Annotated in this window: 90 protein-coding genes, 3 tRNA genes and 1 pseudogene; 56 read left to right on the top strand and 38 right to left on the bottom strand. The window is 71.3% G+C overall.

The features are described from left to right. The 14 genes from VGN18_RS15535 to VGN18_RS15470 all read left to right on the top strand — a co-directional run. Positions 1-1,913 (top strand): DNA gyrase C-terminal beta-propeller domain-containing protein (locus VGN18_RS15535; protein WP_327540613.1); only part of this gene is annotated, 1,913 nt, incomplete at its 5' end. Between the two features lie 107 nt (positions 1,914-2,020). Further along, on the top strand, positions 2,021-2,614 hold the full coding sequence (locus tag VGN18_RS15530) for a DUF3566 domain-containing protein (RefSeq protein ID WP_327540612.1): 594 nt from the start codon (positions 2,021-2,023) through the stop codon (positions 2,612-2,614). Between the two features lie 89 nt (positions 2,615-2,703). Further along, positions 2,704-2,777 (top strand) — tRNA-Ile (locus VGN18_RS15525). A 55-nt stretch (positions 2,778-2,832) separates the two neighbouring features. After that, positions 2,833-2,964, top strand: coding sequence for a DLW-39 family protein (locus VGN18_RS15520; RefSeq protein WP_327540611.1), 132 nt, complete (start codon positions 2,833-2,835; stop codon positions 2,962-2,964). Between the two features lie 6 nt (positions 2,965-2,970). Beyond that, positions 2,971-3,043 (top strand) — tRNA-Ala (locus tag VGN18_RS15515). A gap of 127 nt (positions 3,044-3,170) precedes the next feature. Further along, a complete protein-coding gene (locus VGN18_RS15510; RefSeq protein WP_327540610.1) occupies positions 3,171-3,401 on the top strand; it encodes a ribbon-helix-helix domain-containing protein in 231 nt (76 codons plus the stop codon). Then, positions 3,388-3,735: a type II toxin-antitoxin system PemK/MazF family toxin gene (locus VGN18_RS15505; protein ID WP_327540609.1), complete on the top strand. Its 348-nt coding sequence runs from the start codon at positions 3,388-3,390 to the stop codon at positions 3,733-3,735. The genes VGN18_RS15510 and VGN18_RS15505 overlap by 14 nt, the downstream gene beginning before the upstream one ends. Positions 3,736-3,947: 212 nt before the next feature. Further along, positions 3,948-4,190, top strand: a complete 243-nt coding sequence (locus VGN18_RS15500) for a hypothetical protein (RefSeq protein ID WP_327540608.1) — start codon at positions 3,948-3,950, stop codon at positions 4,188-4,190. 27 nt (positions 4,191-4,217) lie between these two features. Beyond that, complete coding sequence (locus VGN18_RS15495; protein WP_327540607.1) at positions 4,218-5,342, top strand: SPFH domain-containing protein; 1,125 nt, start codon at positions 4,218-4,220, stop codon at positions 5,340-5,342. Between the two features lie 264 nt (positions 5,343-5,606). Beyond that, the gene (locus VGN18_RS15490; RefSeq protein WP_327540606.1) at positions 5,607-7,508 is read left to right on the top strand and encodes a S53 family peptidase; all 1,902 of its coding nucleotides are present in this window, start codon (positions 5,607-5,609) and stop codon (positions 7,506-7,508) included. A 134-nt stretch (positions 7,509-7,642) separates the two neighbouring features. After that, positions 7,643-8,908 carry a MurT ligase domain-containing protein gene (locus VGN18_RS15485; protein ID WP_327540605.1) on the top strand — a complete coding sequence of 422 codons (1,266 nt, stop codon included), beginning with the start codon at positions 7,643-7,645 and terminating at the stop codon, positions 8,906-8,908. Further along, positions 8,905-9,621, top strand: a complete 717-nt coding sequence (locus VGN18_RS15480; RefSeq protein WP_327540604.1) for a glutamine amidotransferase — start codon at positions 8,905-8,907, stop codon at positions 9,619-9,621. The genes VGN18_RS15485 and VGN18_RS15480 overlap by 4 nt, the downstream gene beginning before the upstream one ends. Positions 9,622-9,697: 76 nt before the next feature. Beyond that, entirely contained in the window at positions 9,698-10,225 is a 528-nt protein-coding gene (locus VGN18_RS15475; RefSeq protein ID WP_327540603.1) for a peptidylprolyl isomerase, read from the top strand. After that, positions 10,226-11,092 (top strand): rhomboid family intramembrane serine protease, encoded by an 867-nt coding sequence (locus tag VGN18_RS15470; RefSeq protein ID WP_327540602.1) that lies wholly within the window; start codon positions 10,226-10,228, stop codon positions 11,090-11,092. Here VGN18_RS15470 and VGN18_RS15465 read toward each other — a convergent pair whose 3' ends face one another. Together VGN18_RS15465 and VGN18_RS15460 are read right to left on the bottom strand one after the other, a co-directional pair. Then, positions 11,093-11,542, bottom strand: coding sequence for a PH domain-containing protein (locus VGN18_RS15465; protein WP_327540601.1), 450 nt, complete (start codon positions 11,540-11,542; stop codon positions 11,093-11,095). It lies immediately after the preceding gene. A gap of 73 nt (positions 11,543-11,615) precedes the next feature. Continuing rightward, a complete protein-coding gene (locus tag VGN18_RS15460; protein WP_327540600.1) occupies positions 11,616-11,888 on the bottom strand; it encodes a cell division protein CrgA in 273 nt (90 codons plus the stop codon). Positions 11,889-12,027: 139 nt separating this feature from the next. Between VGN18_RS15460 and VGN18_RS15455 the strand changes: the two genes are divergently transcribed. The 4 genes from VGN18_RS15455 (at position 12,028) to VGN18_RS15440 (ending at position 14,509) form a co-directional block, all read left to right on the top strand. Further along, entirely contained in the window at positions 12,028-12,762 is a 735-nt protein-coding gene (locus VGN18_RS15455) for a DUF881 domain-containing protein (protein ID WP_327540599.1), read from the top strand. A 13-nt stretch (positions 12,763-12,775) separates the two neighbouring features. Further along, positions 12,776-13,612: a class E sortase gene (locus tag VGN18_RS15450; protein ID WP_327540598.1), complete on the top strand. Its 837-nt coding sequence runs from the start codon at positions 12,776-12,778 to the stop codon at positions 13,610-13,612. After that, complete coding sequence (locus tag VGN18_RS15445) at positions 13,612-13,773, top strand: hypothetical protein (protein ID WP_327540597.1); 162 nt, start codon at positions 13,612-13,614, stop codon at positions 13,771-13,773. The genes VGN18_RS15450 and VGN18_RS15445 overlap by 1 nt, the downstream gene beginning before the upstream one ends. 73 nt (positions 13,774-13,846) lie before the next feature. Beyond that, the gene (locus VGN18_RS15440) at positions 13,847-14,509 is read left to right on the top strand and encodes an aminodeoxychorismate/anthranilate synthase component II (protein WP_327540596.1); all 663 of its coding nucleotides are present in this window, start codon (positions 13,847-13,849) and stop codon (positions 14,507-14,509) included. Positions 14,510-14,647: 138 nt separating this feature from the next. On the opposite strand, the gene VGN18_RS15435 is transcribed toward VGN18_RS15440, so the two are convergent. Next, entirely contained in the window at positions 14,648-15,223 is a 576-nt protein-coding gene (locus tag VGN18_RS15435; protein ID WP_327540595.1) for an HhH-GPD-type base excision DNA repair protein, read from the bottom strand. 74 nt (positions 15,224-15,297) lie between these two features. On the opposite strand from VGN18_RS15435, the gene VGN18_RS15430 reads away from it, so the two are divergent. The 5 genes from VGN18_RS15430 to VGN18_RS15410 all read left to right on the top strand — a co-directional run bounded on the left by VGN18_RS15430 (position 15,298) and on the right by VGN18_RS15410 (position 19,548). Continuing rightward, on the top strand, positions 15,298-15,642 hold the full coding sequence (locus VGN18_RS15430; RefSeq protein WP_327540594.1) for a metalloregulator ArsR/SmtB family transcription factor: 345 nt from the start codon (positions 15,298-15,300) through the stop codon (positions 15,640-15,642). Positions 15,643-15,659: 17 nt separating this feature from the next. After that, complete coding sequence (locus VGN18_RS15425) at positions 15,660-17,288, top strand: SulP family inorganic anion transporter (RefSeq protein WP_414655059.1); 1,629 nt, start codon at positions 15,660-15,662, stop codon at positions 17,286-17,288. 157 nt (positions 17,289-17,445) lie between these two features. Beyond that, positions 17,446-18,690, top strand: coding sequence for a type III sulfide quinone reductase, selenoprotein subtype (sqr, locus tag VGN18_RS15420; protein WP_327540592.1), 1,245 nt, complete (start codon positions 17,446-17,448; stop codon positions 18,688-18,690). Then, positions 18,690-19,004 (top strand): TusE/DsrC/DsvC family sulfur relay protein, encoded by a 315-nt coding sequence (locus tag VGN18_RS15415; RefSeq protein ID WP_327540591.1) that lies wholly within the window; start codon positions 18,690-18,692, stop codon positions 19,002-19,004. Before sqr ends, VGN18_RS15415 begins: the two co-directional genes overlap by 1 nt. Before the next feature lie 28 nt (positions 19,005-19,032). Next, on the top strand, positions 19,033-19,548 hold the full coding sequence (locus tag VGN18_RS15410) for a DsrE/DsrF/DrsH-like family protein (protein ID WP_327540590.1): 516 nt from the start codon (positions 19,033-19,035) through the stop codon (positions 19,546-19,548). Positions 19,549-19,569: 21 nt separating this feature from the next. Here the strand turns inward: VGN18_RS15410 and VGN18_RS15405 are convergent, their stop codons facing one another. Together VGN18_RS15405 and VGN18_RS15400 are read right to left on the bottom strand one after the other, a co-directional pair. Continuing rightward, positions 19,570-19,731, bottom strand: a complete 162-nt coding sequence (locus VGN18_RS15405) for a hypothetical protein (RefSeq protein WP_327540589.1) — start codon at positions 19,729-19,731, stop codon at positions 19,570-19,572. A 70-nt stretch (positions 19,732-19,801) separates the two neighbouring features. Continuing rightward, positions 19,802-20,473, bottom strand: coding sequence for an NADPH-dependent F420 reductase (locus VGN18_RS15400; RefSeq protein WP_327540588.1), 672 nt, complete (start codon positions 20,471-20,473; stop codon positions 19,802-19,804). 89 nt (positions 20,474-20,562) lie between these two features. Here VGN18_RS15400 and VGN18_RS15395 point away from each other — a divergent pair, with 89 nt between their 5' ends. From VGN18_RS15395 to VGN18_RS15380, 4 genes are read left to right on the top strand one after another with little or no spacing between them, the layout of a single operon-like run. Beyond that, positions 20,563-21,162 (top strand): TetR/AcrR family transcriptional regulator, encoded by a 600-nt coding sequence (locus VGN18_RS15395; RefSeq protein WP_327540587.1) that lies wholly within the window; start codon positions 20,563-20,565, stop codon positions 21,160-21,162. Then, positions 21,137-22,612, top strand: a complete 1,476-nt coding sequence (locus VGN18_RS15390; RefSeq protein ID WP_327540586.1) for a cryptochrome/photolyase family protein — start codon at positions 21,137-21,139, stop codon at positions 22,610-22,612. Before VGN18_RS15395 ends, VGN18_RS15390 begins: the two co-directional genes overlap by 26 nt. Further along, a complete protein-coding gene (locus VGN18_RS15385; RefSeq protein WP_327540585.1) occupies positions 22,609-23,004 on the top strand; it encodes a (deoxy)nucleoside triphosphate pyrophosphohydrolase in 396 nt (131 codons plus the stop codon). The genes VGN18_RS15390 and VGN18_RS15385 overlap by 4 nt, the downstream gene beginning before the upstream one ends. 38 nt (positions 23,005-23,042) lie before the next feature. Continuing rightward, the gene (locus VGN18_RS15380) at positions 23,043-23,939 is read left to right on the top strand and encodes an alpha/beta hydrolase (protein WP_327540584.1); all 897 of its coding nucleotides are present in this window, start codon (positions 23,043-23,045) and stop codon (positions 23,937-23,939) included. Here VGN18_RS15380 and hutH read toward each other — a convergent pair. Then, positions 23,932-25,473 (bottom strand): histidine ammonia-lyase, encoded by a 1,542-nt coding sequence (hutH, locus tag VGN18_RS15375; RefSeq protein WP_327540583.1) that lies wholly within the window; start codon positions 25,471-25,473, stop codon positions 23,932-23,934. The two genes, VGN18_RS15380 and hutH, sit on opposite strands and share 8 nt — an antisense overlap. A 95-nt stretch (positions 25,474-25,568) precedes the next feature. Here hutH and VGN18_RS15370 point away from each other — a divergent pair, with 95 nt between their 5' ends. Next, positions 25,569-26,555 (top strand): NAD(P)H-quinone oxidoreductase, encoded by a 987-nt coding sequence (locus VGN18_RS15370; RefSeq protein ID WP_327540582.1) that lies wholly within the window; start codon positions 25,569-25,571, stop codon positions 26,553-26,555. On the opposite strand, the gene VGN18_RS15365 is transcribed toward VGN18_RS15370, so the two are convergent. Beyond that, positions 26,556-27,785 (bottom strand): aminotransferase class V-fold PLP-dependent enzyme, encoded by a 1,230-nt coding sequence (locus VGN18_RS15365; protein WP_327540581.1) that lies wholly within the window; start codon positions 27,783-27,785, stop codon positions 26,556-26,558. It abuts the gene before it with no gap. Positions 27,786-27,860: 75 nt separating this feature from the next. Between VGN18_RS15365 and VGN18_RS15360 the strand changes: the two genes are divergently transcribed. The 3 genes from VGN18_RS15360 (at position 27,861) to VGN18_RS15350 (ending at position 30,425) form a co-directional block, all read left to right on the top strand. Next, positions 27,861-28,478 carry a bacterial proteasome activator family protein gene (locus VGN18_RS15360; protein WP_349259935.1) on the top strand — a complete coding sequence of 206 codons (618 nt, stop codon included), beginning with the start codon at positions 27,861-27,863 and terminating at the stop codon, positions 28,476-28,478. A gap of 82 nt (positions 28,479-28,560) precedes the next feature. After that, on the top strand, positions 28,561-28,992 hold the full coding sequence (locus tag VGN18_RS15355) for a hypothetical protein (RefSeq protein WP_327540580.1): 432 nt from the start codon (positions 28,561-28,563) through the stop codon (positions 28,990-28,992). Continuing rightward, positions 28,989-30,425, top strand: coding sequence for an acyl-CoA synthetase (locus tag VGN18_RS15350; RefSeq protein WP_327540579.1), 1,437 nt, complete (start codon positions 28,989-28,991; stop codon positions 30,423-30,425). The genes VGN18_RS15355 and VGN18_RS15350 overlap by 4 nt, the downstream gene beginning before the upstream one ends. Before the next feature lie 3 nt (positions 30,426-30,428). Here VGN18_RS15350 and VGN18_RS15345 read toward each other — a convergent pair whose 3' ends face one another. Next, complete coding sequence (locus VGN18_RS15345; RefSeq protein ID WP_327540578.1) at positions 30,429-31,247, bottom strand: HAD family hydrolase; 819 nt, start codon at positions 31,245-31,247, stop codon at positions 30,429-30,431. Beyond that, positions 31,244-32,497: a serine--tRNA ligase gene (serS, locus tag VGN18_RS15340; protein ID WP_327540577.1), complete on the bottom strand. Its 1,254-nt coding sequence runs from the start codon at positions 32,495-32,497 to the stop codon at positions 31,244-31,246. The genes VGN18_RS15345 and serS overlap by 4 nt, the downstream gene beginning before the upstream one ends. A gap of 129 nt (positions 32,498-32,626) precedes the next feature. Here serS and VGN18_RS15335 point away from each other — a divergent pair, with 129 nt between their 5' ends. The 3 genes from VGN18_RS15335 (at position 32,627) to VGN18_RS15325 (ending at position 33,738) form a co-directional block, all read left to right on the top strand. Beyond that, positions 32,627-32,905 carry a WXG100 family type VII secretion target gene (locus VGN18_RS15335; protein ID WP_327540576.1) on the top strand — a complete coding sequence of 93 codons (279 nt, stop codon included), beginning with the start codon at positions 32,627-32,629 and terminating at the stop codon, positions 32,903-32,905. Further along, positions 32,902-33,189, top strand: a complete 288-nt coding sequence (locus VGN18_RS15330; RefSeq protein WP_327540575.1) for a WXG100 family type VII secretion target — start codon at positions 32,902-32,904, stop codon at positions 33,187-33,189. Before VGN18_RS15335 ends, VGN18_RS15330 begins: the two co-directional genes overlap by 4 nt. Positions 33,190-33,444: 255 nt before the next feature. Further along, positions 33,445-33,738, top strand: coding sequence for a co-chaperone GroES (locus VGN18_RS15325; RefSeq protein WP_349259936.1), 294 nt, complete (start codon positions 33,445-33,447; stop codon positions 33,736-33,738). 24 nt (positions 33,739-33,762) lie between these two features. Here VGN18_RS15325 and pheA read toward each other — a convergent pair whose 3' ends face one another. Both pheA and VGN18_RS15315 read right to left on the bottom strand, forming a co-directional pair. Continuing rightward, complete coding sequence (gene pheA, locus VGN18_RS15320; RefSeq protein ID WP_327540573.1) at positions 33,763-34,686, bottom strand: prephenate dehydratase; 924 nt, start codon at positions 34,684-34,686, stop codon at positions 33,763-33,765. A gap of 25 nt (positions 34,687-34,711) precedes the next feature. After that, entirely contained in the window at positions 34,712-35,239 is a 528-nt protein-coding gene (locus VGN18_RS15315; RefSeq protein WP_327540572.1) for a DUF4446 family protein, read from the bottom strand. A 61-nt stretch (positions 35,240-35,300) separates the two neighbouring features. On the opposite strand from VGN18_RS15315, the gene VGN18_RS15310 reads away from it, so the two are divergent. From VGN18_RS15310 to hisC, 4 genes are all read left to right on the top strand, one after another. After that, positions 35,301-35,900, top strand: coding sequence for a TMEM165/GDT1 family protein (locus VGN18_RS15310; protein WP_327540571.1), 600 nt, complete (start codon positions 35,301-35,303; stop codon positions 35,898-35,900). A 106-nt stretch (positions 35,901-36,006) separates the two neighbouring features. Then, complete coding sequence (hppD, locus tag VGN18_RS15305) at positions 36,007-37,200, top strand: 4-hydroxyphenylpyruvate dioxygenase (protein WP_327540570.1); 1,194 nt, start codon at positions 36,007-36,009, stop codon at positions 37,198-37,200. 27 nt (positions 37,201-37,227) lie between these two features. After that, on the top strand, positions 37,228-38,904 hold the full coding sequence (locus tag VGN18_RS15300; protein ID WP_327540569.1) for a DEAD/DEAH box helicase: 1,677 nt from the start codon (positions 37,228-37,230) through the stop codon (positions 38,902-38,904). Continuing rightward, the gene (gene hisC, locus VGN18_RS15295) at positions 38,901-39,965 is read left to right on the top strand and encodes a histidinol-phosphate transaminase (protein WP_327540568.1); all 1,065 of its coding nucleotides are present in this window, start codon (positions 38,901-38,903) and stop codon (positions 39,963-39,965) included. Before VGN18_RS15300 ends, hisC begins: the two co-directional genes overlap by 4 nt. A 69-nt stretch (positions 39,966-40,034) precedes the next feature. Here hisC and VGN18_RS15290 read toward each other — a convergent pair whose 3' ends face one another. Together VGN18_RS15290 and VGN18_RS15285 are read right to left on the bottom strand one after the other, a co-directional pair. Beyond that, positions 40,035-40,982, bottom strand: coding sequence for a DUF4349 domain-containing protein (locus VGN18_RS15290; RefSeq protein ID WP_327540567.1), 948 nt, complete (start codon positions 40,980-40,982; stop codon positions 40,035-40,037). 62 nt (positions 40,983-41,044) lie between these two features. After that, on the bottom strand, positions 41,045-42,460 hold the full coding sequence (locus VGN18_RS15285; protein WP_327540566.1) for an NAD-dependent malic enzyme: 1,416 nt from the start codon (positions 42,458-42,460) through the stop codon (positions 41,045-41,047). 143 nt (positions 42,461-42,603) lie between these two features. On the opposite strand from VGN18_RS15285, the gene VGN18_RS15280 reads away from it, so the two are divergent. Further along, entirely contained in the window at positions 42,604-47,388 is a 4,785-nt protein-coding gene (locus VGN18_RS15280; protein WP_327540565.1) for an NAD-glutamate dehydrogenase, read from the top strand. Between the two features lie 6 nt (positions 47,389-47,394). Here VGN18_RS15280 and VGN18_RS15275 read toward each other — a convergent pair whose 3' ends face one another. From VGN18_RS15275 to VGN18_RS15260, 4 genes are all read right to left on the bottom strand, one after another. Continuing rightward, positions 47,395-47,799: an ATP-binding protein gene (locus VGN18_RS15275; RefSeq protein WP_327540564.1), complete on the bottom strand. Its 405-nt coding sequence runs from the start codon at positions 47,797-47,799 to the stop codon at positions 47,395-47,397. 89 nt (positions 47,800-47,888) lie between these two features. Continuing rightward, a complete protein-coding gene (locus tag VGN18_RS15270; RefSeq protein WP_327540563.1) occupies positions 47,889-48,746 on the bottom strand; it encodes a glycerophosphodiester phosphodiesterase in 858 nt (285 codons plus the stop codon). A 129-nt stretch (positions 48,747-48,875) separates the two neighbouring features. Continuing rightward, positions 48,876-49,217, bottom strand: a complete 342-nt coding sequence (locus tag VGN18_RS15265; RefSeq protein ID WP_327540615.1) for a rhodanese-like domain-containing protein — start codon at positions 49,215-49,217, stop codon at positions 48,876-48,878. Between the two features lie 23 nt (positions 49,218-49,240). Further along, the gene (locus tag VGN18_RS15260; RefSeq protein ID WP_327540562.1) at positions 49,241-50,116 is read right to left on the bottom strand and encodes a DNA-formamidopyrimidine glycosylase family protein; all 876 of its coding nucleotides are present in this window, start codon (positions 50,114-50,116) and stop codon (positions 49,241-49,243) included. Between the two features lie 52 nt (positions 50,117-50,168). Here VGN18_RS15260 and VGN18_RS15255 point away from each other — a divergent pair, with 52 nt between their 5' ends. Both VGN18_RS15255 and VGN18_RS15250 read left to right on the top strand, forming a co-directional pair. Then, positions 50,169-50,885, top strand: coding sequence for an ABC transporter ATP-binding protein (locus VGN18_RS15255; RefSeq protein WP_327540561.1), 717 nt, complete (start codon positions 50,169-50,171; stop codon positions 50,883-50,885). Continuing rightward, positions 50,882-51,613, top strand: coding sequence for an ABC transporter permease (locus VGN18_RS15250; protein ID WP_327540560.1), 732 nt, complete (start codon positions 50,882-50,884; stop codon positions 51,611-51,613). Before VGN18_RS15255 ends, VGN18_RS15250 begins: the two co-directional genes overlap by 4 nt. A gap of 4 nt (positions 51,614-51,617) precedes the next feature. Here VGN18_RS15250 and msrA read toward each other — a convergent pair whose 3' ends face one another. After that, a complete protein-coding gene (gene msrA, locus VGN18_RS15245; RefSeq protein ID WP_327540559.1) occupies positions 51,618-52,271 on the bottom strand; it encodes a peptide-methionine (S)-S-oxide reductase MsrA in 654 nt (217 codons plus the stop codon). A gap of 35 nt (positions 52,272-52,306) precedes the next feature. Between msrA and VGN18_RS15240 the strand changes: the two genes are divergently transcribed. Continuing rightward, positions 52,307-52,624, top strand: coding sequence for a DUF6191 domain-containing protein (locus VGN18_RS15240; protein WP_327540558.1), 318 nt, complete (start codon positions 52,307-52,309; stop codon positions 52,622-52,624). Between the two features lie 558 nt (positions 52,625-53,182). On the opposite strand, the gene VGN18_RS15235 is transcribed toward VGN18_RS15240, so the two are convergent. Next, positions 53,183-53,479 carry a hypothetical protein gene (locus VGN18_RS15235; RefSeq protein WP_327540557.1) on the bottom strand — a complete coding sequence of 99 codons (297 nt, stop codon included), beginning with the start codon at positions 53,477-53,479 and terminating at the stop codon, positions 53,183-53,185. Positions 53,480-53,571: 92 nt separating this feature from the next. After that, positions 53,572-55,974: an endonuclease/exonuclease/phosphatase family protein gene (locus VGN18_RS15230; RefSeq protein WP_327540556.1), complete on the bottom strand. Its 2,403-nt coding sequence runs from the start codon at positions 55,972-55,974 to the stop codon at positions 53,572-53,574. Between the two features lie 148 nt (positions 55,975-56,122). Between VGN18_RS15230 and VGN18_RS15225 the strand changes: the two genes are divergently transcribed. Beyond that, positions 56,123-56,689 carry an adenylate kinase gene (locus VGN18_RS15225; protein ID WP_327540555.1) on the top strand — a complete coding sequence of 189 codons (567 nt, stop codon included), beginning with the start codon at positions 56,123-56,125 and terminating at the stop codon, positions 56,687-56,689. A 43-nt stretch (positions 56,690-56,732) separates the two neighbouring features. Here VGN18_RS15225 and VGN18_RS15220 read toward each other — a convergent pair whose 3' ends face one another. After that, complete coding sequence (locus VGN18_RS15220) at positions 56,733-58,376, bottom strand: AMP-binding protein (RefSeq protein WP_327540554.1); 1,644 nt, start codon at positions 58,374-58,376, stop codon at positions 56,733-56,735. 75 nt (positions 58,377-58,451) lie between these two features. On the opposite strand from VGN18_RS15220, the gene VGN18_RS15215 reads away from it, so the two are divergent. Further along, entirely contained in the window at positions 58,452-59,321 is an 870-nt protein-coding gene (locus tag VGN18_RS15215; RefSeq protein ID WP_327540553.1) for a glycosyltransferase family 2 protein, read from the top strand. On the opposite strand, the gene VGN18_RS15210 is transcribed toward VGN18_RS15215, so the two are convergent. Then, a complete protein-coding gene (locus tag VGN18_RS15210) occupies positions 59,322-60,134 on the bottom strand; it encodes a CDP-alcohol phosphatidyltransferase family protein (RefSeq protein ID WP_327540552.1) in 813 nt (270 codons plus the stop codon). It lies immediately after the preceding gene. A 56-nt stretch (positions 60,135-60,190) separates the two neighbouring features. On the opposite strand from VGN18_RS15210, the gene VGN18_RS15205 reads away from it, so the two are divergent. The 3 genes from VGN18_RS15205 to VGN18_RS15195 are packed head-to-tail and all read left to right on the top strand — an operon-like array spanning position 60,191 to position 64,154. After that, positions 60,191-61,216 (top strand): glycosyltransferase family 2 protein, encoded by a 1,026-nt coding sequence (locus VGN18_RS15205; RefSeq protein ID WP_327540551.1) that lies wholly within the window; start codon positions 60,191-60,193, stop codon positions 61,214-61,216. After that, on the top strand, positions 61,216-63,372 hold the full coding sequence (locus VGN18_RS15200; RefSeq protein WP_327540550.1) for a CDP-glycerol glycerophosphotransferase family protein: 2,157 nt from the start codon (positions 61,216-61,218) through the stop codon (positions 63,370-63,372). Before VGN18_RS15205 ends, VGN18_RS15200 begins: the two co-directional genes overlap by 1 nt. After that, positions 63,369-64,154 carry an enoyl-CoA hydratase/isomerase family protein gene (locus VGN18_RS15195; protein ID WP_327540549.1) on the top strand — a complete coding sequence of 262 codons (786 nt, stop codon included), beginning with the start codon at positions 63,369-63,371 and terminating at the stop codon, positions 64,152-64,154. The genes VGN18_RS15200 and VGN18_RS15195 overlap by 4 nt, the downstream gene beginning before the upstream one ends. Here the strand turns inward: VGN18_RS15195 and VGN18_RS15190 are convergent. The 4 genes from VGN18_RS15190 to VGN18_RS15175 all read right to left on the bottom strand — a co-directional run bounded on the left by VGN18_RS15190 (position 64,145) and on the right by VGN18_RS15175 (position 67,161). Next, the gene (locus VGN18_RS15190; RefSeq protein WP_327540548.1) at positions 64,145-64,849 is read right to left on the bottom strand and encodes an NTP transferase domain-containing protein; all 705 of its coding nucleotides are present in this window, start codon (positions 64,847-64,849) and stop codon (positions 64,145-64,147) included. The two genes, VGN18_RS15195 and VGN18_RS15190, sit on opposite strands and share 10 nt — an antisense overlap. Beyond that, complete coding sequence (locus VGN18_RS15185; protein ID WP_327540547.1) at positions 64,846-65,919, bottom strand: glycosyltransferase family 2 protein; 1,074 nt, start codon at positions 65,917-65,919, stop codon at positions 64,846-64,848. The genes VGN18_RS15190 and VGN18_RS15185 overlap by 4 nt, the downstream gene beginning before the upstream one ends. 10 nt (positions 65,920-65,929) lie before the next feature. Further along, positions 65,930-66,895 carry a UDP-glucose 4-epimerase GalE gene (galE, locus tag VGN18_RS15180; RefSeq protein ID WP_327540546.1) on the bottom strand — a complete coding sequence of 322 codons (966 nt, stop codon included), beginning with the start codon at positions 66,893-66,895 and terminating at the stop codon, positions 65,930-65,932. A gap of 183 nt (positions 66,896-67,078) precedes the next feature. Beyond that, positions 67,079-67,161 (bottom strand) — tRNA-Leu (locus VGN18_RS15175). A gap of 183 nt (positions 67,162-67,344) precedes the next feature. Between VGN18_RS15175 and VGN18_RS15170 the strand changes: the two genes are divergently transcribed. From VGN18_RS15170 to pknB, 6 genes are read left to right on the top strand one after another with little or no spacing between them, the layout of a single operon-like run. Further along, the gene (locus VGN18_RS15170; RefSeq protein WP_327540545.1) at positions 67,345-68,205 is read left to right on the top strand and encodes a DUF3662 and FHA domain-containing protein; all 861 of its coding nucleotides are present in this window, start codon (positions 67,345-67,347) and stop codon (positions 68,203-68,205) included. Positions 68,206-68,224: 19 nt separating this feature from the next. Continuing rightward, positions 68,225-68,707, top strand: a complete 483-nt coding sequence (locus VGN18_RS15165) for an FHA domain-containing protein FhaB/FipA (RefSeq protein ID WP_422653734.1) — start codon at positions 68,225-68,227, stop codon at positions 68,705-68,707. After that, on the top strand, positions 68,707-70,179 hold the full coding sequence (locus tag VGN18_RS15160; RefSeq protein WP_327540544.1) for a PP2C family serine/threonine-protein phosphatase: 1,473 nt from the start codon (positions 68,707-68,709) through the stop codon (positions 70,177-70,179). Before VGN18_RS15165 ends, VGN18_RS15160 begins: the two co-directional genes overlap by 1 nt. Continuing rightward, positions 70,179-71,579: an FtsW/RodA/SpoVE family cell cycle protein gene (locus VGN18_RS15155; RefSeq protein WP_327540543.1), complete on the top strand. Its 1,401-nt coding sequence runs from the start codon at positions 70,179-70,181 to the stop codon at positions 71,577-71,579. The genes VGN18_RS15160 and VGN18_RS15155 overlap by 1 nt, the downstream gene beginning before the upstream one ends. Before the next feature lie 17 nt (positions 71,580-71,596). Then, positions 71,597-73,324, top strand: a complete 1,728-nt coding sequence (locus VGN18_RS15150) for a penicillin-binding transpeptidase domain-containing protein (protein ID WP_327540542.1) — start codon at positions 71,597-71,599, stop codon at positions 73,322-73,324. A 32-nt stretch (positions 73,325-73,356) separates the two neighbouring features. Then, entirely contained in the window at positions 73,357-75,195 is a 1,839-nt protein-coding gene (gene pknB, locus VGN18_RS15145) for a Stk1 family PASTA domain-containing Ser/Thr kinase (protein WP_327540541.1), read from the top strand. Positions 75,196-75,291: 96 nt separating this feature from the next. Here the strand turns inward: pknB and VGN18_RS15140 are convergent, their stop codons facing one another. Both VGN18_RS15140 and VGN18_RS15135 read right to left on the bottom strand, forming a co-directional pair. Continuing rightward, positions 75,292-76,707, bottom strand: a complete 1,416-nt coding sequence (locus VGN18_RS15140; protein WP_327540540.1) for a sensor histidine kinase — start codon at positions 76,705-76,707, stop codon at positions 75,292-75,294. A 3-nt stretch (positions 76,708-76,710) separates the two neighbouring features. Then, positions 76,711-77,385, bottom strand: coding sequence for a response regulator transcription factor (locus tag VGN18_RS15135; protein ID WP_327540539.1), 675 nt, complete (start codon positions 77,383-77,385; stop codon positions 76,711-76,713). A gap of 150 nt (positions 77,386-77,535) precedes the next feature. On the opposite strand from VGN18_RS15135, the gene VGN18_RS15130 reads away from it, so the two are divergent. Further along, complete coding sequence (locus tag VGN18_RS15130) at positions 77,536-78,642, top strand: hypothetical protein (protein WP_327540538.1); 1,107 nt, start codon at positions 77,536-77,538, stop codon at positions 78,640-78,642. Between the two features lie 3 nt (positions 78,643-78,645). Here the strand turns inward: VGN18_RS15130 and VGN18_RS15125 are convergent, their stop codons facing one another. From VGN18_RS15125 to VGN18_RS15115, 3 genes are read right to left on the bottom strand one after another with little or no spacing between them, the layout of a single operon-like run. Beyond that, positions 78,646-78,882 carry a DUF2630 family protein gene (locus VGN18_RS15125; protein ID WP_327540537.1) on the bottom strand — a complete coding sequence of 79 codons (237 nt, stop codon included), beginning with the start codon at positions 78,880-78,882 and terminating at the stop codon, positions 78,646-78,648. Between the two features lie 22 nt (positions 78,883-78,904). Beyond that, the gene (locus VGN18_RS15120) at positions 78,905-79,486 is read right to left on the bottom strand and encodes a peroxidase-related enzyme (protein ID WP_327540536.1); all 582 of its coding nucleotides are present in this window, start codon (positions 79,484-79,486) and stop codon (positions 78,905-78,907) included. A gap of 2 nt (positions 79,487-79,488) precedes the next feature. Further along, the gene (locus VGN18_RS15115) at positions 79,489-80,265 is read right to left on the bottom strand and encodes an LLM class F420-dependent oxidoreductase (protein ID WP_327540535.1); all 777 of its coding nucleotides are present in this window, start codon (positions 80,263-80,265) and stop codon (positions 79,489-79,491) included. Positions 80,266-80,342: 77 nt separating this feature from the next. Between VGN18_RS15115 and VGN18_RS15110 the strand changes: the two genes are divergently transcribed. Both VGN18_RS15110 and VGN18_RS15105 read left to right on the top strand, forming a co-directional pair. Then, on the top strand, positions 80,343-82,547 hold the full coding sequence (locus tag VGN18_RS15110) for a SpoIIE family protein phosphatase (protein ID WP_327540534.1): 2,205 nt from the start codon (positions 80,343-80,345) through the stop codon (positions 82,545-82,547). Between the two features lie 96 nt (positions 82,548-82,643). After that, entirely contained in the window at positions 82,644-83,000 is a 357-nt protein-coding gene (locus tag VGN18_RS15105; RefSeq protein WP_327540533.1) for a DUF805 domain-containing protein, read from the top strand. A 10-nt stretch (positions 83,001-83,010) separates the two neighbouring features. Here the strand turns inward: VGN18_RS15105 and VGN18_RS15100 are convergent, their stop codons facing one another. From VGN18_RS15100 to VGN18_RS15070, 7 genes and pseudogenes are all read right to left on the bottom strand, one after another. Then, positions 83,011-83,442 carry a nitroreductase/quinone reductase family protein gene (locus VGN18_RS15100; RefSeq protein ID WP_327540532.1) on the bottom strand — a complete coding sequence of 144 codons (432 nt, stop codon included), beginning with the start codon at positions 83,440-83,442 and terminating at the stop codon, positions 83,011-83,013. Between the two features lie 23 nt (positions 83,443-83,465). After that, positions 83,466-85,274: a thioredoxin-like domain-containing protein gene (locus VGN18_RS15095; protein ID WP_327540531.1), complete on the bottom strand. Its 1,809-nt coding sequence runs from the start codon at positions 85,272-85,274 to the stop codon at positions 83,466-83,468. Positions 85,275-85,521: 247 nt separating this feature from the next. After that, positions 85,522-85,656: a hypothetical protein gene (locus VGN18_RS15090; protein WP_327540530.1), complete on the bottom strand. Its 135-nt coding sequence runs from the start codon at positions 85,654-85,656 to the stop codon at positions 85,522-85,524. Positions 85,657-85,845: 189 nt separating this feature from the next. Next, complete coding sequence (locus tag VGN18_RS15085) at positions 85,846-87,249, bottom strand: dihydrolipoamide acetyltransferase family protein (RefSeq protein WP_327540529.1); 1,404 nt, start codon at positions 87,247-87,249, stop codon at positions 85,846-85,848. A gap of 76 nt (positions 87,250-87,325) precedes the next feature. After that, positions 87,326-88,300: an alpha-ketoacid dehydrogenase subunit beta gene (locus VGN18_RS15080; protein WP_327540528.1), complete on the bottom strand. Its 975-nt coding sequence runs from the start codon at positions 88,298-88,300 to the stop codon at positions 87,326-87,328. Then, positions 88,297-89,409, bottom strand: coding sequence for a thiamine pyrophosphate-dependent dehydrogenase E1 component subunit alpha (locus tag VGN18_RS15075; protein ID WP_327540527.1), 1,113 nt, complete (start codon positions 89,407-89,409; stop codon positions 88,297-88,299). The genes VGN18_RS15080 and VGN18_RS15075 overlap by 4 nt, the downstream gene beginning before the upstream one ends. A gap of 260 nt (positions 89,410-89,669) precedes the next feature. Continuing rightward, positions 89,670-90,022: pseudogene (locus VGN18_RS15070) on the bottom strand (AAA family ATPase); the annotation flags it as partial.

The raw sequence follows: 90,022 nt of genomic DNA, 5'->3' as shown, positions 1-90,022 counted from the left end.
CGCACAATCTGCGCGAGGTCGCCTCCGGCGTCACCTGGGCACTCGATCACCCGGACGCGTCGCCGGAGGAACTGCTCGAGAAGCTCATCGAGCTCGTCCAGGGCCCGGACTTCCCGACCAAGGGTCTGATCGTCGGCCGCGACGGCATCGAGGACGCCTACCGCACCGGACGCGGGTCGATCCGGATGCGCGCGGTCGTCGAGGTCGAGGAGGACGACCGGCACAACACGATCCTGGTCGTCACCGAACTGCCCTACCAGGTGAACCCGGACAACCTCGTCGAATCGATCGCGGGGTTGGTGAACGAGAAGAAGATCGGCGGAATCCGCGCGATCCACAACGAGAGCTCCGACCGCATCGGCATGCGCATCGTCATCACGCTCAGCCGCGACGGAGTAGCGAAGGTCGTGCTGAACAACCTGTTCAAGCACACCCAGCTGCAGACGACGTTCGGTGCGAACATGCTGGCGATCGTCGACGGCGTGCCGCGCACGCTGCGCATCGACCAGTTCGTCTCGCACTACGTCGATCACCAGGTCGAGGTCATCGTCCGGCGCACCCAGTTCCTGCTCAGGCAGGCCGAGGAGCGCGCGCACATCCTGCGCGGCCTGCTCAAGGCGCTCGACCAGCTCGACGCGGTCATCGCGCTCATCCGCAATGCACCGTCGGCGGACGCAGCACGCACCGGACTGATGGAACTGCTGGAGATCGACGACACGCAGGCGACTGCGATCCTCGACCTGCAGCTGCGCCGCCTGGCCGCCCTCGAGCGGCAGCGCATCATCGACGAGCACGACCGCATCGCCGCCGAGATCGAGGACTACAACGACATCCTGGCCAAGCCGGGCCGGCAGCGGCAGATCATCCGCGACGAGATGAACGAGATCGTCGACAAGTACGGCGACGAGCGCCGGACCCGGATCATCCCGCACGACGGCGACGTGTCGATGGAAGACCTCATCGCCATGGAGGACGTGGTCGTCACGATCACGCGCACCGGCTACGCGAAGCGCACCAAGACCGACCTGTACCGGGCCCAGCGCCGCGGAGGCAAGGGCGTGCAGGGCGCGGCGCTGCGTACCGACGACCTGGTGGCGCACTTCTTCGTCACGTCCACCCACGACTGGATCCTGTTCTTCACCAACAAGGGTCGGGTCTACCGGGCGAAGGCCTACGAGCTGCCGGAGGCGAACCGCAACGCCCGCGGCCAGCACGTCGCGAACCTGCTGGCCTTCCAGCCGGACGAGACCATCGCCGAGGTCATCACGCTGAAGAACTACGAGGTCGCGCCCTACCTGGTGCTGGCCACGAAGCACGGCCTGGTGAAGAAGACAAAGCTGACCGACTTCGATTCGAACCGCAGCGGCGGCGTCATCGCCATCAATCTGCGTGATGACGACGAGCTCATCGATGCCGCGCTGATCTCGGCGACCGACGACCTGCTCCTGGTCAGCCGCAAGGCGATGTCGATCCGGTTCACCGCCGACGACGAGGCGCTGCGGCCCATGGGACGGGCGACGTCGGGCGTGTTCGGCATGAGATTCAACCCGGGTGACGAACTCCTGGCGATGGAGGTCGTGCGCGACGAGGACGCCGAAATCTTGGTCGCCACTGAGGGTGGATACGCCAAGCGGACGCGCATCGGGGAGTATCCGGTTCAGGGCCGAGGCGGCAAGGGCGTGCTCACCGCGCGTATCGTGTCCACTCGAGGCGGCTTGGTCGGAGCCATGGTCGTCGCGCCGAAGGACGAGATCTTCGCGATCACGTCCGACGGCGTAGTGATCCGTACGAAGGCTTCGGAGGTGCGTCGGGCCCAGCGGCAGACGATGGGCGTTCGATTGATGAACCTCCCGGATGGTGTCAATGTGGTTGCCATCGCCCGTAACGCGGACGAGCCCGACGACCAGGAGTGACCGAGCGGCCGGCCGGCGCGAGGATCACGCCCGGGCCGGGTATAGCAAGGCAGACGCGACAGGCGCGTCGGTGACCGATGCGAGACCGCGTCGGAGGACGGAGTGACATGACGCAATCGCCCCAGAGCGGGCAGACCGCGCCACGAACCACCGATTTCGGCTCCGTCTCCGCTGCCCGCCACGCCCCCGCCGACACCGGAGCCCGCTGGGGTTCGACGTCGACCGCCCCGGGCCAGGCCCCGGCCGACGCGCCGACCGGCTCGATGCCCTTCGTCCCCAGCACGAACTCACGCTCGGCCGACACCAGTACCGCGTCGACGCCGCGTTCGGCCCGCCAGACCCGGGCCCGTGGCCCTCGCCGGGCCCGGCTGCAACTGCGCCACATCAACCCGTGGACCGTGCTGAAGTTCTCCTGCGTCCTGTCGATCGCGCTGTTCTTCGTGTGGCTGATCGTCGTCGGTGTGCTCTTCGGCATCCTCGACGGCGCCGGGATCATCCAGAAGATCAACGACACGGTGACCACGATCAACGGCGCCGGCTCCCAGCCTCCTGTCACCGCCGGCATCGTGTTCGGCGCGGCCGCGATCATCGGCGTCGTGAACATCGTGCTGTTCATCGCGCTGAGCACGGTCGGTTCGGTCGTCTACAACCTCTGCGCCGATCTCGTCGGCGGTATCGAGGTCACGCTCTCCGAACGCTGATCCCTACCAGCCGGCCCGGTGCGCGACGTCACCGGTACTGGTTTGTGGCCCGGCTTTGCCGCCCGATAGTCTTACTCGTCGCAGTTCGCGGGCCTGTAGCTCAGACGGTTAGAGCGCATCCCTGATAAGGATGAGGCCGGAGGTTCAAGTCCTCCCAGGCCCACCGCGTACCGGCCGATGCCGGCCGATGCTGCCGGTGGCGGCGTAGTCTCCGGGAGGTGCGAGTGAAGAAGCCGTTCCTGCTCATCGCCGCCGCGGCCGCTGCCCTCGTCGCCGCCAACCGGCGCAAGCAGGCCCAGGCCGACGCCGCGACACTCTGGCGCGAAGCCACCTCGGACGCCTCGCGCTGACCCCTCGGGGACGTAGCTCAATTGGCAGAGCACCGCCTTTGCAAGGCGGGGGTTAGGGGTTCGATTCCCCTCGTCTCCACAGACTGACGGCACCGGAGTTGCACCTGCGGCATGGGTCCTCGCCACCGTTTCCGGTGCCTATTTCGTCGGGACGAAGATATCGAGCCTGTCGCTCGACGTCGGTATGACCCGGGTAGCATCAAGGTGTGAAACTCAGTATCAGCCTCTCCGACGACGACCTCGCCGTGCTGGACGAGTACACCCGCGCCGCCGGCCTCCCGTCCCGCTCGGCCGCGGTCCAGCGCGCGATCCGGTTACTGCGCCACCCCGATCTCGACCAGGACTACACCGCGGCGTGGGATGAATGGACCGCCTCCGGCGACCACGCTGCGTGGGAGAGCACCGCCGGCGACGGGCTGTCTGATGCGTCGCGGTGACATCTGCCTGACCGATCTCGAACCGGTCCGCGGTAGCGAGTCCAACCAACGACGGCCCGCCGTTGTAGTCAGCAACGACCGCGCCAACCTCGCCGCCGAACGCGCGGGCCGCGGCGTCGTCACCATCGTTCCGGTGACGAGCAACGTCACCCGGGTGTTCCCGTTCCAGACTCTCCTGCCGGCCGGGAGCACCGGCCTTCGGGTCGACTCCAAGGCTCAGGCCGAGCAGGTTCGCTCGGTCAGCGTCGAGCGACTCGGTCCGGTCGTGGCCAGCGTGCCCGCACCCTTGATGCTCGAGCTCGACGCCGCCCTACGGCTGCATCTCCAGCTGTAGGTGCGGATCAGGTGAGTCCCGCGGCGCTGCAGCGCGAAGCGCCGCCAGGTCGTCGCCCGCGGAAGCGCACGCCAGCAAGACCGACCTCTGCCGCCGTCGTGGTGCGACGTGTCGACGCAGCGGACGTCCCGTGACCCGGTCGTAGTGCCGGCGTCCCGGGAGTAGTCTCCGCGCGTGGTGATCACCGTCGTCCCCGATGCGCGGTTCTTCTCGTGACGTCCCTGGGTGAGGATTCGCCGATCGGGCTGGCGGGACGGATCACCACGGCGACGCGCGGCGCCGACGGTCCCGGCGAGGTCGAGCTCCGCATCCGTGGGGGCACCGAGACCTTCATCGCGCGCTCGGCCGAGCCGCTGGACAAGGGTCAGCCGGTCATCGTCGTCCAGACGCTCGGACCGAGGACCGTGATCGTGCTCCCGTGGGCCGATCCGGTCGAGAACCTGCTCGAACTCTGACCCACCGCCGTCGAAGGAGACCGCATCATGTTCGGCTACCACGTTCCCGCCCCCGACGAGGCGATGCTCATCTCGGGAGGCAAGTCCGGGGGTGACGCGCCGTTCCGGGTCGTCACCGGCCACGGCGCGTTCGTGCTCCCCTTCGTGCGCAAGTACGCCTTCCTGACCCTGTCGATGTTCGAGGCCGAGGTCGACGAACCGTGCGTGACCCGGCAGGGCATCGCGCTGTCGGTGAAGGCGGTGATCGCGGCCAAGATCGGCAACGACCCCGAGTCGATCGTCAACGCCGCGCAGCGCTTCCTGTCCGACCAGAACCAGATGGCGACGCTGACCGGACGCATCTTCGCCGGCCACCTGCGCTCGATCATCGGCTCGATGACGGTCGAGGAGATCATCACCGAGCGGCAGAAGCTCGCGACCGAGGTGCTCGACGGGTCGAAGGAGGAGATGGCCAAGATCGGGCTGATCGTCGACGCCCTGCAGATCCAATCGATCGACGACGGTGGTCTCGGCTACATCAAGGCGATGGCGGCGCCGCACAACGCCGCCATCCAGCAGAAGGCCCAGATCGCCCAGGCCGCCGCAGACCAGGCCGCGGCCGAGGCGCAGCAGCAGTCGCTGCGGATGCAGGCGGAGTACGAGCGCGACACCGCGGTGACCCGGGCCGGGTACCAGGCCGAGACGCAGGCGGCGCAGCAGAAGGCGGCGCAGGCCGGACCGCTCGCCCAGGCCCAGGCGCAGCAGGAGGTCATCGACGAGCAGACCCGCCTGGCCCAGCGGCAGGCCGAACTGCGCCAGCAGCAGCTCGTGTCCGAAGTCGTGCGGCCCGCCGAGGCCGAGGCCGAACGCGTCCGAATCCTGGCCAGGGCCGACGCCGAGCGCACCGAGATCCAGGCCGCGGCGGCGGCGTCGAGCAACCGGGTTGCGCTCGACCAACTGCTCATCGAGCAGCTGCCGTTGATCGTCGAGAAGGCCGCGGGCGGACTCGCGAACGCCAACGTCACCCTGCTCAACGGCTCGGACGGCCTCTCCGAGGTCGTCTCCGGCCTCGTCGGCCAGGGGCTCGCGATCTTCGACACCCTGCGCGGCAACGTCGGCACCGACAAGCACAAGGACCAGCGCGCGATCGAGGGAACGGACCCCGACGCGTAGCCCGGTCCGCCGCGACAGGCCACAGGTGGCCCAGGGCAACGGATCGGTGATCCGACGCCCTAACCGGACAGCGCAGCGTGATCAGCTCAGAACCACGTCTGACATCGATCTCACCTGTGTGAACGGGAAGAACAACCTGCCGTGCAGGTAGCGGACACCTGAATCTCCGCTGATCCTCAGGATTGCCCATAAGTTGGACGCTCGTGTGCGAACCGGGAAACCCTCGGGCGGCGCGCGGTTCTCATCCTCATGAGTGGAGGCAGTATGCAGAAACGCAGCATCACCGCGGCGATCGTCACCACCGGTGCCGTGGTCGCCTCGGCGCTGACGTCGACCGGTGCGGCATCGGCCGCGCCGAGTGCAAAAGCAGTACCGAACACCAAGCCGGCCTGGACCGCCCACGCGAAGCATCTCGGCGCCGCCGGCAACTCCGCGGCGATCAGTGCCCGCGTCTACCTCGCGCCCAACGGCGGGCTCGCCGCGGTGCAGCGGTTCGCCACCGCCGCATCGACGCCGGGTACGGCCGCGTACGGGCACTTCCTCACCGCGGCGCAGTACCGGGCCCGCTTCGGCACCACGTCGGCGACGGTCCGGTCCGTGTCGTCCTACCTCCGCTCGGCCGGCCTCACCGTGAACGCCGTCGGCGCCCACAACCGCTACGTCTCGATCACCGGCACCGTCCGGGCGGCCGAGAAAGCGTTCGGGGCGCAGATCGAGCGCTACAGCCACAACGGGCGCAACGTCCAGGCCCCGGCCGGCACGCTCAGCGTGCCGTCGACCCTGGCGTCGTCGATCCTGACCGTCACCGGTCTCGACACCACGCCGAAGATCGCCAAGCCCGCGACCAAGCAGGCTGCCCCGGCGCCGGACGGTTTCCGTAACGCGCGGCCCTGCTCGCGCTACTACGGTCAGGTCGCGGCCAAGTACCAGGCCGACTTCAAGACCCCGCTGCCGACCTTCAACGGCCAGACACTCTCCTACGCCCCGTGCGGGTACACCGGCCCGCAGTTCCGGGCCGCCTACGAGGGCAACACCGCCCTCGACGGCACCGGCGTGACCGTCGCGATCACCGACGCCTACGCCGCGCCGACGATCGCGAAGGACGCCAACACCTACGCGGTGAACCACGGCGACGGCTCCTACGCGCCGGGCCAGCTGACCCAGACCAAGCCGGCCAAGTTCACCAACCAGAAGACCTGCGGTCCGTCGGGCTGGTACGGCGAGGAGACGCTCGACGTCGAGGCGGTGCACGCGATGGCTCCGGGCGCGAAGATCCACTACTACGCCTCGGCCAGCTGCAACGACGCCGACTTCCTCGACGCCCTGGCCACCGTCGTCGACGACGGCACGTCGCAGCTCGTCTCGAACTCGTGGGGCGACCTCGAGGCCAACGAGTCGGCTGACGGCGTCGCCGCCTACGAGGCGGTATTCGTGCAGGGCGCGGCCGAGGGCACCAGCTTCCTGTTCTCTTCGGGCGACAACGGCGACGAGCTCGCGAACAGCGGCATCAAGCAGGCCGACTACCCGACCTCGGACCCGTACGTGACCAGCGTCGGTGGCACGTCCACCGCGATCGGCGCGAACGGCAAGATCGCCTTCCAGACGGGCTGGGGCACCGCGAAGTACAGCCTCTCCTCGGACGCCAAGAGCTGGAACCCGGTCGGCTACCTGTACGGCTCGGGCGGCGGCACGTCGTCGCTGTTCCAGCAGCCCGCGTACCAGGCCGGCACGACGTCGAGCCCGTACCGCCAGGACCCCGACGTCGCGATGGACGGCGACCCGAACACCGGCATGCTCGTCGGTGAGACGCAGACCTTCCCGAACGGCGTCTACTACGACGAGTACCGCATCGGTGGCACCAGCCTGGCGTCGCCGCTGTTCGCCGGCATGACCGCGCTGTCGTTGCAGAAGGCCGGTCACGCGGTGGGTCTGCTGAACCCGACCATCTACGCGCAGCAGGCGACGGCGTTCACCGACGTGAAGGGCAACCCGCCGCAGGCCGGCGACGTCCGCGTCGACTTCGTCAACGGCATCGACGGCACCGACGGGTTGAGCTACTCGGTGCGCACCTTCGATCAGGACAGCACCCTGCGCACCACGCGGGGTTACGACCTGACCACGGGTGTCGGCGCGCCGAACCCGAAGTGGTTGACCGCCATCAGCTAGCTTCACCCCCGTAGGACCCTTGACCCCTGCACGGGCCCGCGTCACCCCCCCGATGTCGCGTCCGTGCAGGGGTCGAGTCATGTCCGGCCCCTGGGGGCCTCGAGCCACCGTGGGCCTGCGTACCGTCTTGAGGCATGAACCTGCTCGCGGTCTGGCTCGGCAAGCTGACGCTGCTGGCGCTGCGCCTGGTCGGCCGCCGCGGCAACGCGCTGCCCGGCCTCGTCGTCGAGAAGGTGTTCCCGCGCTTCCTCGGACGGGCCATGGCCCGGCTGCCCGAGGGGGTCGTTGTGGTGACCGGCACCAACGGCAAGACGACCACGACGAAAATGGTCTCCACGGTCCTCGGTGAGCGCTTGCGGGTGCTCACCAACGACACCGGCTCGAACTTCGTGCGCGGTGCGATCACCGCCACTGTCGAACACGCTTCGTGGTCGGGCAAGCTCGCCTACGACGTCGCCGTCTTCGAGCTGGACGAGGCCTGGGCCGTGCGCTTCGTCGAGCGGGTGGCGCCGCGGCGCTGCCTGCTGCTCAACGTGATGCGCGATCAGCTCGACCGCTTCGGCGAGATCGACACCACCGCCCGACTGCTCGGTCGCGTCGCCGCCGCCACGACCGGGCATGTGGTGCTCAACCGCGACGACGAGCGGGTCGCGGCCCTGGCCACCCGGACGTCGGCGCCGGTCACCTACTACGGCGTGTCGGGCGAGCTGCGCGAACTGTTCCCCAACGACGAGGAGCTCTACGGCGGCCCGGTGCATCGCTCGCAACTGCCGGCCGTCGTCGAGCTGCAGACGCTGCCCTCGGCGTCGCACCCGGCCGCGACCCTGCGCATCGACGGCGTCGACCACGACGTCCTGCTGCGGGCCGAGGGCCCGCACAACGCGCAGAACGCCTGCGGCGCGGCCGCGCTCGGGTTGAGTTTCGGCTTCGACACCGAGACGGTGCTGGCCGGGCTGGCCAAGGTGGCCCCGGCCTTCGGTCGCGGCCAGTCCTTCGACGTCGACGGGCGGCAGGTCGTGCTGCAGCTGGTGAAGAACCCGGCCGGCTTCCGCCAGACTTTGCGCATGCTCGACGCCGGTACGCCCGACGCCGCCGTCATCGCCATCAACGACGACTACGCCGACGGTCGCGACGTCTCGTGGCTGTGGGACGTCGACTTCACCGCCCTCGCCCCGCTGCCGACCCGGCGCTCGACGGCCGGCACGCGGGCGGCCGACATGGCGGTGCGCCTGCGCTACGACGACGTCGCTGTCGAGGAGATCGAGCCCGATCTGGAGAAGGCGGTGCGCTCGGCCGTGGCCGCGGTGCCGGCCGGCGGCCGCGTCGTCGTGTTCAGCACCTACACCGCGATGTGGGCGCTGTACGCGGTGCTGCAGCGCATAGGGAAGGCCGCCTCGTGATCACCCTGAAGCTGGTCCACCTGTATCCGCGCGAGATGAACATCTACGGCGACACCGGCAACGTGCTCGTGCTCCGCCGGCGCCTGCAGTGGCGCGACCGCCCGGTCGAGATCGTGCCGGTGAGCCTGGGCGACCCGATCCCGCACGACGCCGACATCCTGCTCGGCGGCGGCGGCCAGGACGCCGCACAGGGCGAGATCGGCGAGGACTTCGCCGGCCGCGCCGCCGAGCTGCGCGCCATGGCCGACGACGGTGTCGTGATGCTCGCGATCTGCGGCAGCTACCAGATGCTCGGCCACGAGTTCATCACCCACGAGGGCCGCCGCATCGCCGGCGTCGGCGTGCTCGACGTCGTCACCCGCGGCCAGCAGGTGCGCCTGATCGGCAACAACTACGTCGACACCCCGAGCACCGGACGGCTCGTCGGCTACGAGAACCACAGCGGGCTGACCACCCTCGGACCCGGCGCCCGACCGCTCGGCACGTCGCAGTCCGGCCGCGGCAACAACGGCCAGGACGGCACCGAGGGCGCGGTGCGCGACAACGTCATCGGCACCTACCTGCACGGCCCCGTGTTGGCGAAGAGCCCGCGCCTCGCCGACGACCTGGTGCAGCGTGCGTACGCCCGTCGCGGCGTCGACACCGAGCTCGAGCCGCTCGACGACACGCTGCCCGAGCTCGCGGCGCGGGTGGCGGTCGGCCGCCCCCGCTGACCCGCCAGGCGTGTCGGCGCCCCGTGGCAGGATGGGGCGTCCGTCGAACCGTCGATTCCGCAGGAGCCCGACACTCATGTCCGCAACGAAGATCGCCACGCTGCACACCTCGGCCGGCGACATCCGCATCGAACTGTTCGGCGACCACGCACCGAAGACGGTGAAGAACTTCACCGACCTCGCTACCGGCGGTGTCGAGTGGACCCACCCCGGCACCCGGCAGAAGACCAACGACCCGCTGTACGACGGCACGGTCTTCCACCGCGTGATCGCCGGTTTCATGATCCAGGGCGGCGACCCGCTCGGTGAGGGCTACGGCGGCCCGGGCTACAAGTTCGCCGACGAGTTCCACCCCGAGCTCTCCTTCGACCGCCCCTACCTGCTGGCGATGGCCAACTCGGGCCCGAACACCAACGGCTCGCAGTTCTTCATCACCGTCGGCCGCACCCCGCACCTCAACCGCAAGCACACCATCTTCGGTGAGGTCGCCGACGCCGACAGCCGCGCGGTCGTCGACGCCATCGCCACCACCCAGACCGGCCGCGGCGACAAGCCCGTCACCCCGATCACCATCAACTCGGTGACCGTGGAGGACGCGTCGTAGATGACGCTCCCGCCCGGCGGGGCCGAGGTCGCCGCGCGCTGCTACCGCCATCCCAACCGGGAGGCGTTGATCCGTTGCACGCGCTGCGACCGCCCGATCTGCCCGGACTGCATGCGCCCGGCGTCGGTCGGTTTCCACTGCCCGGACGACGTGCAGCAGGGTGCCCGCTCGATCCGGGCCCCGCGCACGGCGGTCGGCGCGAAGCTGCTCGCGTCGCCGCCCTACGTCACGATCACGCTGGCCGTGCTCAACGTCGCGGCCTACCTTTGCACCGCGCTCCAGGCCCACGGCTCGCTGCGTGACCCCACCGGTTCGCAGCTGTTCCTCGACTGGAACCTGAACCCGTTCAGCGTGCACAGCGGCCGGTACTACCAGCTGCTCACATCGGCGTTCCTGCACCTGAGCCTGCTGCACATCGGGGCCAACATGCTCGCGCTCGCCCTGATCGGTCCCGCGCTCGAGCGGCTGCTCGGCTGGTGGCGCTTCGCCGCGGTGTACCTGATCAGCGCGCTCGGCGGCAGCGCCGCGGTCTACGCCTTCGGTATCCAGGCGAGCAACACGGCCGGGGCGTCGGGCGCCATCTTCGGCCTGTTCGGGGCCTGCCTGGTGCTGGTGCGCCGGCTCGGCCTCGACGCGCAGTGGCTCATCGGCACCATCGTGCTGAACTTCGTCATCACGTTCTCGGTGCCGCAGATCTCGAAGTGGGGTCACCTCGGCGGCTTCGTCACCGGCCTGCTGCTCGGGGTCGCGATCGCCGGGCTGCCGTCGATGCGCGAACGGGTGCCCACCCGCGTGCAGGCGGCGGGCGTCGGCGGCGTGCTGGTGCTCGTCGTAGTGGTCATCGCCCTGCGCACCGCCACCTGGTAGTCACCGGGTCAGGGGGCGGAACGAGCGGGCGAGTTCGGCCACCACCGCCGGATCCCCGCCGATCGCGCGGCCGCTCAACACGATGAGCGTCTCCCCCGCGTCGATCTCGAGCGTGGTGCTGCGCAGCCCGAGCCGGATGCGCGTGTCGGCCCGCACGTCCTCGACCGCCGCCCACGGCAGGGTCGTCCGCACCAGGGGCGAGCGGACGGTGAGCCCCTCGACCGACGCGACCAGCCGGGGTGAGAACACGACGTCGCTCACGACGTAGACGAGCAGCACGGCCACGGCCACCGCGGCCATGGCCCGGCTCGGCCCGTCGCCGGCCAGGGCCAGGGCGACAAGCGCAGCGACGACGCCGGCCCCGGCCAGGGCGGTGAACCGCCGGTCGGGGCGGCAGGTCAGGGCCGGTGCGCGAGGCGGCTCGGCGCCGGGCGAAGTCTCGTCATCCACAGTGTTTTCCCCAGCTGGGGATAGAACTACAACCGTGTAATCACAGGCGTGGAAAACCCTGTGGACGCCCGGATCAACGCCAGCGCACCGCCATGACCAGGCCGAGCAGCATGATCCCGAAGCCCACCGCGAAGTTCCACGCGCCGATGTCACCCATCACCGGGATGTGCGGGTTGGTGCCGCTCTGGGTCAGGTAGTACGTCACCAGGTAGGCCAGGCCGAGCACCAGCACGACCGCCATCACGATCGGGTACCAGCCGGGGCTGGGCGCGAGAGCGCGGCTCGGAGCCGTGGTCGACGTCCGGACCGGGGCGTCAGTTTTCTTGCGGACCTTCGACTTGGGCACGTGCTCTCTCCATCACTTCTCAGTGCTTCGGCGCTTGCTGCGGACACCCTCTGGGGTCGACCATTCGGGCGATCGTCAGGATTAGCGTAGACGCCGACACGGGTGAGGGCCGAGGGCCGACCGTCGAGAAGGGTGTGGAGTGGCCGAACGCAGCGACGACCGGCGTCCTTGGCGAGCCCTCGTCCCGGTCGTGTGCCTGGTCGCCGGGGTCGGCTTCGCGGCCAGCGCGCGCGACTCGCACGGCACCGAACTGCGCGCGCCCGGTATCACCAGCCTGGCCGGGACGGTGCGCCAGGCCGAGAGCCGGGTGCTCGCCGCCGAGCGCGAGGCGGCCGGGCTGCAGGCCCAGGTCGACGCCGCCACCAAGCAGGCCGGACTCGGGGACAGCGAGGTGGCCCGCGCCCAGCAGGTGGTGACCCCGCTGCTCGCGCCGGCCGGGCTCACCGCGGTGCACGGCGCCGGCCTGGAGGTCACGCTCAACGACGCCTCGGCGCAGCCGGCCGGCAACGACGTCGATCCCAACCAGCTGGTCGTGCACCAGTCGGACCTCCAGTCGGTGGTGAACGCGCTGTGGGCCGGCGGTGCCGACGCCATGACGATCGCCGGCCAGCGGGTCATCGCGACCTCGGCGGTGCGCTGCGTGGGCAATACCCTGCTGCTCAACGGCAACGTGTATTCGCCGCCTTTTCGTGTTGCGGCCATAGGGCCGTCGCGGACAATGCAGGAGAAGCTCGACGCCTCACCCGGGGTGAAGCTGTTCCGGGAGGCGGCGAGCTACTACGGCCTCGGCTACACCGTCGAGTCGAAGGACGACATCCACGTCCCGGCCTACAGCGGGACGATCAGCTTGAGTTACGCCACGGCGAGCCCATGAGTGAGGACGACGCATGACTGACGACACGATCGTCGCGGACGCGCCGCCACCCGGGCCGCCGGGTCGCGCCCCGAGCACGGCCGGCGACAAGTTGCGCTTCGTGCTGCGCGGCATCGGCCAGACCCTCATCACCCTCGGCCTCGTCGTGCTGCTCTTCGTCGTCTACGAGGTGTGGATCACCAACATCTTCTCCGAGCGGGCCAACCAGCAGGCCAACACGAAGCTCGAGCGGACCTGGGCAACCTCTGACAACCCGGCTCTGCAACTGCCCGGCAGCACCAGCTCGACGATCCCGCTCGGCACCGGCATCGCCAACATCTACATCCCCCGCCTCGGCGCCGACTACCACTGGACCGTGCTCGAAGGGGCCGGGCAGGACGTCCTCGCCGACGGCCCCGGCCACTACCCGAACACCGCCATGCCCGGCCAGGTCGGCAACTTCGCCGTCGCCGGGCACCGGGTCGGCCACGGCGCGCCGTTCCTCAACCTCGACCTGCTGCGCGCGGGCGACTCGATCATCATCGAGACCAGGACGTACTGGTACGTCTACCGGGTGAAGGGCCTCGACCACGGGCTCAGCGTGGCCGACGACGCCGACCACGTGCCGGGGCGCGAGATCGTCGACCCGAGCGCGGGCCGGGTGCTGCTGCCGGTGCCCAACCAGCCCGGCGTGACCCCCACCGAGCGGCTGTTGACGCTGACGACCTGCCACCCGAAGTTCACCGCGGCCCAGCGGATGATCATCCACGCGCTGTACCAGAGTCGGGTGCCGGTGCTGAGTGTCGGTGGCAAGCGCTCGGCCACCAAGCCGGCGTCGATCCAGGCGCTCTACGCGGGGGTGCAGGCCTGATGTACGTGTGGATCTGGCGTCACCTGCCCGGCCCGCTGGCCGTGAAGCTGCTGCAGGTGCTGGTTCTCGTCGTCGCGGTGTCGCTGCTGCTGCTGTTCGTCGTGTTCCCGGTGATCGAGCCGCACCTGCCGATCAACCAAGTGACGGTGCCGAACAGATGAGCGACGCCTGCGGAGCGAACAGGCGGCGCAGAAGTCCGAAGGCGGCCGTCCCGAGCGAAGCGAGGGGAGGCCGATGAGTGCGTCCCGGGTGCTCGTCGTCGACAACTACGACAGCTTCGTCTACAACCTCGTCCAGTACCTCGGGCAGTTCGGCGTCGACGTCGTGGTGCGCCGCAACGACGCGGTGACGCCGGACGAGCTCGACGGCTTCGACGTCGTCGGGGTGCTCATCTCCCCCGGTCCCGGCATGCCGCAGGATGCCGGCAACTCGATGGCCTTCGTGACGGCGTGCGCCGAGCGCCGGCTACCGCTGTTCGGCGTGTGCCTGGGCCATCAGGCGATCGGCGCCGTGTTCGGAGCCTCGATCGTGCGGGCGCCCGAGCTGCTGCACGGCAAGACGAGCGAGGTCGAGCACGACGGCACCGGCGTGCTCGCCGGGCTGCCCTCGCCGTTCACTGCCACGCGCTACCACTCGCTGACGGTGGAGGAGAGCGGGCTGCCGGCCGAGATCGTGGTGACCGGCCGCACCGCCACCGGGGTGGTGATGGCCTTCCGGCACGCCACGCTGCCGATCGACGGTGTGCAGTTCCACCCCGAGTCGGTGCTCACCCAGGGCGGGCACCGGATGATCGCGAACTGGTTGCGGTCCTGCGGGGTCGACGTCGACGACGCGCTGGTCGAGCGGCTCGGCGCCGAGGTCGAGACGATGCGCGCCGGCGCCTTCGCCGCGGTCTGAGGCCGCCCACAGCTCACCCGTCGCGGCTCGCCTCACCCTGCTGAGTGGCGAGTTCCGGCGTTGAGTGGCGCGGCATTACGCGCCATTCAGTGGCCGAACTCGCCACTCAACGATCGGGGCGGCGGCGCTACGGCGGCGCTACTCGGTGGCTGCGGCCGCCTTCGCGGCGGCCTTCATCTGCTGCTTGAATGCGCGCACCTGCTTGAGGGACGCGGTGTCGACGACGTCGGCCACCGAACGCAGTGATCCGTCGGCGCCGTAGTCGCCGGCGGCCTGGCGCCAGCCCCGTGGGCGGACGTCGTACTGCTTGCCGAGCAGGGCGGTGAAGATCTTGGCCTTCTGCTCGCCGAAGCCGGGCAGCCCACCGATGCGCTTCACCAGTTCGGGGCCCGACTTGACGCCGTCCCACACCGCGCCGGCGTTGCCGTCGTACTGGTCGACGAGGGTCCGGGCCAGGGCCTGGGTGCGCTTGGCCATCGCGGCCGGGAAGCGGTGCAGCGCCGGCGGCGTGCGGAAGATCGTCTCGAACGCCTCGGCGTCGTAGCTCGCGATCGTGCGGGCGTCGAGCGCCCCGCCGAGCCGCTCGCGCAGCACCTCGGGTGAGGTGAACGCCTTCTCCATCGGGATCTGCTGGTCGAGCAGCATGCCGATCAGCAGGGCCAGCGGGTCACGGGCGAGCAGCTCGTTGGCGGCGTCGGTGGTCGCGAGGAACATGACGACATCCCATCACGGCAGCTATCCGGTCACATCCACTTGAAGACTTCTGCAACTCCATATAAACAGAACTCATGTCGCTGCCGCTGTACCAAGCCAAGGCCGAATTGTTCCGCACACTCGGTCACCCGGTGCGCATCCGCGTTCTCGAACTGCTGCAGGACGGTCCGAGGCCGGTGTCGGAGCTGCTGCAGGAGATGCACATCGAGGCGAGCAGCCTGTCCCAACAACTCGCCGTGCTGCGCCGTGCCGGCATCGTCATCTCCACCCGGAACGGCTCGTCGGTCGTGTACGAACTCGCCGCGGCCGACGTCGCCGACCTGATGCGGGCCGCGCGCCGGCTGCTCACCGAAGTGCTGACCGACCAGAAGGTGCTCCTCGCCGAACTCAACCGGGCCGCGCGGCCCGGACGCCGGTGACGTTGCTCGCACCCCGAATCAGGGCGGTGCTGCCCAGGGCAACCGACTGGAGCGCCGCCAGGAGGGACCCGCGGGCCGATCTTCTCGCCGGACTCACCGTCGCCATGGTGGCGCTGCCCCTTGCTCTCGCCTTCGGTGCGGCGTCGGGTCTGGGTGCCCGGGCCGGACTCGTCACCGCGATCGTGGCCGGCGCGATCGCCGCGGTGTTCGGCGGATCGAACCTGCAGGTGAGCGGGCCCACCGGCGCGATGACGGTCGTGCTCATCCCGGTCGTCCACCGGTTCGGCGTCGACGGCGTGCTCACCGTCGGACTGCTCGCCGGGGCGCTGCTGGTGGCGTCCGGGCTCACCGGGCTGGGCCGGGCCACGCGCTACCTGCCGGCGCCGGTCATCGAGGGGTTCACCGCCGGCATCGCCGTGGTCATCGTGCTGCAGCAGATCCCGGTCGTCCTCGGCACGACCGGGTACGGTGACACGGCCTGGCGCGCGGCCCTCGACGCGGCACGAGGATGGGCGGGTCACCCGCATCCGTGGTCGGTGGTGACGGCGCTGGCCGTCGCCGGCCTCATCCTCGTCGGTGTCCGCGTCCGACCGGGGCTGCCGGTGTCGCTGATCGTCGTGGCCGCGACCACCGCCGTCACCTCAATCCTCGCCGTGCCGGTCGAGCGCCTCGGCTCGCTCCCGAGCACGTTCACCGCCCCGAGCCTCGGGTTCTTCCACCCGCACCTCGTGCAGCAGCTGCTTCCGTCGGCGCTCGCCGTGGCCGCACTGGGGGCGCTCGAATCCCTGCTGTCGGCCACCGTCGCCGACGGGCTCCGGGTCGGGACGCAGCACGACCCCGATCGCGAACTGCTCGGGCAGGGACTGGCCAACCTCGTCGTCCCCCTGTTCGGCGGGGTCGCGGCCACGGGCGCCATCGCCCGCACAGCGGTGAACGCGCGGGCCGGGGCGCGGTCGCGGCTGTCGGCGCTGACGCACTCGGTGGCCCTCGCCGCAGTCGTGCTCGTCGCGGCGCCGCTCGTCGGCAGGATCCCCCTCGCGGCGCTGGCCGGCGTGCTGGTGGCGACTTGCATCCAGATGGTCGAGGTCGGCTCGCTGCTGGCCATCGCCCGGGCGACCCGCGCTGATGCGCTCGTCCTGGTGTCCACGCTCGCCATCACCGTGCTCACCGACCTGGTGACCGCGGTGGCAGTCGGCGTCGGCATCGCCGTCGTCCTCGCGCTGCGGGCGGTCTCGCGGTCCGGGCGGCTGGACGAGACGCCCCTGGACACGTCCGATCACGACGCCGACGAACGCGAGCTGCTCGACGAGCACATCGTGGCCTACCGCTTCGACGGGCCGCTGTTCTTCGCGGCGGCGCACCGCTTCCTGCTGGAGCTCACCGAGGTGGCCTACGTCCGGGTCGTCATCCTGCGGCTGTCGAGGGTCAGCACTCTCGACGCCACCGGGGCGAAGGTTCTCGGCGACGCCATCACGCGCCTCGAACGGCGGGGCACGCTGGTCCTGCTGTCGGGCATCCGCGCCGACCACGACGGCATCCTCGCCCGGCTGGGGGTGGCCGAACACCTGCGCCGCGAGCAACTGATCTTTGCCGACACTCCGGCCGCGATCGCGCACGCGAGGGCCGCGCTCGCTCGCGCGGGTTAGCCAGCGGGTTCAGCGGCCCCGAGGTCGCGCGCGGAGTGCCGCCGTCGCCGCTTGTGTCCTTCCGCGGCTGCCGGTAGGTCGTTCGACACTGCGCGCCCGCTGCCGCCCTGCTTAGCGTCGAAGTGAGGGACGAAGTCCCGCGGCAGGAGGCGGACCAATGAAGCGACTGCTCATTCTCGGCGCCGGCACGGCCGGAACGATGATCGCCAACAAATTGGTCAAGCGACTGGACGACACCTGGAAGATCACCATCGTCGACGGCGACGAGCAGCACCGCTACCAGCCGGGTTACCTGTTCCTGCCGTTCGGTGAGTTGCGGCCCGAACAGGTGGTGCGACCCCGGCGCGGGCTCCTGCCCCGCGAGGTCGACTTCCTCTGCGCCGCGGTCGACCGGGTCGATGCGCCGGCGTCCGAGGTGACCCTGACCGACGGCCGCCGGCTCGGCTACGACTACCTCGTCATCGCCACCGGCGTGAGCCCGCGGCCCGACCAGACACCGGGCATGCTCGGCCCCGCGTGGCGCGAGAGCATCTTCGACTTCTACTCCTTGGATGGGGCGCAGGCGCTGGCCATCGGGCTGCAGGACTTCGACGGCGGCCGGTTCGTCGTGCACATCACCGACATGCCGATCAAGTGCCCCGTCGCGCCGCTCGAGTTCACCTTCCTCGCCGACGCGTACTTCCGGCACCGCGGCATCCGCGACCGCGTCGAGATGGTCTACGTGACGCCGCTGTCGTCCGCATTCACCAAGCCGATCGCGGCGGCGCACCTCGGCTCGATGCTCGACGACCGGCGCGTGACGGTCGAGCCGGATTTCCTGGTCGAGCACATCGACGCCGAACCGCAGCGCCTGGTGTCCTACGACGAACGGGAGATCCCGTTCGACCTGCTCGTGACCGTGCCGCTGAACATGGGCGCCGACTTCGTCGGCCGTTCCGGGCTGGGCGACGAGTTGAACCTCGTCCGGGTCGACAAGCACACGCTGCTGTCGAAGGACTACCAGAACATCTTCGCCGTCGGCGACGCGTCCGACATCCCGGCCTCCAAGGCCGGTTCCGTCGCGCACTTCGCAGTCGAGATCTTCGTCGACAACTTCATCGACCACGTGAACGGCCTGCCCATGTACGGCTCGTTCGACGGGCACGCCAACTGCTTCGTCGAATCCGGCGACGGCAAGGGCCTGCTCATCGACTTCAACTACGACATCGAACCGTTGACCGGCAAGTACCCGTTGCCCGGCGTCGGGCCATTCAGCCTGTTGAAAGAGACGCGGGCCAACCACCTCGGCAAGCTCGCGTTCCGCTGGATGTACTGGAACCTGCTGCTGCCGGGGCGGCCGATCCCGCTTCCCGCCCACATGTCCATGGCGGGCAAGCACCCCGAGAAGGAAGGAGTGAGCTGATGCCTGTCACCACGCTCGACGGCCACCAGATCCACGTCAACGACGAGGGCTTCCTGACCGACCCGTCGGAGTGGGACGAGGACCTCGCCCGCATCCTGGCGGCCCAGATCGGCATCGAGCTGACCGAGCCGCACTGGAAGGCGATCCGCTTCCTCCGGGACGACTTCGCCTCGCAGGGCGAGACCGCGACCATCCGGCGCGTCTCGACCGTCGGCGGCATCCCGGTCAAGGAGCTGTTCACCCTCTTCCCGCAGAAGCCGGCCAAGAAGATGGCCTACGTCGCCGGCCTGCCCAAACCTCACGGCTGCGTCTGACCCGCAGCTTCTCCTCCGAGGAGTCACCATGACCGTCATCGACACCAGCCCGGCCATCGTCCCGCAGTTCGACTCGGACGCATCGGTGGGCCGCAAGCTCGCCATCATCTGCTCGAAGGGCACGCTCGACATGGCCTACCCCGGCCTGGTGCTGGCCAACGCCGCGCTCGGCGAGGGCATCGAGACGCACCTGTTCTTCACCTTCTGGGGCTTCGACATGATCAACAAGAAGACCATGGGTGACCTCAAGTTCACCGTGCTCGGCAATCCCGCGACGCACCTGCCGCAGGGCCTCGGCGGCATCCCGGGCATGACCGCGATGGCGACGGCCAGGATGAAGAAGTCGATCGCCGACGTCGGCGTGCCCGAGGTGCCCGAATTCCTCGAGCAGATCGTCGCCTCCGGCGGCCACCTGTGGGCCTGCCGCATGTCGGCCGACATGAACCACCTGACCGAGGACGACCTCTACGACGAGGTCGAGGGCATCATCAGCGCGAGCGACTTCATCGAGAAGACCGACGGCGCGCAGCTGCTGTTCATCTGAGGCCGGGGCGGTCGTGGATCGTCAGCGCCGCCGCAGTCGGGTCAGGAACGATCCCGACTTCTCCGCCGGCGCGCAGGTGCAGCGCTGATCGGACGGGACGTGCGCCATGACGGCGTCGACGTGGCGGCCGCAGCCGCGCCAGGTGGTCTTGCCGCAGGAGCGGCATCGGGCGGGTGAGCACATACCGACCACTATACCCCAGGGGGTACGGCGGTCGACCGCGCACACCCGTCCCGACGCCGACCTCAGCGGATCAGCGCACGATCTTGAAGTTGAACTGCGCCGTGCCGAGCGCGCCCATCAGCCGCAGCCAGATCGGCAGCAGCATCTCGGTGCCGCGGGCGGTCTCGAGCGCGCCGAGGTCGATGACGTCGTCGTGACCGAAGCTCTCGAGCAGGCCGACGACGGTGGCCTTGGCGTCGGCGTCGTCGCCCGACACGAAGATCGTGCTGCTCGCCCCGAGCCGCTTCGGCTCGACCATGAGGTCGGCGTTCAGCGTGTTGAGCGACTTGACGACCTTGACCTCGGGGAATGCGCGCTGGACCTGCTCGGCCAGCGAGTCGGTGTCCTTGACGAACAAGCTCGGCGGGAAGCCCTGCGAGAAGTCGAGCGGGTTGGCGATGTCGAGCAGCGGCTTGCCGTTCAGGTTCTCCGCCCCCGCGAGCTCGAGCAGCGCGAGGGTCGCGCCGCCCGACGACGCGTTCACGATGAGGTCAGCGCCGCGGGCGGCCTCGGCGAAGGTCGCCAGGGTGATGCCGGCGTGCTCGGCGAGCCAGGCGGCGATCGGCGCCGTGCCCTCGGGCTCGGTGCGGGCCAGCGTGGCCTGCGGGTCGCGGGTGCCGATGACCACGGTGTGGCCGAGCCCGTCGAGGCGTCCGGCCAGGGCGCGACCGACCATGCCGGTGCCGAGAACTGCGATGTTCATGCGTCTTCCTTCGTTCCGAGCGAGCGAGTAGACAGGTCTGTCTACGTCAGGGATGGACGCTAGCAGACAGATCTGTCTACTATCAACCCATGGCCCCCGGCAGCGCGCGTGATCGCATCCTCGACACCGCGTTCCGGCTGTTCTACGCCCGCGGGATCCGGGCGGTCGGCGTCGATCTGATCATCGCCGAGTCCGGCGTCGCGAAGGCGACCTTCTACAAGTACTTCCCGGCCAAGGACGAGCTGGTCGTCGCCTACCTCGACCGCGTCGACGGCCTGTGGAGCGGCCAGCTGCACGCCGCGGCCGCCCAGGCCGGCCCCGACCCCGCCGATCAGCTCGTCGGCCTGTTCGACGCCCTCACCGCGTCGTGCGAGATGGACGGCTACCGCGGCTGCGCGTTCATCAACGCCGCGGCCGAGTCCCAGCCCGGCACAGTGGTGCACGACCGGACGGTCGAGCACAAGCGCCGGGTTCTCGCGTGGGTGCGGGGGCTGGCGGTCGAGGCCGGGGTCCGCGACCCGGACGGGCTGGCCCGGTCGCTGACCCTGCTGCTCGACGGTGGGCTGGCCAGCGGCGCCCTCGACGCCGACCCGCAGGCCGCCGTGCTGGCCCGGGCGTCGGCCGCGTTGCTGGTCGACGCCGCGCGGAAGGCAGACTGGACGGGTGACGCGTCGCTGGCTGTTCGGTGATCAACTCGGCCGGCACTTCCTGGACGACGCGGACCAGCCGGCGCTGATCATCGAGTCGCGGGCGGTGTTCGCCCGGCGACGCTTCCACCGGCAGAAGGCGCACCTCGTGCTGTCGGCCATGCGCCACCGCGCGGCCGAGCTGGGCGACCAGTGCACCTACGTCCGGGCCGACACCTACGGCGAGGCGCTGGCGTCGGTGCGGGAATCGCTGACGGTCTGCCACCCGACCACCCATGCCGCCCTCGACTTCGTCAATCGCCTTGACGATGTCGAGGTTCTGCCGGCGCGCGGGTTCGCGACGTCGATGGAGGACTTCGCGGCCTGGGCCGACGGCCGGGGCGGCAAGCGGCTGCTGATGGAGGACTTCTACCGCGACGGGCGACGTCGGCTCGGGATCCTCATGGACGGCGCCGACCCGTCCGGCGGCGTGTGGAACTTCGACAAGGAGAACCGGCAACCGCCGCCCAGGCAGCCGACCCTCGGCATCGACGAGCCGTGGTGGCCCGACGAGGACGAGATCGACGACGAGGTGCGTCACGACCTCGACCGGTGGGCGGCCGACGGCGACGTCGCGTTCATCGGCGAGGACGGCCCGCGCCGCTTCGCCGCCACCCGGCGCGAGGCGCTGGCGGCGTTGCGGTCGTTCGTCGCCGAGCGGTTGCCCGGCTTCGGGGCGCACGAGGACGCCATGCTGTCGAGCGATGCCTGGATGGCCCACTCGCTGCTGTCGGCCCCGCTGAACCTCGGGCTGCTCGACCCGGTCGAGGTCGCGCACCGGGCCGAGGACGCCTACCGCGCCGGCGACGCGCCCATCGCGTCGGTCGAGGGCTTCGTCCGCCAGGTGATCGGCTGGCGCGACTACGTCTGGCACCTGTACTGGCAGCAGCCGCGGTCCTACCGGCGGCGCAACGAGCTCGGGGCGACGACCGCGCTGCCGAGGTGGTTCGCCGAGCTCGACCACGAATCGGTCGACGCCGCCTGCCTGTCGGGCGTGCTGCGCGATGTCGCCCGGCACGGCTGGGTGCACCACATCCCGCGGCTCATGGTGCTGGGCAACTACGCGATGCAGCGCGGCTGGCGACCGGCCCAGGTCACCGACTGGTTCCACCGCTCGTTCGTCGACGGCTACGACTGGGTCATGGTGCCGAACGTCGTCGGCATGTCGCAGTACGCCGACGGCGGGGTGATGGCCACCAAGCCCTACGCCGGTGGCGGCGCCTACATCGACCGGATGAGCGACTACTGCGGCGGCTGCCGGTACGACCCGAAGGTCCGGGTCGGCGACAACGCCTGCCCGTTCACCGCCGGCTACTGGGCCTTCCTCGAGCGCAACCGCGAGAAGCTCACCGGCAACTACCGACTGGCCCAGCCGCTGCGCGGGCTCGACCGGCTCAGGGACCTCGACGCGCTCGTCGAGCAGGAACGCGACCGCGGATCGAGAGCGCCGTGAACGTCGTCGCTGCCGCGATCGTGCGCGACGGCCGGCTGCTCGCGGCGCGGCGCACCCAACCGTCCCGGCACGCCGGCGGCTGGGAGTTCCCCGGCGGCAAGGTCGAGGCGGGCGAGGACGACGCCACCGCCCTGCGGCGGGAGTGCCACGAGGAGCTCGGCGTGCGCATCGCCGTCGGCCCGCGACTGGGTGAGGCCACCGACGCCGGCGTCCGCATCGTCCTCTACGGGGCGACGATCGAGAGCGGTGAACCCCAGCCGCTCGAGGACCACGACGAGCTGCGCTGGCTCGCCCCGGACGAGCTCGACTCGGTGCCCTGGCTGCCGATCGACGTCGAACTGCTCGGCCCGGGTGCCCGACATCTGCTGGAACGAATCCGTCCGGGGGAGTAGTAACGAACCCATAACGGGGGACACGGACGGAGACAGCGGTGGAGACGGTCAGTTTCGACAGTCACGGCACGCGGTGCGAGGGCTGGTACCTGCCCGCCCTGAACGACGAGATGACCACGAGCCGCGGCCGTCCGTGCGTCGTCATGGCCCACGGTTTCGGGGCCACGCGCGACGCCGGGCTGCTGCCGTTCGCCGAGCGTTTCGCCGCGGCCGGGATGGACGTGCTGGTCTTCGACTACCGCGGCTTCGGGACATCGGACGGCACGCGGCGCCAGGACGTCGACCATCGGCGGCACCGCGAGGACTACCACTCGGCGATTGCCTGGGCCCGCAAGCGCAAGGGGGTCGACGCGTCGCGCATCGCGGTGTGGGGCAGCTCGTACTCCGGTGGGCACGTCGTCGCCGTGGCCGCCCAGGACCAGCGCGTCGCCGCCGTCATCAGCCAGGGCGCGGCGATGGACGGGCTGGCCGCGCTGTTCCTGCTCCGTGAGACCGCCGGCAGCGGCAAGGTGCTCGCGATGACCGCCGCCGGGCTGAAGGATCTGGGCCGCGCGCTCACCCGCCGCGCGCCGGCGATGCTGCCGATCACCGGCGAGGTCGGATCGTCGGCCGTGATCGCCGCGCCCGGCGCTTTCGAGGGCTACCAGGCGATCATGGGACCGACATTCCGTAACGAGATGTCCGCGCGAGGCGTGCTGCGCATCGCCCGCAACCGTCCGGTGCTGGCCGCGAAGAAGGTCAGCTGCCCGATGTTCGTCGTCGTGGCCGAGGCCGACAACGTCGCGCCGGTGAAGTCGGTCTACGAGGTGGCCAAGCGGGTGCGCCGTTCCGAGGTGCTGTCCTTCCCGTGCGGGCACTTCGACATCTACCTGGGCGACATCTTCGAGAAGTCGGCGACCGAGCAGACCGAGTTCCTGCGCCGCGTCCTCAGCTGAGCGGGGTGGCGAGCACCGAGTCGGCCGCCGCCACGGCTGCGCCCGACCGGACGAACTCGACCGCGGCCTCGATCTCCGGCGCCAGGTAACGGTCGGGACCCGGCCCCTCGGCCTGCTCGCGCAGGGCGGCGACGACGGCGCCGGTGACCGGCCCGGCCGCCAGGGGGGCGCGCAGCTCCAACGCGCGGGCGGCGGTGAGCAGCTCGATCGCGAGCACCCGTCTGAGCGCATCGACGCTGCGGCGCAGCTTGCGCGCGGCCGACCAGCCCATCGACACGTGGTCCTCCTGCATCGCGCTCGACGGGATCGAGTCGACGCTCGCCGGCACGGCCAGGCGCTTGAGCTCCGACACCAGCGCGGCCTGGGTGTACTGCGCGATCATGTGGCCCGAGTCGACGCCGGGGTCGTCGGCGAGGAAGGGAGGCAGGCCGCGCGAGCGCGATTGGTCGAGCATCCGGTCCGTCCGTCGCTCGCTCATCGACGCGACGTCGGCTGCCGGGATCGCGAGGAAGTCGAGCACGTAGGCGATCGGCGCGCCGTGGAAGTTGCCGTTGGACTCGACACTGCCCGACGGCGTGACGACCGGGTTGTCGACGGCCGAGGCGAGCTCGTAGCCGGCGATCATCCGCGCGTGCGCCAGCGTGTCGCGCCCGGCGCCGGCGACCTGCGGGGCGCAGCGCATCGAGTAGGCGTCCTGGACGTAGACGCAGTCGGGACCGGCGTGGCTGGCGATGATCGGCGAGCCGTCGAGCAGGGCCCGCATGTTGGCGGCGGCGACGGCCTGGCCCGGTTGCGGGCGCAGCGCCTGCAGTTCGGCGGCGAAGACCCGGCCGGTGCCGAGCAGCGCCTCGACGCTCATGGCCGCGGTCAGGTCGGCCGTGCGCAGCAGCAGGTCGAGATCGGTGCAGGCGAGCAACAGCTGGCCCAGCATGCCGTCGGTACCGTTGATGAGGGCCAGGCCCTCTTTCTCGTGCAACTGCACCGGGCGCAGCCCGTGCCGGGCGAGGGCCGCGGCGGCCGGGCCGAGGGTGCCGTCGGCGTCGCGCACCGTCCCCTCCCCGATGAGGGCGAGGGCGACGTGGGCGAGCGGCGCGAGGTCGCCCGAGCAGCCCAGCGAGCCGTACTCGTGCACGACCGGCGTGATGCCGGCGTCGAGCATCCCGGCGAGCGCGGCCGCGGTCTCGGGGCGCACGCCGGTACGGCCGGTGGCCAGCGTGGACAGGCGCAGCAGCATGAGGGCGCGGACGACCTCGCGCTCGACCTCGGGCCCGCTGCCCGCCGCGTGCGAGCGGATGAGCGAACGTTGCAGCAGCATGCGCTGCTCGGTCGGGATGTGCTTGGTGGCCAGCGCGCCGAAGCCGGTGGAGATGCCGTAGTGCGGTTCGACGTCGTCGGCCAGGGCCTCGACGACGACGCGGCTCGCGGCCACGGCCGCCACGGCGTCCTCGGCCAGCGTGACGCCGGCGCCGTGGCGGGCGACCGCGACGACCTCGGCCTCGGTCAGCGGGCCGGTTCCCACGGTGATGCGCTCCATGGCGCCACTGTCCCGCGCGCACGTTGTCGCCCGCCAGCACGGGCTCACCTGGTCTGGGATCCGAGACACGGCCCGGCACCTACTACGGTCGGGGGATGCGTGCTGTCGTCGTTTCCGAGCCCGGTGGTCCCGAGGTCCTCGAGGTCAGGGAGGTCGCCGATCCGACTCCTGCGGCCGACGAGGTGATCATCGACGTCGCGGCGACGGCGGTGAACCGGGCCGACCTGCTCCAGCGCCAGGGCAACTACCCGCCGCCGAAGGGCGCCTCGTCGATCATCGGCATGGAGTGTTCGGGCACCGTCTCGGCCGTCGGCGAGACCGTCGCGGGCTGGGCGGTCGGCGACCAAGCGTGCGCGCTGCTCGCCGGCGGCGGCTACGCCGAGAAGGTGGCGGTGCCGGTCGGCCAGCTCATGGCGATCCCCAGCGGGGTCTCGCTCGTCGACGCCGCCGCGCTGCCCGAGGTCACCTGCACGGTGTGGTCGATGGTGTTCGGCCCCGAGGCGGGTCGGCTGCAGCCCGGCGAGCGGTTCCTCGTCCACGGCGGGTCGAGCGGCATCGGCACCATGGCGATCCAGATCGCGCACGGGCGCGGCGCGCAGGTGTTCACCACCGCCGGCACCCCCCGCAAGATCGCGTTCTGTCGCGAGCTCGGCGCCGACGTCGCCATCAACTACCGCGACGACGAGTTCGAGGACGTCATCCGGGCCGAGACCGGCGGTGGCGGGATCGACGTCATCCTCGACAACATGGGCGCCTCGTACCTGTCCCGAAACCTCGAGTCCCTCGCCGTCGGCGGCCGGCTGATCGTGCTCGGCCTGCAGGGCGGGGTGAAGGGTGAGCTCAACCTCGGTACGCTGCTGGCCAAGCGTGGCACCGTGCACGCGGCCGGGTTGCGCGGCCGGCCGGCCCAGATGAAGGCGGCCATCGTGGCCGAGACGCAGAACGCGGTCTGGCCGATGATCGAGAGCGGCGCGGTGCGTCCGATCATCGACCGCGTGCTGACGCTCGACGACGCGCCCGAGGCGCACCGGCTCGTGGACTCCAGTGAGCACATCGGCAAGGTGCTGATGCGCGTCCGCTGATCAGCGCGGACCGAGGGCGCGCAGCGCGTCCAGCAGCTGGCGGATCTCGGACGCCGCGGTGTGCGGCATGAGGCCGACGAACACCGCGCCCCCGAGCTCGTCGGCGCCGAACGCCCGCAGCAGCTCGGACATGCCCGACGGTCCGGACCACACCGAGATGTTGCGCCGGTGCAGGAACGCACCGACATCGTCGGGCGAGCGACCGGCCACGGTGAAGGCGGCCACCGGCAACGGGCGGTCGGGCGCGCCCAGCACGGTGATGCCGGGCAGCGCCCGCAGACCGCGGTCGAGACGGCGGTAGAGCGAGCGCGTGTGGTCGCCGGCGGCGCCGACGGAGGTCACCAGCCGCTCGCGCCGGGTGCCCACCGCGTTCTCGTCGAGATCGGCGAGGTGGTCGACCGCGGCGGTGAAGCCGTCGAGCAGCTCGATCGGCAGCGGCGGCACCTCGAAGCGCTGCGCCCCGGGCGGGCCCTCGACGGCGTCGTTGAGCTCGTCGAGCAGCCCGGGCCGGGCGACGATCGCGGCGACGGTCGGGCCACCGAACGCGGGGCCGGCGACGGCGAGCAGGTCGGCGCCGAGCTCCTCGATGTCCAGTGGCAGGTACGCGGGCGCGACCCCGGCGTCGACGACGACGAGCGCATCGTGCCGGTGCGCGAGATCGGCGATCGCCCGGACGTCGGGCACCATGCCGGTGGCGGCGTTGGCCAGCGACACGGTGACGATGCGAGTGCGGCGGCTGATCAGCTTCTCGTACTGCCAGGCCGGCAGCTCGCCCGACTCGAGGTCGACCTCGGCCCAGCGCACGATGACGCCCCGGCCGCGCGCGACCCGTAGCCACGGGCGCATCGCGAGGTCGGCGTCGAGGCGGCTGAGCACGATCTCGTCGCCGAGCTGCCAGTCGCTCGAGAGCAGGGTGGTGAAGCGCAGCAGCAGCGACTGCGTGCTGTCGCCGAGCACGACGTCCTCGGCGCGACCCTGCACGAGGTCGGCTGCAGCCCGGCGGGTGCGCAGCACCCGGGTGGCCGACTGCTGCGAGCGGGACGAGCGCGAGCCGGGTTGGGCCGGGGCCGAGCGCAGCGTGGAGATGATGGCCCGGATGACCGACTCCGGGTGGAGGGCGGCGAAGGCACCGTCGAGCTGAGCGGTGCCGGTGGCGAGGGTCGGATACAGGCCGCGGACGCGAGCGACGTCGATCCCGCCCCTGCCGATCTCCGACACCACGTGGACCACGTACCTCACACTCTCCTACGCCTTGCGCGGACGTCTGGTTGGTGGTCCCGTGCCGGCTCCGGGCAGACTGGACGGGTGACCGACCAGACCCAGGATCCCGCACAGCACCGTCCGTCCGACCCGACCGCTCAGCCGGACCAGGACGTCGAATCCAAGGAACTCGCCACGGTCGAGGAACGCGACGACATGGACGAGATTACTTCCCAGGTGGAACAACCGGCCAAAGTGATGCGAATCGGGACGATGATCAAGCAGCTCCTCGAGGAGGTGCGGGCCGCTCCCCTGGACGAGGCGGGGCGCCGCCGGCTGCGCGAGATCCACGAGTCCTCGATCCGTGAGCTGGAGGCCGGCCTCGCCCCGGAGCTGCGCGAGGAGCTCGAGCGCCTGACGCTGCCCTTCGGCGGGGACGTGCCCTCGGAGGCCGAGCTGCGTATAGCCCAGGCGCAGCTGGTCGGCTGGCTCGAGGGTCTCTTCCACGGCATCCAGACCGCGCTCTACGCGCAGCAGGCGGCGGCCCGGGCCCAGCTCGAGGAGATGCGCCGGCGCGCGCTGCCGGGCGGCGGCCACGACGGCGGGCCGCAGGTCATCGTCGGCCCCGGTGGCCAGATGATCCTGCCGCCGGGCGTGCGCCTGACCCCGACGTCCGGCGACGACGACGAGCACCAGGGCCACGGCACCGGCCAGTACCTGTAGGGGCAGATGTCATCCGCGGGGCTTCGGCGGGCGCCGCGCGCCGCCCTACGATGACCGCGCAGGCGCCGTCGCGGAGGTGGGCATGGACGACTTCATCATCAAGACGAACGACATGATCAAGATAACCATCCCGCCGCCGGCGATCGTGCCGATGCTGCAGGCGCCGGTGCCGCTGATCGGCACCGGCACGAAGGTCATGGTCAGCAACGTGCCCATCTGCCTGCAGGGCGACGAGCTGCCGCCGTCGCTCAAGGCCCCGATGCCGTACACCGCGCCGCCGTTCGTCACGCCGGGCATGGGTACGTTGACGATCATGCTGATGCCGACGAACCTGTCGAAGCAGACCCAGAACGGCAAGCCGATCATCCTCAAGGGCAGCACGTTCCAGTGCTCGTTCGCCGTGCAGAGCCCGGCCATGCAGCCGACACCGGCGGGCCCGGTGCCCGATCCGGTGATGACGAAGCCGGGAACCTGCACGTTCATCACCACCAACATCAACGTCAAAGCCGGGTGAACTTCGTCGAGGACGTCCTCGCCGCGCGCCCGGCGACCGACCGGGCGGTGATCACCCTGTCCGCCGACGGCGCCCGCCGGGAGTGGACGTTCGGTGACCTGCTCGAGACCTCGGGTTCGCTCGCTGCGGCCTTCGTCGAACGCGGGGTGGGCCGCGGCGGGGTGGTGCTGACCCTCGTCGGCAACACCGCCGAGTACGTGCTGACGATGCTGGCCTGCCTCCGGCTGGGTGCCCCGATGCTGCCGTGCAGCGAGCAGTTGCGGGCCAAGGACGTCGCGTACCGGCTCGGCCGGGCGCGCCCGGCGCTGATCGTCGCCGACGAGCGCAACCGCCCGGTCGTCGAGGCGGCGGCACCGCAGTGCCCGGTCGCGTACGTGCCGGACCCCACACTGTTCGCCCCGCAGCCGCCGCCGCCGTACGCCGACCTCGGCCCGCTCGACCCGGCGTTCGTCCTGTTCACGTCGGGGACGAGTGGCGAGCCGAAGCTGGTGACGCACGGGCAGCGCTACCTCACCGGTCAGCACCTGCAGGCCCGGGAGTGGATGGCCGCGCGGCCGGGCGAGCTGGTGTGGTCGACCGCGGCGCCGGGCTGGTCGAAGTCGACCCGCAACTGCTTCATCGCGCCCTGGCTCGGCGGCGCCGCGGCCCTGCTGCAGGACAGGCGCTTCGACGCCGACGAGCGGCTGGCGACGATCCGGGCCGAGCGCGTGAACGTGCTCTGCATGGCGCCCACCGAGTACCGCCTCATCGCCGCGCACGGCCCGCTCGGCCCGCTGCCCTCGCTGCGCCGGGCGATCACGGCGGGGGAGGCGCTGGGGGTACCGGCCTTCGAGGCCTGGCGCGAGCAGACCGGCCTCGAGATCTCCGACGGCTACGGGCAGACCGAGACCGGTCAGGTGACCGGCGTGCGCCCGGGCGAGAGCGCGCCGCCGGGATCGATGGGGCGTCCGCTGCCCGGCATCGAGATCGAGATCGTCGACGGCGAGCTGACGGTCGACCCGGCCACCGTGCCGACCTTCTTCCTCGGCTACGACGGCGGCACCGTACCTGACGGTATGTGGCACACCGGCGATCACGTGCGGCAGGACGACGACGGCTGGCTGTTCTTCGAGTCGCGGGCCGACGACGTGATCATCAGCGCCGGCTACCGCATCGGCCCGGCCGAGGTGGAGTCGACGCTGCTCGGCCACCCGGCCGTGCGCGAGTGCGCCGTGCTCGGCCTGCCCGACGAGTCACGCGGGCAGATCGTCGCCGCGGCGGTCGTGCTGCGCGACGGGTTCACCCCGTCGGACGAGCTGGCGAGCGACATGCAGGCCCACGTGCGGGCCGACACCGCGCCGTACAAGTACCCGCGCCGCGTCTGGTTCCTCGACGCGCTGCCGAAGACCAACAGCGGCAAGATCCACCGCGCCGAGCTACGCCCGCCCGGATAGGGCTCAGCCGAGCAGCGACTCGATCAGCTTCGCGACCGCATCGTCGTCGTTGCGCCCGACGGTCGAGTCGGCGGCGGCCTGCGCCGCGGGATGCGCATTCGCCACCGCGTAGGAGTGTCCGGCCCAGTGCAGCATCGGCACGTCGTTGGGCATGTCGCCGATGGCCAGCACCTCGTCGCGGGTGATCCCGTGCCGGGTGGCCAGCTCGGCCAGCCCGGTGGCCTTGGTGACGCCCGACTTCGCGATCTCCAGCAACCCGAACGACGAGGAGTGCGTGATCGACGCGCGGTCGCCGATCAGCTCGAGCGCCGATTCGAGGAAGCGGTCGACATCGATCGAGCGGTCCTTGGCCAGCAGCTTCATGGCCGGCTGGGTGGCGATGACATCGAGGGGGGCGAGCAGCGGCTCCGGGATGCGGCGTCCCTTGCGGTCGAACTCGGGGTTGATGTCCCAGTCGTGGACGTAGTCGGGCTCGGCGGCGAACCCGTGCCCGTACTCGACCGCGAACTGCACGTCGGGGAACTCGGCTCGCAGTTCGGTACCGAGCTCGACCATCAGCTGCGGCTCGAGCGTGTGCACGGTGAGGTACTCCTCCTCGACCATGTCGTAGAGCACCGCGCCGTTGGCGCCGACGGCCATCCCGATGTGGCCGGTCTCGGCGATCACGTCGTCGAGCCAGCGCGGCGGGCGGCCGGTCACGAACGCGACGATCAGTCCGGCGTCGGCGGCGCCCTTGAGCGCCGCGCGGGTGCGGTCGGAAACCGTCCCGTCACTGCGCAGCAGCGTGCCGTCGAGATCGGTCGCGAACAGTCGGACCGTCATGGAGCGGTGAGCACCTCACGTCCGCCGAGGTAGGGCCGCAGCGCTGCCGGGACGTAGACCGAGCCGTCGGGCTGCTGATGGTGGTCGAGCAGGCAGGCGATCGTGCGGGCGGCGGCGCAGAGCGTGCCGTTCAGCGTCGCCACCGGCTCGTTGCCCTTCTCCGTACGGCGACGGATGTTGAGCCGCCGGCTCTGGAACGTCGTGCAGTTCGACGTGGAGGTGAGCTCGCGATACGCACCCTGCGACGGGAACCAGGCCTCGCAGTCGAACTTGCGTGCGGCGCTGGAGCCGAGGTCGCCGGCGGCGACGTCGATGACGCGGTAGGCGAGTTCGAGCTTGTCGAGGAACTCCCGCTCCCAGGCCAGCAGTCGCTGGTGCTCGTCCTTCGCGTCGTCGAGCGGGACGTAGGAGAACATCTCGACCTTGTCGAACCAGTGCACCCGGATGATGCCGCGGGTGTCCTTGCCGTAGGAGCCGGCCTCGCGGCGGAAGCAGGAGGAGAAGCCGGCGTACCGCAGCGGCAGGTTCTCCAGGATCTCGCCCTGGTGGTAGCCGGCGAGGGCGACCTCGGAGGTGCCGACGAGGTAGAGGTCGTCCTCGGCGAGGCGGTAGACCTCGGACGAGTGCGCGCCGAGGAACCCGGTGCCCTGCATGATCTCGGGCTTGACGAGAGCGGGCGCGATGATCGGCGTGAAGCCGGCCTGGGACGCCTGGGCCATCGCGAGGTTGACCAGCGCGAACTCGAGCTGCGCCCCGATGCCGGTGAGGAAGTAGAAGCGCGCGCCGCTGACCTTCGCCCCCCGCTCGGTGTCGATCGCGCCCAGCTTCGCGCCGATCTCGAGATGGTCAAGCGGGTTGTCGATGACCGGTGGGGTGCCGACGGTCTCGAGGGTGACGAAGTCGTCCTCGCCGCCCGGCACGACGCCGTCCTCGACGAGGTTCGGGACGGCGAGCTGGGCCTCGCGCAGGGCCTCGTCGGCTTCGGCCTGGTCGGCTTCGGCTGCCTTGACCTCGTCGGCCAGGTGCTTGGCCCGGGCCAGCACGGCGTGGCGGTGCTCGGGGCCGGCCTGGGCCACCTCGCGTCCGATCGTCTTCTGGTCCGCGCGCAACGAGTCGGCGCGGGACACCGCCGAGCGACGCGCGTCGTCGGCGGCGAGCAGCGCATCGATGAGGGTGTCGTCGGCGCCGCGAAGGCGTTGGGAGGCGCGAGCCTGCTCGGGGTCGTCGCGCACGAGCTTGAGGTCGATCACGCCTCCCAGGCTACTGAGCCTCTCCCAACCGAGTTGTCCACAGGCCGGCCTCCGCGCCGGCGGCGACGCACCTGATCGACTTACGCTGCGTACCTCGTGGAGGGGGTGGGCAGTTTGTCAGGTTTCGAGGTGCAGACGGCGGAGCTGCTGGCGGCGCGGTCCTTGGTCAGCGATGCGGCCTCGTCCGGTCGGGCCGAGCTCGGCCGGCTGACGGCCTCGGCGCAGGACGTCCTCGGGTACGGCTGGCAGGGCGCCGCCGCCGCGGCGTTCGGGCACGGCTGGGAGCAGTGGCACGACGGGGCGCAGCGCGTGCTCGCCGCGCTGGACGAGATCGGGGTCGCGCTCGGCGCCACCGCGCGCACCTACGCAACGCACGAGGCGGCCAACGTCGAGCGGTTGGCGTCGTGAGCAGCATCAAGGTCGACCTCGAGATGGTCGAGGACCTGATCGCGCGCATGGGGGTGTTCGAGCAGCACGTCGAGGGGCTGCTCGACGACGTCGACGCCCGGATGAAGCGGATGCACGCGGGCTGGACCGGGGTGGCTGCGGCCGAACAGGCGGCGGCGCAGGCCCGCTGGACGTCGGGCGCGCACGAGATGCAGCAGGCGTTGGCGGTGCTGCGGTCGATCGCGACGACGGCCCGGGAGAACTACGCGTCGGCCGTGGCCGCGAACGTGGCGATGTGGGGCTGACCGTGCCCCGCCTCGAGGTCCGGCCCGACGGCTTCCGAAAGGCGGCCGGGACCGATCTGGTCAACGGCACCTGTCGGGCCGGCGGGTCGGTCGACAGGTGAACGGGACCGGGTCTTCCCTGCTTCTCACCGCTGAACGACGCGGAATCGGTCGGACGCGAGAAGAGGCGGACCCTCGGGTCGCGACCGCGTTCCCGTGGACGCGGTCCCCGTAGGCTGACCGACCGTGACCACCCCGGACCGCCTGCCGATCAAGATGCTGCACGACCGCGTGCTCGTGCGGGAGCCGCGCGAGGACGGCGAGCGCCGCTCGTCGGGCGGCATTCTCATCCCGGCCACGGCGCAGGTGTCGAAGCGGCTGGTCTGGGGCGAGGTGCTCGCGGTCGGCAACCACGTGCGGGCCGTCGAGACCGGCGATCGCGTGCTGTTCAGCCCGGAGGACCGCTTCGAGGTCGAGATCGCGGGCGACGAGTACCTGCTGCTGCGCGAGCGCGACCTGCACGCCGTTGCCGCCCCGCGCAACGACGCGAATACCGGCTTGTATCTCTAGACGTCCACCTCTAGACGTCGAGCTCTAGGACGTCCCGTCCGCGCGCACCTTCGCCAGCCACGCGCGCGACTCGACGAACTCGCTGTCGGAACGCCCGGCCGGAACCGGGCCGAGCTCGCCGTCGCGCCGCGGGTACGAGCCGAGGTAGCGGACATCGCTGCACACCCGGTGCAGCGCGGCGATCGCGTCGCCCACCCGCTCGTCGTCGATGTGGCCCTCGCAGTCGATCGAGAAGCAGTACTGGCCGATACGGCCCTTCGTCGGGCGTGACTCGATGCGGGTCAGGTTCACCGCGCGGGTCGCGAACTCGCTCAGGATCTCGAGCAGGGCGCCCGAGTGGTCCTCGCGCAGGTAGGCGACCAGCGTGGTGCGGTCGTTGCCGGTGCGCGGCCCCGGCGGGGCCGGACGGGTGAGCAGCACGAACCGGGTCACCGCACCCTCGGTGTCGGCGATGTCGTGCGCGACGATGTCGAGCCCGTACAGCTCACCGGCGACGGCGGCGCCGACCGCGGCGTCGAACTCGCCGCCGGCCACGGCCTGGGCCGCCCCGGCGGTCGAGCCGACGAGCGCGACCTGCGCCGTCGGCAGGGTCGAGATCAGCCAACGCCGCACCTGCGCCTCGGCGTGCGGGTGGGTCGCCACCGACCGGATGTCCTCGAGCAGCAGGCCCGGCCGGGCCATGAGTTCGAACGTCACCGACAGGTAGGTCTCCTCGGCGATGACGAGGGCGTCGCCGTTGGCCAGCTCGTCGAGCGTGGCCGGCACCGCGCCCTCGACCGAGTTCTCCAGCGGGACGAGGGCGGCATCGGCGGCGCCCGCGCGCACCGCGTCGATCGCCAGCGTCACGTTCGCGAGTGGCAGCAGGATCGCGCCGGAGGCGGCGGGCAGCGATCGGACGGCGGCGTGGGCGAAGGTCCCCTCCGGACCGAGGAACGCGATCGTCGTCACGCGGCGAGCCTAGGGGAAGCGGCGCTCAGGCGGACTTGCGCAGCCCGCGCCGGCGGGCCAGCGCGGCCGACACCGCCTGCTGCTCCTCCGGCGAGAGATCGTGCTCGCCCTTGCCCGATGCCACGCCCTTGGCGTAGACGCGGGTGTCGCCGCTGCCGGCGATCGCGCTGATGGTGACGCCATCGCCCTTCTCGTCGAGCAGGGCGAGCGAGAACGACATGCGTCCGGACATCTCGCTGAACGCGTCGTAGCGGACGAGCGCGATGTTGCGCAGCCCGCCCGGGGCCTCGACGGCCGGCGCGGACTTGGGCGGGGCGCTCGCCGCCGCGACCTCGGCCCGCAGTTCGGCGATCTGCTCGGCCATGAGATCGGCTCGCTCGGCGGCGCGCTGGGTCAGTTCGACCAGCGACTGTTTGCCCTGCGTCCCGCGGTTGCCCCGCGCCAGCAGGTTCGTCGCGCGCCGCAGCTTGGCGAGCGTGCGCAGCGCGACGTACGCCGCGACGAGGGCGACGTAGGCGAGGACGAGCGCGAAGACCGCGACGTAGGAGGACATCGGTCACAAGGCTAGGGCCGCGATTGCCTCTCGCCCGGCAGGACACGGCAGGATCGAGGCAATGGGATCCCTCACCGCCGCTCTGATCGCCTTCGGCGTGGTCCTGCTCGTCGAGCTTCCCGACAAGACGCTCGTCGCGTCCCTCGTCCTGTCGACCCGCTACCGCCCGCGGCCGGTGCTCGTCGGCGTCGCGCTCGCGTTCGCGGTCCAGTGCGTCATCGCCGCGGCCGCGGGCGGCGTCATCACCCTGCTCCCCCGCCGCGCGGTCGAGGGCGTCGTCGCCCTCCTGTTCGCCGTCGGGGCGTTCCTGCTGATCCGCGAGTCGATGGCGGCGGGTGAGGACGACGTCGAACTGGCCGAGGCCCGCGAGGCCGCACCGTTCGGAAAGATCGTCGCCACCTCCTTCGGTGTCCTCTTCGCCGCCGAGTGGGGTGACGCCAGCCAGATCGCGACCGCCGGACTCGTCGCGCGCGGGCACGGCGTCGCGCACGCCGTCGCGACCGGCATCGGCGCCTGGGTCGCGCTCGTGCTCGTCGCCGCGCTCGCCGTCGTCATCGGCAAGGTCGTCGTGAAGAAGGTGCCGCTGCACCTGGTGCACCGGATCGCCGGGGTGGTGTTCGCGGTATTTGCCGTCCTGGCGGCGGTCACGGCGATGCGGTAGTCAATCTGCCGAGCTGGACGCCGCTGAAGCTGTGCAATCTGTGCAGACTGTGCGTCGACGGTACGGCGACTTGCTCAGTGTCGAGGCGGCCCGGCACTCTCGGGACATGACAAGCGTCGATCTGACCCCCGAAGAGCGCGAAGCCGATCTCACCATCGACCGGCTCAAGCAACTGGTCGGCCTGGTGGACTACGACCAGTCCACCGATCCGTTCCCGGTGACGGCCATGGACGCCGTCGTCTTCGTCTCCGGCAACGCCACCCAGAGCGCGCACTACTACCAGCATGCGTTCGGCATGACCCTCGTCGGCTACAGCGGCCCGGAGACCGGCAACCGCGACCACAAGGCGTTCGTGCTGCGAGCCGGTTCGGCGCGCTTCGTCATCATCGGCGCCGTCGACCCGGCCAGCCGCTTCGCCGACCACCACCGGGCGCACGGCGACGGCGTCGTCGATCTCGCCCTCGAGGTTCCCGACGTCGACCGCTGCGTCGAGCACGCCCGGGCCCAGGGCGCGACGATCCTCGAGGAGCCGCACGACGTCAGCGACGAGCACGGCACGGTGCGCCTGGCCGCCGTCGCCGCGTACGGCGACACCCGGCACAGCCTGATCGACCGCTCGAAGTACGACGGCGTCTACCTGCCCGGCTACGTCGAGCAGACCTCGACGATGGTCGGCCCCGACAAGCGTCTCTTCCAGGCCGTCGACCACTGCGTCGGCAACGTCGGCATGGGCGAGATGGACCAGTGGGTCGACTTCTACAACCGCGTCATGGGGTTCGTGAACATGGCCGAGTTCGTCGGCGACGACATCGCCACCGAGTACTCGGCGCTGATGTCGAAGGTCGTCGCGAACGGCAACCACCGGGTCAAGTTCCCGCTCAACGAGCCGGCCCTGGGCAAGAAGAAGTCGCAGATCGACGAGTACCTCGAGTTCTACCGGACCGCCGGCTGCCAGCACATCGCGCTCGCGACCAACGACATCCTGCGCACCGTCGACGAGATGCGCGCCCGCGGTGTCGAGTTCCTCGCCTCGCCCGACTCCTACTACGACGACCCGGAGCTGCGCGCCCGCATCGGCGAGGTGCGCGTCCCGGTCGAGGAGCTGAAGTCGCGCGGCATCCTGGTCGACCGCGACGAGGACGGCTACCTGCTGCAGATCTTCACCAAGCCGGTCGTCGACCGCCCGACCGTGTTCTTCGAGCTCATCGAGCGGCACGGCTCCCTCGGCTTCGGCAAGGGCAACTTCAAGGCCCTGTTCGAGGCGATCGAGCGCGAGCAGGACCGCCGCGGGAATCTGTGAGGCTCTGAACGTGGGATCCTGGTGGGTGTGACTTCCGCACTGCCGACCACGTTTGCCGAACTCGATCTTCGCCCCGAACTGCAGCAGGCTCTGGACGAGCTCGGGTACGAGGAACCGACGCCGATCCAGCGGGAGAGCATCCCGCCGCTGCTGGCCGGGCACGACCTGGTCGGGCAGGCGGCGACGGGCACCGGCAAGACGGCGGCGTTCGCGCTGCCGCTGCTGCAGCGGCTGGCGCCGGGCGGCAAGGCGCCGCAGGCGCTGGTGCTCGTGCCGACGCGTGAGCTCGCGATCCAGGTCGCCGAGGCGGCGCACCGCTACGGCCGCGGCCAGGGGGCGCGGGTGCTCGCGGTCTACGGCGGGCAGCCGATCCAGCGCCAGATGCGCGCGCTCAGTTTCGGCGTCGACATCGTGGTGGCCACGCCGGGCCGCGCGATCGACCACATCACCCGCAAGACCGTCGACTTCACCCAGCTCAAGACCGTCGTGCTGGACGAGGCCGACGAGATGCTCGACATGGGCTTCGCCGAGGACATCGAGGCGATCCTGCAGGCGGTGCCGGCCGAGCGGCAGACGGTGCTGTTCTCGGCCACGCTGCCGGCCCGCATCGACGGCCTCGTCCGCAAGTACCTGACCGATCCGGTCAAGGTGCGCATCCACCGGGAGAAGTCGGCGGAGGAGACGTCGCGGGTGCGCCAGGTCGCGTACCTGGTGCCGCGACAGCACAAGGCGTCCGCGCTCGGCCGCCTGCTCGACATCGAGGCCCCGACCGCCACGGTCATCTTCTGCCGCACCCGCGAGGAGGTCGACAGCCTGGGCGAGACGCTCGGCGCGCGCGGCTACCGGGCCGAGGCGCTGCACGGCGGCATGACCCAGGACCAGCGCGACCGCGTCATGGGCAAGATCCGCAACGGCACGGCCGAGGTGCTCGTGGCCACCGACGTCGCCGCCCGTGGCCTCGACATCGACCACCTCACCCACGTCGTCAACTACGACCTGCCGTCGGCGCCCGACTCCTACGTCCACCGCATCGGCCGCGTCGGACGGGCCGGGCGCGAGGGCACCGCCATCACCCTCGTCGAGCCGCGCCAGCACCGGCTGCTCAAGACGATCGAGAAGGCGATCAAGGCGAAGATCGCCGTCCAGACGCTGCCGACGGTCGCCGACCTCAAGGCCCGCCGGCTCGAGCTCACCCGATCGGCGCTGCAGCAGACCTTGCAGGAGGACGACTACGAGCAGTACCGCGTCGTCGTCGACAACCTCACCGACGAGTACGACCTCGTGCAGGTGGCGCTGGCCGCGGTGAAGCTCGCGCACGAGGCCACGCTCGGCGCCGACGGCGACGAGGACATCCCCGAGGTGCGGCCCGACGCCGTGGCGTCGAGCGCCGGGAAGCCGGCCCGCGACAGCAAGCCCCGCAGCGGCGGCCCGAGCACCACCATCTTCATAGGCCTGGGCCACGCGGCGAAGGTCCGCCCGCAGGACCTCGTCGGCGCGATCGCCAACGAGACCAGCCTGTCCGGCCGCCAGATCGGCGCCATCGAGATCACCCACAAGTTCAGCACCGTGGAGATCCCGGCCGGCTCCGAGGACGAGGTCATCGCCAAGCTGCAGGCCACCCTGATCAAGGGCCGCAAGGCGCGGGTCGAGCGGTACAAGCCGCCGTCGGAGCGTCCGGTGAAGAAGTGGAAGGACAACTCATGACGGTCACGCTGCGGCCGATGCTGACGTCGCTGCCGGCCTACGTGCCGGGGCGGACGGTGCCCGGCGCCATCAAGCTGGCCAGCAACGAGACCCCCCTACCCCCGCTGCCGCACGTGCTCGAGCGCATCGCCGCCGCGGCCGCCGACGTCAACCGCTACCCGGACAACTTCTCGACCGAGCTGACCACTGTGCTCGCGACGAAGTTCGGGGTGGACGCCGATCGGGTGCGCGTCGGCTGCGGGTCGGTGTCGCTGTGCACCCAGCTCGTGCAGGCGGTCGCCGACGCCGACGACGAGGTCATCTACGCGTGGCGCTCGTTCGAGGCCTACCCGATCATCGCCGCGGTCAGCGGCGCGTCGTCGATCCAGGTGCCCTTGACCGACGCCCACGTGCACGACCTCGACTCCATGCTCGAACGCATCACCGGCAAGACCCGCCTCATCTTCGTCTGCAACCCGAACAACCCGACCGGCACCGCCGTCGGCCGCGACGAGCTGGTCCGCTTCCTGCGGGCCGTCCCGCGTGACGTCGTCGTCGCCCTCGACGAGGCCTACCGCGAGTTCGTCACCGACACCGATGTCCCCGACGGCCTGACGCTGCTCGACGAGTTCCCCAACGTCGTCGTGCTGCGCACGTTCTCCAAGGCCTACGGTCTGGCCGGGCTCCGCGTCGGCTACGCGGTGGCCGGTGACCCGGCGATCACCGCGGCGCTGCGCCAGACCCAGGTGCCCTTCGCCGTCACGACGGTGGCCCAGGCCGCCGCGCTCGCCAGCCTGGAGCCCGAGGCCGAGCAGCAGATGCAGCAGCGGGTGGCCGACATCGTGGCCGAGCGGGACCGCGTGCACGCCGCTCTCGTCGAGCTCGGCTACCCGGTGCCGGCGTCGCAGGCGAACTTCGTCTGGCTGCCCCTGGGCGACGCGACGACAGTCTGGGCCGCCGGTTGCGAGGAGCGCCGGCTCATCGTCCGCGCCTTCGCCGGGGCGGGCGCCCGCGTCACCATCAGCACGGCCGAGGAGAACGACCGCTTCCTCGCCGCGGCCGCCGACCTCGCGCCCCGCTGACCCGAACGACCTTCATGCCCGGACGGCGTCCGAACCCCGCGCGAGCATGAAGATCGCGGTCGCCGCGGCCTACTCGGACGGCGCCGGCGTAGGAGTCGGCCCCGGGCGGCGCGGCAGCCGCGGCCACAGCCGGCGCAGCGCGAACAGCACGAGCGCGAGCAGCACCAGGAACGGCAGCGCCGCCCCGATCGCCGCGGCGACGGCCACGGCTGCGGCGGTGAACGCGTCCCAGCCCTTGATCAGTCCGGTGACCAGCTTGTTGTGGTGGTCGACGGTCTGCTTCTTCACGGCCGTGACCGGCTTGGCGGCCGTCTGCAGGTAGAGCGTCACCGACGCGGCGTCGGTCTGCCGGGCGAGCGCCCGCTGCTGGGCCTGCAGCGACTCGAGGTCGGCCTCGCGGCTGCTGAGCTCGTTCTCGACGGCGAGGAAGTCCGAGATCTTGTGGGCCTGGGCGTAGAGCAGGCGCAGCCCGTTGATGTCCCTCTGGGCACTCAGCACGCGCGAGTTCACGTCGGCGACCTGCTGCGTGACGTCCTGGATCGACCCGCCGCGGGACAGCTCCTTGCCGAGCTTCGACAGGTCGCTCAGCACCGTGCGCAGGGCGTCCGGCGGGACGCGGAAGCGCAGCGTCGCGCTCGCATCAGGGCCGCTGCTGCGCTCGTCGACGTCGATCGTGCCGCCGGCGGCCACGGCGATGTCGTCGGCCCGGTCGGCCTGGGTCGACACGTCGGCCGGGCCCTTCACCGCCACCGTGATGGTCGCGATCCGGATCTTCACGCCGTCGTCGATGAGGACCGGGGCGTTGACCGCGTCGGCCTTGTTGGGAACGGGCGGGAGTGCGGCCCGGCCGCCCGCGGCCGCCGACGGCGCGGCCGGAGGCGCCGCCTTCGCCACCCCGGCGCCGCTGAACGCCGAGTCCGCCTTGCCTGAGGACCCGCTGGAGCCACTAGAACTGGTGCATGCAGCCACCGTCGCCACGGCCAGCAGGGCGCCGCCGGCCAGCAGGATCCGTCGCATCGTCTCGTCCCCTCTGCACGCCGCGCGTCGACGTCGCACCGCAGAAGACGAGGCGGCCCGGGTCAGGGGTTCCCGGCCGCCTCCCGGACGGCTGCTGCCACTGCTTTGGGCACGGCGGGGTCGAAGACGGACGGGACGATGTAGGTGGCGTTGAGCTGCTCGTCGGACACGCAGTGCGCGAGCGCGGAGGCGGCCGAGAGCAGCATGGCGGTGGTGACCTCGCTGGCCCGGGCGTCGAGCAGGCCGCGGAACACGCCGGGGAACGCGAGCACGTTGTTGATCTGGTTGGGGTAGTCGCTGCGGCCGGTGGCGAGCACCGCGGCGAGGTGCTGCGCGGCATCGACGTCGACCTCGGGGTCGGGGTTGGCCAGCGCGAACACCACCGGCGAGGCGGCCATCTCGCTGATCCACTCCGCGCGCAGCACGCCCGGGCCGCTGACTCCGATGAACACGTCCGCACCCTGCAGCGCCGACTGCAGATCACCGGTGACCCCGGCCGGGTTCGTCAACGCCGCCAGCTCGCGCTTGGACGGGTTCAGCGTCGCGTCGTCGGGGGCGAGGATGCCCTCGCGGTCCCAGACGAGGATGTTGCGCGCCCCGCCGGCGACCAGCAGCGACACGATCGCGGTGCCGGCCGCCCCGCCGCCGGCGACCACGATCCGCGCCGACCCGATCTCCTTGGCCACGCAGCGCAGCGCGTTGGTCAGCGCGGCGAACACGACGATCGCGGTGCCGTGCTGGTCGTCGTGGAACACCGGGATGTCCAGCGTCTCGCGCAACCGGCGCTCGATCTCGAAACAGCGCGGGGCCGAGATGTCCTCCAGGTTGATGCCACCGAACCCGGGCGAGATGGCCTGCACCACTCGCACGATCTCGTCGGCATCCTGGGTGTCGAGGCAGATCGGCCAGGCGTCGATGTCGGCGAACCGCTTGAACAGCGCGGCCTTGCCCTCCATCACCGGCAACGCCGCGCCGGGGCCGATGTTGCCCAGCCCGAGCACGGCCGACCCGTCGGTCACCACCGCCACGCAGTTGCCCTTGATGGTCAGCTTCGCGACGTCCTCCGGGTGCTGCGCGAGCGCCAGCGACACCCGCCCCACCCCGGGCGTGTAGGCCATCGACAGGTCGTCGCGGGTGCGCAGCGGCACCTTTGGCTGCACCGAGATCTTGCCGCCCAGGTGCAGCAGGAACGTCCGATCACTCACTCGGTGCACCGTCACCGCGGGCACCGCCCGCATCGCGTCGACGATCTCGGTCGCGTGCTCGCCGTTCACCGCCGAACACGACACGTCCACCGTGATCCGGTCACTGCGCGACTCCGACACGTCGATCGCCGTCACCAGACCACCCGCATGCCCCACCGCCGTCGCCAACTCCCCCACCACCGACGGCGACGGAGCCGCGTACAGCCGAACGGTGATCCCGTACGACGCACTGGTCGGCAGCGGACGGTGACGCGCAGAGTCGAGATCGGTCATGGGGGCCATCCTGCTCCACCCGTCGCCACGCGCCGCATTTCGGACCTGCGACGCGATCACAGCGGCGCAGTGAAAGGATGGTCGGCGGACGTGTCCTTCGCCACGTCGCACCACTGCGAAACGTCACACCGAGGTGACCAGAGATGACCGACACGCACGCCGGCGCCGACGCTGTCGCCGAGCAGGCAACCGTCGACCCGACCGTCTTCGCCCGCCGCTACCTCGCGCATGCGGGCAGCCAGCTCGCCGGCCGGGCCGGTGAGGCCCTGGCCGGGCATGCGCGCGACGCGCTCGCCTTCGGCCGGGTCCGGCCGTGGGGGCAGACCCTGCTCCAGGTCGTGGATCTCGACGGCGAGACCACCGCGATCGACATCGTCTCCGCCGACGCGCCGTACATCATCGAGTCGCTCGTCGCCGAGCTCGAGCGCAGCGGGCACCCGCCGGAGCGGGTGCTGCACCCGCAGATCGTGGTCACCCGCGATCCCGGTGGCGTGATGACCCGCGTGTTCGACATCGACGACAACGCCGACGTGCCCGAGGGCGCGATCGTCGAGTCGTGGGTGCACGTCGAACTCGACCTGGTCCCGGCGGCCGACCAGAAGGCGCTCGCCGCCGAGATCACCGGCGTGCTCGACGACGTGCTGCACGCGGTCAACGACGCGCCGCACATGTATCACCTGGTGCGCATGCTCGCCGACGAGCTCGCGGCCAACCCGGGCCACTTCGACCGCGAGACGAGCGAGGAGGCCGGCGAGCTGTTGCGCTGGTTGGCCGACGGCAACTACATGATCCTCGGGCACGCCGCGTTCTCGGCCAACGAGCTCGCGAGCCCGAAGGCCCGCAGCGACGACGAGGACGCCGAGGGCGTGCTCCGCGGCGCGGCCCGCATCTCGCCGCTCGAGCTGCTGCCCGCGTTCCGCAGCGGCGCCCCGCTCGTCATCTTCAAGTCCCCGCTCGTCTCGACCGTCCGCCGGTCGGTGCACTACGACTGCGTCACCGTCGTCACCCCGGCCGGCACCGGCGGGCCGCAGATGATCCACGTCTTCCTCGGCCTGATCACGAACTCCGAGGACGGCACCGTCGGCCGCGTGCCGGTCGTGCGCCGACGCATCGCCGAGATCCTGCTGCGCTCGGGCGTGCGGGCCGACAGCCACACCGGCCGCCGCCTGCTGGCCGCGCTGCGCACGCTGCCCCGCGACGAGCTGCTCGAGGCCCCGACAACCGACCTGCTGCGCCTCGCCCAGCTCGTCGTCGACCGGGCCGAGAGCCACTCGGTGGGCGTGTTCGCGCGCATCCACCTCAACCGCGACTTCGTCAGCGTCCTGGTCTACTTCCCGGCCGACCGGTTCGGCCCCGAGACGCGGCGCAAGGTCTGCTCGGTCATCAACCGCTACTGGCCGGGCGACATCATCGGCCGCGACGACCGCATCGTCGAGCTCAACCTGGCCCGCATGCAACTGCTCATCGCGGTGCGGCCGGGCGCGCAGCCGCCGTCGCCCGACCGCCCGGTCGTCGAGGCCGAGGTGGCCCGGGTGACCCGGCGCTGGAGCGACGACCTGCACGACCTGCTCGCCGCCGCCGTCGGCGACGACGCCGCCGAGGACCTGATGCGGGTCTACCGCGAGGCCCTGCCCGAGGCGTACAAGGAGGACTTCGGCGCCGACACGGCCGCGCGCGACATCCTGCGGCTGCAGTCGCTGCCGCCCGAGAACGGGCTGGCCTTCGACCTCTACACCCCCGATGCGGACGACGAGGCCGACAAGCGGCTCAAGGTGTTCCGCACCGGTCAGGCGGTGTCGCTGGCCCGCGCGTTGCCGATCTTCACCCAGATGGGCATCGAGGTCCTCGACGAGCGTCCCTACGAGGTCAGTGCCGCGAGCAGCGCCGGCGCCGCGTGGATCTACGATTTCGGGCTGCGCCTGCCGGCCGGCCACGAGTTCGACGAGGCCAGGTCGGCCAACTTCATAGAGGCCGTGCGGCTGCTCTGGCTCGAGCAGATCGAGCAGGACGGCTTCAACGCGCTCGTCGTGCGCACCTCGATGACGTGGTGGCAGGCCAACGTGCTGCGCTGCTACGCGAAGTACCTGCGCCAGGCCGGCACCACCTTCAGCCAGGGCTACATCGAGCAGGCGCTCGTCGACAACGCGCACATCGCGCAGGAGATCGTCGAGCTGTTCGAGTCGCGTTTCGACCCGGACCGCGAGGACGAAGCCCCTCTCGTCGCCGCCGACGGCCAGAGCGTCGGACGGGTCGACGCCATCGAGGCGTTGCTCGCCGACGTCGCGAGCCTCGACCAGGACCGCATCCTGCGCTCGGTGCTCGGACTCGTGAACGCCACGCTGCGCACGAACGCGTACCGCACCGACGACCAGGGCAACCGCCGTACCGCGATGGCCGTCAAGCTCGACCCGCGCCTCATCGCCGACCTGCCCCAGCCGCGTCCGCGCTTCGAGATCTGGGTGTACTCGCCGCGGGTCGAGGGGGTGCACCTGCGCTTCGGGTCGGTGGCCCGCGGTGGCCTGCGCTGGTCGGACCGGCGCGAGGACTTCCGCACCGAGATCCTCGGCCTGGTCAAGGCGCAGATGGTCAAGAACGCCGTCATCGTCCCGACCGGCGCGAAGGGCGGCTTCGTCGCCAAGCGGCTGCCCGACCCCAACGTCGACCGCGACGCCTGGCTGGCCGAGGGCATCGCCTGCTACAAGACGTTCATCAGCTCGCTGCTCGACCTCACCGACAACTACCTGCCCGACGGCGACGGCGGCCAGCTGGTCTCGCCGCCCCCGCAGACCCGCCGCTACGACGCCGACGACCCGTACCTCGTCGTCGCCGCCGACAAGGGCACCGCCACGTTCAGCGACATCGCCAACGGCATCGCGATCGACTACGGCTTCTGGCTGGGCGACGCGTTCGCCAGCGGCGGTTCGGTCGGTTTCGACCACAAGGCCATGGGCATCACCGCCCGCGGTGCGTGGGAGTCGGTGAAGTACCACTTCCGCGAGCTCGGTCTCAACACCCAGACCGAGGACTTCACCGTCGTCGGCGTCGGCGACATGTCGGGCGACGTGTTCGGCAACGGCATGCTGCTGTCCGAGCACATCCGTCTCGTGGCCGCCTTCGACCACCGGCACGTCTTCCTCGACCCCGACCCGGAAGCCGCCCGATCCTTCGCCGAGCGGCAGCGGCTCTTCGACCTGCCCCGCTCGTCGTGGGCCGACTACGACGCCGACCTGATCTCCGAGGGCGGCGGCGTCTGGTCCCGCACGCTCAAGTCGATCCCGATCTCGCCCCAGGTGGCGACCGCGCTCGGGCTCCCCGTGGGCGTCGGCAAGCTGACCCCGACCGACCTCATCCACGCGATCCTGCTCGCGCCGGTCGACCTGCTCTGGAACGGCGGCATCGGCACCTACGTCAAGGCCTCGTGGGAGACGCACGCCGACGCCGGTGACAAGACGAACGACCCGGTACGCGCCGACGCCAACGAGCTGCGCTGCCGCGTCGTCGGTGAGGGCGGCAACCTCGGCCTCACCCAGCAGGGCCGCATCGAGTTCGCGCAGTGCGGCGGGCACATCAACACCGATGCGATCGACAACTCGGCCGGCGTCGACACGTCCGACCACGAGGTCAACCTCAAGATCCTGCTCGACCGCGCGGTGCTGTCCGGCTCGATCACCCACGAGGAGCGCAACGCCCTGCTCGCCGAGTCGATCGACGAGGTCGCGAAGCACGTGCTGCGCGACAACTACGACCAGAACGTACTTCTGGGTATGGCGCGCAAGCTGAGCCCGTCGCTGGGCTCGGTGCACCTGCGGTTCATGCAGGAGCTCGAGGAGGCCGGCGAACTCGACCGCGGCCTGGAGTTCCTGCCCTCGGACGCCGAGATGGCGAGGCGCGAAGCCGAGGGCATCGGCCTGCTGTCGCCCGAGAACGCCGTCCTCGTGGCGTATTCGAAGATGACGCTCACCGCGCACATCGAGGACTCCACGCTGCCCGACGAGCCGTGGTTCCAGCGGGCCCTGGCCGGTTATTTCCCGCCGCGCATCTCGGCCCGCTTCGCCTCGGACCTGCCGGGCCACCCGCTGCACCGCGAGATCATCACGACGGTGCTGGTCAACGACATGATCAACCACGCCGGCACCACGTTCGTCCACCGCGCGATCGAGGAGACGGGCGTCGATCTCGCCGAGGTCGCCCGCGCCTACAGCATCGTGCGCGCGGTGTTCGACCTGCCGACGCTGTGGGCGGCGATCGAGGAGCTCGACAACCAGGTGCCGACGAGCGCGCAGCACGCCGGCTACCAGGAGATCCGGCGCCTCATCGACCGCGCCACCCGCTGGTTGGTCGACGTCCGCTTCCCGATCACCGATGTCGCCACCGAGATCGAGCGGTTCCAGCCCGTCGTGCACCAGCTCGGCGCGCGCACGCCGGATCTCATGCGCGGGGCCGAGCGCCAGGCGCTCTACGACGACGCCGACAAGCTCATCGTGCTCGGCCTGCCGCGTGATCTGGCGCTGCGCCTGGCCGAGCTGCTGAGCGCGTTCCTGCTGCTCGACGTCGTCGAGATCGCCGAGGCCACCGGGTGCGACGCTCCCACCGTGGCCGAGCTGCACTACGCCATCTCGGAGCGGCTCAGCGTCGACGAGTTGCTGACCCGGGTCACGGCTTTGCCCCGCGACGACCGCTGGTCGACGCTGGCCCGCTCGGCCGCGCGGCACGACGTCTACGCGGCGCTGTCGGCCATCACCACCGCGGTGCTGCGCTCGACCGACGCCGGTCTCGGTGCCGACGAGCGGATCGACGCGTGGGCCGAGGCGCACGTCGAGCGGGTCGAGCGGGCGCGCACCACGGTGCGGGCCGCCCTCGACCGCGAGGTCGTCGACCTGGCCACCCTGTCGGTGGCGTTGCGGGTGCTGCGCGCGCTGCCGACCTGATCGGAGCTAGGCGGTCGCGCCGCGGGCGGACGACACCGGCACGCGGGCCCAGACCTGCTTGCCCCCGCCGTCCGGGGCGACGTCGACGCCCCACTCGGCCGAGAGCGCCTCGACGATGGCGAGCCCGCGGCCGCTGGTGGCGGTGAGCGCGGCCTGGCGCGCGGCCGGGAGGGCCTCGCTCGGGTCGGTCACGCGCACGGTGATGTCGGCGTCGCCGACGTCCCAGCTGACCTCGAGGTCGCGTCCGGCGGCGGCGCAGTGGACGACCGCGTTGCCGACGAGTTCGCTCGCGACGAGCACGGCGTCGTCGCAGGCCGATGGCGGGACGCCCTGGGCGGTGAGGTCGGCGGCCAGCTCGGCCCGCACGGCGCCGGCGCTCGCGAGGTCATGCCGTACTGCCAGCACGCCCACGCCGCTCGACTCCTCACCTGATCGCCCGGAAATCCAATGTAGTCGGGATTCCCCGCGGAGGGCGGGCGATAAACGCAAGCGGTCTCAGGTCACTGGACGCTCTGCCGGTGCTCGAGCAGGGCGCGCACCTCGCCGGGGCGGTCGGTGATGATCGTGTCGACGCCCAGGTCGAGGACGAAGCGGACATCCTGCGGCTCGTCGACCGTCCACACGTAGACGGGTAGGCCGCGCGCGTGGGCCCGGGCGACGAAGTCGGGGTCGGCCTTGAGCAGGTGCAGTCCTGGGCCGGCGATCGACACGCCGGCGGGCAGCATGCCGTCGCGGCGCAGCGGGTAGAGCCGGTCCATCAGCAGCACGGTGGGGATGTTCGGGGCGAGCAGCCGGATCCGACGTACTGCCGTCGGGGCGAAGCTCATGACCACGACGCGGTTGTCCATGTCGGCGGGCTGGCGCAGCGAGGGCGCCGGACCGGCCGGCCCGGCCCAGCCGAAGCGGTCGAGCAGCTCGACGAGCGTCTTCTCGACCAGCCCTCCGTAGCGCGTCGGGTGCTTGGTCTCGATCAGCAGCCGCACCTCGCGATCGGCGTCGTGCACGAGCCCGAGCAGCATCTCGAGCGTCAGCACCCCGCCGCCCCGCTCGACGACGTCCGGGTCGACCCCGTCGTGATACGGACTGTCCGACAGCAGCGCGTCGGCCGAGTCGGGCAGCTCCCCGCGCCAGGACGAGAAGTTCAGCCGCGACAGGCTGGGCAGGTCGAGCTCGCTCACCACGCCACGACCGTCCGAGGTGCGGTTGACGGTGCGGTCGTGCACGCAGACGAGGTGCTCGTCGCGGGTCATCCGCACATCGCACTCGAGGGCGTCGGCCCCGAGGGCGATCGCGCTCTCGTAGGCCGCGAGGGTGTGCTCGGCGACCTCCGACGACGCGCCGCGGTGGGCGACGAGCATCGGCCGGGACGGTGGCTGCAGAGGCGACCGTTGGGCGCGCGGTCTCACGGCTGCCATGGTGCCCGTCCGAGGTGGACGGTGGGTGACGCCGGGCCGAACGGGCGAGACCGAGCCACTGCGGGGGTCGGGTCAGACGACGCGGGGCGTCGCACCGCCGTCGGCCTCCATCGCGTGGCCGGCGTGCTCCCACGCGAGCATCCCGCCGCTCAGGTTGGCCGCGGAGTAGCCCTGCCGGCACAGCCACGCGGTCACCTGGGCCGAGCGGCCGCCGACCTTGCAGACGACGACGATGTCGGTGTCGGGGGCCAGCGGGGCCGGCTCCTCGGTCATCCGCCGGGGCAGCTCCGTCATCGGGATGTGCAGGGCGCCGGCGATGCGCCCGGCGGCCCACTCGTCGGGCTCGCGGACGTCGAGCAGCAGCGCCCCGGCGGGCAGACTGTCGACGGAGACGGTGGGGACATCGGCGGGCATCACGCCCCCGAGCCTAATTGGCGTTACTTGATGAGCTTCGAGAGCCTGCGGTCGGCGAGCTCGCGGCCCTCGGTCTGGCAGGTGGGGCAGTACTGGAAGTTGCGGTCGGCGAAGGAGACCTCGCGGACGGTGTCGCCGCAGACCGGGCAGGGCAGGCCGGTGCGGGCGTGCACCCGCAGGCCGCTGCGTTTCTCCGACTTCAGGGTGGCCGCCTGCTGCCCGACGGAGCGGGCGACGGCGTCGGTGAGGATCGTCCCGATGGCGTCGTGCAGGCGGGAGAGCTCGTCGTCGGTCAGCTTGGCCGAGTTCTTGAACGGCGACAGCTTGGCCGCGTGCAGGATCTCGTCGGAGTAGGCGTTGCCGATGCCGGCGAGCACCGACTGGTGCGTGATCGCCCGCTTGATCTGCTGGCTCTGCCCACCCATCAGCCTGGCCAGTTCGGCCCGGCTCACGCTCAGCGCGTCGGGCCCGAGCGCGGCGATGCCCGGAACCTCCTGCGGGTCGCGCACCAGGTAGACCGCGAGGCGCTTCTGGGTGCCGGCCTCGGTGAGGTCGAACCCGGCGACCGGCCCCTCCGGGAACTCGGGGGCGAGGTGCAGGCGGAACGCGATCGGGCCCTTCCCGCCCGGCCGCAGCGGTGTCTGGGAGAGCGAATCGCGCCACTGCAGCCAGCCGGCCCGCGACAGGTGGGTGATGAGGTGCAGGCCGTCGATCTCGAGGTCGAGGAACTTCCCGTGGCGGGACGCCCCGGTGACCATCGAGCCGTACATCGCGCTCAGCGGCGGGGCGAACGTCTTCACCGCGTTGATGGCGGCGACGTCGGCGCGCATGACGGCCCGCCCCACCGCGCGCTCGCGCAGGAAGGTGGCGAGCGCCTCGACCTCCGGTAGCTCCGGCATGTGATCACCCTAATGCTCACCCCGACGCCGGACACGGCCTACATTCGCACCTGTGGGTGACTGCGCCGTCGAGACCCGCGGGCTGACCATCGTCCGGGGCGGCACGACGGTGCTCGATCGCGTCGACCTCGAGGTGGCGGTCGGGACGGTCACCGGACTGCTCGGACCCAGCGGCTCGGGCAAGACCACGCTCATGCGGGCGGTGATCGGCACCCAGCGCATCAGCGGCGGTCAGGTGCGCGTGCTCGGGCGGGCGGCGGGCGACCCGGCGCTGCGGGCCGAGGTCGGGTACGCCTCGCAGGAGGCGTCCGTGTACGACGATCTCACCGTGCTGGAGAACGTCCGCTACTTCGCCGCCGCCGTCCGCGCGCCGGCCTCGGACGTCGCCCGGGTCATCGACCAGGTCGATCTCGGCGGCAACGCGTCGCAGATGACCGGCCGGCTGTCCGGCGGGCAACGATCCCGGGTCAGCCTGGCCGTGGCCATGCTCGGCGCGCCGCGACTGCTCGTCCTGGACGAGCCGACGGTGGGCCTGGATCCGGTGCTGCGCGAGGATCTCTGGTCGCTGTTCACCCGGCTCGCCGCCGACGGCTGCACGCTGCTCGTGTCGAGTCACGTGATGGACGAGGCCGAGCGGTGCGCGCGGATCGTGCTGCTGCGCGAGGGACGCGTCGTCGATCACGACTCGCCGGCCGAGCTGAAGCGCCGCACCGGCACGACCACGATGGACGCGGCGTTCCTGCGCCTCATCGTCGGAGCGACGCCATGAGCGCGGCGATGTCGCGGGCCACCGCCCGGCGGGTGCTGACCCAGCTGCGCCACGACCCGCGCACGATCGCGCTGATGGTGGTCGTGCCCTCGGTCCTGATGGTCATGCTGCGGTACGTATTCGACTCGGCGCGCGTCTTCAGCAGCGTCGCGCCGGCGCTGCTCGGGTTCTTCCCGTTCCTGCTGATGTTCCTGGTCACGTCGATCACGACGCTGCGCGAGCGCTCGTCCGGCACCCTCGAGCGGCTGCTGACGACGCCGATGGCCAAGCTCGACCTGCTGGTCGGGTACGCCGTCGCGTTCAGCCTGGTCGCGATCGTCCAGGTGGCGGTCGCGGTCGCGGTCTCGCTGGCCCTCGGCCTCGACCTCGTCGGGCCGCTGTGGGCGCTGCTGCTGGTGGCGCTGCTCGACGCGATCCTCGGGGTCGCGCTGGGGCTGTTCGCCAGCGCGTTCGCCCGCACCGAGTTCCAGGCCGTCCAGTTCATGCCGGTCGTCGTGCTGCCCCAGCTGCTGGTGTGCGGCCTGTTCGCGCCCCGCGCGGCGATGACCGACGTCCTGCGCTGGTTCTCCGACGCGATGCCGCTGTCCTACGCCGTCGAGGCCCTGGAGCAGGTCGCCGGCCGCGACACGCTCGGGGTGAACTACGTGCGAGGGGCCATCGTGCTCGCCGCCTGCGCCGCGGCCGCTCTCGCCGGGGCCGCCGCGACGCTGCCCCGGCAGACCGCCTGAGGGCTCACCCGGCCAGCTGCTCCCGCGGGAAGGTGACGCCGGTCGTGCTGTGGCAGCGGTAGCCGTTCGGGTTCTTCGCGAGGTACTGCTGGTGGTAGGCCTCGGCGTAGTAGAACTGCCCGAGCCGAGCGATCTCGGTGGTCACCGACCCGTAGCCGCGCTCGGCGAGGGTGGCGGCGAAGACCGTGCGGGCCTGCTCGGCCACCGCGAGCTGGGTGTCGTCGGTGACGTAGATGCCCGAGCGGTACTGGGTGCCGATGTCGTTGCCCTGCCGCATGCCCTGGGTCGGGTCGTGGATCTCGAAGAAGGTCGCGATCAGCGCGGCGAGGCTCGTCTGCTGGGGATCGAAGACGACGAGGACGGCCTCGGTGTGCCCGGTGAGCCCCGAGCAGACCTCCTCGTAGGCGGGGTGCGGCGTGATGCCGCCGGTGTAACCGACCGCGGTGGCCCAGACCCCCGGCTGCTCCCAGTAGATCTCCTCCGCGCCCCAGAAGCAGCCCAATCCGAACACGACCTGCCCGAAGCCGTCCGGGAACGGCGGCTTGATCGGGCGGCCGGTGACGAAGTGGGTGTCGGGAACGGCGAAGTCGTAGTGGTCGCGCCCGGCGAGCGCGCGCTCAGCAGACACGAGTTGGGTCTTGGACCGGGAGAAGAGCATGCATCCGAGGCTACGCAGGACGTACTCTCGATGCCATGACGCAGTGGGGTCTCGACACCCTCTTCAATCCGGCCAAGCGGCACATGGATGAGGAGAAGCGCCGCCTGCAGTCGACCCGCGAGGAGGTCGGCGACAACTCGGGCGGCAAGCGCATCGACTTCGAGTCGGGCAAGGTGTCGATCAAGCGGGCGGCCGGCGAGGACGCCGACGAGGCCACGACTGACGAGGCCACGAGTGACGAGGCCACGAGTGACGACGCCCAGGCGGCGAAGCCGGAACCGAAGCCGGCGAAGAAGGAGCAGAGCGCCGCGGCGATCCGGGCCGCCGAGCGGCGCAAGCGCAAGTCCGGCTGACCCGCGGCCGGCGGGCGGCGAAGGACCCGGAAGTCGGATCCGACCCCGAACATGCGGAAGCCCCCGGTGAGCGGGGGATTCACCGGGGGCCTCCAACGACTGCGCGGAGATCGTTCCGATGAGCGGGGGATTCACCGGAGCTACCTGTTGCAGTCATCGACCCGTTCCGACAAGCGGGGGATTCATCGGAACGTATCGATTGCTTCTGTGCCAGCGGGAGCCAACCGGCCCTCCCGGTGTCTCCCTCACTGACAAGAACAACAATGACCGAAGGACCGTGTGAGGTCAAGGTGAAGAGCACGAATTACAAGCTAGTAATTCGGCCGAGATCAATTTATGGCCAGCAGACATAGGACAAAAGCGGGCATACCGACCACATGAGCACGTTGACCCCACGAGAAGATCACAGTCGGTGTCGCGTTTCCGGGGGTGCCGGCGTGGGGCGGTCGTCGCGCGCCGCGGCGAGTCCAGCCGGAGTGGATGTTGACCGCCGCATCACGTGACCCTCAGTGATGGCGTCTTGCGGCGATTCGTGACGGCTCGTGATCGGAGGCCGGATCACGACACGCCGTCGTCCGCCGGTAGCTCCCACCCACCGCCGTGCACCCGCTGTACCAGGTCGTTGAGGACGGGCGCCAGGACCTGGGGAAAGCCACCGAGCTGGACGGCGATGCTGAACCGATCGGTGCTCACGGCGCTGGCCGGATCCGCCCCCTCGACGACCATCCGCTCGCTCAACGTCAGCACCTGGAACGCCAGCCCGCGCGCGTTCAGGAAGGCCGTCACCTGCTCGACCTCGTGCTCGTCCACCGTCTGGACGAACACCTGACCCTGCAGCCATCCCGTCATGTCCATGGGCCCATCCTGCCCTCCCCGGTCGGACAACGGCCCGGCACGACGACGGGCCCGGGGCGATCGCTGGCCCGGGCCCGTCGCGTCGGCGCCGGCTACGGCGTGATGTCGACGACCTGCGGGTCGTGGTCACTGGTCTGGTTGCTGTACTCCGCGTTGACGTGCACCACCTGGTAGTCGACGCCCGAGACCGCCGGCGAGACCAGGATGTGGTCGAGGACCTGCGAGACACCGTTGTAGACGTAGGTGTACTGCTGGTTCAGCGGCAGCGTGGTGATGAGGTCGGTCAGGATCGAGGGGCCGGTGCCGTCGGCCGTGCCCGTCCTGAGCACGGCGAGCGGCGAGCTGAACTGGTAGTCGTTCAGGTCGCCGACCACGACCACCCGGGCCGACTTGTCGGTGCCCAGGACGCTGTCGACGAAGTTGTGCAGCACCAGGGCCTGCCCGGCCCGCTGCGTCTGCGAGGACTCCTCGGGGTACTGGTAGCGACCGTCGGCGTTCTGGTCGCCGCCCTTCGAGTCGAAGTGGTTGGCGATCACGAACACGGTCTGCTTGCCGAACACGAACTCCCCGGCCAGGGGCTTGCGGCTGTCGTTCCACACCGGGTTGGCCGGGTCGACCCGGCCGGGCGACAGGGTGAGCGCCGCCTTGCCGTGCTGTTTGGTGACTGCCGTGCCGGTCGTGGAGCGGTTGACGGTCGCCGCGCCGCGGTCGACGAACCGCACCCGGGTCGGGTCGAACAGGAACGCGGTGCGGATGTTGCCGCCGGGCTGGCCGCCGTCCTTGTCGTTCACCGGGTCGATCGAGCGGGACTGGTAGTGCCGCCCGCCCGCGGCCGCGATCGCGTCGGTCAGCTTCGTCAGCGTGACGTCGGCGGCGACGGTGCCGTCGTCGGTCGAGCCGGTGTTGTCCTGGATCTCCTCGAGCGCCACGATGTCCGGCGAGGCGAGGTTGGTGACGACGCCGGACGCGAGCGCGGCGAACTTCGCCTCGGAGTCGCTCGGGGCCAGGTTCTCGACGTTGTACGTCGCGATGGACAGGCTCCCGGCCGGACCCGCGTGGGCGACGACCGGGGCCAGGTGGTTGTGCTGGACGGTGCCCAGCGAGCTGACCTGGATCGTGTAGCCCCCGAAGGACGACCAGTCCATGGCGCCGGTGGTGGCCCCGCCGATCGTGTCCCCGACGTCGAGACCGAGCTTCGTGCCGTCGAGCGTGGCGAGCTCGATGCGTCCCGAGGGGATCTGGTTCTCCCCGGTGAGCACGACCCCGCCGCGGTAGCCGGCCGCCTGGGTCGGCTTGGTCGTCACGTACTGCTCGCCGTAGGCGTTCGACGGGCCGACGACCCGGACGTCGTCGACCTCGACCCGCATGCCCTCGACGGACTCGTAGAAGTCGAGGGCCGAGCGGGCCGGCGTGATGGGGGTCGGCTCGATGGTGCCGCCGCCGAGATCCGGGGCGTAGGTGCCGGGCACGGTGTTCGGGCCGATGACGACCGGTGCGGGCAGGGCGTTCCCGGTCGAGACTGTCGTGACGGTCGGGCCGGTGAGCTCGGTGACGGAGAGGTTGGAGCTGTCGGTCCCGGCGTAGAACTCGCTCACCTTGCCCGACACGAGGACGGAGTCGCCGACAGCGACGGTCGGCGTGCTGCTCGTGAAGACGAAGATGCCCTCGCTGGTGGCCGGATCGGCGTCAGCGTTCGGGTCCTGCATCCAGAATCCCTTGGACGACCTGGTCCGCAGCGTGGTCACGATGCCGGGCACGTTGGTCACCGTGTTGCCGGCCTGGGGCGAGACGAACGAGCCGCCCTGGATGTCGTGGATGCGCAGCGGGCCGGGCGTGCCGTCGCCACCGCCGCCGGTGGTGCCGGCGTTCTCCGGGGTCGGGGCGGCGGCGGTGAAGTCGATGCCGTTGTTGTCGGTGTCGGCGCCGGTGGCGCTGCGCTGGGTGGACGTGGTGTTCGTCGTGGCGGGGGCGTCGGCCGCGCCCTCGTGGATGACGGCGGTGCCCCACCCGACCAGGTCGACGATGCTCGGGTCGGCCGCGCAGTCGGCGGCGGTCCTGCAGGTCAGGGTCGTGGCGCTGTTGACGAGCGCGACCGTGCCGGCCGTCCCGCCCAGGTTGATGCTGCCGGTGGCGTCGGGGGTCGGCAGGTTGTCGGTGCCGCCGGCGCCCGCGCTCTCCTGCACCAGGTAGTGGCCGCCGGCCGGGACGGAACCGGTCAGGGGGGTGGAGGACCAGGTCGTCGTCGCGGTCGGGCTGGCCGAGATGTACTGGACGCTGTAGCCGGTGAGCGCGATCGGCGCCGACGACCTGTTGACGAGCTCGATGAAGTCGTTCTTCAGGGTGGCGCCGTTGTTGCCGCCGCCGCCGTACGCCTCACCGACGACGACGCCGGTGGACGGGGCCGCCTGGGCCGCGCTGGTGATCGAGGCCATGGCCGCGACGAGTGCCGCCACGCCGGCGCCCGCGAGGGCGATGCGTGCTGTGGATGGATGCACGATGGTTCCTCCGGATTAGGATGGGTTTGGGCAGTGTGCACCACTCAGGCAACTTTCAGGTAGCGCGACGCGGAACACCGCGGTTCGCCAAAGCCGGGGCCGGATGCCAGGGTTGGGGCATGGTGTGCGAGTCGGCGCGGAGGCCACGATGAACGTCCTGCTGATCGGCCCTCCGGGATCGGGCAAGGGCACTCAGGGCGACCGGCTGGCCGAGCGGCTCGATCTGGAGCACCTGGCCGCCGGCGACCTGCTGCGGGCCGAGGTCGAGCAGGAGACCCCGCTGGGCAAGCGGGTCAAGGACATGATGCAGCGGGGCGATCTCGTGCCCGACGCGGTCATCATCGGCCTGCTCATGCCGCGCGTGCTGGCGGCGGCCGACGCCAACGGCTACCTGCTCGACGGGTTCCCGCGCTCGGTGGAGCAGGCCGTCGAGGCGCGCAAGCTGGCCGAGACCGCCGGTGCGACCCCGGACGCCGTCATCTACCTCGATGCACCCCGCGACGTGCTGATGCGCCGCATCCTGGCCCGGGCCGAGGTCGAGGGCCGTTCCGACGACAACGAGGAGACGGTGCAGAACCGGCTCCGGGTCTTCGACGACGCCACCAGCCCGCTGGTCGACTACTACCGCGACCGCGGCCTGCTGCACGTCGTGAACGCCGACCAGGACGAGAACGCCGTGACCGAGGAGATCCTGAAGGCCCTAGGCGTCAGCTGAACGACGAACGCGGTGAGCGCTCGCCCGGGAACGGCGAATCAGGTCAGTCCGGATCGGGCAGGTCGCGCTTCACGACCTTGCCGGCAGGGTTGCGGGGCATCTCGTCGATGAAGATGACGTCGCGCGGCACCTTGTAGCGGGCCAGGTTCTCCTTGACGTAGGCGCGGACGGCGTCCTCGTCGAGATCCTTCCCGCCGGAGCGCACCACGTAGGCGCGCAGCCGCTTGCCGTACTTCTCGTCGTCGACGCCGACGACCGCGGCCTCGCTGATGGACTCGTGGGCGCCGAGCAGCTCCTCGACCTCGGCCGGGAAGACGTTCTCGCCGCCGGAGACGATCATGTCGTCGTCGCGGCCGTCGACGAACAGGCGACCGGCGTCGTCGAAGTGGCCGATGTCGCCGGTCGACATCAGCCCGGCCACCGTCTCCTTGCTGCCGCCTCCGGTGTAGCCCTCGAACTGCATCGAGCTGCCCACGAAGATGCGGCCCGAGTCGCCGGCGGCGACCTCGTTGCCGTCCTCGTCCAGCAGCTTGATGGTGGTTCCGGTCGGGGGCCGGCCGACCGTCCCGGGCGCCTCGCGCATGTCCTGGGGGGTCGCGATGGTGGCGTAGGCGACCTCGGTCGAGCCGTACAAGTTGTAGACGACGTCGCCGAGCAGATCCATGGTCTTGGTCGCGAGCTCGGACGACAGGGCCGACCCGGACACCGCGATGACCCGCAGGTCGTCGAGGTCGCGGGAGCCGAGCTCGTCGTCGCCGAGCTCCATGAAGCGCGAGAGCAGGATCGGCACGGTGATGAGGGCGTCGGCCCGGTGCTCCTCGAGGGCGTCGAGGGTCCACTTCGGGTCGGCCTTGCGGGTGACGACGAGGGTGTTGCCCAGGCCGAGGGAGAGCATGGAGCTGAGCAGGCCCCAGGCGTGGAAGGCGGGGGCGGCGAGCACGATGCGGCGTCCGGAGCGCAGCGGGATCTTGGACAGGTAGCCGCCGGGCAGCGCGAGGGACAGCGCCATGTCGCGCGGGGCGCCCTTCGGGGTGCCGGTGGTACCGCTCGTCAGCAGCACGATCTTCTGCTTCGACGACGGGCGCGGCGGGCGGGCGGTGCTGCTCGACTCGATCAGCTTCTCGAGCCGGGTCTCGCCGGACGCAGGGTGCGCGCCGTCGACCCAGGCGACGTACTTGCCGCCCGAGGGCTCGACGGCGTCGGCGACCTTGGTGAACTCCTCGTCGTGGATGAGCGCGGTGACGCCCTCGCGCTCGCAGACGTCGGCGAGCTGCGGGCCGGCGAAGTCGGTGTTGAGCAGCAGGGTGTGTGCACCGAGCTTGGCGCCGGCGAAGATCGCCTCGAACAGCCCGCGGTGGTTGCGGCACAGGATGCCGAGGCCGTCCTTCGACGAGACACCCTTGTCGCGCAGGGCGTTCGCGAGCGCGCTGCTGCGGGCGTCCAGCTCGCCGAAGGTGACCTCGCCGAGCTCGTCGATGATCGCGGGGTGGTCGCCGTACGAGGCGGCGGCGAGGGCGATGGCCGCCCCGACCGGACCGAAGCCCTCGAGGCAGCGCAGCGTGCCGATGAACTTGTGCGGCGGGGTGAGAACCACGCCGGGCCCGCGGGCCTCGAGCAGCGTCATCGCGAACCGGGCCTCCAGGCTCGCGCGCTCGAGGGCCAGGCTCGCCGTCTTCAAGATGTCCACGTGTCTGTACTACCAGCGCGCCGCGGGATTCGCGCGCTGTGATCGTCCCGCTCACGTTGTGGCAGCATCGCCGTCGTGACCTCCCCCGCAGCAACCGTCGGTGTCGTCGTGCTCACGATGGGCGGGCGGCCGAAGGAGCTGGAGCACTGCCTCACGAGCCTGCTGGCGCAGGACGGGGTCACCGACGTGCTCGTCGTCGGCAACGGCGTGACCCCGCAGGGCCTCGACCCGCAGGTGCGCAGCCTCGCGCTGGCCGAGAACTTCGGCGTGCCGGGCGGGCGCAACCGGGGCGCGGCACACGTGACCACCGACCTCATCCTCTTCTTCGACGACGACGCCTGGATCGAGCAACCGGGGCTGATCGCCGGCGTCATCGACCTGTTCGCGGCGCAGCCCCGGCTCGGTGCGGTGCAGCTGCGGATCGTCGGTGACGACGGCACCACGATGCGGCGCTGGGTGCCCCGGGCCCACGTCGGCGATCCGGAGCGGTCCGGTCCGGCGTTCGCGCTGGCCGAGGGCGTCACCGTCGTCCGGCGGGCGGCCTTCGAGGAACTCGGCGGTTGGTACGACAAGTTCTTCTTCGGCCACGAGGGCGTCGACTTCACCTGGCGGCTGTGGGACGCGGGATGGGAGGCGTACTACGCGGCCGAGTTCCCGGTGCGGCACCCGTCGACCCTGGCGACCCGGCACGCCGCCTTCTACCGGCTCAACGCGCGCAACCGGGTCTGGTTGGCCCGGCGCAACCTGCCGTGGCCGCTGGTCGTCGTCTACCTGTTCGTGTGGTCGGGCATCACGAGCGCGCGCCTGATCCGCCGGCCGACCGCGCTGCGCACGTGGTGGCTCGGCTTCGTCGAGGGCTGGCGCACCTCGCCCGGACGGCGCGCGCCGATGCGGTGGGCGACGGTGCTGCGGCTGGCCCGGCTCGGCCAGCCGCCGATCATCTGATCAGTCGGTCAGGCGTCGTGAGAGCAGGATCGCGGCGAGGTGCCCCGCGGCGAGGACGACCGCGAGCGGCAGCATCACGATCGTCCAGGCCCGCAGCACGTGGTGGCCGCCGACGATCTCGTCGACGACCGCGAACACGAGCGTGATGAGCGAGAACTCGAAGGCGACGAAGGCCCGGAAGAACGGGAACACCTTCAACGAGCGACGCACCCGGGCCAGGCCGCTGACCCGTACCGCCGCGACCGAGGCGTCCTCGGAGAGCAGCGGCAGCCTGGCGTAGCCGCGGGCGACGTGGATGAGGTCGCCGAAGGCCTTGTTCCACAGCACGACCACCGAGGTGACGGCGCCGAGCGTCGTCCAGCCGCCGATCGAGGTCAGGCCGCCGTCGACGTGCACGCCGACCGCGAGCGGCAACAGTCCCTCGGTCAGGTAGTGGCCGATGCGGTCGAGGTAGACGCCGGCCGGCGAGGTCTTCTTGGTCACGCGCGCGACCTCGCCGTCGCTGCAGTCGAGCAGGATCTGCAACTGCAGCAGCAGGTGGCAGATGAGCACGGCCCACCACGACGGCCACACGAGCACGGCCCCGGCGCCGATGCCGGCGAGCGTCATCATCCAGGTGACGCCGTTGGGCGAGACGCCGGTCGGCAGCAGCATCCGGGTGACGTAGATGGACATCCGGCGCAGGTAGAGCGAGCCGGCCCAGTGCTCGGAGTTGCGCCGTCCCATCACCGACGGCGGCTGCGCGAGCGCGCGCAGCTCGGCCATCGTGAGCTTCGCGGGGGCGGCGGGGACAACCGGGGGGGTGGCGGGCACGGCGTTCACCTTGCCCGGCCGGACGGGCCCGGAGCAAACCCGGATAGCCTGGCCCGGTGCCCGAGAACTCCGCCGACCGACCGCCGGCGCTGAGCATCATCGTCCCGGTCTACAACGTCGCCGACTACCTGCCGGCCTGCCTCGACTCGATCCTCGGCCAGGACTTCGAGGACGTCGAGATCATCGTCATCGACGACGCCGCCACCGACGCCAGCCCGGCGATCATCGACGAGTACGCCGCGAAGGACGACCGCGTCGTCGCCGTGCATCTCGAGGTGAACGGCGGCCTCGGTGCCGGCCGCAACCACGGCACCGACCGCGCTCGGGGCGAGTACCTGATGTACGTCGACAGCGACGACCTGCTGCCCGACGGAGCGCTGGCCCGCATCGCCGGACGGATCGAGGCGGCCGGGCACCCGGACGTCGTCATGTTCCGCTTTGCCCGCACCTATCCCGACGGCCGGACGGTCGACGACGCCCGATCGGCCATGATCGCGCCGGAGGAGGTCGTGCGGCTCGAGGACCGGCGCGACCTGCTCGAGATCATGCCCTCGGCCTGGAACAAGGTGTACCGCCGCGAGTTCGTGCTCGCCCACGGTTTCCGCTTCCCCGACCGCACCTACGAGGACATCCCGTTCGCCTTCCCGGTGCTCATGGCGGCCGACTCGATCGCCACGCTGGACGCGAGCGGCTACCTCTACCGGCAGCGGGACGGCGGCGGCAGCATCCTCACTTCGTCCGGACGCCGCCATCTCGACCTGTTCGTGCAGTACGACCGGCTGTTCGAGTGGCTCGACGCGCATCCCGAGTGCGAGCAGTGGCGGCGTCCGCTCGTCGACCGGCTGACCCGGCACGTGCCGACGGTGCTCGAGACCGACGACCGCATCCCGCCCGACATCCGGCGCCAGTTCTTCCACGCGGCCTCCGAGTCGTTCCGCCGGCACCGCCCCGCGAACTACCGGCCGGGCGGCCTGGCCGGCGTGAAGGTCCGGCTCATCGAGCGCGACGACTACCGGAGCTTCCGGGCGGCCCAGCTGGCCAACCGGTTCGCCCGCCGGCTCAAGTCGGCCCGGAGCCGCTGATGGCCGCCCCGGTGCGGATGGTGCCCGCCGACATCGAGGTGCTGCCGGCCGCCGGCTGGGTCGTGTTCGGCGAGGACGTGCCGGCCGCCGCGATGGCGCGCATCGGCCACGCCACCGCCGAGGACCGGGTGCTCGTCATCGCCCGTCGCGGCACCGGCCGGAACCGCGAGGTCGACCTCGCGAGCACGCCCGTTCCGCTGGACCGCGCGGTCGTCGCCTTCCGGGCCGACCTGCTCGGCCGGCTGCGCCCGGATCGCGACCTCGACCCCGACCTCGCGCTGGCGTTGCTGGTGGCCCGGTACCTGCTCACCGCGCCGACCGGCGAGGCCGCCGTCGTCCCGCTGCGCACCCCGTCGGCGGCGGCACCGGACTGGCAGCGGCCCGAGCGCTACTCCGTCGCCCCGGCCCGCTGGGTCGAGCTGCTGGCCGAGCTGGACGACGTCCCGCCGTGGTTGCAGCATCTCGCCGTCGACCAGCTCATCGCCTATGTGCGCGAGGACGGCGCGGTGTACATGACCACCGCCGCCCTTCCCCCCGAGGTCACCGGGGCATGGCACGCGGCAGCCGCGGCGATCCTCGAGCACGTCGACGACGAGATCATCCGGACCCATCCGGCGGCGGGCGTGACCGACGCGATGCGTCTCGCCCTGCTGCTCGGCCTGCGCGGGCGTCGCGGCCACGGGCGGGTGCACCGGCGGCGGGACGCCGCCCGCGGCCTCGACCGGGTGAGCTACCTGTTCTCGGGTGCGCCTCCGCCCGAGCGGGTGGTCGGCACCCCCGGACCGGCGAAGGTGCGGCGGGTCGACGTCCTGGGCCGGGACCTCCTCGGCGAGCGCATCGTCTGGGTGCCGTCCGGGGCCGACGTCGAGGTCGGGCCGGACGGCCTCGTCGAGCTGCCGCCCCCGCCGGCCGAGTCCCGGGTGGCCCGGGCGCGCCGGGTCGTGCGCCAGCAGCGGGGCATCGCGCCCCGGGTGCTGCGCGATCTGCGGATCCGGCGCCGGGCGCGGCGCCACGAGTCGGTCGAGCGCTACCGCGATGCCTGGCTGCTCATGGACCGCGACAACGCCGCGCAGGACAACGCCGAGCACCTCTATCGCCATCTCCGGGCTCACGAGCCGGACGTGAACGCGTTCTTCGTGCTCGCCGACGACAGCCCGGACTGGCCCCGGCTCCGGGCCGAGGACTTCCGGCTCATCCCCTTCGGGTCGGACGAGCACTTCGTGGCCCTGCTGCACTGCGCCCAGCTCGCGTCGTCGCAGGTCGACAGCTACGTGGTGAACCCGTTCCGCGGCCACCTGCTCGGACCGGTCGGTTTCAGGTTCACCTTCCTGCAGCACGGCGTCACCAAGCACGACCTGTCGCGCTGGCTGAACACGAAGCCGATCGACCTGTTCGTCACGTCCACGCCGGACGAGCACGCCGCGATCGCGGGTGACGGCTCGCCCTACGTCCTCACCGACCTCGAGGTGCGAATGACCGGGATGGCCCGGCACGACCGGCTGCACCGCCTGGCCACCGGCACGACCGAGCGCACCCGGCTCCTCGTCATGCCGACGTGGCGCCGCGAGCTGCTGGGGGCACAGACCCGCGGAGGGAACCAGCGCGAGCTGCTCGACTCGTTCTGGACGTCGGACTACGCGCTGGCCTGGCGGCGGTTCCTCGAATCGGACCGGCTGCGGGCCCTGTGCGACGCGCAGGGGTGGGAGCTCGACTTCGTCCCGCACCCGAACATGCAGGAGTACCTCGACACCAGCCCGCTGCCGGCGCACGTGACCGCGTGGCGGTTCAGCGAGGTCGACATCCAGCAGTTGCTCGCCGAGGCGGGCGCGCTCGTCACCGACTACTCGTCGCTGGCCATCGACGCCGCGTACGCCGAGCGGCCGGTCGTCTACTACCACTTCGACCGCGACACCTTCTTCGCCGGCGCCCACCTCTACCGGCGCGGCGTGTGGAGTTACGAGCGGCAGGGCTACGGGCCGATCGTCACCACGGCCGACGAGGTGATCGACGCCCTCGAGCGCATCGCCGCCGACCGCGGCCCGGCCCCCGAGTACGCCCGACGCATGCAGCAGACGTTTCCCTTCCGTGACGGGCAGTGCTGCGCCCGCACCGTGGCGGCGATGCGGGAGTTCACGCCCCGGACGGAGCCGACATGACCTACGAGACCCTGACCCGGGAGCGCCACGGCGGCGCGATCGAGGTCATCACGCTCAACCGCCCCGATGCCGCCAACGGCCTCAACCCGCTGATGGCCCGCGAGCTGGCCGACGCGGCGGCCGGTTGCGACCACGACCCGAGCGTCAAGGTGGTCGTGCTCACCGCCACCGGCCGCTTCTTCAGCGCGGGCGGCGACGTGAAGGCGATGGCCGGCTTCGGCGACCGGACGGCGGCCGGCATCAAGAGCCTGGCCGACGACCTGCACCGGGCGGTGTCGACGTTCGCCCGCATGGCCGCGCCGCTGGTGGTCGCGGTCAACGGCGTGGCCGCCGGCGCCGGCTTCAGCCTGGCCCTGCTCGGCGACCTCGTTCTGGCCGGCGACACCGCCGCGTTCACCATGGCCTACACCAGCGTCGGGCTCAGTCCCGACGGCAGCTCCAGCTACTTCCTGCCGCGGCTGATCGGGCTGCGCCGGGCCCAGGAGCTGATGCTCACCAACCGCAAGCTGTCGGCCGCCGAGGCGCTCGACTGGGGCCTGGTCACCCGGGTCGTGCCCGACGCCGACCTGATGGCCGAGACGCTCGCGCTGGCCACCACGCTGGCCCGCGGCTCGTCGGACTCGAACGCAGCGATCAAGCGGCTGCTGCTCGAGACGTTCACCAACCCGCTCGAGACCCAGATGGAGCTCGAGGGCCGCACCATCGCCGGGTGCGCCGGCTCGGCGAACGGCCGCGAGGGCATCGCCGCGTTCGTCGCGAAGCGGCGACCCGACTACGTCTGACGCGGGTCGAGCGAGGCGTTGGCCCGGACGAGGTCGTCCGGGGTGTCCACCTCGACTGCGGCCAGCGCGCTGATGTCCAGCGCGGCGAAGCGCAGCCCGTCGTGCTCGATCGCGAGCTCGATGCCGCGCTCGAAGTAGTCCTGGTCGTCGACCTCGCTGAGGCGGCGCAGCAGTGCGGCCTTGTCGGCGGCCGCGACGTAGTTCACGCCGACCGCCTCACCGAGTCCGCCGGTCACCGACTTGGAGAGCTCCCGGATCCAGCCGTCGTCGTCGAGGGTGTACTTGACCTCCTCGTCGGCCACCGACTCGGTGTTCACCGCGACGAAGGACTGCTCGGCCTCGATGAGCGCGCGGGTCAGCTCGAGCAGCGCCGGGTCGAACACGACGTCGCCGTTGAGCCAGAGCACGCCCCCGACGTTGGTCGCCCGCAGCGCCCGCAGCAGGCTCTGCGACGTGTTCGTCTCGTCGTAGGCCTCGTTGTAGACGAAGACGGCGTCGGGGTGGGCCTCGAGGATCATCTCGAGCTTGAAGCCGACGACCACGTAGATCTGCGGGGTGTCGAAGGTGGCCCGGATCTTGGCCAGCTGGCTGCCCAGGATCGTGCTGCCGTCGCGTAGCGGCGTCAGCGGCTTCGGGTGCGGACGACCGAGCCGGGTGCCGCGACCCGCGGCGAGGATGGCCACCTGCTGGTTCATGCGCGTCCTGTTCCGTGGGTGCCGCGGCGCAGCCGCGCGCCGATCGCCTGCCGGGCGTCGGCGGCCATGCCGCGCAGGAAACCGCTGCCCCACGACAGGTGCATCGTGACGAGCGCGACCGGGTAGAGGGCGCCGGCCGCAGGACTCAGCCCCCGGCGGGTGAGCGCGGCCCCGCCGAGCACGACGGCGAGGTAGCCGCCGGGCACCGCGGCGGCCAGCTTCGCGACCAGCGGGCTGCGCCACACGACGGCGTCGACGGCGAGGGTCACGACTGCGGCACCGATGGCCGCGGTCGCGCCGGGGGCGGCGAGGTAGCGGACGCTCGCGGTGCTCGGGTACGTGCGGATGATCTGCCAGCGCCACGTACCGGATCCGCGGAACTGGGTGGCCAGCCGGCGGATGCTCGGGCGCGGCCGGTAGACGACCTGCAGCCGCGGGTCGAACCACACCGTCTCGCCCAGGTCGCGGATGCGGTGGTTGAGTTCCCAGTCCTGCGCCCGGGTGAAGTGCTCGTCGAAGCCGCCGAGCTTCTCCAGGACGTCGCGCCGGAAGACGCCGAGGTAGACGGTCTCGGCCGGCCCGGGCTCGCCGCCGACGTGGAAGGGCACCGAGCCGAGCCCGATCGGCTCGGACATCGCCCGGGCCACGGCGCACTCGAACGGGGTCGTGCCCTCGGGGATCATCATGCCGCCGACGTTGGCCGCGCCGGTCTCGAGCAGCACGTCGACGGCGGTCGACACGTAGTCGACCGGCAGCCTGGCGTGGCCGTCGGTACGGACGATGACGGTGCTCGCCGGCTCGACCGCGGCGATGGCGAGGTTGAGCCCGGCCGGAGTGCGCCCGGTGGGGTTGTCGACGACCGTCATGCCGTCGTGGGTGAGGGCGAGCCGGTCGGCGACCTCTCGGGTGCGATCCTTCGACGGGCCGATCGCGACGACGAGCGCCAGCGGGCCGGCGTAGTCCTGGGCGAAGACGCTCTCGACCGCCTCGGCGAGGTGCAGCTCCTCCTCGAGCGCGGTCATGATCACCGTCACCCGCGGCAGTTCCGCGGCGGCGGGGTTCTCGGGCATGGCCACGAATCTAGCGGCCTGCGGCTGCGGGACCTGACTCCCAGGCGCTGCGCACCATCTCGCGGAGGTCGTGGCGCGGCCGCCAGGTCGTACGCGACGTGATGCGGGTCGTGTCGGCCACGACGCTGGCCGGGTCGCCCGGGCGCCGCGCGGCGAACCGCGGCGTGAGGTCCACCCCGCTCACCTCGGCGGCGACGTCGACGACCTCGCGCACCGAGTGCCCGACACCGTTGCCGACGTTGAAGGTCTCGGCCGCGCCCGGCTCGGCCGTCGCCGCGACGGCCTCGACGTGAGCGGCGGCGAGGTCGGCGACGTGGACGTAGTCGCGCACGCACGTCCCGTCGGGTGTCGGGTAGTCGTCGCCGAAGATCAGCGGCGCATCGCCCCGCCGGACCGCCTCGAGCACGAGCGGGATCAGGTTGGCCGCCTTCGTCTCGGCCAGCTCGGGCGCGCTCGTCCCGGCGACGTTGAAGTAGCGCAGCGCGACGTAGCGCAACCCGATCGCCCGGGCCTGGTCCCGCACGAGCCACTCGCCGATCAGTTTGGTCTCGCCGTACGGGTTGGCCGGCGCGGTCGGGGCGTCCTCGGCGACCGGCTCGTCGCCGGTGTCGCCGTACACCGCGGCACTGGAGGAGTAGACGATGCGGTCGACGCCGGCGTCGGCCATGCCGGCGAGCAGCTCGGTGGTCGACGCGACGTTGCGGCGGTAGTAGCCGAGGGGGTCGTGCACGGAGTCCTCGACGACCTTGGCCGCGGCGAGGTGGACGACACCCTCGGCCCCGTGCTCGCGCAGCGTGCGCGCGACGAGGGCTCGGTCGGCGATGTCGCCGACCACGAGCGGGGCGTCGCCCGCACGGTGCCGTAGCCCGGTGCTGAGGTCGTCGAGCACGACGACGTCGTGGCCGTGCTCGCGCAGGCACAGGGCCACGTGCGAGCCGATGTAGCCGGCCCCGCCGGTCACCAGCCAGGTGCTCACGACGCGTCCGTCGCCATGTCGATCCCCGTCCCGATTCAGCTGAGCGACGAGCGTAGCGCCGCCCGGTTCCGGGCCCGCCGGCCGTGGCGGACGAGGTCGGGGCTGTGCTGTCGTACCGGATTTCCCCGGCGGACGACGAAGGCGGCCCCGCCGGAGCGAAGCCGCCTTGTGTCAGTGCATGAGTGGGCAAGGGGGGAGTTGAACCCCCACGTCCTTTCGGACACACGGACCTGAACCGTGCGCGTCTGCCATTCCGCCACTTGCCCGGCGCGCACCCGAAGGAACGTCTGATTGGCGACGTAACGCTAGCACGCGGCGGGGGGCGCTTTTCCGCCTGGCTGAGGGGTGCCCGATAGACTTGCTCGACCGCGTCTGGGACGTGGAATGGTGCATGCCCGGAACCCAGTCCGTGGCACGCCGCAGATCGAGTCGACAGAGGAGGACGCGCCGTGAGCTTGGCCCAGCGGTTCGAACGCCGCCTCGAGGGCCTCGTCGGCGGCGCCTTCGCCCGGGTTTTCAAGGGTCAGGTCGAGCCGGTCGAGATCGGCACGGCGCTGCAGCGCGAGGCCGCCGACAAGCGGAACGTGATGGGCAACGGACAGGTCATGTCGCCCAACCGCTACCGCGTCACGCTGTCGGCCTCCGACCACGAGCGCCTCGTCCCGTGGGAGAGCCAGTTGACGAGCTCGCTGGCCGAACTCGTCCAGGAGTACCTCGACGAGAACCATTGGGAGACGATCGGCGACATCGAGGTCTACCTCGCCCGCGACGACGACCTGCACACCGGTGTTTTCGGCGTGGCCTCGCGCATGGAGCCCGGCGCCCCGCCGCGACGCCGCCCGCACGACTCGCTGTCGCTGCCCATCGCCGGCAACCAGCCCGGGCAGTACGCACCGGCGGTCCCGTCGCCGCAGTACCCGACGCCCCCACCGCCGATGCCGCGGCCGCAGCCGCCGTTCCAGCAGCAGGGCAACGACGACCGGTACGGCGCGCCGCCCGGCCCGCCTCCGCAGCGACCCGGCAGCACGGCCGCGCTCGTCGTCGACCAGACCAACAAGCGCTTCGACCTGCGCCACGGCAGCAACGTGATCGGGCGGGGCACCGACTCCGACCTGCAGCTGCTCGACCAGGGCATCTCGCGCCGGCACGTCGACATCCAGTACGACGGCAACTTCGCCACCGCCTACGACCTCGGCTCGACCAACGGCACGACGGTCAACGGGCACGAGATCAGCAGCCAGATGCTGCGCCACGGCGACGTCATCCGGGTGGGGCACACGCGCATCGTGTTCCACCAGGAGCGCTCGTGACCCGGCGAGGAGACACCGCGTGAACTCGGCCCTGGCCCTGCAGCTCATGCGCTTCGGATTCCTGGCCCTGCTCTGGCTGTTCGTCTTCGCCACGATGCGGGTCATCCGGTCCGACCTGCGCACGAGCGGGCAGCAGCGCATCGCCACGCCGCCGCCGGCACGACGGCGCGGCAAGAGCGGTGGTGCCTCCGGCGGGTCGCGTCCGGCGCCGGGCGCCCCGAGCCACCTCATCGTCACCGAGGGCGGCCTCACCGGCACGAAGATCGGCCTCACCGGCGCCCCCGTGCTGATCGGTCGCGCCAACGACTCGACCCTCGTGCTCGAGGACGACTACGCCAGCACCCGGCACGCCCGCATCAGCCTGCAGGACGGCATGTGGGTGGTCGAGGACCTCGGCTCGACCAACGGCACCTACTTCGGGCAGCGCAAGCTCGACGGCCCCGTCCCGATGGAGATCGGGGTCCCCCTGCGAATAGGCAAGACCGTGCTGGAGCTTCGCTGATGGCGTTGTTCCTGCGCTACGCCGTCCGCTCGGATCTCGGGCTGGTGCGCAACAACAACGAGGACTCCGTCTACGCGGGGCCTCGCCTGCTCGCCATCGCCGACGGCATGGGGGGCCACGCCGCCGGCGAGGTCGCGAGCAAGATCGTCATCGGCACGCTTGAGCCGCTCGACGAGGACCGCCGCATCGACGACCTGATGGGTGCGCTGCGGCACGCGGTCGCCGAGGCCAACCACGGCATCGCCGAGGCGGTCAAGCAGCGCAAGGAACTCGAAGGCATGGGCACGACGCTCACCGCACTGCGTTTCGTCGGCAGCCAGGTTGGCCTCGTGCACGTCGGCGATTCGCGGGCCTACCTGCTGCGCAACGGCCTGCTGAGTCAGATCACCCACGACGACACCTACGTCCAGTACCTCGTCGACTCGGGCAAGCTCACCCCCGAGGAGGCCAAGGACCATCCGCGCAAGTCGGTGATCCTGCGGGCCCTGCTCGGTACCGACGTCGAGCCCGACGTCTCGATCCGCGAGGCCCGCCACGGCGACCGCTACCTGCTCTGCTCCGACGGGCTGTCCGACGTCGTCTCGGCCGACACGATCCTCGACACGCTGAACATCCCGGACCCGCAGGAGTCGGCCGACCGGCTCGTCGAGCTCGCCCTGCGCGGTGGCGGCCCCGACAACGTGACGGTCATCGTCGCCGACGTCATCAACGCCCGCGTCGGCGATCGCATCGACGAGGTGCCGGTCATCGCCGGCGCGTTCGTCGACCCCGCGGCGGCCGACGTCCCCGGCTCCGACAGCGCCGCCGAGCGCGCGGCCCGCATGTCGCGGGCGAGGCTGCCCGAACCGGCGGCGGCACCGATCGAGCACCGCGAGAAGCGTTCGCTCAAGACCTGGTTGGCCGTGCTGGGCGTGCTCGTCCTCATCGTGGCGGCGCTGGGCGGCACCTACGCCTGGACGCAGAGCCAGTACTTCGTCGGGCGCGACGGCTCCGAGGTCGCGATCTTCCGCGGCGTCAACACCGAGTTCGGGCCGTTGAAGTTCTTCACCGTCTACAAGAACACGACCCTGCAGGTCGCCGATCTCAATCCGTCGGTGCGCACCCAGGTCACCGACGGCATCACCGCCGGCAGCGAGAGCGACGCCGAGAAGATCGTCTCGAACCTGCGCGACCAGCAACTGCCGATCTGCCCGACGGCCACGCCGACGCCGCCCACGCCGACCCCCAGCCCGAGCTCGCGCACGACCGCGAAATTGCCGCTCCGCTCGACCCCGCGTATCTCGGTGCGGCCCACCGCCAAGGCCGGTACGACCGCGCAGGCGCTGCCCCGCCGCACCACGCTTCGGCCGACCACACTGCGTCCGACCACGCTGCGGCCGACCACACTGCGTCCGACCACGACCCCGGTGGCGACGCCCACCCCCACGGTCGCGCCCGACCCGACGCCCTCGACCCCGTGTCGGAGCAGCTGATGAGCGTCTCGAACCCCGGGCTGCGCATCCCGACCCGCCGCAACACCGAGTTGGTGCTGCTGATCTTCGCTGTGTTGCTCGTCGTCGCGGCCGAGGCCGCGGTCGAGGCGGCCCGTGACGGGAAGTTGTCCTCGCGCCTGCTCACCTACGCCACCGTGCCGCTCGTCGTCGGGCTGGTCACGCACCTGGTGATCCGCCGCTTCGCCCGTTACGCCGACCCGCTCATGCTGCCGATCGTCGTGCTGCTGAACGGCCTCGGGCTGGTGATGATCCACCGTCTGGACCTCGGCGCGAAGCTGCAGGCCGACCAGTCCGGCCAGTCGTTCACCGGGGCGCAGGCACCGACCCAGGTGCTCTGGACCGCGATCGGCGTCGGGCTGTTCATCGGCCTGATCGTGCTGATCCGCGACCACCGCTCGCTGCAGCGCTACGCCTACACCCTGGCTCTGATCGGTCTGTTCTTCCTGATGCTGCCGGCGGTCCTGCCGGCCCGATTCAGCGAGGTCAACGGCGCGCGCATCTGGATCCGGCTGGCCGGTTTCTCGATCCAGCCCGGCGAGTTCGCCAAGATCCTGCTGACCATCTTCGGCGCGGCCTACCTCGTGCAGAAGCGCGATGTGCTCGCCCTCGCCGGCCGCCGCTTCCTCGGCATCGACTTCCCCCGCGGCCGCGACTTCGGGCCGCTGCTACTGGCCTGGCTGCTGTGCATCGGCGTGCTGGTGCGCGGTCACGATCTCGGTACGTCGCTGCTGTTCTTCGGCATCTTCGTGGTGCTGCTCTACGTGGCCACCGAGCGGGCGAGCTGGGTGATCGTCGGCGGCGTGCTGTTCGCCGGCGGCGCGTACGTCGCCTACCAGCTGTTCGGCACGGTGCAGACGCGCGTCGGCGTGTGGCTGCACCCGTTCTCGCACGTCTACGAAGTGGCCGGCACCAGCTACCAGTTGCAGCAGTCGCTCTTCGGCCTCGGCACCGGCGGCATCTTCGGCACCGGGCTCGGCAACGGGCACCCGGAGCTCGTGCCGCTGCCGGCCACCGACTTCATCATCTCCTCCTTCGGCGAGGAGACCGGACTGTTCGGCCTGGTCGGGCTGCTCGCCCTCTACGCCGTGCTCGTGACCCGCGGGTTCGCCGCCGGGCTGGCGGTGCGCGACGCGTTCGGCAAGCTGCTCGCCACCGGGCTCGCCTTCCTGTTCGCGCTGCAGCTGTTCGTCGTCGTCGCGGGCGTCACGCGGCTGCTGCCCGAGACCGGGCTGACCACCCCGTTCCTGTCCTACGGCGGCTCGTCGCTGCTCGGCAGCTGGGCCATCCTGGCCCTGCTGGTCCGGGTCTCCGACTCGGCGCGGCGCCCGGCCACGACCACCCCGTCGCGGCCCGCCGAGAACCTGGCGGTGTCCAGTTGAACAAACCCATTCGCAAGGTGTCCGTCGCGATCGGGGTGCTGTTCGTCGCGCTGTTCGTCAACCTCAACGTCGTGCAGGTCCTGCAGGGCAACTCCTACCGCGACGACCCGAACAACCGACGTGTCCTGCTCAACGAGTACTCCAACCCGCGCGGGCAGATCGTCGTCAGCGGCAGCGCGATCGCCTCGTCGCGCAAGACCTCGGACGAGCTGAAGTACCTGCGCACCTACGCCGACGGGCCGGTCTACGCCCCGGTCACCGGTTACTACTCCTTCACCTACGGCACGAGCGGGATGGAGGACGCCGAGAACGGCGTGCTCACCGGCGACGACACCCGCCTGTTCGGGACGAAGCTGGCCGGCCTGCTGACCGGACGCGACCCGAAGGGCGGCAGCGTCCAGCTGACGATCAATGCCGCGGCCCAACAGGCGGCGTTCAAGGCGCTCGGGGGCCGCCGCGGCGCGGTCGTCGCGCTCGACCCGCAGACCGGCGGCATCCTCGCCGCGGTCTCGACCCCCTCGTGGGACCCGAACCAGCTCAGCAGCCACAACGCCGACGCGATCAGCCGGGCGTACCACTGCTACTCGCCGCTGAACACCGTGCAGGGACCCAACGAATCCGACACCGCGTTCAAGGCGCGGATGCGCACGAGCATCCCGGCTCAGCTCGCCGAGCGCGAGAAGACCTGCGTCGACGTGCCCGACGACCCGACGGCGCTCTACAAGGCCGACCCGTACAACGAGGGGCCGTTCCTCAACCGGGCGTTCCGGCAGGTGTACCCGGCCGGTTCGGTGTTCAAGGTCATCGACGCGGCGGCCGCGCTGTCGCTGCCGACCCCGATCACGCCCACGACCCGGATCCCGGCGCCGAACTCGTACTGGCCGCTGGAACCGCAGCGCACCTCCAAGTGCTCGAGCAGCGGGCCGTGCGTCGAGAACTTCAACGGCGAGACCTGCGACGACGGCAAGACGGCCACGCTGCTGCTCGCCCTCGCCAAGTCGTGCAACACGGCGTTCTCGAAGCTGACCGTCGACCGGATCACCGGCAAGACGCTCGCGTCCGAGGCGCAGAAGTTCGGCCTGGACGCGCCCTACCCGCCCGGCAGCGCCCCCGACTTCTGCGACCCGGTGGCGTTCATGACGCCGCTGTCTGTCTGCCGGTCGTCGCCGGGCAGCCTGGCGGACCTCGCCTCGCCCGACACCCTGGCCCAGACCGCCATCGGCCAGCACGACGTCGGCATCACGCCGCTGCAGGCCGCGATGATCTCGGCCGCGGTGGCCAACAACGGCACGCTGATGCAGCCCTACCTCGTCGACAAGGAACTGCGGCCCGACGTCTCGGTGCTCAAGACCACGGCGCCCCGGCAACTCAGCCAGGTGATCGACCCGACGCGCGACGCCGACCTGATCTCGATGATGGAGGGCGTCGTCAACGGCGGCCCGGGCATCAAGGACAACACCGGCGGCCAGGCGGCCATCGACGACCCGAACGTGAAGGTCGGCGGCAAGACCGGTACGGCCGACCACTGCTCGTCGAACGCCAAGACCTGCCCGCCCCCGCACGCCTGGTTCACCGGCTTCGCGATGGTGAAGGGCGTCCCCAAGATCGCCGTCGCGGTGATCATCGAGGACGGCGGGGTCCGGGGCGACGAGGCCGCGCCCGGCACGACCACCGGTGGGCTCGCCGCGGCGCCGGTCGCGAAGCGGGTCATCGAGGCCTACCTGAAGTCGAGTGGCGGGAGCTGACCCGTGAACCGCCCCAAGAGTGAGGATCATCGATGACGCAGCCGAGGATCGTCGGCAGCCGGTACGAGCTCGGCGAGCTGATCGGCTACGGCGGCATGGCCGAGGTGCACAAGGGCCGCGACACGCGGCTCAACCGCGACGTCGCCATCAAGGTGCTGCGCGCCGATCTCGCGCGCGACCCGTCCTTCCTGAACCGGTTCCGCCGCGAGGCCCACTCGGCCGCCGGCCTGAACCACCCGTCGATCGTGTCGGTCTACGACACCGGTGAGGACGACGCGGCCGACGGCACGTCGATCCCCTTCATCGTCATGGAGTTCGTCGAGGGGCGCACGCTGCGCGACATCCTCAAGGCCGAGGGACGCCTGCCCGGGCGGCGGGCGATGGAGGTCGTCGCCGACATCTGCAGCGCTCTCGACTTCAGCCATCGCAACGGCATCATCCACCGTGACATCAAGCCGGCCAACGTCATGATCACCCAGGCCGGAGCGGTGAAGGTGATGGACTTCGGCATCGCCCGGGCCGTCGCCGACACCTCGGCCACCGTGACCCAGACCGCGAACGTCATCGGCACCGCCCAGTACCTCTCCCCCGAGCAGGCCCGCGGCGAGGCGGTCGACGCCCGCTCCGACGTCTACTCCACCGGCTGCCTGCTCTACGAGCTCGTCACCGGCGTGCCGCCGTTCCAGGGCGATTCGCCCGTCGCCGTCGCCTACCAGCACGTGCGGGAGAACCCGGTCGCGCCGTCGGCCCGCAACCCCGAGGTGCCCCGCGCGATCGACTCGATCGTCATGAAGGCACTGGCCAAGAACCAGCTCAACCGCTACCAGTCGGCCGGTGAGATGCGGGCCGACCTGCAGCGCGCGCTGGCCAACCAGCCGGTCGTGGCCGAGGCGGTCATGACCGACGCCGAGCGCACCCAGTTCATCGCCCGCACGCCCCCGCCGGTGGTCGGCATCCGCCGCACCGACTACGTCGAGGAGGAGGACGAGTCGCGCCGCACCGGGCTGATCTGGGCCGCGATCGTGCTCGCCCTGCTGCTCGTCATCGGCGTCGGCACGTTCCTGATCTTCGGCACCGGCTCCAACAAGGCGGCCGAGACGGTCGAGATCCCGAACGTCACCGGTCAGCTGCCGGCGGCCGCCGAGAACCAGCTCAAGGGTCTCGGCTTCGCGCCGGTCAAGGGGGCCGACTACGGCGGCGCCTGCGCGGGGAACATCAGCGTCGAGAAGGGCCACGTGTGCATCACCGAGCCCGCGGCCGGTAACCGGATCAAGAAGGGCGCCACGGTCACCTACCGGCTGTACTCGCCGAAGACGGTGCAGGTGCCCTTCGTCGAGGGCGGCACCTTCGGCAAGGCGATCGATGCGTTGCACGCGGTCGGCCTGAACGGAAAGCAGAAGGCGGTCTACAGCACCGACCCCAAGGGCACCGTCATCCACCAGGAGACCCAGCAGTTCACGCTGGTGCCGCCCGGAACCGTCATCGTGCTCGACGTCTCGACCGGCACGCTCAAGCTGCCCGACGTGCGCGGTCAGAAGATCGACGCCGCGCGGGCGACGCTCGACGGCGCCCAGTTCACCAACCGCACCGAGGTCAGCAAGAACACGACGATCCCGAGCAAGGACGGCACGGTGGCCGACGAGAGCCCGACGCCGCAGATCGCCTACCCGATCTCGCAGAAGATCACGCTGACCGTCTACAAGTACGCGCCGCCGGCGCCGACCTGCACCACGCCGGCCCCGACCCCGAGCCCGACGCCGATCACGACCACCCCGCCCGGTGGCCTGCCGACGATCATCACCCCCCCGCCGGCGAGCTCGAGCACGCCGGCCCCGGGGAGCTCGTCGACCGGGCTGCCGCCCTGCAAGTAGACGGCCAGTTTCCCGCTTGTCCGCTCGTGTGGCTGCAGATCCGGCAGGAATCACAGCCACACGAGCGGACAAGTCGCGAACGGGGAGGGGCGGTGGTCAGTCGGCGGAGGTCGGCAGCAGCACCTCGGCGCGGACGCCCGGCTTGCCGTCGGGGCGGTCCGTGAGCCGCACCCGGCCGCCGTGGTTGCTGACGATGTCGCGGACGATCGGCAGCCCGAGCCCGGTGCCGCCGGTCTCGCGCGAGCGGGATTCCTGCACGCGGTAGAACCGGTCGAAGACGCGCTCCTGCTCGGCGGCGGGGATGCCGCGGCCGTCGTCGACGACGGTGAGCACCACGGTCGGGTGCCCGTTGCGCTTGGTCGTCGTGACGTCGACGTCGACCTCGCTCGTGGCGTGCCGCACCGCGTTGTCGATCAGGTTGATCGCCACGCGACGCAGCGCATCGGGGTCGCCCTGGGTCATGGCCGGCCGCGCGGTGACCCGCACCGGCACCCGCGCGTGGCCGTAGCCCTCGGCCAGGCCCAGCACGAGCTCGTCCAGCGCGATCGGTTCGCGGCGCGTGGGGTGGCTCGCCTCGTCGAGGCGGGCCAGGGCGAGCAGATCGGCGACGAGACGGTCCAGGCGCTCGACGTCGACCAGGACGTCGTCGAGCATGCCCTCCCAGTCGCCCTCCGGACCGAGCCGGCGGCCGACCTCGAGCTGCACCCGCACGGACGCGAGCGGCGAGCGGAGCTCGTGCGCGGCGTCGCCGACGAAGGTGCGCTGCCGGCTCGTGGCCGAGTCGATGCGGTCGAGCATGGCGTTGAGGGTGACGGCGAGGCGGTGGATCTCGTCCTGCGCGCCCGGCACGGGCAGCCGCTGCCGGGCCAGCCCGGCCGCGGTGATGTCGGCCGCGCCGTGGCGCAGCGCGGCCACCGGCCGCAGGGTGAGCGCGACGACGAGGTAGGTGGCGGTGGCCATGAGCAGCACCGCGAGGGGGCCGCCGAGCAGCGCGGCCCGGGTGAGCACCCGCAGGCTGTCGTCGACGCGGGTGATGTCGGTGAACACGACGACGGTCTTGGGGCCGACCGTGCGGGCCAGCACACGCAGCCGGGCCGACGACGTGGTGCTCGCGATCTCGAGCCGGGCCCCGGTACGCACCTGCTCGAGCTGGTCGGAATCGAGCAGTGACACCACGCGATCGGCCTGGCCGAACGACGACAGCACCCGGTCGTTCGCGTCCAGCACCTGCACCGCCGTGATGCCGGCCGTGGTCGGCTCGACCGTGGCCGGGAGCTTGCCGCTGCGCACCAGCTTGGCGATGTCCGAACCGGTCTTCTGCGCCGACTGGTCGAGCACGCGGGTCAGCGCGTAACGCTGCAGCACGAGCAGCAGCACGGCGCCGGTGATCACGGCGAAGGAGAACAGGGCGGTCGCCAGCAGGGTGAGCCGGGCCCGCAGTGACTGCCGGGCCCACCAGTGTCGCGGCAGGGCGAGGGCGCGCCGCAGCAGCGCGATCAGCCGCTGCCGCATTGATCAGCCTTCGGCGGTCAGGCGGTAACCCGCCCCGCGCACCGTCTGCAGGCTCTGCCGCTCGAACGGGACGTCGATCTTGCGGCGCAGGTAGCCGACGTAGACCTCGACGACGTTGGCGTCGCCGTCGTAGTTGGCGTCCCAGACGTGGTGCAGGATGTCGGCCTTGCTGACGGCGTCGCCGGCGCGGCGCATCAGGAACTCGAGCAGCGAGAACTCGCGCGGCGTCAGCTCGACGAGGGTGTCGCCCCGCTTGACCGTGTGCGCCGCCGGGTCCAGGACGAGGTCGTCGACCTTGAGCGAGGCCGGACGCGGCGTGACGCCGCGGCGCAGCAGGGCCCGGATGCGCGCCAGCAGGACGACGAAGGAGAACGGCTTGGTGAGGTAGTCGTCGGCGCCGAGATCGAGCGCGTCGGCCTCGTCGTACTCGCCGTCCTTCGCCGTCAGCATCAGGATCGGCACCCAGTTCTCGGCCGCTCGCAGCTGCTCGATGATCCGGTAGCCGGAGAGCTCGGGCAGCATGATGTCGAGGATGACCGCGTCGAAGGTCGTCTCCTGGGCGAGGTGCAGGCCGTCGGGCCCGGTGTGCGCCACGTCCACGGTGAAGCCCTCGGCCGCCAGGCCGCGCTGCAGGGCGGACGCCAGCCGGACCTCGTCTTCGACGATCAGCAATCGCACCGGCTTCTCCTTACCTCACGGCTCTGCGCTCGTGCGCCGCCGGGTCGTCCCGGTGTCGTCGGTGAGCGTTGTCAGACTGCCAGTGTGGACCTCCGCGGCCGCGGCGGTGACTCAGCCCGATCACAGTGCACCGCACGCACCCTGGGACCAGTGACCTCTGCGCTGCATCCGCCCGCTTCCGGGCTGGCGCGGCGACGGATGACCCGCTTGCTGGCACCGGTCGGGGTCCTCGCCCTGCTGGCCGCCGTGGCGACGGTGGTCCTCTCCCCCGGTGACGACCGGGTGCCGCTGCCCGACACCACCCCCGATGCGCTTGTCGCCGCGCTGCGCGGCAGCGGCGCCACCGGCTTCTCCGGCATCGTGGTGTCGCACTTCTCCCTCGGCGTGCCGATCGTGCCGGGGGACGACGAGGCCTCGACCGAGGAGGCCGGCCCGGACCTTTCGGCGCCGGACGACGCCTCGATGCTCGCGCTGCTCGACGGCGCGCACACCATGCAGGTCTGGTACGGCGGGGTCGACCAGCAGCGCGTCGCCGTGCTCGGCGCCACCGATGAGACCGACCTGTTCCGCAACGGACGCGACCTCTGGCGCTGGAACAGCGCGCGTCGCGTGGCGGTGCACCTGCAACTGCCCGTCGGAAACCGCCCGCTGCTCTCGTCGGCGGTGCCCCGCGCCGCCGACGCGACGTCGCTGACGCCGAGCGGCCTCGCCGGTTCGGTGCTCGCCGCGCTGGACGGGAAGACGAAGGTCGAGATCGCGCCCGGCGTCGAGGTCGCCGACCGCCCCGCCTACAACCTCGTCCTCACCCCGCAGGAACGCTCGACGCGCATCGGGTCGGTGCACATCGCGGTCGACGGCGCGACCAAGATCCCGCTGGCCGTGCAGGTCTACGCCCGTGGCGCCGAGCAGCCGGCCGTCGACGTCGGGTTCACCAGCATCCGGCTCGGCCGACCGCCGGCCGCCTACTTCCACTTCGCGCCGCCGGTCGGGGCGACGGTGCGGCAGGCGGGCGCCACCACCAGCCCGCCGATCACGATCCTCGGTTCGGGCTGGACGAGCGTGCTGAGCGCGCCGAGCGTGGGGCCGCTCGAACTCAATCGGTTCGTCACGCAGGAGATGTCGCGCGTGTCGGGCACGTGGGGTACCGGACGGGTGCTGCACACCGACCTGGTGACGGTGCTGCTCACCGACGACCAGCGACTCTTCGTCGGTGCCGTCGACCCCGACGAGCTCTACACCGCCGCCGGGAACCGCTGACCCCTACTGCAGGTAGCCCTCGACCTCGTTGACGCTGCGCTCCTCCGCACCGTCCGGGTCCTCGCCGTACTCCGATCGGGCGCGGCGCTGCCGCAGCAGATCCCAGCACTGGTCGAGTTCGAGCTCGATCGCCTCGAGGCGACGCCGGTCGTCACCGACCAAGCCGTGATGGGCCGCCCGCAACGCCTTCTCCTCGGCCACGAGCTCGTGGATGTGCGCGAGCATCGACGTGTCGTCCATGGCGTCAGTCTGCCCTCATCGGTCAGCTGCGGTCGAGGGAGTGGTACTCCTCGTTCGGCAGCTGGCCGGTGGCCAGCGCCATCCGGTTGGTGAAGTTGTACATCGCGGCGATCTCGACGACGTCCCATACCTCATGGTCTGTCAGCCCGACCCCCCGCAGCGCGGCGAGGTCGCTCTCGGACATCTCGTGGGGACGGGCGGTGAGCTTCTCGGCCAGCGCGCAGATGGCGGTGCGCCGCGCGTCGAGGCCGGCGTGACGCCAGTTGGTGGCGATGTAGTCGGCCAGCACGCCGGCGGCTCGGTCGCCCCCGAGCGCGACCCGCAGCGCATGGCTGTGCGACACGATGCAGTACGTGCACCGGTTGTACGCGCTGACGACGACGGCGATCATCTCGCGATCGGCCTCGTCGAGGTGCTCCGTCGGCTCGTGCAGCTGCTTGTAGTGCGCGAACCAGGCCGAGAAACGCTCCGGGCGGTAGCTGTAGGCGCGGAAGACGTTCGGCACGAAGCCGACCGCCTCCCGCGCCTTCGCGAACAGCCCCTGCAGCCGCTCCGGCAGCGCCGCCTCGTCCGGTACGTCGAAGAACCACAGGGCGCGGGCCATGGCTACAGGCTCTCGCGCCAGTCGAGCCAGCGCCGCAGCTTGGTCAGGTCGTAGTCCGGGCCGCCGACGCCGACGGTGAACAGGCTCGCGCCGGCCTCGACGAGCTTCGGGCCGACGTCCGCGGGATCGCCGTCGGGAGTGCCGACCGAGCGCTCGATCTCGGCCGGGTCGCGGCCGGCGTCGGCGCAGTGGGCGGCCAGGATCTCCTGCTTGCGGTTGAAGGTCTCGAGGTCGCTGAAGCTGTGCCAGATGTTGGCGTGCCGGGCCACCATGCGCAGCGTCTTCTTCTCGCCACCGCCACCGATGAGGACGGGGATGTGCCGGGTCGGCGCCGGGTTCAGCCGCTCCAGGCGCGACTCGATGCGGGGCAGGTCCTCGGCCAGCTGGTCCAGCCGCCCACCGGCCGTCCCGAACTCGTAGCCGTACTGCTGGTAGTCCTTCTCGAACCAGCCCGAGCCGATGCCGAGGATGAGCCGGCCGTCGCTCATGTGGTCGACCGTGCGGGCCATGTCGGCGAGCAGCTCGGGGTTGCGGTAGCTGTTGCAGCTGACCAGCGCGCCGATCTCGACGCGGGTGGTCTGTTCGGCCCAGGCGCCGAGCATCGTCCAGCACTCGAAGTGCTGGCCGTCGGGGTCGCCGTAGAGCGGGTAGAAGTGGTCCCAGTTGAAGATGATGTCGACGCCGAGGTCCTCGGCCTCGGTGACGGCGCGGCGGATCGCCGCGTAGTCGGCGTGCTGGGGCTGGAGTTGCAGTCCGATGCGGATGGGTCGAGAGGTCATGGCATCGACGCTAGTGCGCGTTCGTCCCGTCTGGTCGGCCAGGGAGAGATGTCCGATTCGCTCGTTAGACTCGACCGGTGTCCGACGCCGGCCAGAATCGCGACGGTCGAGCCCGCGGTGACGGGCTCGCGTCGGTCTTGCTGCCCCCTGTCGTGCACGAGGCCAGCGCGGCGGTGCTGATCGTCGACCTCGACAGCCGGCTCGTCACCTACGCCAACGATCTCGCGAATGAGCTCGCCCCCGACTGTGAACTGCCGGTCGCGGTCGACGCGTGGTCCGAGGCGGCTGGCCTCGAAGACGTCACCGGCTCCGACCTCCCGCCCGGCTCCGACCTCCCGCCCGGCCCGGGACCCGCCGTGGCGAGCGGCACCCCGGCCGAGTCGCTGCTGCGCATCGCGCAGGGTCAGCCCATCACCGGCGAGGCCGTCACCGCCGCCCGGCCGACCGCGGCCACCCTCGCCCGCGAGGTCCTCTGGGTGCTCGGCCTGCCGATGTCGGGGGCGCCCGAGCCGATCTCCTCCCTCGCCCTGGTCGTGTTCCTCCCTGCCCGCAACGCCCGGCTCATCTCCGGCGTCCAGGAATCCGCCGTCACCCTGCGCGATCGCGCGGTGCTCGCGACGCGCATGTCGTTCACCATCACCGACCCCAGCCGGCCCGACGACCCGCTGGTGTGGGTCAACCCGGCGTTCACCGCCACCACGGGCTACGGGTTCGACGACGCGGTGGGGCACAACTGCCGCTTCCTGCAGGGCCCCGGCACCGACCGTCGGGTCGTCGCCGAGATCCGGAGGGGCCTCGCGGCGGGCCGGCCGATGACCACGACGCTGCTGAACTACCGCAAGGACGGCAGCACCTTCTGGAACGAGCTGTCGATCTCCCCGGTGCGCGACCGCACCGGCGCGGTCACCCACTTCGTCGGGGTCCAGGCCGATGTCACGGCCCGGGTCGAGGCGCAGCGGGCGCGCGACGACGCGCTGTCGCAGGTGGCCGAGTCGGCCGATCGTCTCGCCCTGCTCGCCGACTTCACCGCGCGGATGGCGATGAGCCACCAGCCGCAACAGATCATCGAGATGATCGCCACCACGCTGACCCCGCGCGTCGGCACGTGGTGCGCCGTCTACATCCTCGACGAACTCGGCCGGATCACCCGCCCGCACCTGCGGCACGAGCGGCAGGACACCGACCTCGAGGTGCAGGCCCGCCTCGACCGGCTGCGCGAGCTCGTACCCGAGCAGCTGCCCCGCGGCGGCCCGGTCTGGCGGGTGCTGCGCGGCGACGAACGGCAGGTGCTGGTCGAGGACTTCGCCTCCGCGCCGGGCGGGATCACCGGCGTCGACGACGACGAGCGCTCGACCCTCGCCCGCGAGCTGGGGGCGAGCAGCCTGGTCGTCGTCCCGCTGCTGGCCCGTGGCGGCATCCTCGGCTGCATCGCCGTCGTGGCCGACGGTGAACGGCCCGCGCTCGACGACAACGACCTGGCGCTGGTGCGTGACCTCGCAGTCCGGGCCGGCCTGATGCTCGAGAACGCCCAGCTCTACGCCCGCGAGCGCGCCACCGCGGCCACCCTGCAGCGCACGCTGCTGCCGCGGCGCCTGCCCGAGATCGACGGCCTCGACATCGCGGCGGCCTACGTACCCGCCGATGACGAGGCCGCGGTCGGTGGCGACTGGTACGACGTGTTCGCCCTGCGCGGCGACGGTCGGAGCGTCGGCGTGGTCGTCGGCGACGTCATGGGCCACAACTACGACTCGGCCGCGCGCATGGGCAAGCTCAGCACCATCGTGCGCGCCTACGCCTGGCCGGGCAGCGAGCCGTACACCGTGCTGACCGCGGTCGACGACCTGCTCGCCGGCAGCGACCTCGACCTCCTGGCCACCTGCCTCTACGGCCGGCTGACGCTGCACGGCGACGGCGCCACCCTGCGCTACTCCAGTGCGGGTCACCCGCAGGCGATCGTGCGGCTGCCCGACGGCCGCGCCGTCACCCTGGACGAGGGTCGCGGCCAGATGATCGGGGTCTCGCGGTTGATGCCTCAGGGCACGACCCGGCCGACCGATGCGAGCGTCGAGCTGGCCCACGGCAGCGTGCTCGTCTTCTTCACCGACGGCCTGCTCGACGCGTTCGCGGCCGAGCCCGACATCGACGCCGGGCTGGCCGAGTTGTGCCGTCGCACCGAGGCGCTACCGATCGACGCGTCGACCCAGACCGTCGTCGACGCCCTCACCGGCGCCGTCCGCCGCCACCCCGACGACGTCGCCCTCGTCGCCATCCGGATCCGCTGAGCCGGGGCCCGTCCGGCTGCGTGCACGTCTTGCCCCACTACTGCACTGATGTCACACTTCGCGCGTTAAGTACGGGTCAAGTCATTGGAGATGTTCATGACGTTCGCGCAGGCCATCCGCAGCGGTTTCTCGCAGTACGCGACCTTCTCGGGCCGCGCGCGCCGCTCCGAGTTCTGGTGGTTCTCGCTGTTCCTGGGCGTGGTCGGAGTCGCGGCCAGCCTGATCGACGTCGCGGCCCACGGGTCGATCGGCACCATCGTGGTCACCCTCGCGACCCTGCTCCCGTCGCTCGCCGTGAGCGTTCGCCGGCTGCACGACACCGGACGCAGCGGCGGGTGGCTGTTCATCGCTCTCATCCCGCTGATCGGCGGGATCGTCCTGCTCGTCTTCGACTGCCAGGACAGCGAGCTGTCGCTGAACCGCTGGGGCTACTCGCCGAAGTACGCGTCGTAACCCCCGACGCTCAGCCCGCCGGTCGCAGCAGGACCAGCGGGATCTCGCGCGCGGTCTTCTTCTGGTAGCCGGCGTAGTTCTTGTGGTCCTTCGTCACGAGCGGCCAGAGGCGGGCCCGCTCGGCGGCGTCGGCCACGGTGGCGGTCATCGGCTGCTTCGGTCCGCCGCGCAGGCTGACCTCGACCGCCGGGTTGTCGCGCAGGTTGAGGAACCACGCGGGGTTCGTGTCGTCGCCGCCGCGCGAGGCGACGATGACCATCGTGTCGCCCTCCTGGTACGGCGAGGTCAGCATGCAGGTGCGCGGCTGGCCGCTCTTGCGTCCGGTGGTGGTCAGTTCGAGCACCGGCATGCCGGAAACGTCCCACCCCATCCGGTTGCCGGTGGCCTTGAGGATGACGCGGTGGACGGTGTTCATCGCCTTCATGGCGAAGTCGCTGGGCATGCCCGGATCGTAGGCGCTGCGGGTCAGCCGAGCAGGACGAGGCGAACCACGTCACTGCCGTCGCGGGTCACCCGCACCGGCACGCCCCAGTCCTGCCGGGCCAGGTAGCACGCCGGGTGCTCCACCCCCGGGTCGTCGTCGCACGACGCGGCCCGGGCCGTCACGTGTAGGACGCCGGCGTCGAACCCCTCGGACAGCACGAGGTTGCGGGCCAGCTCGGTCGACTCACCGGCGCCGTGCTTCAGCAGGCCGGGCGGCGACGCGGTGATCGTCAAGCTGGTTGACGACCCGTGGCGTTCGTCGAGCTTGCGCCCGGGCGGCGGCTCGAACACGACCTCCAGGCGGACGGGACCGGCCGGCACGTCGGTCGGCGGCCGCTGGGTGCGTAAGGCCTGCCCCCGGACGATCTCGCTCCGCGGGACGGGCCGGACGAGCCGGTGCGCCGCCGACTCCACGACCACCAGCTCGCCGCCGACCACGACCGCGCCCGACGGCTCGCCGAGGTCGGTCGCGAGCGTCGTCAACTGACGGCCGTCCCACCGCCGCACCGCACCGTTGTAGGTGTCGAGGACGGCCACCGAACCGTCGGGCAGCAGGCTCACGCCGAGCGGGTGCTGCAACCGGGCGACCTCCGGGCCGCCGTCGACGTGCCCGAAGTCGAACAGCCCCTCCCCGACCGCCGTGTGCAGCTCGCCGTCGACCGTGAGGTGGCGCAGCGCGGAGGTCTCGGAGTCGGCGAACCAGATGCGCTCGCCGTCGACGGCCAGGCCGGACGGCTGGGCGAGCCAGCCGTCGCGGGCCGCCCCGTCGCGCAGCCCTTCCACCGTCGTGCCGGCCAGGATCGCCGCGGTGCCGGCTGCCGGGTCGACCGACAGCAGCAGGTGCACGCCGGCCGCGGCCACGACCGCGCGTCCGAGCGCCGGCCACCAGGCGACGTCCCAGGGTGACAGGGCGGCGGGCACCGGCCCGGTCACCGTCCGGGTGTCGGCGAGCAGGGCGGGCAGGTCGAGCGTGGCGACGATCGCGCCGTCGGTCAGCCGCACTCCACGCAGCACGTGGTTGGCCGTGTCGGCGACGAGCACGTCGTAGGGGGCGACGCCGGGCGGCAGCAGGGCGAGGCCGTTGGGCTCGGCGAAGTCGTCCGGCCCGCGACCCCGCGCTCCGCTGCCGATGCGGCGCCGCACGGTCTCGCCGTCGAGATCGAGCTCGACGAGCTGGTGGTGGCCGGCGTCGGCCACGAGCAGGGTGTCGCGGTCCCGGCCGGTGCGCTCGGCCGGCAGGACGATCGCCTTGGCGGGGAAGCGCAGGATCGTCGGCTCGGGGGCGGGGGCGACGTAGGGACCGTCGCCGCGGTGCAATGTGCCGCGGGCGTCGTGCTTGGCGGCGAGCCGGGTGAGGGTGGCCCCCAGCGCGCTGACCTGGCCCTCCCCCGCCGCGGAGGCGACGACGTAGCCCTCGGGATCGATCAGCACGAGGGTCGGCCACGCCCGAACCGCGTACTGCTGCCACAGGGACAGATCGGGGTCGTTGAGCACCGGGTGGTGCACCTCGTACCGCTCGACCGCCGCGCCGAGCGCCGCGGGATCGGCCTCGTGCGGGAACTTGGGTGAATGGATGCCGATGACGGTCAGGATGTCGGCGTGCCCGGCCTCGAGCGGGCGGAGCTCGTCCAGCACGTGCAGGCAGTTGCCGCAGCAGAAGGCCCAGAAGTCCAACAGCACGAACCGGCCGCGCAGCTTGGCGAGGGTCAGCGGCTCGGCGGTGTTGAACCAGGTCGGGCGGGCCGTACGTAACTCCGGCGCGCGCACCCGCGCCCCCTGTCGAAAGGTCACGTCCGGTCAGCCTGCCAAACGCGGGAAATGTTCCGCACCCTGCCGCCCGGCAGCGTAAACGAAGATCCGCCCCCGGCTCGATCGAGCCGGGGGCGGACTTCTGTGGTGCCGGACGGGCGAGGTCGGGGGGAACCTCGCGTCCAGACCTGGTCCCGCGCGCGACCGGTTCGGCTACGCGGGAACCCGGACCCGAGGAACGAGGGGTGAGCCCCGGGCCCGCGTCGGGTCGGTGTGGATCGGGTGTCGGTCAGCGCATGTTGAAGTGCTGGTGCGCGGCCGCGGCGATGAGCTCCTGCTGCATCGCCGGGGACGCGTTCCGCAGCACCCGCTCGAACTCGAGGCGGTTGCGACGCTGACGCAGCTTGCGACTGATGTTGTTCATGGTGTTCTTCTTCCTGACCGTTGGTATGTAAAGTATCGCACGGGTGTAACCGTTGAATCGTCGGTTTGATGCCCTCAGTGGCTAACATCACTCGACTTCACCTCGAATTCACCTGAGTCGGCGAGTAGGGACGCCGAAGGGCGGCACCCCGCGCTCGGGATGCCGCCCCTCAGTGGCGAACGGAGGCCGCTACAGCAGCGCGAGGCCCGGGTCGCTCAGCACGGCGGCGACGTCGGCCAGGAACTGCGAGCCGTGCTGGCCGTCGACCATGCGGTGGTCGAAGGAGACCGCGAGCTGGGTCACCCAGCGCGGCTCGATCCGCTCGTCGTCACCTGAACCGAGCACCCACGGCATCCGGCGGATCGCGCCGAAGCAGAAGATGCCGGCCTCGCCCGGGTTGATGATCGGGGTGCCGGTGTCGACGCCGAACACGCCCACGTTGGTGATGGTGAACGAGCCGCCGGACATGTCGGCCGGCGGCGTCTTGCCCGAGCGCGCGACCTCGGTGAGCGTCGAGATCGCGGTGGCCAGCTCGAGCAGCGAGAGCTCCTGGGCGTCCTTGATGTTCGGGACGATCAACCCGCGCCCGGTGGCCGCGGCGATGCCGAGGTTCACGTAGTGCTTGAGCACGATCTCGCCGGCCGCGTCGTCCCAGCTGGCGTTGATCTCGGGGGTGCGTGCGATCGCGAGCATCACGGCCTTGGCCACGAACAGCAGGGGCGACACCTTGACGTCGCGGAACTCGCGGCGGGCCGCGACCCGATCGCGCAGCTCCATCATCGCGGTGACGTCGACGGTCACGAACTCGGTGACGTGCGGCGCGGTGAACGCGGACGCGACCATGGCGGCGGCGGTGTGCTTGCGGACGCCCTTGATCGGGATGCGCGTCTCGCGCGCGCCCGAGCTCACCGGCCGAGCGCCGGTCGGTGCGGGGGCGGCACCGTTGGCCGCCCCCTGGACGTCGTCGCGCGAGATGGTGCCGTTCGGACCGGTCGGGGTCACCTCGGTGAGGTCGACGCCGAGCGTCTTCGCCAGCTTGCGCACCGGGGGCTTGGCCAGCACGCGGTGCGCGCCCGGCCGGGCCCGCGGTGCCTCGAAAACCGGCTCCTCGGCCACGGCCGGTGCGGGCGCGGGGTGCGGGGCCTGGGCCGGTGGCAGGTTGAACGACGCCTGCGCGCCGGCCGCGGTGGCCTCGGGCCGACGACGCCGGCGGCGACCACCGGACTCCTCGCGCGGGCCGTACCCGACGAGGGTCATCTGCTTCTCCTCGCCGTCCTCGGCCGGTCTGGTCGCGGCAGCGGGGACGAGATCCTCACCCGAGGTCGTCGGGGTCGGTGTGTCGGACGCGTCGCCCGCGACCTCGATGGAGATGATCGGCGTGCCGACCGGGACGGTCTCGCCCTCCTCGGCGTGCAGGCCGGTGACGACACCGGCGAACGGCGACGGCAGCTCGACCGCGGCCTTCACCGTCTCGACCTCGGCGATGGTGTCGTTGACGTCGACGGTGTCGCCGACGGCGACCGTCCACCTCAGGATGTCGCCCTCGGTCAGGCCCTCACCCAGGTCGGGAAGCTTGAACTGTTTGACAGTCACGTCAGACCTCGCTTCGCTCGGCCGGCCGGCCGAGCACTGGGTTCATCGGTTCGCTCGCAAGCTTCGCTCACTGGGCTCAGTACTCCATGATCTTGTCGACGGCGTCGAGCACGCGGTCGAGGTTCGGCAGCCACTCGTGTTCGAGCCGGCTCGGCGGGTACGGGGTGTCGTAGCCTGTCACCCGCAGCACCGGCGCCTCGAGCGAGTAGAACGCCTGCTCGGTGACGCGGGCGGCGATCTCGGCGCCCACGCCGAAGCTGTGCGGTGCCTCGTGCACGACGATGAGCCGGCCCGTCCGGCGCACCGACTCGACGACGGTCGGGATGTCGAGCGGCGACACCGTGCGCAGGTCGATGAGCTCGAGCTCGATGCCGTCGTCGGCCGCGGCCTTCGCCGACTCGGCCAGCGTGGTCATCGTCGGGCCGTAGCCGGCGACGGTGACGTGCGTGCCGGGACGCACGACCCGCGCCTGGTACATCGGCGTCGGCGCATCGGCGATCTCGGACTTCGCTGCGTGGTAGAGCCGCTTGGGCTCGATGAAGATGACCGGGTCGTCGTCGGCGATCGCCTCCTGGATCATCCAGTAGGCGTCGGAGGCGTTGCTGCACGCGACGACCTTGAGGCCGGCCGTGTGCGCGAAATAGGTCTCGACCGACTCGCTGTGGTGCTCGACCGCGCCGATGCCGCCGCCGGACGGGATGCGGATCGTGATCGGCATCTTGACCAGGCCGGCCGAGCGGTTGTGGAACTTGGCGACCTGGCTGACGATCTGGTCGAAGCCGGGGAACACGAAGCCGTCGAACTGGATCTCGCACACCGGGCGGTACCCGCGGATCGCGAGGCCGACGGCGGTGCCGATGATGCCGGACTCCGCGAGCGGGGTGTCGATGACGCGGTCCTCGCCGAAGTCCTTCTGCAGGCCGTCGGTGATCCGGAAGACGCCGCCGAGCTTGCCGACGTCCTCGCCCATGATGACGACCTTGGGGTCGGCCTCCATGGCCTTGCGCAGCCCGTCGTTGAGGGCCTTGGCCATGGTCTTCGATTCGGTCATGCGCCGACCTCCGATACGAACGCGGCGAACTCGTCACGCTGCTCGCGCAGCTCGTCGGGCATGGTCACGTACACGCTGTCGAACAGCGATTCCGCCGTCGGATCGGCCAGTTCGCGGCACCCTGCGCGGACGTGCTCGGCGAGCTTCTTGGCCTCGGCGTCGACGTCGGCGAAGAAGGACGGCTCGATGCGGGCCTCGCGGGTCAGGTACGCCCGGACGCGCTCGATCGGGTCCTTCAACTTCCAGGTCTCGGCCTCGCTGCCCAGCCGGTACCGGCGCGGGTCGTCGTTCGTGGTGTGCGGGTTCATCCGGTAGGTGTAGGCCTCGATGAACGTCGGGCCCTGCGCGCTGCGGGCGTCGTCGAGGGCCTTGCGGGTGACGGCGAGGCAGGCGAGCACGTCGTTGCCGTCCACCCGCACGCCGGGGAAGCCGAAGCCGGACGAGCGCTGGTAGAGCGGAACCCGGCTCTGCCGCTCGACCGGCTCGCTGATCGCCCACTGGTTGTTCTGGCAGAAGAACACGACCGGCAGGTTCCCGGCCGCGGCCCACACGAACGACTCGTTCACGTCGCCCTGGCTGGACGCGCCGTCGCCGAAGAACGCGAGCACGGCGGTGTCGCGGTCGACGTCGCCGGTGCCGACCGCGCCGTCGCGGACCACGCCCATCGCGTAGCCGGTCGCGTGCAGCGTCTGCGCGCCGATGACGATCGTGTACAGGTTGAAGTTGTTGGCGCCCGGGTCCCAGCCGCCGAGGTTGGTGCCCCGGTAGAGGCCGAGCAGGGTGAGCGGGTCGACGTCGCGGCACCAGGCCACGCCGTGCTCGCGGTAGGTCGGGAAGGCCATGTCCTGCGTGCGCAGCGCGCGGCCGGCGCCGATCTGTGCGGCCTCCTGGCCGAGCAGGCTGGCCCACAGACCGAGCTCGCCCTGGCGTTGCAGCGCGATCGCCTCGGTGTCGATGCGGCGCACGAGCACGAGGTCGCGGTACAGCGCGGCGATGTCGTCGTCGCTGATCTCCAGCGGGTAGTCGGCGTGCTCGACGCGCTGGCCCTCGGGCGTCAGCAGCTGGACCATGTCCGGCTCGGGGTGGATCGCGTGGACGTGTTCGGACATGCACAACTCCTCGCCTCGGCCGTCCGTGGGGTTGCCACGTTGCGGCGCGCTGTGGGCACTCTTCGTCGAGTTCGGGTCCCACGCTTGCTACAGGGGTGGCGCAGCTCACGAAGAACCCAGGGGTTCCTACCATATCGGCCTGCGACCCGTGCTCCGGACAACTCGGGCCGCCGTCCGCCTTGCCCCGCCAATGTGTGCTGTGCGGCGTTGCTGGCGACGTCGCGCGGGGCAAACCGGTCAGCGGACGCGGGGCAAACCCGTCAGCGGCCGAGTTCGGCCGGCAGCGGTGCGTCGTGCAGGACGGTCAGGTGCGACACGGCGCGGGTCAGCACCACGTAGAGCCGCCGCAGCCCGGACGTCCGGGTGGCCTCCGCGGCCACGATCGCGGCCGGTTCGACCAGCACGACCGAGTCGAACTCGAGGCCCTTGGCCGCCGAGGCAGGCACCACCGCGACGCGCGGGTCGTTCTCCTCGGCCAGGGGTGCGGCGTCGACGCCGCCGTCCCGCAGCGCGGCGAGCACGGGGGCGGCGTCGGCGTCGGGCACGATCACCCCGATCGAGCCCTCGATCGCGAGCAGACCTCGCACGGCGTCCACCAGCGCGGACGTCGGCG

The sequence above is a fragment of the Jatrophihabitans sp. genome (assembly GCF_036000465.1).
Classification (GTDB): domain Bacteria; phylum Actinomycetota; class Actinomycetes; order Mycobacteriales; family Jatrophihabitantaceae; genus Jatrophihabitans.
The sequence above is the reverse complement of the archived record's forward strand: the minus strand, read 5'-3'. Positions and strand labels throughout refer to the sequence as shown.

Excerpts from the sequence above, each read along its gene's own strand:
- VGN18_RS15530 (WP_327540612.1), top strand. The coding sequence starts at position 2,021 with ATGACGCAATCGCCCCAGAGCGGGCAGACCGCGCCACGAACCACCGAT.
- VGN18_RS15505 (WP_327540609.1), top strand. The coding sequence starts at position 3,388 with ATGCGTCGCGGTGACATCTGCCTGACCGATCTCGAACCGGTCCGCGGT.
- VGN18_RS15495 (WP_327540607.1), top strand. The coding sequence starts at position 4,218 with ATGTTCGGCTACCACGTTCCCGCCCCCGACGAGGCGATGCTCATCTCG.
- VGN18_RS15490 (WP_327540606.1), top strand. The coding sequence starts at position 5,607 with ATGCAGAAACGCAGCATCACCGCGGCGATCGTCACCACCGGTGCCGTG.
- VGN18_RS15485 (WP_327540605.1), top strand. The coding sequence starts at position 7,643 with ATGAACCTGCTCGCGGTCTGGCTCGGCAAGCTGACGCTGCTGGCGCTG.
- VGN18_RS15475 (WP_327540603.1), top strand. The coding sequence starts at position 9,698 with ATGTCCGCAACGAAGATCGCCACGCTGCACACCTCGGCCGGCGACATC.
- VGN18_RS15470 (WP_327540602.1), top strand. The coding sequence starts at position 10,226 with ATGACGCTCCCGCCCGGCGGGGCCGAGGTCGCCGCGCGCTGCTACCGC.
- VGN18_RS15450 (WP_327540598.1), top strand. The coding sequence starts at position 12,776 with ATGACTGACGACACGATCGTCGCGGACGCGCCGCCACCCGGGCCGCCG.
- VGN18_RS15445 (WP_327540597.1), top strand. The coding sequence starts at position 13,612 with ATGTACGTGTGGATCTGGCGTCACCTGCCCGGCCCGCTGGCCGTGAAG.
- VGN18_RS15440 (WP_327540596.1), top strand. The coding sequence starts at position 13,847 with ATGAGTGCGTCCCGGGTGCTCGTCGTCGACAACTACGACAGCTTCGTC.
- VGN18_RS15435 (WP_327540595.1), bottom strand. The coding sequence starts at position 15,223 with ATGTTCCTCGCGACCACCGACGCCGCCAACGAGCTGCTCGCCCGTGAC.
- VGN18_RS15430 (WP_327540594.1), top strand. The coding sequence starts at position 15,298 with ATGTCGCTGCCGCTGTACCAAGCCAAGGCCGAATTGTTCCGCACACTC.
- sqr (WP_327540592.1), top strand. The coding sequence starts at position 17,446 with ATGAAGCGACTGCTCATTCTCGGCGCCGGCACGGCCGGAACGATGATC.
- VGN18_RS15415 (WP_327540591.1), top strand. The coding sequence starts at position 18,690 with ATGCCTGTCACCACGCTCGACGGCCACCAGATCCACGTCAACGACGAG.
- VGN18_RS15410 (WP_327540590.1), top strand. The coding sequence starts at position 19,033 with ATGACCGTCATCGACACCAGCCCGGCCATCGTCCCGCAGTTCGACTCG.
- VGN18_RS15405 (WP_327540589.1), bottom strand. The coding sequence starts at position 19,731 with ATGTGCTCACCCGCCCGATGCCGCTCCTGCGGCAAGACCACCTGGCGC.
- VGN18_RS15400 (WP_327540588.1), bottom strand. The coding sequence starts at position 20,473 with ATGAACATCGCAGTTCTCGGCACCGGCATGGTCGGTCGCGCCCTGGCC.
- VGN18_RS15395 (WP_327540587.1), top strand. The coding sequence starts at position 20,563 with ATGGCCCCCGGCAGCGCGCGTGATCGCATCCTCGACACCGCGTTCCGG.
- hutH (WP_327540583.1), bottom strand. The coding sequence starts at position 25,473 with ATGGAGCGCATCACCGTGGGAACCGGCCCGCTGACCGAGGCCGAGGTC.
- VGN18_RS15370 (WP_327540582.1), top strand. The coding sequence starts at position 25,569 with ATGCGTGCTGTCGTCGTTTCCGAGCCCGGTGGTCCCGAGGTCCTCGAG.
- VGN18_RS15355 (WP_327540580.1), top strand. The coding sequence starts at position 28,561 with ATGGACGACTTCATCATCAAGACGAACGACATGATCAAGATAACCATC.
- VGN18_RS15345 (WP_327540578.1), bottom strand. The coding sequence starts at position 31,247 with ATGACGGTCCGACTGTTCGCGACCGATCTCGACGGCACGCTGCTGCGC.
- VGN18_RS15325 (WP_349259936.1), top strand. The coding sequence starts at position 33,445 with ATGCTGCACGACCGCGTGCTCGTGCGGGAGCCGCGCGAGGACGGCGAG.
- VGN18_RS15315 (WP_327540572.1), bottom strand. The coding sequence starts at position 35,239 with ATGTCCTCCTACGTCGCGGTCTTCGCGCTCGTCCTCGCCTACGTCGCC.
- VGN18_RS15310 (WP_327540571.1), top strand. The coding sequence starts at position 35,301 with ATGGGATCCCTCACCGCCGCTCTGATCGCCTTCGGCGTGGTCCTGCTC.
- hppD (WP_327540570.1), top strand. The coding sequence starts at position 36,007 with ATGACAAGCGTCGATCTGACCCCCGAAGAGCGCGAAGCCGATCTCACC.
- hisC (WP_327540568.1), top strand. The coding sequence starts at position 38,901 with ATGACGGTCACGCTGCGGCCGATGCTGACGTCGCTGCCGGCCTACGTG.
- VGN18_RS15290 (WP_327540567.1), bottom strand. The coding sequence starts at position 40,982 with ATGCGACGGATCCTGCTGGCCGGCGGCGCCCTGCTGGCCGTGGCGACG.
- VGN18_RS15285 (WP_327540566.1), bottom strand. The coding sequence starts at position 42,460 with ATGACCGATCTCGACTCTGCGCGTCACCGTCCGCTGCCGACCAGTGCG.
- VGN18_RS15280 (WP_327540565.1), top strand. The coding sequence starts at position 42,604 with ATGACCGACACGCACGCCGGCGCCGACGCTGTCGCCGAGCAGGCAACC.
- VGN18_RS15270 (WP_327540563.1), bottom strand. The coding sequence starts at position 48,746 with ATGCTCGTCGCCCACCGCGGCGCGTCGTCGGAGGTCGCCGAGCACACC.
- VGN18_RS15265 (WP_327540615.1), bottom strand. The coding sequence starts at position 49,217 with ATGCCCGCCGATGTCCCCACCGTCTCCGTCGACAGTCTGCCCGCCGGG.
- VGN18_RS15260 (WP_327540562.1), bottom strand. The coding sequence starts at position 50,116 with ATGCCGGAGCTACCGGAGGTCGAGGCGCTCGCCACCTTCCTGCGCGAG.
- VGN18_RS15250 (WP_327540560.1), top strand. The coding sequence starts at position 50,882 with ATGAGCGCGGCGATGTCGCGGGCCACCGCCCGGCGGGTGCTGACCCAG.
- msrA (WP_327540559.1), bottom strand. The coding sequence starts at position 52,271 with ATGCTCTTCTCCCGGTCCAAGACCCAACTCGTGTCTGCTGAGCGCGCG.
- VGN18_RS15240 (WP_327540558.1), top strand. The coding sequence starts at position 52,307 with ATGACGCAGTGGGGTCTCGACACCCTCTTCAATCCGGCCAAGCGGCAC.
- VGN18_RS15235 (WP_327540557.1), bottom strand. The coding sequence starts at position 53,479 with ATGGACATGACGGGATGGCTGCAGGGTCAGGTGTTCGTCCAGACGGTG.
- VGN18_RS15225 (WP_327540555.1), top strand. The coding sequence starts at position 56,123 with ATGAACGTCCTGCTGATCGGCCCTCCGGGATCGGGCAAGGGCACTCAG.
- VGN18_RS15200 (WP_327540550.1), top strand. The coding sequence starts at position 61,216 with ATGGCCGCCCCGGTGCGGATGGTGCCCGCCGACATCGAGGTGCTGCCG.
- VGN18_RS15195 (WP_327540549.1), top strand. The coding sequence starts at position 63,369 with ATGACCTACGAGACCCTGACCCGGGAGCGCCACGGCGGCGCGATCGAG.
- VGN18_RS15190 (WP_327540548.1), bottom strand. The coding sequence starts at position 64,849 with ATGAACCAGCAGGTGGCCATCCTCGCCGCGGGTCGCGGCACCCGGCTC.
- VGN18_RS15185 (WP_327540547.1), bottom strand. The coding sequence starts at position 65,919 with ATGCCCGAGAACCCCGCCGCCGCGGAACTGCCGCGGGTGACGGTGATC.
- VGN18_RS15160 (WP_327540544.1), top strand. The coding sequence starts at position 68,707 with ATGGCGTTGTTCCTGCGCTACGCCGTCCGCTCGGATCTCGGGCTGGTG.
- VGN18_RS15155 (WP_327540543.1), top strand. The coding sequence starts at position 70,179 with ATGAGCGTCTCGAACCCCGGGCTGCGCATCCCGACCCGCCGCAACACC.
- pknB (WP_327540541.1), top strand. The coding sequence starts at position 73,357 with ATGACGCAGCCGAGGATCGTCGGCAGCCGGTACGAGCTCGGCGAGCTG.
- VGN18_RS15140 (WP_327540540.1), bottom strand. The coding sequence starts at position 76,707 with ATGCGGCAGCGGCTGATCGCGCTGCTGCGGCGCGCCCTCGCCCTGCCG.
- VGN18_RS15125 (WP_327540537.1), bottom strand. The coding sequence starts at position 78,882 with ATGGACGACACGTCGATGCTCGCGCACATCCACGAGCTCGTGGCCGAG.
- VGN18_RS15120 (WP_327540536.1), bottom strand. The coding sequence starts at position 79,486 with ATGGCCCGCGCCCTGTGGTTCTTCGACGTACCGGACGAGGCGGCGCTG.
- VGN18_RS15115 (WP_327540535.1), bottom strand. The coding sequence starts at position 80,265 with ATGACCTCTCGACCCATCCGCATCGGACTGCAACTCCAGCCCCAGCAC.
- VGN18_RS15105 (WP_327540533.1), top strand. The coding sequence starts at position 82,644 with ATGACGTTCGCGCAGGCCATCCGCAGCGGTTTCTCGCAGTACGCGACC.
- VGN18_RS15100 (WP_327540532.1), bottom strand. The coding sequence starts at position 83,442 with ATGCCCAGCGACTTCGCCATGAAGGCGATGAACACCGTCCACCGCGTC.
- VGN18_RS15090 (WP_327540530.1), bottom strand. The coding sequence starts at position 85,656 with ATGAACAACATCAGTCGCAAGCTGCGTCAGCGTCGCAACCGCCTCGAG.
- VGN18_RS15080 (WP_327540528.1), bottom strand. The coding sequence starts at position 88,300 with ATGACCGAATCGAAGACCATGGCCAAGGCCCTCAACGACGGGCTGCGC.
- VGN18_RS15075 (WP_327540527.1), bottom strand. The coding sequence starts at position 89,409 with ATGTCCGAACACGTCCACGCGATCCACCCCGAGCCGGACATGGTCCAG.